Origin of the sequence: Pantoea sp. SORGH_AS_0659 (assembly GCF_031453915.1) — a bacterium.
In the GTDB taxonomy this organism is placed as follows: domain Bacteria; phylum Pseudomonadota; class Gammaproteobacteria; order Enterobacterales; family Enterobacteriaceae; genus Pantoea; species Pantoea leporis.
The window spans coordinates 912257-1027599 of the sequence record NZ_JAVJAK010000001.1 but is presented as its reverse complement, the minus strand read 5'-3'; the positions used below and the strand labels follow the sequence as shown (position 1 = coordinate 1027599).

General features: G+C 56.0%; 92 protein-coding genes, 8 tRNA genes and 1 pseudogene (2 of these 101 running past the window's edge). 21 read left to right on the top strand and 80 right to left on the bottom strand.

Annotation, left to right across the window (positions count from 1 at the left end):
* A protein-coding gene (gene ffh / locus Q3H59_RS04860; protein WP_101762624.1) for a signal recognition particle protein crosses the window boundary here: on the bottom strand, nucleotides 1-177 show its 5' end (the start). The gene continues 1185 nt to the left of window position 1, outside the view; the window shows 177 of its 1362 coding nt (coding positions 1-177); its start codon is at nucleotides 175-177; its stop codon lies off the left edge, out of view.
* A gap of 167 nt (nucleotides 178-344) precedes the next feature.
* On the opposite strand from ffh, the gene Q3H59_RS04855 reads away from it, so the two are divergent.
* Both Q3H59_RS04855 and Q3H59_RS04850 read left to right on the top strand, forming a co-directional pair.
* On the top strand, nucleotides 345-1139 hold the full coding sequence (locus Q3H59_RS04855; RefSeq protein WP_008108993.1) for an inner membrane protein YpjD: 795 nt from the start codon (nucleotides 345-347) through the stop codon (nucleotides 1137-1139).
* Nucleotides 1140-1149: 10 nt separating this feature from the next.
* Nucleotides 1150-2436 carry an HlyC/CorC family transporter gene (locus Q3H59_RS04850; protein ID WP_309833557.1) on the top strand — a complete coding sequence of 429 codons (1287 nt, stop codon included), beginning with the start codon at nucleotides 1150-1152 and terminating at the stop codon, nucleotides 2434-2436.
* 53 nt (nucleotides 2437-2489) lie between these two features.
* Here Q3H59_RS04850 and luxS read toward each other — a convergent pair whose 3' ends face one another.
* From luxS to tam, 15 genes are all read right to left on the bottom strand, one after another.
* Nucleotides 2490-3005 carry an S-ribosylhomocysteine lyase gene (luxS, locus tag Q3H59_RS04845; RefSeq protein ID WP_192236523.1) on the bottom strand — a complete coding sequence of 172 codons (516 nt, stop codon included), beginning with the start codon at nucleotides 3003-3005 and terminating at the stop codon, nucleotides 2490-2492.
* A 150-nt stretch (nucleotides 3006-3155) separates the two neighbouring features.
* Nucleotides 3156-4760, bottom strand: coding sequence for a glutamate--cysteine ligase (gene gshA / locus Q3H59_RS04840; protein WP_110868328.1), 1605 nt, complete (start codon nucleotides 4758-4760; stop codon nucleotides 3156-3158).
* 31 nt (nucleotides 4761-4791) lie between these two features.
* Entirely contained in the window at nucleotides 4792-5220 is a 429-nt protein-coding gene (locus tag Q3H59_RS04835) for a YqaA family protein (RefSeq protein WP_101762620.1), read from the bottom strand.
* Nucleotides 5217-5783, bottom strand: coding sequence for a fructose-1-phosphate/6-phosphogluconate phosphatase (gene yqaB, locus Q3H59_RS04830; protein ID WP_008108985.1), 567 nt, complete (start codon nucleotides 5781-5783; stop codon nucleotides 5217-5219). Before yqaB ends, Q3H59_RS04835 begins: the two co-directional genes overlap by 4 nt.
* 241 nt (nucleotides 5784-6024) lie before the next feature.
* A tRNA-Arg gene (locus tag Q3H59_RS04825) sits at nucleotides 6025-6101 on the bottom strand.
* Nucleotides 6102-6145: 44 nt separating this feature from the next.
* Nucleotides 6146-6222 (bottom strand) — tRNA-Arg (locus Q3H59_RS04820).
* 55 nt (nucleotides 6223-6277) lie between these two features.
* A tRNA-Arg gene (locus Q3H59_RS04815) sits at nucleotides 6278-6354 on the bottom strand.
* Nucleotides 6355-6439: 85 nt separating this feature from the next.
* A tRNA-Arg gene (locus Q3H59_RS04810) sits at nucleotides 6440-6516 on the bottom strand.
* A gap of 8 nt (nucleotides 6517-6524) precedes the next feature.
* Nucleotides 6525-6617 (bottom strand) — tRNA-Ser (locus Q3H59_RS04805).
* Nucleotides 6618-6922: 305 nt separating this feature from the next.
* Nucleotides 6923-7108, bottom strand: a complete 186-nt coding sequence (csrA, locus tag Q3H59_RS04800; RefSeq protein WP_008104508.1) for a carbon storage regulator CsrA — start codon at nucleotides 7106-7108, stop codon at nucleotides 6923-6925.
* 249 nt (nucleotides 7109-7357) lie between these two features.
* Nucleotides 7358-9985: an alanine--tRNA ligase gene (gene alaS, locus Q3H59_RS04795; protein WP_309833554.1), complete on the bottom strand. Its 2628-nt coding sequence runs from the start codon at nucleotides 9983-9985 to the stop codon at nucleotides 7358-7360.
* Nucleotides 9986-10120: 135 nt separating this feature from the next.
* Complete coding sequence (locus Q3H59_RS04790) at nucleotides 10121-10636, bottom strand: regulatory protein RecX (RefSeq protein ID WP_192411988.1); 516 nt, start codon at nucleotides 10634-10636, stop codon at nucleotides 10121-10123.
* Between the two features lie 115 nt (nucleotides 10637-10751).
* Nucleotides 10752-11822: a recombinase RecA gene (gene recA / locus Q3H59_RS04785; protein WP_137386329.1), complete on the bottom strand. Its 1071-nt coding sequence runs from the start codon at nucleotides 11820-11822 to the stop codon at nucleotides 10752-10754.
* Nucleotides 11823-11915: 93 nt separating this feature from the next.
* A complete protein-coding gene (gene pncC / locus Q3H59_RS04780; protein WP_192411989.1) occupies nucleotides 11916-12410 on the bottom strand; it encodes a nicotinamide-nucleotide amidase in 495 nt (164 codons plus the stop codon).
* Between the two features lie 102 nt (nucleotides 12411-12512).
* Complete coding sequence (gene tam, locus Q3H59_RS04775; RefSeq protein ID WP_192411990.1) at nucleotides 12513-13289, bottom strand: trans-aconitate 2-methyltransferase; 777 nt, start codon at nucleotides 13287-13289, stop codon at nucleotides 12513-12515.
* 166 nt (nucleotides 13290-13455) lie between these two features.
* Here tam and Q3H59_RS04770 point away from each other — a divergent pair, with 166 nt between their 5' ends.
* Nucleotides 13456-14343, top strand: coding sequence for a dihydrodipicolinate synthase family protein (locus Q3H59_RS04770; protein ID WP_110868322.1), 888 nt, complete (start codon nucleotides 13456-13458; stop codon nucleotides 14341-14343).
* A gap of 32 nt (nucleotides 14344-14375) precedes the next feature.
* Here Q3H59_RS04770 and Q3H59_RS04765 read toward each other — a convergent pair whose 3' ends face one another.
* Together Q3H59_RS04765 and mltB are read right to left on the bottom strand one after the other, a co-directional pair.
* Entirely contained in the window at nucleotides 14376-14711 is a 336-nt protein-coding gene (locus tag Q3H59_RS04765; protein ID WP_192236517.1) for a zinc ribbon domain-containing protein YjdM, read from the bottom strand.
* Nucleotides 14712-14796: 85 nt separating this feature from the next.
* On the bottom strand, nucleotides 14797-15879 hold the full coding sequence (mltB, locus tag Q3H59_RS04760; RefSeq protein WP_101762612.1) for a lytic murein transglycosylase B: 1083 nt from the start codon (nucleotides 15877-15879) through the stop codon (nucleotides 14797-14799).
* Nucleotides 15880-16245: 366 nt separating this feature from the next.
* On the opposite strand from mltB, the gene mutS reads away from it, so the two are divergent.
* A complete protein-coding gene (gene mutS / locus Q3H59_RS04755; RefSeq protein WP_280172005.1) occupies nucleotides 16246-18789 on the top strand; it encodes a DNA mismatch repair protein MutS in 2544 nt (847 codons plus the stop codon).
* Nucleotides 18790-18897: 108 nt separating this feature from the next.
* Here the strand turns inward: mutS and Q3H59_RS04750 are convergent, their stop codons facing one another.
* From Q3H59_RS04750 to cysG, 15 genes are all read right to left on the bottom strand, one after another.
* Nucleotides 18898-19644 carry a GolD/DthD family dehydrogenase gene (locus Q3H59_RS04750; protein WP_101762610.1) on the bottom strand — a complete coding sequence of 249 codons (747 nt, stop codon included), beginning with the start codon at nucleotides 19642-19644 and terminating at the stop codon, nucleotides 18898-18900.
* A gap of 26 nt (nucleotides 19645-19670) precedes the next feature.
* Nucleotides 19671-20924: an MFS transporter gene (locus Q3H59_RS04745; RefSeq protein ID WP_309836635.1), complete on the bottom strand. Its 1254-nt coding sequence runs from the start codon at nucleotides 20922-20924 to the stop codon at nucleotides 19671-19673.
* 425 nt (nucleotides 20925-21349) lie between these two features.
* A complete protein-coding gene (gene rpoS, locus Q3H59_RS04740) occupies nucleotides 21350-22348 on the bottom strand; it encodes an RNA polymerase sigma factor RpoS (RefSeq protein WP_007893257.1) in 999 nt (332 codons plus the stop codon).
* 48 nt (nucleotides 22349-22396) lie between these two features.
* Nucleotides 22397-23512 (bottom strand): murein hydrolase activator NlpD, encoded by a 1116-nt coding sequence (nlpD, locus tag Q3H59_RS04735; RefSeq protein ID WP_309833548.1) that lies wholly within the window; start codon nucleotides 23510-23512, stop codon nucleotides 22397-22399.
* Between the two features lie 172 nt (nucleotides 23513-23684).
* A complete protein-coding gene (locus Q3H59_RS04730; RefSeq protein ID WP_008104533.1) occupies nucleotides 23685-24311 on the bottom strand; it encodes a protein-L-isoaspartate(D-aspartate) O-methyltransferase in 627 nt (208 codons plus the stop codon).
* Complete coding sequence (gene surE, locus Q3H59_RS04725) at nucleotides 24305-25066, bottom strand: 5'/3'-nucleotidase SurE (protein WP_309833546.1); 762 nt, start codon at nucleotides 25064-25066, stop codon at nucleotides 24305-24307. The genes Q3H59_RS04730 and surE overlap by 7 nt, the downstream gene beginning before the upstream one ends.
* Entirely contained in the window at nucleotides 25047-26090 is a 1044-nt protein-coding gene (gene truD, locus Q3H59_RS04720; RefSeq protein WP_110868316.1) for a tRNA pseudouridine(13) synthase TruD, read from the bottom strand. The genes surE and truD overlap by 20 nt, the downstream gene beginning before the upstream one ends.
* Nucleotides 26087-26569 carry a 2-C-methyl-D-erythritol 2,4-cyclodiphosphate synthase gene (gene ispF / locus Q3H59_RS04715; RefSeq protein ID WP_061719965.1) on the bottom strand — a complete coding sequence of 161 codons (483 nt, stop codon included), beginning with the start codon at nucleotides 26567-26569 and terminating at the stop codon, nucleotides 26087-26089. The genes truD and ispF overlap by 4 nt, the downstream gene beginning before the upstream one ends.
* Complete coding sequence (ispD, locus tag Q3H59_RS04710; protein WP_137386339.1) at nucleotides 26569-27285, bottom strand: 2-C-methyl-D-erythritol 4-phosphate cytidylyltransferase; 717 nt, start codon at nucleotides 27283-27285, stop codon at nucleotides 26569-26571. The genes ispF and ispD overlap by 1 nt, the downstream gene beginning before the upstream one ends.
* A 3-nt stretch (nucleotides 27286-27288) precedes the next feature.
* A complete protein-coding gene (gene ftsB / locus Q3H59_RS04705) occupies nucleotides 27289-27606 on the bottom strand; it encodes a cell division protein FtsB (protein WP_101762604.1) in 318 nt (105 codons plus the stop codon).
* A 171-nt stretch (nucleotides 27607-27777) separates the two neighbouring features.
* On the bottom strand, nucleotides 27778-28098 hold the full coding sequence (locus Q3H59_RS04700) for a DUF3561 family protein (protein WP_101762603.1): 321 nt from the start codon (nucleotides 28096-28098) through the stop codon (nucleotides 27778-27780).
* Between the two features lie 55 nt (nucleotides 28099-28153).
* The gene (cysC, locus tag Q3H59_RS04695) at nucleotides 28154-28759 is read right to left on the bottom strand and encodes an adenylyl-sulfate kinase (protein WP_008104549.1); all 606 of its coding nucleotides are present in this window, start codon (nucleotides 28757-28759) and stop codon (nucleotides 28154-28156) included.
* Nucleotides 28759-30186: a sulfate adenylyltransferase subunit CysN gene (cysN, locus tag Q3H59_RS04690; RefSeq protein WP_280172007.1), complete on the bottom strand. Its 1428-nt coding sequence runs from the start codon at nucleotides 30184-30186 to the stop codon at nucleotides 28759-28761. The genes cysC and cysN overlap by 1 nt, the downstream gene beginning before the upstream one ends.
* A 10-nt stretch (nucleotides 30187-30196) precedes the next feature.
* Entirely contained in the window at nucleotides 30197-31105 is a 909-nt protein-coding gene (gene cysD, locus Q3H59_RS04685; protein WP_007893231.1) for a sulfate adenylyltransferase subunit CysD, read from the bottom strand.
* Between the two features lie 9 nt (nucleotides 31106-31114).
* Entirely contained in the window at nucleotides 31115-32530 is a 1416-nt protein-coding gene (gene cysG, locus Q3H59_RS04680; protein WP_309833537.1) for a siroheme synthase CysG, read from the bottom strand.
* Nucleotides 32531-32778: 248 nt separating this feature from the next.
* On the opposite strand from cysG, the gene Q3H59_RS04675 reads away from it, so the two are divergent.
* Entirely contained in the window at nucleotides 32779-33801 is a 1023-nt protein-coding gene (locus Q3H59_RS04675) for an aminopeptidase (RefSeq protein ID WP_309833535.1), read from the top strand.
* A gap of 9 nt (nucleotides 33802-33810) precedes the next feature.
* Nucleotides 33811-34095: a YciI family protein gene (locus Q3H59_RS04670; RefSeq protein WP_222234647.1), complete on the top strand. Its 285-nt coding sequence runs from the start codon at nucleotides 33811-33813 to the stop codon at nucleotides 34093-34095.
* A 264-nt stretch (nucleotides 34096-34359) separates the two neighbouring features.
* Here Q3H59_RS04670 and Q3H59_RS04665 read toward each other — a convergent pair whose 3' ends face one another.
* From Q3H59_RS04665 to cysJ, 3 genes are read right to left on the bottom strand one after another with little or no spacing between them, the layout of a single operon-like run.
* Nucleotides 34360-35094, bottom strand: coding sequence for a phosphoadenylyl-sulfate reductase (locus Q3H59_RS04665; protein ID WP_192236506.1), 735 nt, complete (start codon nucleotides 35092-35094; stop codon nucleotides 34360-34362).
* A complete protein-coding gene (gene cysI, locus Q3H59_RS04660) occupies nucleotides 35091-36815 on the bottom strand; it encodes an assimilatory sulfite reductase (NADPH) hemoprotein subunit (RefSeq protein ID WP_101762597.1) in 1725 nt (574 codons plus the stop codon). Before cysI ends, Q3H59_RS04665 begins: the two co-directional genes overlap by 4 nt.
* Nucleotides 36815-38617, bottom strand: coding sequence for an NADPH-dependent assimilatory sulfite reductase flavoprotein subunit (gene cysJ / locus Q3H59_RS04655; protein ID WP_309833532.1), 1803 nt, complete (start codon nucleotides 38615-38617; stop codon nucleotides 36815-36817). Before cysJ ends, cysI begins: the two co-directional genes overlap by 1 nt.
* 297 nt (nucleotides 38618-38914) lie before the next feature.
* On the opposite strand from cysJ, the gene queD reads away from it, so the two are divergent.
* Nucleotides 38915-39274, top strand: coding sequence for a 6-carboxytetrahydropterin synthase QueD (gene queD, locus Q3H59_RS04650; RefSeq protein WP_167391191.1), 360 nt, complete (start codon nucleotides 38915-38917; stop codon nucleotides 39272-39274).
* A gap of 54 nt (nucleotides 39275-39328) precedes the next feature.
* On the opposite strand, the gene queE is transcribed toward queD, so the two are convergent.
* The 6 genes from queE to rlmD all read right to left on the bottom strand — a co-directional run bounded on the left by queE (nucleotide 39329) and on the right by rlmD (nucleotide 47887).
* Entirely contained in the window at nucleotides 39329-40000 is a 672-nt protein-coding gene (gene queE, locus Q3H59_RS04645) for a 7-carboxy-7-deazaguanine synthase QueE (protein ID WP_110868307.1), read from the bottom strand.
* A gap of 149 nt (nucleotides 40001-40149) precedes the next feature.
* On the bottom strand, nucleotides 40150-41448 hold the full coding sequence (eno, locus tag Q3H59_RS04640) for a phosphopyruvate hydratase (RefSeq protein ID WP_101762594.1): 1299 nt from the start codon (nucleotides 41446-41448) through the stop codon (nucleotides 40150-40152).
* 75 nt (nucleotides 41449-41523) lie between these two features.
* Nucleotides 41524-43161, bottom strand: a complete 1638-nt coding sequence (pyrG, locus tag Q3H59_RS04635) for a glutamine hydrolyzing CTP synthase (protein ID WP_309833526.1) — start codon at nucleotides 43159-43161, stop codon at nucleotides 41524-41526.
* A 241-nt stretch (nucleotides 43162-43402) separates the two neighbouring features.
* Nucleotides 43403-44194 carry a nucleoside triphosphate pyrophosphohydrolase gene (mazG, locus tag Q3H59_RS04630; protein ID WP_309833524.1) on the bottom strand — a complete coding sequence of 264 codons (792 nt, stop codon included), beginning with the start codon at nucleotides 44192-44194 and terminating at the stop codon, nucleotides 43403-43405.
* Nucleotides 44195-44306: 112 nt separating this feature from the next.
* Nucleotides 44307-46538 carry a GTP diphosphokinase gene (relA, locus tag Q3H59_RS04625; protein ID WP_101762592.1) on the bottom strand — a complete coding sequence of 744 codons (2232 nt, stop codon included), beginning with the start codon at nucleotides 46536-46538 and terminating at the stop codon, nucleotides 44307-44309.
* A gap of 32 nt (nucleotides 46539-46570) precedes the next feature.
* Complete coding sequence (gene rlmD, locus Q3H59_RS04620) at nucleotides 46571-47887, bottom strand: 23S rRNA (uracil(1939)-C(5))-methyltransferase RlmD (protein ID WP_309833520.1); 1317 nt, start codon at nucleotides 47885-47887, stop codon at nucleotides 46571-46573.
* Between the two features lie 90 nt (nucleotides 47888-47977).
* On the opposite strand from rlmD, the pseudogene barA reads away from it, so the two are divergent.
* Nucleotides 47978-50708: pseudogene (barA, locus tag Q3H59_RS04615) on the top strand (two-component sensor histidine kinase BarA).
* 145 nt (nucleotides 50709-50853) lie between these two features.
* On the opposite strand, the gene Q3H59_RS04610 reads toward barA, so the two are convergent.
* From Q3H59_RS04610 to Q3H59_RS04585, 6 genes are all read right to left on the bottom strand, one after another.
* Nucleotides 50854-51993 carry a glycerate kinase gene (locus Q3H59_RS04610; RefSeq protein WP_192412003.1) on the bottom strand — a complete coding sequence of 380 codons (1140 nt, stop codon included), beginning with the start codon at nucleotides 51991-51993 and terminating at the stop codon, nucleotides 50854-50856.
* Nucleotides 51994-52077: 84 nt separating this feature from the next.
* Complete coding sequence (garR, locus tag Q3H59_RS04605) at nucleotides 52078-52962, bottom strand: 2-hydroxy-3-oxopropionate reductase (protein WP_064738030.1); 885 nt, start codon at nucleotides 52960-52962, stop codon at nucleotides 52078-52080.
* 19 nt (nucleotides 52963-52981) lie between these two features.
* On the bottom strand, nucleotides 52982-53749 hold the full coding sequence (garL, locus tag Q3H59_RS04600) for a 2-dehydro-3-deoxyglucarate aldolase (protein WP_192412004.1): 768 nt from the start codon (nucleotides 53747-53749) through the stop codon (nucleotides 52982-52984).
* 52 nt (nucleotides 53750-53801) lie between these two features.
* Nucleotides 53802-55133, bottom strand: a complete 1332-nt coding sequence (gene gudD, locus Q3H59_RS04595; protein WP_192412005.1) for a glucarate dehydratase — start codon at nucleotides 55131-55133, stop codon at nucleotides 53802-53804.
* Nucleotides 55134-55149: 16 nt separating this feature from the next.
* A complete protein-coding gene (locus tag Q3H59_RS04590) occupies nucleotides 55150-56490 on the bottom strand; it encodes an enolase C-terminal domain-like protein (protein WP_309833516.1) in 1341 nt (446 codons plus the stop codon).
* Between the two features lie 9 nt (nucleotides 56491-56499).
* Nucleotides 56500-57846, bottom strand: a complete 1347-nt coding sequence (locus Q3H59_RS04585) for an MFS transporter (protein WP_101762584.1) — start codon at nucleotides 57844-57846, stop codon at nucleotides 56500-56502.
* A gap of 509 nt (nucleotides 57847-58355) precedes the next feature.
* Between Q3H59_RS04585 and garD the strand changes: the two genes are divergently transcribed.
* Nucleotides 58356-59915 (top strand): galactarate dehydratase, encoded by a 1560-nt coding sequence (garD, locus tag Q3H59_RS04580; protein WP_309833514.1) that lies wholly within the window; start codon nucleotides 58356-58358, stop codon nucleotides 59913-59915.
* 123 nt (nucleotides 59916-60038) lie between these two features.
* On the opposite strand, the gene Q3H59_RS04575 is transcribed toward garD, so the two are convergent.
* The 4 genes from Q3H59_RS04575 to syd all read right to left on the bottom strand — a co-directional run bounded on the left by Q3H59_RS04575 (nucleotide 60039) and on the right by syd (nucleotide 62744).
* Nucleotides 60039-60485: a flavodoxin gene (locus tag Q3H59_RS04575; protein ID WP_110867948.1), complete on the bottom strand. Its 447-nt coding sequence runs from the start codon at nucleotides 60483-60485 to the stop codon at nucleotides 60039-60041.
* 12 nt (nucleotides 60486-60497) lie between these two features.
* Nucleotides 60498-61277, bottom strand: a complete 780-nt coding sequence (gene truC, locus Q3H59_RS04570; protein ID WP_309833511.1) for a tRNA pseudouridine(65) synthase TruC — start codon at nucleotides 61275-61277, stop codon at nucleotides 60498-60500.
* A complete protein-coding gene (locus tag Q3H59_RS04565) occupies nucleotides 61277-61603 on the bottom strand; it encodes a YqcC family protein (RefSeq protein ID WP_309833509.1) in 327 nt (108 codons plus the stop codon). Before Q3H59_RS04565 ends, truC begins: the two co-directional genes overlap by 1 nt.
* 592 nt (nucleotides 61604-62195) lie before the next feature.
* Nucleotides 62196-62744: a SecY-interacting protein gene (syd, locus tag Q3H59_RS04560; RefSeq protein WP_309833507.1), complete on the bottom strand. Its 549-nt coding sequence runs from the start codon at nucleotides 62742-62744 to the stop codon at nucleotides 62196-62198.
* A gap of 62 nt (nucleotides 62745-62806) precedes the next feature.
* Here syd and queF point away from each other — a divergent pair, with 62 nt between their 5' ends.
* The 3 genes from queF to xni all read left to right on the top strand — a co-directional run bounded on the left by queF (nucleotide 62807) and on the right by xni (nucleotide 66008).
* Nucleotides 62807-63652: an NADPH-dependent 7-cyano-7-deazaguanine reductase QueF gene (gene queF, locus Q3H59_RS04555; protein WP_110867951.1), complete on the top strand. Its 846-nt coding sequence runs from the start codon at nucleotides 62807-62809 to the stop codon at nucleotides 63650-63652.
* Nucleotides 63653-63834: 182 nt separating this feature from the next.
* The gene (gene ppnN, locus Q3H59_RS04550) at nucleotides 63835-65199 is read left to right on the top strand and encodes a nucleotide 5'-monophosphate nucleosidase PpnN (RefSeq protein ID WP_192412011.1); all 1365 of its coding nucleotides are present in this window, start codon (nucleotides 63835-63837) and stop codon (nucleotides 65197-65199) included.
* A 38-nt stretch (nucleotides 65200-65237) separates the two neighbouring features.
* Nucleotides 65238-66008 (top strand): flap endonuclease Xni, encoded by a 771-nt coding sequence (xni, locus tag Q3H59_RS04545; RefSeq protein WP_309833502.1) that lies wholly within the window; start codon nucleotides 65238-65240, stop codon nucleotides 66006-66008.
* Nucleotides 66009-66333: 325 nt separating this feature from the next.
* Here xni and rlmM read toward each other — a convergent pair whose 3' ends face one another.
* The 4 genes from rlmM to Q3H59_RS04525 all read right to left on the bottom strand — a co-directional run bounded on the left by rlmM (nucleotide 66334) and on the right by Q3H59_RS04525 (nucleotide 69344).
* Nucleotides 66334-67434 (bottom strand): 23S rRNA (cytidine(2498)-2'-O)-methyltransferase RlmM, encoded by a 1101-nt coding sequence (rlmM, locus tag Q3H59_RS04540; protein ID WP_101762008.1) that lies wholly within the window; start codon nucleotides 67432-67434, stop codon nucleotides 66334-66336.
* Complete coding sequence (locus Q3H59_RS04535) at nucleotides 67427-67822, bottom strand: DUF423 domain-containing protein (RefSeq protein WP_101762007.1); 396 nt, start codon at nucleotides 67820-67822, stop codon at nucleotides 67427-67429. Before Q3H59_RS04535 ends, rlmM begins: the two co-directional genes overlap by 8 nt.
* A 49-nt stretch (nucleotides 67823-67871) precedes the next feature.
* The gene (locus Q3H59_RS04530) at nucleotides 67872-68789 is read right to left on the bottom strand and encodes a transcriptional regulator GcvA (RefSeq protein ID WP_309833499.1); all 918 of its coding nucleotides are present in this window, start codon (nucleotides 68787-68789) and stop codon (nucleotides 67872-67874) included.
* 330 nt (nucleotides 68790-69119) lie between these two features.
* The gene (locus Q3H59_RS04525) at nucleotides 69120-69344 is read right to left on the bottom strand and encodes a YgdI/YgdR family lipoprotein (RefSeq protein ID WP_008109575.1); all 225 of its coding nucleotides are present in this window, start codon (nucleotides 69342-69344) and stop codon (nucleotides 69120-69122) included.
* Between the two features lie 206 nt (nucleotides 69345-69550).
* Between Q3H59_RS04525 and csdA the strand changes: the two genes are divergently transcribed.
* On the top strand, nucleotides 69551-70756 hold the full coding sequence (csdA, locus tag Q3H59_RS04520; protein WP_309833496.1) for a cysteine desulfurase CsdA: 1206 nt from the start codon (nucleotides 69551-69553) through the stop codon (nucleotides 70754-70756).
* 4 nt (nucleotides 70757-70760) lie between these two features.
* Complete coding sequence (csdE, locus tag Q3H59_RS04515; protein ID WP_110867956.1) at nucleotides 70761-71216, top strand: cysteine desulfurase sulfur acceptor subunit CsdE; 456 nt, start codon at nucleotides 70761-70763, stop codon at nucleotides 71214-71216.
* On the opposite strand, the gene tcdA is transcribed toward csdE, so the two are convergent.
* Both tcdA and mltA read right to left on the bottom strand, forming a co-directional pair.
* Nucleotides 71204-72010, bottom strand: a complete 807-nt coding sequence (gene tcdA / locus Q3H59_RS04510) for a tRNA cyclic N6-threonylcarbamoyladenosine(37) synthase TcdA (RefSeq protein ID WP_309833492.1) — start codon at nucleotides 72008-72010, stop codon at nucleotides 71204-71206. The genes csdE and tcdA overlap by 13 nt on opposite strands.
* 28 nt (nucleotides 72011-72038) lie before the next feature.
* On the bottom strand, nucleotides 72039-73187 hold the full coding sequence (gene mltA, locus Q3H59_RS04505; protein ID WP_101762003.1) for a murein transglycosylase A: 1149 nt from the start codon (nucleotides 73185-73187) through the stop codon (nucleotides 72039-72041).
* Nucleotides 73188-73391: 204 nt separating this feature from the next.
* On the opposite strand from mltA, the gene Q3H59_RS04500 reads away from it, so the two are divergent.
* From Q3H59_RS04500 to Q3H59_RS04490, 3 genes are all read left to right on the top strand, one after another.
* Nucleotides 73392-73468, top strand: a tRNA-Met gene (locus Q3H59_RS04500).
* A gap of 53 nt (nucleotides 73469-73521) precedes the next feature.
* Nucleotides 73522-73598, top strand: a tRNA-Met gene (locus tag Q3H59_RS04495).
* A gap of 51 nt (nucleotides 73599-73649) precedes the next feature.
* Nucleotides 73650-73726: transfer RNA gene (locus tag Q3H59_RS04490), tRNA-Met, on the top strand.
* Between the two features lie 73 nt (nucleotides 73727-73799).
* Here the strand turns inward: Q3H59_RS04490 and amiC are convergent.
* Nucleotides 73800-75035, bottom strand: coding sequence for an N-acetylmuramoyl-L-alanine amidase AmiC (gene amiC, locus Q3H59_RS04485; protein WP_280172017.1), 1236 nt, complete (start codon nucleotides 75033-75035; stop codon nucleotides 73800-73802).
* Nucleotides 75036-75268: 233 nt separating this feature from the next.
* On the opposite strand from amiC, the gene argA reads away from it, so the two are divergent.
* The gene (gene argA, locus Q3H59_RS04480; protein WP_007891884.1) at nucleotides 75269-76597 is read left to right on the top strand and encodes an amino-acid N-acetyltransferase; all 1329 of its coding nucleotides are present in this window, start codon (nucleotides 75269-75271) and stop codon (nucleotides 76595-76597) included.
* A gap of 142 nt (nucleotides 76598-76739) precedes the next feature.
* On the opposite strand, the gene recD is transcribed toward argA, so the two are convergent.
* The 12 genes from recD to rppH form a co-directional block, all read right to left on the bottom strand.
* The gene (gene recD / locus Q3H59_RS04475) at nucleotides 76740-78578 is read right to left on the bottom strand and encodes an exodeoxyribonuclease V subunit alpha (RefSeq protein ID WP_309833488.1); all 1839 of its coding nucleotides are present in this window, start codon (nucleotides 78576-78578) and stop codon (nucleotides 76740-76742) included.
* A complete protein-coding gene (gene recB, locus Q3H59_RS04470) occupies nucleotides 78575-82114 on the bottom strand; it encodes an exodeoxyribonuclease V subunit beta (RefSeq protein ID WP_309833486.1) in 3540 nt (1179 codons plus the stop codon). The genes recD and recB overlap by 4 nt, the downstream gene beginning before the upstream one ends.
* Nucleotides 82111-85008, bottom strand: a complete 2898-nt coding sequence (gene ptrA, locus Q3H59_RS04465; protein ID WP_309833485.1) for a pitrilysin — start codon at nucleotides 85006-85008, stop codon at nucleotides 82111-82113. Before ptrA ends, recB begins: the two co-directional genes overlap by 4 nt.
* A 107-nt stretch (nucleotides 85009-85115) precedes the next feature.
* Nucleotides 85116-88496 carry an exodeoxyribonuclease V subunit gamma gene (recC, locus tag Q3H59_RS04460; protein ID WP_309833483.1) on the bottom strand — a complete coding sequence of 1127 codons (3381 nt, stop codon included), beginning with the start codon at nucleotides 88494-88496 and terminating at the stop codon, nucleotides 85116-85118.
* 69 nt (nucleotides 88497-88565) lie between these two features.
* Complete coding sequence (locus tag Q3H59_RS04455) at nucleotides 88566-88907, bottom strand: prepilin-type N-terminal cleavage/methylation domain-containing protein (protein WP_110867962.1); 342 nt, start codon at nucleotides 88905-88907, stop codon at nucleotides 88566-88568.
* A complete protein-coding gene (locus tag Q3H59_RS04450) occupies nucleotides 88840-89262 on the bottom strand; it encodes a DUF2509 family protein (RefSeq protein ID WP_309833480.1) in 423 nt (140 codons plus the stop codon). Before Q3H59_RS04450 ends, Q3H59_RS04455 begins: the two co-directional genes overlap by 68 nt.
* The gene (locus Q3H59_RS04445; RefSeq protein WP_222234684.1) at nucleotides 89259-89798 is read right to left on the bottom strand and encodes a prepilin peptidase-dependent protein; all 540 of its coding nucleotides are present in this window, start codon (nucleotides 89796-89798) and stop codon (nucleotides 89259-89261) included. The genes Q3H59_RS04450 and Q3H59_RS04445 overlap by 4 nt, the downstream gene beginning before the upstream one ends.
* Nucleotides 89789-90259 (bottom strand): prepilin-type N-terminal cleavage/methylation domain-containing protein, encoded by a 471-nt coding sequence (locus Q3H59_RS04440; protein ID WP_101762023.1) that lies wholly within the window; start codon nucleotides 90257-90259, stop codon nucleotides 89789-89791. Before Q3H59_RS04440 ends, Q3H59_RS04445 begins: the two co-directional genes overlap by 10 nt.
* Nucleotides 90260-90436: 177 nt before the next feature.
* Entirely contained in the window at nucleotides 90437-91231 is a 795-nt protein-coding gene (thyA, locus tag Q3H59_RS04435; protein WP_176973571.1) for a thymidylate synthase, read from the bottom strand.
* Nucleotides 91228-92109: a prolipoprotein diacylglyceryl transferase gene (gene lgt, locus Q3H59_RS04430; RefSeq protein WP_008109262.1), complete on the bottom strand. Its 882-nt coding sequence runs from the start codon at nucleotides 92107-92109 to the stop codon at nucleotides 91228-91230. The genes thyA and lgt overlap by 4 nt, the downstream gene beginning before the upstream one ends.
* Before the next feature lie 94 nt (nucleotides 92110-92203).
* Nucleotides 92204-94450 (bottom strand): phosphoenolpyruvate--protein phosphotransferase, encoded by a 2247-nt coding sequence (gene ptsP, locus Q3H59_RS04425; RefSeq protein WP_110867966.1) that lies wholly within the window; start codon nucleotides 94448-94450, stop codon nucleotides 92204-92206.
* Nucleotides 94451-94462: 12 nt separating this feature from the next.
* The gene (rppH, locus tag Q3H59_RS04420) at nucleotides 94463-94990 is read right to left on the bottom strand and encodes an RNA pyrophosphohydrolase (protein WP_007890933.1); all 528 of its coding nucleotides are present in this window, start codon (nucleotides 94988-94990) and stop codon (nucleotides 94463-94465) included.
* 682 nt (nucleotides 94991-95672) lie between these two features.
* Here rppH and mutH point away from each other — a divergent pair.
* From mutH to Q3H59_RS04405, 3 genes are all read left to right on the top strand, one after another.
* Nucleotides 95673-96359, top strand: a complete 687-nt coding sequence (gene mutH, locus Q3H59_RS04415) for a DNA mismatch repair endonuclease MutH (RefSeq protein ID WP_309833469.1) — start codon at nucleotides 95673-95675, stop codon at nucleotides 96357-96359.
* 104 nt (nucleotides 96360-96463) lie between these two features.
* Nucleotides 96464-96682, top strand: coding sequence for a YgdI/YgdR family lipoprotein (locus Q3H59_RS04410; protein WP_101761992.1), 219 nt, complete (start codon nucleotides 96464-96466; stop codon nucleotides 96680-96682).
* Between the two features lie 144 nt (nucleotides 96683-96826).
* Nucleotides 96827-97867, top strand: coding sequence for an NADP(H)-dependent aldo-keto reductase (locus Q3H59_RS04405; RefSeq protein ID WP_110867968.1), 1041 nt, complete (start codon nucleotides 96827-96829; stop codon nucleotides 97865-97867).
* A gap of 119 nt (nucleotides 97868-97986) precedes the next feature.
* On the opposite strand, the gene lplT is transcribed toward Q3H59_RS04405, so the two are convergent.
* From lplT to Q3H59_RS04360, 9 genes are all read right to left on the bottom strand, one after another.
* The gene (gene lplT, locus Q3H59_RS04400) at nucleotides 97987-99177 is read right to left on the bottom strand and encodes a lysophospholipid transporter LplT (protein ID WP_280172023.1); all 1191 of its coding nucleotides are present in this window, start codon (nucleotides 99175-99177) and stop codon (nucleotides 97987-97989) included.
* The gene (gene aas, locus Q3H59_RS04395) at nucleotides 99174-101324 is read right to left on the bottom strand and encodes a bifunctional acyl-ACP--phospholipid O-acyltransferase/long-chain-fatty-acid--ACP ligase (protein WP_280172024.1); all 2151 of its coding nucleotides are present in this window, start codon (nucleotides 101322-101324) and stop codon (nucleotides 99174-99176) included. Before aas ends, lplT begins: the two co-directional genes overlap by 4 nt.
* A 440-nt stretch (nucleotides 101325-101764) precedes the next feature.
* Nucleotides 101765-103162, bottom strand: coding sequence for an efflux transporter outer membrane subunit (locus Q3H59_RS04390; protein WP_280172025.1), 1398 nt, complete (start codon nucleotides 103160-103162; stop codon nucleotides 101765-101767).
* Nucleotides 103163-106267, bottom strand: coding sequence for an efflux RND transporter permease subunit (locus tag Q3H59_RS04385; RefSeq protein ID WP_192412029.1), 3105 nt, complete (start codon nucleotides 106265-106267; stop codon nucleotides 103163-103165). It lies immediately after the preceding gene.
* A complete protein-coding gene (locus Q3H59_RS04380) occupies nucleotides 106264-109416 on the bottom strand; it encodes an MdtB/MuxB family multidrug efflux RND transporter permease subunit (protein WP_309833464.1) in 3153 nt (1050 codons plus the stop codon). Before Q3H59_RS04380 ends, Q3H59_RS04385 begins: the two co-directional genes overlap by 4 nt.
* The gene (locus Q3H59_RS04375) at nucleotides 109413-110660 is read right to left on the bottom strand and encodes an MdtA/MuxA family multidrug efflux RND transporter periplasmic adaptor subunit (RefSeq protein ID WP_309833462.1); all 1248 of its coding nucleotides are present in this window, start codon (nucleotides 110658-110660) and stop codon (nucleotides 109413-109415) included. Before Q3H59_RS04375 ends, Q3H59_RS04380 begins: the two co-directional genes overlap by 4 nt.
* A gap of 142 nt (nucleotides 110661-110802) precedes the next feature.
* A complete protein-coding gene (locus tag Q3H59_RS04370; RefSeq protein ID WP_309833460.1) occupies nucleotides 110803-112203 on the bottom strand; it encodes an efflux transporter outer membrane subunit in 1401 nt (466 codons plus the stop codon).
* Nucleotides 112190-115327: an efflux RND transporter permease subunit gene (locus Q3H59_RS04365; RefSeq protein WP_309833458.1), complete on the bottom strand. Its 3138-nt coding sequence runs from the start codon at nucleotides 115325-115327 to the stop codon at nucleotides 112190-112192. The genes Q3H59_RS04370 and Q3H59_RS04365 overlap by 14 nt, the downstream gene beginning before the upstream one ends.
* A 9-nt stretch (nucleotides 115328-115336) precedes the next feature.
* Nucleotides 115337-115343, bottom strand: the final stretch of a protein-coding gene (locus tag Q3H59_RS04360; protein ID WP_192412034.1) for an efflux RND transporter periplasmic adaptor subunit. 1130 nt of this gene lie beyond the right edge of the window; 7 of the gene's 1137 nt are visible here — the last part of the coding sequence; its start codon lies beyond the right edge, outside the window; the stop codon is at nucleotides 115337-115339.

Here is a 115343-nt window from a genome sequence, read left to right as displayed (position 1 = left end):
GGCGGCTTCTTTCACGCGATTAATAAATTCACGCACTACCGGCAGCGCAACGTCGGCTTCCAGCAGCGCCATGCGGACTTCACGCAGCGTGTCTTTGATGTTGTCTTCAGTCAGCCTTCCGCGGCCGCTGATATTGCGCAGGGTTTGCGACAAACGATCGGTTAAATTATCAAACATGCTCTCTCACTTAGAACCGTAGCGAGGCCGCCATAGGCGACACAATGCGGCGGATTATAACACGAAGACGAAGCGATCTCTGCAATTGACCGTCAGATCGTTTGGAGCCTGCTGCCGCTGGCGCTATACTGCTTTTTTCCTTATCTGACCGATACCTGAAAGGATCTATGTTCGTTTTCGCGATCGTGGCGCTGTTCGCCTACTCCCTCAGCCTTGCATTGATCATTCCCAGCCTGCTTAAACGCAACGGTGGCTGGCGTCGTTTTGCTGTGCTTTCTGCCTGCGTGGCGCTGATTGCGCACGCCGTTGCTCTGCAGCAGCGCATTTTTGCTGTTGATAATGGGCAAAACCTCAGCCTGCTTAATATCGGCTCGCTGGTTAGCCTGCTGATCTGCGCCATCATGACGATTGTCGCCTCGCGCAATCGTGGCTGGCTGCTGCTGCCGATTGTTTACAGCTTTGCATTGATTAATCTGGCCTTTGCTACCTTTGTGCCCAATGCCTTTATTACGCATCTGGAAACCACGCCGGGCATGATGGTTCACATCGGTCTGTCGCTGTTTGCCTATGCCACGCTGATCATCGCGGCACTGTATGCGCTGCAGCTGGCGTGGATTGATTACCAGTTGAAAAATAAGAAACTGGCTTTCACTCAGGATATGCCGCCGCTGCTCAGCATTGAGCGCAAAATGTTCCACATCACGCAGATTGGCGTTGTGCTGTTGACGCTGGTGCTGTGCACCGGTTTGCTCTTCATGCATAACCTGTTTAGCGCTGAGAATGTGGATAAAGCGGTTCTCTCCATCATTGCCTGGTTTGTCTACATCGTTCTGCTTTGGGGACACTATCGTGAAGGCTGGCGCGGACGCCGCGTCGTGTGGTTTAACTGTGGCGGCGCATTGCTGCTAACCATGGCCTACTTCGGCAGCCGCGTGCTTCAGCACCTGCTCACCTCTCACTAAGGATTTTGTGTTGGAACACGTTTCAACCACCACGCTGATCATTACGCTGGTCATCATGGTGCTGGTCTCTGCCTATTTCTCCGGTTCAGAGACCGGCATGATGACGCTTAATCGCTACAAACTGCGCCATAAAGCCAAAAGCGGCAATCGCGGTGCGCGTCGGGTAGAAAAACTTCTGCGTCGTCCCGACCGCCTGATCAGCCTGGTTTTAATTGGCAACAACCTCGTTAATATTCTCGCCTCCGCACTCGGCACCATTGTCGGTATGCGCCTGTATGGCGATGCTGGCGTAGCGATTGCCACCGGCATTCTGACTTTTGTCGTGCTGGTTTTTGCCGAAGTGCTGCCGAAAACGGTCGCGGCGCTCTATCCAGAAAAAGTGGCCTATCCCAGCAGCGTGTTACTGGCTCCGCTGCAGTATGTGATGCTGCCACTGGTGTGGCTGCTGAATACCATAACCCGCATTCTGATGCGCATGGTGGGCATTAAAACCGACGGTTCCATCAGTTCGGCGTTAAGCAAAGAAGAGTTGCGCACCATTGTGCATGAGTCGCGCTCGCTGATGTCGCGGCGTAATCAGGACATGCTGCTGTCAGTGCTTGATCTGGAGAAAGTCAGCGTGGATGACATCATGGTGCCGCGCAATGAGATCGTCGGCATCAACGTCAATGATGACTGGAAATCGATTGAGCGCCAGCTGAGTCATTCGCCGCATGGGCGTATCGTCCTGTTCCGTGACTCGCTGGATGACTGTGTTGGTATGCTGCGCGTGCGTGAAGCCTGGCGCATGATGACCGAGAAGAAAGAGTTCAATAAAGATCGCCTGCTGCGTGCTGCTGATGAGATTTACTATGTACCGGAAGGCACGCCGCTTAACGTGCAGCTGGTTAAATTTCAGCGCAACAAAAAGAAAGTCGGCATGGTGGTTGATGAATATGGCGATGTTAAAGGCTTAGTGACGATTGAAGATATTCTGGAAGAGATCGTCGGCGATTTCACCACCTCCATGTCGCCGTCGCTGGCCGAAGAAGTCATGCCGCAAAATGATGGTTCGGTATTGATTGAAGGCAGCGCCAATGTGCGTGAAATCAACAAAGCCTTTAACTGGACGTTACCCGAAGAGGATGCGCGCACTATTAACGGCATGCTGCTGGAAGCACTGGAAGAGATTCCGCTGGTCGATACTCGCGTCACCCTTGACGCCTACGATATCGATATCCTTGATGTGCAGGACAACATGGTGAAGCAGGTGCGCATTACGCCACATCACGCACTGAAATCCTCCATCGGCTCCTGAACCCTGTAAACAAAAACGCCGCGATAATCGCGGCGTTTTTCATGGTGTCTCAACTAGATGTGCAGCTCTTTCAGCTTTTCCGCTGGCAGCTTCAAATCTTCGTTGCGGTTCACGCCGATGTCGTGCGCCAGCACATTGCGCGCGATCTGCTGCGCTTCATCCAGTGAGTGCAGTTTGTAGCTGCCGCACTGGTATTCGTTCAGCTCTGGAATCTGGCCCTGCTCTTTGACTTTCAGAACATCTTCCATCGCGCCTTTCCAGGCCTTCGCTACACGCTGCTCGTCAGGCGTACCAATCAAACTCATGTAGAAGCCGGTGCGGCAACCCATTGGCGAGATGTCGACGATTTCAACGCCATCACCATTCAGATGATTACGCATGAAGCCAGCAAACAGGTGCTCCAGCGTATGGATGCCACGCTCAGTCAGAATATCAATATTCGGACGGCAAAAACGCAGGTCGAAAACGGTAATGGTATCGCCATGCGGAGTTTTCATGGTTTTTGCTACGCGTACTGCAGGTGCGCCCATGATGGTATGGTCAACAGTAAAACTATCCAGTAGTGGCATACGTCACCTCCTGTTTTGAGATTTTTTTTAAAACGATGAAACTTTTCTGTTCGTCCAGCGTCTGAATATATGAAAGACGCGCATTTGTTATCATCATCCCTGACAACAGAGATGTTTATTTTGGCCACATTGATGTGGCCATTTTCTTTTCTAGCCTTCGCGACCCGCAAGGTAGCTTTCGAAATCCAGCGTATCGCTCTGTTCCAGCTTCTCTTGTGCCTGCACAGACTCCAGCGCCTGACGACTAAAATCTTCTTCGGTCAGAATCTCTAACGACTCTTCACACAGCAGATGACGATATTGCTCTGCCAATGCCACACCCGCGCCGGTCAAACCGTTTTCTTTGATCGCATGCAGGATGCGCGCCGAATAGGTTAGCTCAGGATCGTCGAAAGATGCCACCAGTTGATCGCAAACCTGTTGATATTGCGTGTTGCCGTGATTGCTGTCGAGCACTTCCGCCACGCGACGCAGATCGGCAAACAGCGCTTTACCCACTTCAACCAGCGTGTGTTCTTTTTCGCTGCAACCTACAGCAATGACCTGGCCAGGCTTACGCCCTTCCATCACCACGCGGTTCCAGTTTTTGCGCGTACACAGCAGCTCATCCGCGCTCATTTCTGGCGCATCAGCCAGCGTACACCAAATCAGGAACAGATCGAGGAAGCGCGCCTGATCGGCATCTACGCCAATCGCGGAGAATGGGTTAATGTCCAGCGAACGCACTTCAATGTATTCAATACCGCCGCGCAGCAGCGCATCAGATGGTGCCTCGCCTGAACGCGTAACGCGTTTCGGACGAATCGGCGCGTACAGCTCGTTTTCAATTTGCAGCACATTGGTGTTCAGCTGCAGCCAGTTGCCATCGGCGTCTTTGGTGCCCATGGCGGCATACTCTTCCGACGGCGTTTTAATCGCCGCTTTCAGCGCTGCAACGTAACCTTCCAGCGAGTTAAAAGTGATACCCAAACCGCTCTGCGATTTGTTGGTATAACCAAGGTCGCTCAGGCGCAGTGAGGTGGCGTGAGGCAGCCACAGCGTACCCTTGCCATCACCTTCAAACGGCAGATTGCTCTCGCGCCCTTGCAGGAACGAGGAGCAAATCGCTGGCGATGCACCGAACAGATACGGAATGACCCAGCCGAAACGATAGTAGTTGCGAATCAAACGCAGATAGCCGGCAGAGATGGTCTCTTTACCGCTTTCGGCATCTTTTACATCCGCCCACTCCTGCCAAAACGACAGCGGCAACGAGAAGTTGTAGTGCACGCCAGAGATAATCTGCATCAGCGCGCTGTAGCGATTCTTCAGCCCCTGACGATACAGCGTTTTCATTTTGCCAATGTTCGAGCTGCCATACTGCGCCAACTCGATGCTATCAACGTCATCAATGAAGCCCGGCATGCTGAAAGGCCACAAGCGCTCCTCGCCTAACTCACGCGCCACATGACGGTGAATATCGCGCAGAAACGCCAGTGAGCGATCGATGCTCTGATCAACTGGCGTGATGAACTCCATCAGCGTTTCGGCAAAATCGGTGGTGATCCAATCATGCTTAAGCGCCGAACCGAGTGACTCAGGATGTCCTGTGGTTGCCAGGTGACCATCGGGTTTTACGCGTAATGATTCGCGCTCAATACCACGGCCGATACCCTTTAACGCGTCAGGATGCGCCTCCAGCCAGGAAAGTGCCTTAGATACGTCCGGGATCACGTTAACCTCCCGCTGTGTTAATAATTTATTTTTGTTCAGCATAATGTTAGCCGTAGCCTCGAATCTGTGCGAATCAATGCCACCATTGCATTGTTTGCAATGTGGCGGTCGCGATAACGATATAACGCAGCGTTTTACCCATGGCGAGGAACAGCACTGAAGGTAGCCAGGCAAAGCGCAACCAACCTGCGAGCACGCAGAGTAAGTCGCCCACTACCGGCAGCCAGCTAAAAATCAGTGCTGCAGGTCCTAATCGGTGTAACCACGTCATTGCTGTGTCGTGCCATCGCCCTTGCCCTTTTGGCGGCATCAGGCGACCAAGAAGAATGTTGGTCAGGCCACCCAGCGTGTTTCCCACTGATGCAGCCAATAACAATCCATAAACCGAACCTTTTTGGGCGATCAGCAGTGCAACCAGCACCGCTTCCGAGCTTCCCGGTAACAGAGTCGCGCTAAGAAAGCTGCTGCCGAATAACGATCCATAGGTCAGAAATTCATTCACAGTAAACGGACATCAACCACGTCCATGCCTGCTGCTTTGGCGGCTTGTACGCCGAAGTCAGCATCCTCAAACACTACACAGCGCTCGGGTGCGATACCCATTAATTCAGCGCAGCGTAAAAAGGTATCCGGCTGCGGCTTATGACGCTGTACGTCATCCGCTCCGACCACCGCATCAAACAGGTGGTAAACACCTAACTCTTCGAGTAAGGCTTTTGCCAGGCTGTGTTCACTGCCGGTGCCCACCGCCATCGGACGGCGACCATGATAAGCCTTTACCACGTCCATCAACGGCAGCGGACGCACGTCATCCAGCAACATCGCTTTCAGTGCAGCGGTTTTTTCCGCCGCCAGCAGATGCGGATCGTGCGTTGCATTGTTCTGCTCAAGAATGAACTGCGCCAGTTGCCAGGTTGGAGCGCCATTGAAGCCCACCATTTTTTCTTCATCCATGGTGAAACCATAGCGGCCAAGCACCTGCTGCCAGGCTTTTCGATGTGTCGGCTCAGTATCCAGAATTGTGCCGTCCATATCGAAAATCAGGGCGTCATATTGGTCGTACATTGTCACTCCATCGAGCACCACAAAATGAGCCATTACTTTAGCGTAATGCGCTCAGGTTGTCGCCAGGCACGCTTAACCGCAAATGCTTTGAAAGCATTAGTTTTTTTCGTTTTCAGAAAAAGGTCAGAGTGCAATGCCGTGGATAAACGCCGGTAAATTCAGCGATTTTTTTACAAGTTGATTTGATTGCTGCAGGATTCAGAAACTGAGAGTCAAAAACAGAAAGGTATCGAAGAAGAGATGGTGCATCCAGGAGGATTCGAACCTCCGACCGCTCGGTTCGTAGCCGAGTACTCTATCCAGCTGAGCTATGGATGCATTGAGTTACTGCTGAAGAAAATTTTGAGAAGTTTGAAGAGGAATGGTGCATCCAGGAGGATTCGAACCTCCGACCGCTCGGTTCGTAGCCGAGTACTCTATCCAGCTGAGCTATGGATGCATTGAGGTTTTCTTACGATGGACTAACTGAAACAACCTGAGGATGATACGAAGAATGGTGCATCCAGGAGGATTCGAACCTCCGACCGCTCGGTTCGTAGCCGAGTACTCTATCCAGCTGAGCTATGGATGCATCGAGTTAATTCTTGTACAACGCAGGGTGCTAACAACTCACCATGAAAGGAACTGCTCGTTCACTCTTACTTCACCTTTCCGAATGGTGCATCCAGGAGGATTCGAACCTCCGACCGCTCGGTTCGTAGCCGAGTACTCTATCCAGCTGAGCTATGGATGCATCGGAAATGGCGGTGAGGCGGGGATTCGAACCCCGGATGCAGCTTTTGACCGCATACTCCCTTAGCAGGGGAGCGCCTTCAGCCTCTCGGCCACCTCACCTTACGCGTTCTTCCGAACCGTGCTTCTGAACTTGTTTCTGCTCATCGGCACTGCGTGGCGCACATATTACTTTCCCGGACTTATAAGTCAAACATTTATTTCCAGCCTTTTGTTTGATTGCACAAATGACACTCAATTCGGATGCTTTAGCGACAAAAAGAGTGATTTATCAACAAAGAAAGCCTGCTGGAGAACAGAAATGGGCGTTAAAGAGAATTGGTAATAGAGAGCGAAAAGCGGAAGATGTGTGGGGCTGGAGAGGAAAAACCGGTAGCGCCTCGCTCATGAGCGAGGCGCTGAATCCGTTAGTAACTCGAGGCTTGAGTTTTTTCGGCTTGAATACGCTGATAGATCTCTTCGCGATGTACCGAAACTTCTTTAGGCGCGTTAACCCCAATGCGGACCTGGTTACCTTTTACACCCAGCACCGTTACAGTCACCTCATCGCCAATCATGAGGGTTTCACCAACTCGACGAGTTAGAATAAGCATTCTTTGCTCCTTGAAAGATTAAAAGAGTCGGGCTTGTTCGGTCTCCCGGCCGTATCCATCATATAACGCTGAACAATGCCTATGACAAATACACCATTGTGCTTCGCCATGCCAATACATTCTGCTGATAGTTAGTTTAGCCGAAATACACTACATCAACCGGACTTTGTCATTACCTGGTGTGCACCGCGTTAAAAAAGCGCCAGAAAACGGGCTTCTGGCGCTTATCACAATGCGAAGTTTTATACGTTACAGTCGGTTACTGACCCATTCCTGCACGCCTGCCAGCGCCCCCGCTAGCGCCTGCGGATTTGTACCGCCTGCCTGAGCCATATCTGGGCGACCACCGCCTTTACCACCAACCTGAGAGGCCAGTTCGCCAATCAGCTCGCCGGCTTTTACACGGTCAGTAAGATCTTTGGTCACGCCAGCAATCAGTGAAACTTTGCCATCATCAACCGTTGCCAGCACGATAATGGCAGACGTTAACTGGTTCTTCAGATCGTCAACCATGGTACGCAACATTTTCGGCTCAACGTTGCTCAGTTCACTGACCAGCAACTTCGTGCCTTTAACGTCAATCGCCTTACTGCTCAGTGACGCGCTTTCCTGCGCAGCTTGCTGATCGCGCAGTTGCTGCAACTCTTTTTCCAGCGCGCGGACGTGATCAACTAAGCCGCGCACTTTCTCATTCAGGTTACTGCTATTGGCTTTCACCAATTGCGCCACATCCAGCAACTGTTGGCTCTGCGCATTCACTTGTGCCAACGCACCTTCACCGGTTACGGCTTCAATGCGGCGTACACCTGCAGCAGTGCCCGATTCAGACTGAATGCGGAACAGGCCAATATCACCGGTACGCAGCGCATGAATACCACCACAGAGTTCGGTAGAGAAATCGCCCATGGTCAGCACACGTACGCGCTGATCGTATTTCTCACCAAACAGCGCCATTGCGCCCTTCTGTTTTGCATCATCGAGATCCATGATTTCGGTCTCAACGACAAGGTTGCGGCGAATCTGCGCGTTAACAATATCCTCAACCTGACGGATTTCCTGCGGTTTCATGGCTTCAAAATGAGAGAAGTCGAAACGCAGATATTTATCGTTAACCAGCGAGCCTTTTTGTCCTACGTGATCACCCAACACCTGACGCAGTGCTGCATGCAGTAAGTGCGTGGCGGAGTGATTCAAACGGATGCGCGCGCGACGCGTTTCATCAACCTGCGCATGCAAACGGTCACCAACGCGTAACTGACCGTTGCTCAGCTTACCGATATGACCAATCGCTTTACCATACTTCTGTGTATCCTGAACGCTAAATTCAGCATTCTGCCCAGCCAGCACGCCAGTATCGCCAACCTGTCCACCTGACTCGCCGTAGAACGGCGTTTCGTCCAGCACGACCACCGCGTCCTGACCTGCGCTGATCTGCTCAACTTGCTGACCGTCGACGAACAGTGCTTCGACTGTCGCATTCAGTTCCAGATGGTCATAGCCTTTAAAGTCGGTTGCGGCATCAATGCGAATGACATTGTTATAGTCGGCACCAAAACCGCTGGCTTCACGCGCACGCTGACGCTGCTGCTCCATCGCGGCTTCAAAACCCGCTTCATCAATCTTCAGATTGCGCTCACGGCACACGTCAGCGGTCAAATCCGCCGGGAAACCGAAGGTGTCGTACAGACGGAACACCGTTTCGCCATCAAGCGTATCGCCCTGCAGCTTGGCCAATTCCTCATCCAGCAGCGCGAGTCCACGCTCCAGCGTTTTGGCAAACTGCTCTTCTTCGTTTTTAAGCGCGTTTTCAACATGCTTCTGCTGACGCTTCAGGTCTTCGCCTGCAGCTCCCATCACTTCAATCAGTGGCGCAACCAGCTTGTAGAAGAAGGCTTCTTTCGCACCCAGCATATTGCCGTGACGTACCGCGCGACGAATAATGCGACGCAGCACATAGCCGCGGTTTTCATTCGATGGGATTACGCCATCGGCGATCAGGAAGGCACAAGAGCGAATATGGTCAGCGATAACGCGCAGCGACTTGTTATCCAGATCGGTTGCGCCAGTTACCTGCGCAACTGATTTGATCAGTTTGGCAAACAGATCGATTTCATAGTTGGAGTTAACGTGCTGCAACACGGCAGCAATACGCTCCAGACCCATGCCGGTATCCACTGACGGTTTAGGCAGCGGCTCCATGGTGCCGTCGGCCTGACGGTTGAACTGCATGAAGACGATGTTCCAGATCTCGATGTAACGATCGCCATCTTCTTCCGGGCTGCCCGGTGGGCCGCCCCAGATATGATCGCCGTGATCGAAGAAAATTTCGGTACATGGACCGCAAGGTCCGGTGTCGCCCATCTGCCAGAAGTTGTCTGATGCGAAAGCGCTGCCTTTGTTGTCACCGATACGGATAATGCGCTCGCGCGGCACACCAATATCGTTAGCCCAGATTTCGAAGGCTTCATCGTCTGTTTCATAGACGGTCACCCACAGGCGCTCTTTAGGCAGCTTGAACCACTGCTCACCCGTCAGCAGTTCCCATGCATAAGCGATCGCTTCTTTCTTGAAGTAATCACCAAAGCTGAAGTTGCCCAACATTTCAAAGAAGGTGTGGTGACGTGCCGTGTAGCCCACGTTTTCGAGGTCGTTATGCTTGCCGCCGGCACGCACACAGCGCTGCGACGTCGTTGCACGCGCATAGTCGCGCTTATCCTGACCGAGGAAAACGTCTTTAAACTGGACCATCCCGGCATTGGTAAACAGCAAAGTCGGGTCGTTGTTCGGTACGAGGGAGCTGCTGGCTACAACCTGATGTCCCTTGCTATGAAAAAAGTCGAGAAACGCTTGACGGATCTCAGCAGTGCTCTTGCTCATAAAATTCCTGGAATCACGCTAACGAACGTTCCCTTTCGCTGGCAAACCCTATCCATCCGGCCTGCCGCTGACTGAGGAACAAAAAGTGGGAATAAGATAAATTTTCTTCAGTGGGAAGTAAAATCACATCGCCTTTCAGTCGTCACTATTTCTGAAAACAGCCTGAATATCTTCCATCATAAAGCCTTTCGACATTAAAAAACGCTGTACCTTGCTTTTCTCAGTCCAGGTTTGCGGTAAGGGTTCGCCAAATTTGCGTTTGGCAAGATCGGCTGCGCACTGGCTCCAGTCTACTTCGGTATCGAATAGCGCCTGATTGATCTCCTCACGGCCAATGCCCTTTTGCTGCAATTCCATACGCACGCGCTGTGGACCATATCCTTTACGTGCACGGCTTTGAATAAAGCGTTCGGTAAAGCGCTCATCGTTGAGCCAACCGCTTTCCTGACACCAGTCGAGCACTTTTTCCAGTAACTCGTCGGGAATGGGCGTATTTTCCTGCTGCTGCAGATAAGCCGCACGTTGGGAAGAGAGCTGTAATTTACGCTTCAGCTCTTCACGACTGTGGTCGCGCTGCGAAAGGATGCGCATAGCGCGGTCGAGTAAACGGGAATATGTTGGCACCGGTGCCGCAGATGGTGATGATGACATAGGATCAACCTTGTTCTAACAGTCGTGCAGGGTCGCAGAGTAAAGCAAGAAGGCAGAGAGGAAAAGCGCTGGCGGGGAAAAGCAAAACGGGAGCATTTCTGCTCCCGTTAATATTTTAGAAATCTTCGTTGGTTTCGCTGGCTTCTTCGCGATCATCCGCGGAGATTTTCGCGGTGTCTGCGGCGGCGGCATCACCACTTAGCAGTAAGTCACGCAGCTTCTTGTCGATTTCATTCGCAATCGCCGGGTTCTCTTTAAGGAAGTTGGTGGAGTTAGCTTTACCCTGACCAATCTTCTCACCGTTGTAGCTGTACCACGCGCCGGCTTTCTCAACCAGTTTGTGCTTCACGCCAAGATCCACCAGCTCGCCAAAGGTGTTGATACCTTCGCCGTACATGATTTGGAATTCAGCCTGCTTAAACGGTGCCGCAACTTTGTTCTTCACGACTTTCACGCGGGTTTCGCTACCTACCACTTCGTCGCCCTCTTTAATCGCACCGATACGGCGGATATCCAGACGAACAGAAGCGTAGAATTTCAGTGCGTTACCGCCTGTTGTGGTTTCCGGGTTACCGAACATCACACCAATCTTCATACGAATCTGGTTGATGAAGATCAGCAGCGTGTTGGACTGCTTCAGGTTACCCGCCAGCTTACGCATTGCCTGGCTCATCATACGAGCGGCCAGACCCATGTGCGAATCGCCAATCTCGCCTTCGATTTCCGCTTTCGGCGTCAGCGCCGCCACGGAGTCGACGATGATGACGTCAACTGCGCCTGAACGCGCCAGCGCATCACAAATCTCCAGCGCTTGCTCACCGGTATCCGGCTGTGAACACAGCAGGTTATCGATATCAACGCCCAGTTTTTTCGCGTACACCGGATCCAGTGCGTGCTCAGCATCGATAAAGGCACAGGTTTTACCTTTACGCTGTGCAGAAGCAATGACCTGCAGCGTCAGCGTGGTTTTACCCGAAGATTCCGGTCCGTAAATCTCAACGATACGGCCCATCGGCAAGCCACCCGCGCCCAGCGCGATATCCAGTGACAGTGAGCCGGTAGAGATGGTTTCGACATCCATTGAGCGGTCTTCACCCAAGCGCATGATGGAGCCTTTACCAAATTGCTTCTCAATCTGGCCCAGTGCGGCAGCTAAAGCCTTCTGTTTGTTCTCGTCGATCGCCATTTCCACTCCTAATCATGCTGGGTGAGTCGACATCAAGTATGTCGCTCGTTCTGTTGCAGCTAATTATACTGTATAGTCATACAGTATCAAGTTTTAATTTATCAGAAATTCATCAAGCAGCGTTTGCAGCGCCCAAGCCACTGACTGACGGCGTACCGCATCACGGTCGCCAGCAAAGATCTGGCGCTGCGCTAGTACGCGCCCCTCTGGACCCACAATCGCAAACCACACGGTGCCCACCGGTTTATCGGGCGTGCCACCTTCAGGACCGGCAATACCGCTTACGGCGATGGCGTATTCTGCCGCTGCCGCTTTAGCCGCACCGGTAGCCATCTCACGCACCGTCTGTTCACTTACGGCGCCATGCTGCTGCAACGTTGTCTCCTGTACGCCGACCATCTGCTGCTTAGCTTCATTGCTGTAAGTAACGAAACCGCGCTCAAACCAGGCAGAGCTACCGCTGATATCAGTAAATACTTTCGCAATCCAGCCGCCGGTGCAGGATTCTGCAGCGGTCACCGTGGCCTGACGTCTCTTCAGCTGTTCGCCAATGCGGTGGCTTAGCTGCTGTAACTGTTCATCGTTCATCGCCTTCTCCCGTTGTGGCGCTTCACGTTAGCAGTAAATGGTGCACTGAAAAGCCCTTTTCAACCTTCAGCCATCATTTCTGCGCAGTGGATTCCAGATACCTCAACCTGTTTTCACTGCAACCATAAACAGACGCGGGAAGGCTAACAAAACCTGGCCGTTACTGCGTGCGGGGTAAGCCGGAATGAGGGCCTGATGATAATCATGAAGAAATGCTGCCTGCTGCGTTTCATCCAGCCCCGCGAGGAAAGGACGCAGCCCGGTGGCACGCAACCAGGTAATGATGCCCTGCGCATCTGCCATCGGGTGATAATAAGTAGTGCGCCAGACATCAACCTGACAACCCGCATCGGTCAGCAGATCGTAATAGCGATCGGTGGTTAGCAGACGTTTGCGATCCGCCGCTTGTGGCGAAATCAGCGCCTGCCATTTTTCATTCGCCGCCACTTCACGCATCAGACGGTGCGATGGTTCTTCAAGATTATCCGGCATCTGAATCGCTAGCGCGCCACCGATGGCCAATTGATCAACCAGATGCGGCAGCAAGGTGTGATGCTCGGTCAGCCACTGCAGCGAGGCGTTGGCATAGACAACCTGCTGCGGCTGTTCAGCCTGCCAGCGACGAATATCGGCCTGCAGGAAATGGCAGTTGGGGAGACGTTCGCGCGCCTGTTCTAACATTGCCGCAGAACTGTCAATGCCGGTTATCTGCGCCTCCGGCCAGGCTTGTGCCAGTAGCTCGGTGCTGTTGCCGGGTCCGCAACCAAGATCGGTGGCAAAGCGCACATCATCGAGCGGAATGCGCTCCAATAGCTCGCGCGCCGGGCGGGTTCGCTCTGATTCAAATTGGCGATACAGCTGTGGATTCCAGTCTTGCATGGCAATGCTCCTGTCTTGGCTGAGGGGTTAAACACTACCTGCTTTTCATGCGTTTATAGAAAGAGAAAAGTGCGATATCTCACCTTTTTGCCCTCGTTAGCTGGTTAGCCTGTGCAGATAGCATTAAGTTAAAACGACGTTTCATTTTCCAACCAAGGAGCTTGATATGTCTGCACAACCCGCATTGCCCGGCGTATGGTGTCCGTCAGTAACGCCCTTTGATAGCAACAATAATCTCGATATTGATGCGCTTGGCCGCCATTTTTCTCGCCTGAGCCAATCAGGCATTGATACCTTGCTGCTGATGGGCAGTATTGGCGAATTTGCCTCGCTCTCGCAGCAGGAGCGCCTGTTACTGATCCGCGAGGCGCGTCAACTCTCGCCCCTGACCATGGTGGCAAATGTCTCCAGCACCTGTATTGCGGACATGCTGCAACTGGCAGATGCGGCCTGGCAGAACGGATTTGATGCTGTAATGGTGCTGCCTCCTTACTATTACGGGCAGACACATAAACAGCTGCTGCGCTATTTCAAAGCGCTGGATACACAGCTGGGCGGCAAGTGGTTCGCCTACAATTTCCCCGCACGCACCGGCTGTGATTTAACGCCTGCGTTGGTCGCAGAACTGGCGGCAGAGCTGCCCAACTTTATTGGCATCAAAGACACCATGGATTGCTTGTCGCACAACCGCGCAATGATTGAAGAAACGAAGCAGGTGCGCAGTGATTTCACCGTGCTTTCCGGCTATGACGAATATCTGTTGCCCAATCTACTGGCTGGCGGTTCAGGTGTGATTTCCGGCTTGAACAATATTGTACCGGAGCTATTTGCCCGTGCGATGCAGGCCTGGCGGGCGGGCGATGTAGCGCAGCTCAGTGAGATTCAGCAACGTATTGGTAAACTGATGGCGATTTACACTATCGGCGATGATTTTGTTACCACCATAAAAACGGCTGTTGCACGTCGATTTGATTCAATGCGCAGCGACTCGCGCAATTATGGTGGCGAGCTAACAGCGGAACAGTGCGAGGAAGTGGATCGTTTACTGAGTTGAAACAAACAGGACGGCGCAAAGCCGTCCCATAATTAATTCTTTTTGACGAACTCAGATTTGAGTTTCATCTGGCCAAAACCATCAATTTTGCAATCAATGTTGTGATCGCCTTCGACCAGGCGAATGCTTTTGACTTTGGTACCAATTTTCAACGTCGAAGAGCTGCCTTTAACCTTAAGATCTTTAACGACAGTGACGCTGTCGCCATCGGCTAACAGGTTGCCGTTGGCATCGCGTACCACCAAACCGTCCGATGCATCATCGGCGTTTGCCGTCCAGATATGGCCGCAAGATGGGCAATTCAGATTCTCGCCATCTTGCCAGGTGTAATCGGCGTGGCAGACAGGACAGGCAGGTAAGGTACTCATAAGCGCTCCTCAGAAGTCGGATGCGGTGAAGATGGCACCGCAAATGGGGCGCCATCTTATACCCTCACACTTTATATGGACAGCATTAAAACAGGCTGCCCTGACGTGCTTTAGCCACGGCTTCACCCAACTGCCACACCGCCATTGCATAGTGGGTGCTGTGGTTATAGCGCGTAATGGCATAGAAGTTGGGCAGACCATACCAATATTGATAGCTGGTGCCGAGATCCAAACGCAGCAAACTGACCTGAGTATTGCCGTCCAGCGATCCCTGCGGCGTTAACCCACTCGCGGCTAAGGTGCTGACCGGGTACTTGGTTTTAAAGCCATTCTCCAATGCCGGAGCCTGCCCGCTGGCCGGCACCGCAACGTTCTCGCCCGCACGCCAGCCATGTTCTTTGAAGTAGTTGGCAACGCTACCAATCGCATCAACCGGATCCCAAAGGTTGATATGACCATCGCCATTAAAATCGACTGCGTATTGCTTATAAGAGGATGGCATGAACTGTCCATAACCCATCGCACCGGCAAAGGAGCCGCGCAGATCCAGCGGATCGTCTTGCTCTGTTCGCGCCATCAGCAGGAAGGTCTCCAACTCACCGCTGAAGTAAGCTGCACGACGCGGATAGCTAAATGACAAGGTTGCCAGCGCATCCAGCAAGCGCGTTTTGCCCATTACCCTGCCCCAGCGCGTCTCAACGCCGATAATGCCAACAATGATTTCCGGCGGCACGCCGTAAACCTGCTGCGCACGCTGTAGCGCATCCTGATACTGATTCCAGAATGCCACGCCGTTCTGCACGTTATCCGGCGTAATAAACTTGTTGCGATAGCGAATCCACGCGCCATTCGGTCCGGTTGGCGGCGTATAGCTCGGGGCTTGCTGGTCCATCAGACGCAGCACGTAATCCAGACGCTTCGCCTGGCCGATAACCGCATGCAATTGCTCACGGTTAAAACCGTGTTTTGCCACCATTTGATCAATGAACTGTTCAGCGGCGGGGTTACCCGCAAAATCGCCAAACATCGGTTGAACCGCGTGCGAAGGTTCCAGCAAAAAACCGCCTTTCGGTGCAGGCACAACGGCGGGCTGCTGATGGGATGCAGGCTTACTGCTGCAGGCAGCAAGCAGAGTAATAAGCGGAAGAAGAGCAACCTTAAAACGCATTGGATATCCATAAGCCAGGTGAAACCGGAAGCACTCATGGTAATCGTTCATCGGGGTGACATACAGAGCAATATCTTAAAATTTAGCCGTTTCCCGCCCGTTTCAGCCGGTTGCAACGCGAATTTGCGAAACCGCTCCACACTTTACCTTTTTCATTAAATTTTGCTTTTTACCGTTTGCGGCAATTTGTTATGGTCGGCAGCCATAAAGCCCTGCTGGCGGATGAAGGTTACGCGGCAAAAATGGTAATATCCCGCTTTCGTTATCCGCCCAAGTGATAACGACACTTCCGGGCTGCATTGACCCAGCCTCAGGTAATTAAAAGAATGAATGTTGAGTGAGAATGAGATGAAAGGAGCAGAGCAAATGGACTTTAGTGGCCATACGCCGATGATGCAGCAATACCTGCGCCTGAAGGCCGATCATCCTGACATCCTGCTGTTTTATCGCATGGGCGATTTTTACGAGCTGTTTTACGATGACGCGAAACGCGCCTCGCAACTGCTGGAAATCTCTCTGACTAAACGCGGCGCCTCTGCTGGGGAACCGATTCCGATGGCGGGCGTGCCTTACCATGCGGTTGAAGGCTATCTGGCGAAACTGATCCAGCTCGGCGAATCGGTGGCGATCTGTGAGCAGATTGGCGACCCAGCCTTGAGCAAAGGCCCGGTTGAGCGAAAAGTGGTGCGCATCGTTACACCCGGCACCATCAGCGATGAAGCGTTGCTGCAAGAGCGCCAGGATAACCTGCTCGCCGCCATCTTCCAGAGCCAGCGCGGTTTTGGTTATGCAACGCTGGACATCAGTTCTGGCCGCTTCCGCCTGAGTGAACCCGGCGATCTGGAGACGATGGCAGCAGAACTGCAGCGCACCAATCCGGCTGAACTGCTCTATCCCGAAGATTTCCAGGCAATGACGTTGATCGATCAACGCCGTGGCCTGCGTCGCCGCCCGCTGTGGGAATATGAAATCGATACGGCGCGCCAGCAGCTCAATCTGCAATTTGGCACCCGCGACTTAAGTGGTTTTGGCGTTGAGCAGGCGCATCTGGCGCTACGCGCTGCAGGATGTCTGCTGCAATATGTTAAAGACACGCAACGCACGTCGTTACCGCATATTCGCTCGCTGAGCATGGAGCGTCAGCAGGATAGCGTGATCATGGATGCTGCTACGCGCCGCAACCTGGAGATAACGCAAAACCTGGCCGGCGGCATCGAGAACACGCTGGCGGCGATACTGGATAAAACCGTCACGCCGATGGGCAGCCGTATGCTGAAACGCTGGCTGCATATGCCGCTGCGCGATGTCACTACCATTGCCCGGCGTCAGGAGTCTATCGCAGAACTGCAATCACTTAGTCAGGAGCTGCAGCCGGTGCTGCGCCAGGTGGGCGATCTGGAGCGTATTCTGGCGCGACTGGCACTGCGCACCGCGCGCCCACGCGATTTGGCACGTATGCGCCATGCCTTCCAGCAGTTGCCCGAGTTAAACCAACAACTCGAGGGCGTTGAGGCCACGCAGTTAATTAATCTGCGCTCTCAGATGGGCGAATTTACCGAACTGCGTGAGTTGCTGGAACAGGCGATCATTGAATCGCCGCCAGTGCTGGTGCGCGACGGTGGCGTGATCGCTCCGGGATACAACGCTGAACTCGACGAGTGGCGTGCGCTAGCCGATGGTGCCACCGATTATCTTGATCGTCTGGAAATCCGAGAACGCGAGAAACTCGGGCTGGATACGCTGAAAGTCGGCTTTAACGCGATTCACGGCTACTACATTCAGGTCAGCCGTGGTCAAAGCCATCTGGTGCCGATTCATTACGTTCGCCGCCAGACGCTGAAGAATGCTGAACGCTATATCATTCCTGAACTAAAAGAGTATGAAGATAAGGTCCTGACGTCGAAGGGCAAAGCGCTGGCGCTGGAGAAAGGTCTCTACGATGAGCTGTTTGATCGCTTGCTACCGCATCTTGAAGCCCTGCAAATCAGTGCGGCTGCACTCTCTGAGCTGGACGTGCTAGCGAACCTGGCCGAACGTGCATGGACGCTGAATTATTGCCGCCCGGTGCTGCAAGAAAAAGCCGGCATCCGTATTACTGCAGGCCGCCATCCGGTGGTCGAGCAGGTATTGAAAGAGCCGTTTATCGCGAATCCGCTGTCACTCTCACCGCAGCGTCGCATGCTGATCATTACCGGCCCCAATATGGGCGGTAAAAGTACCTACATGCGCCAGACAGCGTTGATCGCGCTGATGGCGTGGATAGGCAGCTATGTGCCAGCAGAAGAGACCGTCATCGGCCCTATCGATCGCATCTTCACGCGCGTCGGGGCTGCTGATGATCTGGCTTCCGGACGCTCAACCTTTATGGTGGAGATGACGGAAACCGCCAACATTCTGCATAACGCTACCGAAAACAGTCTGGTACTGATGGATGAAATCGGGCGCGGCACCTCAACTTATGATGGTTTGTCGCTGGCATGGGCCTGCGCTGAAAGTTTGGCGAATCGCATTAAGGCCATGACGCTGTTTGCCACCCACTATTTCGAGCTGACCACGCTGCCGGAAAAAATGGAAGGTGTCGTGAATGTGCATCTGGATGCGGTCGAACACGGAGACACCATCGCCTTTATGCACAGCGTGCAGGATGGTGCAGCAAGCAAAAGTTATGGTCTCGCGGTGGCGGCGCTGGCGGGCGTGCCGAAGGAAGTGATTAAGCGCGCGCGTAACAAGCTGAAGGAGCTGGAAGCGTTATCTGGCAGCTCCGCCGCATCCACAGTGGAAGGTTCGCAAATGCAGTTGCTGGTGGCAGAAACCTCACCGGCGGTTGATGCGCTTGAGGCACTGGACCCAGACAGCTTAACGCCGAAGCAAGCGCTGGAATGGATCTATCGCTTGAAAACGCTGGTGTAGTTATTCGCCCGCCCAGAAGCAACGTTCTGTGCGGGCCATTTTTTCTTTCTTACAATTCCCTGGTGTTAAGCAATTTCAGCGGGCTCATACTAATCAACTCGCCCGGCTTTAAATCACACTATATCCCCCATCGATCACTAAATTCTCGCCATTGACCATTGCCGCTTCATTGCTGCTGAGATACAGCACCGTACTCGCGACTTCGTCTGGTGTGGCAAAACGTCGTGATGGGATTTTTGATTTCATCTGCTCCGCTCTCTCCCCATGCCAGTAACGCTTACCTAATTCCGTCTCAACCACCGTTGGTGAAATGGCATTAGCGGTAATACCAAACGGTCCCAACTCCGCTGCCAACACTCGCGTGAAAGACACCATGCCTGATTTGCTGGTGCAATATGCCGCGTGCTCATTGAGTGCAATGACGCTGGCCTGTGAGGCGATGTTAATCAGGCGACCAAAACCGTGTTCTTTCATATAACGGGCACAATGCTGAGCGAGGAAGAATGGCGCGGTCATGTTAATCAACATCGTGGTATTCCAGCTGGCGAGTTGCACTTCGCCCACGGATTCCAGCATGCCAATACCGGCGTTATTGACCAGGATGTCAATGCGGCCAAAATCATGGTGAATCTGCTCAACCAGTTCGCCAAGCGCTTCGACATTAGCCAGATCGAAAACGTAACCTCGCGCAGGGTTGTCCATCTTGCTGGCAACCGTTTTTACCTCTTCTGCGCGATCGATCATCGCCACTTGGGCACCCGCAGCACTTAAACAGCGGGCAATGGCGTAACCAATTCCCGATGCGGCGCCGGTGACGATGGCGACCTTATTTTGCAGTGAAAATGGTGTTGTCATGTTGTGGTCCTTTTCATTGAGGGTATTTATTCGGATTCGCTGGCCGTGGTCTTGAAAGGAGCGTTACGCTCTATTTTTGGTTGGGGATCACGAATAAAGAATGTCATGACGCCGCCAGCAAAATAGAGAACGGAGAAAGTAATAATCACGTGCTTGATTTCAAATGACAGGCCGAACATTAGTGCGGCAACCGCCGGACCAATTAGATTACCGAAACCACCCCCCAGATTTTGCACCGAAACCGCAGCGCCTTTATGCTGCGGCGCCAGCATCGGGAAAATTGCCCCCATTGGCACAAAGGAGGTGAGCGTTAAGGCTAATAACAGCGCGCAGACAATGGCTAACGCCAGATTACCTGGGAAAAATGAGGGTAAAAAATAGAAAGCGGCAGTGGTAATCGTGCATCCGAAGAAACCAAACCAGCGCATCTGAAAAATCCAGCCAATACGATCGCCAATAATGCCCCAAAGCACATTGGTTATTGGTTGAACCAGGAAAAATACGCCCCAGATAGTCGCCCACTCTTTAGTAGAAAATCCTAATTCACGGGTGAAATAGATCGGCATAAATACCGGCAGGCCAAATAATGCCACATTACATAAGATGCGTGTTATCAGCGCAAAGAACATACTGCGGTCTTCGAAGATCAAGGTTATTCCACGCGATATTTCGCGTAATTTTTCTTTGTGACTGACGCCGTCACTATTTAGATTATGTTCATTCTTATTTTTTACCATGAGCAATATAATTACACCGCCCACCGCAGCAAACAGCAGTGAAAGCCAAAGCGTATTGATGAACCCAATTTCAGGCACCAGAAGGCCGGAGAGGAAGGAAGCTGTAATGCCATAACCAATGGTAAACATCGACCATATCCAGCCGGTTGCGGAGGCAAGTCGATGCTCAGGCGTGCGCTGCACCACTAATACATAGAATCCATAAAAAAACAGCGGATAAGCGAAGCCGCGCAACGTATAACTCACCAACATCAAGGTAAAGTTATTTTCACTTACGCCAAAATAAACAAATACGGCATGTAACACCATCCACCAAATAGCGCCGGTGAGCATAATTTTCTTCGGACCATAAATTTCACTGACGGCACCGGAAAGCCAACTTGAAACTGCTGCCGTTAACGCATAAACGGTGAAAACTAATGAAACTTGTTTTTCTCCATAGCCGAGATCGTAGAGATATCGGGAGAGATGAGCCAGTTCGATGCCATCGCCGGTCATGAAGATGGCCATCGCAATATATCCCCATAGCAGAGATATTGGCATCCCAAAAACCACTCTGGAGTATTGTGACTTTGTACTGCTGCTTTGCACACGCATTGTTCTTCTCACTCCCTTTTAGTTATTCATTGCTTGAATATCCTGGTGATACAGCGAGCAAGAAAATGGCATAGCACCGTGTTAAAAACTTTTATCAGAGTGACACGGAGAAAGGAAATAAGGCAAAATTGCAAAGAAAGTCGTGCGCAGCATTACAATTCTCTAAATGAGAGCAAGATAAATTGAGCATTTATTAGATGTTTAATTAACATCTAATAGATTTAGTTTACGTTTATCTATTTAGGTGAGGATTTAAGTGATAGCGTTAAAAGATTTTACTTCGATGAATTAACAAAGTGCTGTCTGTTTATTTTAACCAATAAAAAAGCGGTGGTTTTCACCACCGCTTCTTGTATTAACCACGTATTCTGTTATTCACGAAACAGTGCTTCGATGTTCAAACCTTGCGTCTGCAGAATCTCACGCAGACGACGTAGTCCTTCCACCTGAATCTGACGTACGCGTTCACGGGTCAACCCGATTTCACGACCGACATCTTCAAGCGTTGCCGCTTCGTAGCCTAACAGGCCGAAACGACGCGCCAGCACTTCACGCTGCTTGGCATTCAGTTCAAACAACCACTTAACGATGCTCTGTTTCATATCATCGTCTTGCGTGGTGTCTTCCGGACCGTTGTCTTTCTCATCGGCCAGGATATCCAGCAGCGCTTTTTCGGAATCGCCACCCAAAGGTGTATCGACCGAGGTAATGCGCTCATTGAGACGCAGCATACGGCTCACGTCATCAACAGGCTTGTCTAGCTGCTCGGCAATCTCTTCAGCACTTGGCTCATGATCAAGCTTGTGCGAAAGTTCACGCGCGGTACGCAGGTAAACATTTAACTCTTTAACGATGTGGATTGGCAGACGGATGGTACGGGTTTGATTCATAATCGCCCGTTCAATTGTCTGACGAATCCACCACGTGGCGTAAGTTGAGAAACGGAACCCACGTTCTGGGTCAAACTTCTCTACGGCGCGAATCAAGCCGAGATTACCCTCTTCAATCAGATCCAGCAGCGCCAGACCACGATTGCTATAACGACGGGCAATCTTTACTACCAAACGTAAGTTACTTTCAATCATGCGGCGGCGAGATGGAATGTCACCCCGCAGTGCACGGCGCGCAAAGAAGACTTCTTCTTCTGCCGTCAGCAGCGGTGAATAACCAATCTCTCCGAGGTAAAGCTGCGTCGCATCCAAAACGCGTTGCGTCGCACCCTGTGACAACAGCTCTTCTTCCGCTACGTCGTTGTTATCACCAGGTTCGTTCTCAACGAGAGCCTTCTCATCAAAAACCTCAGCTCCGTTGTTTTCCTCGAATTCCGCATCTTCATGTAAATCGTTAACTTTCAGCGTATTCTGGTTCATTAGCGGCTCCTACCCGTGATCCAAGGGCAGAACCAAGGTTCTGCCGGATTATCGCTGCGGTAAATAACGCAACGGGTTTACGGATTTCCCCTTGTAACGAATTTCAAAGTGCAATCGTACTGAACTGGTACCGGTGCTACCCATGGTAGCGATTTTTTGCCCCGCCTTAACTTCCTGTTGTTCCCGGACCAGCATAGAGTCGTTATGGGCGTAGGCGCTCAGGTAGTCATCATTGTGTTTGATGATGATTAAATTACCGTACCCACGGAGCGCGTTGCCTGCGTACACCACTCTTCCCGAAGCTGTGGCGACAACAGGTTGTCCACGCGAACCGGCGATATCGACCCCTTTATTTCCGCCTTCCGCAGCGGAGAAGTTATCGATGATCTTCCCATCAGTCGGCCAACGCCAGCTTCCCACTGGAGTTGTGCTATTAGTCGTGCTGCTGACTGTAGGTGGTGCGACAACCGGAGCTGTGGTCGTTGCCACATTATTTGCTCCTTTCGACGGCAGCAATTTGCTACCCGACGAATTACCCGAATCATCAGAATACGTAATAACAGGTTGCTGTGCAACAGGGGTGGATTTAATTTGCGTCTGGCTCGGTGTAACTGGCACGCCGCCCTGCGTTGCATCGGCGGCAGTAATCGCGTTTCCACCGGTAATGGTCTGGCCGTTACCATTACCAACCTGCAGCGTTTGCCCGGCGTTCAAGCCATACGGGGCTGCAATATTGTTACGCTGTGCCAGATCGCGAAAATCGTTGCCGGTAATCCAGGCAATGTAGAACAGGGTATCGCCACGTTTTACGGTATAGGTTTCACCACCGTAGCTACCTTTAGGAATATTCCCATAATTGCGATTGTACACAATGCGACCATTTTCCGTGGCTACATTGTTATTGTCACTTACCATTCCACCTGACGGTTGTGCCGATGGTGTGCCGCCGCTTAACATTCCGCCACGTGGCATCGCGGGCACAGCGCTGTTTTGCGAAGAGATCATGCCGCCGACTGGGGCTGAAGCCATACCGCTATCGCCGCTATTGCCACCAATCTGGCTAATGGGTGCCTGTGTATTATCGCCAGAACTACAGCCCGCCAGCCAAAAACCTACCAAAGAAAGTGCCGCCAAACGGCGTAATTGAAATGCTGTGCTTCCCATGCTCACTGATCCCCCGTGATGGCAACCCTGAATATAAATGTGTAACGGCGTTAACCGCATTATCCACTGCGCGTAACGTTAAAAACGGTTTTTAGCATTGATAAACAAGGATAGTAACAATATCAACTGTGCCGTGCCATGTAACAGTTGTGAAGAATTGCGTAATGATGTCCTAGGCCAGATCGCCCTGAACCAACGGCACAAAGCGCACAGGTTCGATGATTTCTTCAATCAATTCATCGCCCTGACGACGCAAACGCTTCAACACCTGCTGATCCTCGCCAACCGGCAGCACCATTTTGCCGCCGTCACCTAATTGCGCTATCAGCAAAGTCGGAATTTCAGGCGGTGCGGCGGTCACGATAATGGCATCAAACGGACCGCGCGTCGCCCAGCCCTGCCAGCCATCGCCATGCCGGGTAGAGATATTGTGCAGATCGAGTTGCTTGAGGCGACGCTTAGCCTGCCACTGCAAGCCCTTGATGCGTTCGACGGAATAAACATGATTAACCAGATGCGCCAGAATCGCGGTCTGATAGCCAGAGCCGGTGCCGATTTCCAGCACGCGCGATTCCGGCGTGAGCTCTAACAAGGCGGTCATGCGCGCCACCATGTAAGGCTGAGAGATGGTCTGGCCGTTGCCAATCGGCAGCGCAACGTTTTCCCACGCTTTATGCTCAAACGCCTCATCGATAAAACGCTCACGAGGCACATCGGCAATGGCTTTCAGCAGGTGTTCATCATGAATGCCCTGCGCGCGCAGCTGCTCCAAAAGCGTTTCGATGCGGCGATTCACCATGCGAGTTTTACCTCTGCCTGGATCAGCCAGTCACTCAATACTTCTTGTGCCGCATGCGCGGTCAAATCCACATGCAGCGCGGTCAACGAAACGTAGCCCGCATCCACCGCAGCGAAATCGGTATCCGGGCCTGCATCCAGCTTTTGCCCCGGCGGGCCAATCCAGTAAAGCGGCTGGCCGCGCGGGTCTTCGGTGCAGATAACCTGATCGGCGGGATGGCGGCTGCCGCAGCGGGTCACGCGGAAACCTTTGATCTCCGCTAACGGCAAATCAGGCACGTTGATATTGAGAATACGGCCGGTACGCAGCGGAGCGCGCGACAGCGCACGTAACAGCGTACAGGTGATGGATGCGGCGGTGTCGTAATGCTGATGTCCATTGAGTGAAACAGCGAGCGCAGGCAAGCCAAGATGGCGCCCTTCCATTGCCGCAGCGACGGTACCGGAGTAAATCACATCGTCGCCAAGGTTGGGACCGGCGTTGATGCCGGACACTACGATATCGGGACGCGGCTGCATCAGCTTGTTCACGCCGAGGAACACGCAGTCGGTCGGCGTGCCCATCTGCAACGCGATATCGCCGTTTTCATGTGTAAAGGTACGCAGCGGCGTCTCCAGCGTGAGCGAGTTTGATGCGCCGCTACGATTGCGATCGGGCGCGACAACCTGCACCTCGGCAAACTCACGTAAAGCACGCGCCAGCGTCTGAATACCCGGCGCATGGATTCCATCATCGTTACTCAGCAATATCCGCATCGTTACCTTCTTGTTGGAGAAGCTCACGCACCACGCTGGTGGCAAAACTGCCGGCGGGCAGCCAGAACTGCATCTCCAGCGTCACATCGTCCCACCATTCCCAGCGCAGATCCTTTGGCACCACCAGCATTGCACGACGCGCGGCATCAACCCGCTCGCGCTCAAGCAGTGTAATCAATTCTTCTGCGCCTGCCAGGCTTTGCTGCTCAAAAAGCAGCGCGTCGCCTTGCGGACCCGCATCACCGCGACCCGGCAGCGGCGCAGTGATGCGCAGTTGATGATTATCGATGCGCTGCTGCACGTCAGGCAATTCTTCCGCCTGCGCCACGAACCAGCTGCCGCGACCGGCCAGCTGTACCGCATCGCCCACCTGCACCACATCCAGTGCGCCATCACGCTGCAAACGCGCGCTGGTCACCTGATTAAACAGATGGCTGCGGGTCGCTGACAACAGCAAACCTTTCATATTGCGATCGCGCGGACGGAATGTCTCTTTCGCCCACTGTTTCGCCTGCGTCAGGTTGTTGCCGCCACGACCAAAGCGCTGCTCACCAAAGTAGTTCGGCACGCCGCGCTGTTGAATCTGCTGTAAACGTGCGTCGACTTCACGGCGATCGGAGATCTGACGCACCACTAAGCGGAACGCATTGCCCGCCAGCGCGCCGGTACGCAGTTTGCGTTTGTGGCGAATCACCTGCAGGATTTCAACGCCCTCCAGCTGGAATCCGGCCAGATTCGGCATGCCATTGCCCGGTACGCGGAAACAGAGCGTTTGCTCGGTGACGGCATGACGATCTTTCATGCCGGCATAGCTAAGGTCGCGCACCGGCACGCCGAGAAATTTGGCGATGGCTTCAGCGACAAAGCGCGTATTGCAGCCAATTTTGCGGATGCGCACCAACAGCTGTTCACCTTCGCCATCGTAGGGATAGCCAAGATCTTCAATCACCACGAAATCTTCGGGATTGGCTTTGATGACGCCGGTGGCAGTCGGCACGCCGTGCAGGTAATGCAGTTCACTCATGCCTGATCGGCCTTTATCAGCAGCGCAACCGCTTCACAGGCAATGCCTTCGCCACGCCCGGTAAAGCCCAGCTTTTCGGTGGTGGTGGCTTTGACGTTGACGTCATCCATATGGCAACCGAGATCTTCGGCGATATTGACGCGCATCTGCGGCACATGCGGCAACATTTTCGGTGCCTGCGCAATGATGGTCACATCAACGTTACCGATGCGATAGCCTTTCAGCTGAATCCGACGCCAGGCTTCGCGCAGCAAACCGCGGCTGTCAGCGCCTTTAAACGCCGGATCGGTATCCGGGAACAACTTGCCGATATCGCCCATTGCCACCGCGCCGAGCAAGGCATCCGTCAACGCATGCAGCGCCACATCACCATCAGAATGGGCAATAAAACCGTGTTCGAAGGGAATACGCACCCCACCAATCACTAACGGACCTTCGCCGCCAAAAGCGTGAACGTCAAAACCGTGACCGATACGCATCATGCGCTCTCCTGTAACTGAATCTGGGTAAGATAGAAGGCCGCCAGCGCCAGATCTTCTGGCCGCGTCACCTTAATATTGTCGCTGCGTCCACTCACCAATTCCGGGTGATAACCGCAATACTCCAGCGCCGACGCTTCATCGGTAATGGTAGCGCCTTCATGGAGTGCGCGCGTCAGGCAAGCGGTGAGCAGTTGATGCGGGAAAAATTGCGGCGTTAACGCGTGCCATAAATCTTCGCGTTCAACGGTGTGGGCGATGGCGGTTTTGCCCGGTTCGGCGCGTTTCATGGTGTCGCGCACCGGCGCCGCCAGAATTCCGCCAACCTTGCTGTACTCACGTACCGCCAGTAGACGTGCTAAATCGTCCGGATGCAGGCAAGGACGCGCAGCGTCATGCACCAGCACCCATTCGCTGTGGTGAATGGCGTTTAAGCCCGCCAGCACTGATTCGGCGCGCGTGTCGCCACCGGTCACGCGGAGAATACGGGAATCCTGCGCCAGCGGTAGTGAATCGAACCAGCCATCGTCATTGCTGACCGGCACAATTACCTGTTTTACCGCAGGATGTGCCAGCAGACGTGCGACGCTGTGTTCAAGAAGGGTGAATTGACCAATGGTCAGATACTGTTTTGGGCAGGCAGCCTGCATTCGGCTGCCCACACCTGCGGCGGGCACCACGGCAATCACATCCGCAAGGATCGGGCGCTTGTTCATGGCTTATCGTTGTTGATTTTGCGCAGCTTGTTGCGCGTTACGTTTGTTCTGGTCTGGCACCAGACGATAGAAAGTCTCACCGGGCTTAATCATGCCCAGTTCATTACGTGCGCGTTCTTCGATCGCTTCAGAGCCGCCATTGAGATCGTCAATTTCGGCGAATAGCTGATCGTTACGCGCTTTAAGCTTGGCGTTATTCGCCTGTTGTGTCGCGACGTCTTCGTTGACGCGCGTATAGTCATGAATACCGTTCTTACCCAGCCACAGGGAATATTGAAGCCATCCCAGCAGCACGAGTAGCAGTAACGTCAGTTTTCCCATCCCCGCCCCCTGAAAAACGTCCCAATCATCCCATAACTTGACGCTGGACTCCACTGCGACGGCGAAAATGCCGCGCACGGGCGTTTAGCCGTGCAAATAATGCCAGAGTGGGAGGCGAGACGGCAGGTAAAGTTTTGTAACCTGCCGATGCGTTTGCACATCAGCTGGGCGTTACCAACCGGAGAGAAATGAGAACAGCAGCCAGAACAAGCACACCACCACAATCGCCGTGGCGATCCCGCTCCAGAATAAGTGAGTGCGGATCATCAGGCTGAGCACGATGCCAATCAGTACCGAAACCGGCAGCAGCGCGAGGAAGAATGGCCAGGTGTAGAGGAAGAAGAACAGCGTGTTGGAGCCGTAGAGCATGAACGGAATCGCCAGTGCGCACCAGTACGAGAGAAAGCCAAACACGCCGCCCGGCAGTGATGAGCGAGACTCATCCGGGGTGCGTTCATCTTTACGGGCTAGCATGGGCGTTACGTTCTGCATAGAGATCCTGTTGACGCTAAGCGCGGCAAACCCAAAGGGATTTGCCGCTGTCGGTTCAGGATCTGATGATATCGCGGTGACGCAGCAGGTCTAACAATTGGCCGGCGAGTTTTGTAACCAATTGTTCGCCATCAAGGTGGATTTCCGGGGCGTCTGGCGCCTCGTAAACGCTATCGATACCGGTGAAATTACGCAGCTCACCGGCTCGGGCTTTTTTGTACAAACCTTTGGGATCGCGCGCTTCGCACACGGCCAACGGCGTATCGACAAACACTTCGATAAACTGCCCTTCAGCCAGCAGATCGCGCACCATGTTGCGTTCCGCGCGATGTGGCGAGATAAATGCGGTCAGCACCACTAAACCGGCATCGACCATCAGTTTCGCCACTTCGCCGACGCGACGAATGTTCTCTTTACGATCGTCATCGCTAAAGCCGAGGTCACGGCACAAACCGTGACGCACGTTGTCGCCATCCAGCAGATAGGTGTTCACACCGGCCCGATGCAGCGCCTGCTCCAGCGCGCCGGCTACGGTGGATTTCCCCGAACCGGAAAGCCCGGTGAACCACAGCACCACGCCTTGATGGCCGTGCTGCTGTTCGCGCTCCTCGCGCGTTACCGGATGATCGTGCCACACCACGTTTTCATCGTGTTGCGCCATTACTTGCCACCCAGCAGATCGCGCGCGTTCCAGTGTGGGAAGTGACGACGCACCAGCGCGTTCAGCTCCAGCTCGAAATCGCTGAACTGACCTGATTGCGTACGCACATCGGTCAGCGGCTGATTAATCATGCCCGCGCCAACCGTCACGTTGCTCAGACGATCGATAAAGATCATGCCGCCAGTCACCGGATTCTGGCGATACGCGTCCAGCACCATCGGTTCGTCAAAGGTCAGTTCGACCAGGCCGATCCCGTTAAGCGGCAGGCTTTCCACGGTGCGCTTCTCCAGCGAGTTGATCTCCACCTGATGGATCACTTTCTCGACGCGCGCGCGGGTTTTCTTACCGGCGATCTTCACTTCGTAACTTTGGCCCGGCTGCAGCGGTTGTTCCGCCATCCACACTACGTCAATGGTGGCGGATTGCACCGCTTGCAGCTCGGCTTCCGCATCCACCAGCAGATCGCCACGACTGATGTCGATCTCATCTTTCAGCACCAGCGTAATCGCTTCACCGGCACCCGCTTCAGGCAGGTCGCCATCGAAGGTGACGATGCGCGAGATGGTCGATTCCACGCCCGATGGCAGCACTTTCACGCGCTGACCGACGTTGACCACACCCGACGCCAGCGTACCGGCATAACCACGGAAATCGAGGTTAGGACGGTTCACATACTGCACCGGGAAACGCATTGGCTGATGATCCACCACGCGGTTCAATTCAACGGTTTCTAATACGTCGAGCAGCGTTGGGCCGCTGTACCACGGCATGGTGACGCTGGGCGTTGCCACGTTATCGCCTTCCAGCGCCGACATCGGCACAAAGCGAATATCAAGGTCTTCCGGCAGCTGCGCGGCGAAATCGAGGTAATCCTGTTTAATCTGCTCAAAGGTCTCTTGCTTGTACTCCACCAGATCCATCTTGTTGATGGCGACCACCAGATGCTTAATGCCCAGCAGCGTGGAGATAAAGCTGTGACGACGCGTCTGATCCAGCACGCCTTTACGCGCATCGATCAGCAGGATCGCCAAATCGCAGGTCGATGCACCGGTCGCCATGTTGCGGGTGTACTGCTCGTGTCCCGGCGTGTCGGCAATAATAAATTTGCGCTTCTCAGTGGAGAAATAGCGATACGCCACATCAATGGTGATGCCCTGCTCGCGCTCGGCCTGCAAGCCATCAACCAGTAACGCGAGATCCAGCTTCTCACCCTGCGTCCCGTGACGTTTGCTGTCGTTGTGCAGCGAGGAGAGCTGGTCTTCATAAATTTGACGCGTGTCGTGCAGCAGGCGACCAATCAGCGTACTTTTGCCGTCGTCGACGCTACCGCAGGTCAGGAAACGCAGCAGGCTTTTATGTTGTTGCGCGGTCAGCCAGGCTTCTACGCCGCCCTGATCGGCAATCTGTTGTGCAATAACGGTATTCATCTGCGTCTCCTTAGAAATAACCCTGACGTTTCTTCATTTCCATCGAACCGGCCTGGTCGCGGTCAATCACGCGTCCCTGGCGTTCACTGGTGGTGGAGACCAGCATCTCTTCAATAATTTCCGGCAGCGTCTGCGCCTCTGATTCCACCGCGCCGGTCAGCGGCCAGCAGCCGAGCGTACGGAAACGCACCATGCGCTGCTTGATCACTTCACCTGGCTGGAGATCGATACGGTCGTCATCGATCATCATCAGCATGCCATCACGCTCCAGCACCGGACGCGGCGCGGCGAGGTAAAGCGGCACGATCTCGATATTCTCGAGGAAGATGTACTGCCAGATATCCAGCTCGGTCCAGTTGGAGAGCGGAAACACGCGGATGCTTTCGCCTTTGTTGATCTGGCCGTTGTAGTTGTGCCACAGCTCAGGACGCTGGTTTTTCGGGTCCCAGCGGTGGAAGCGATCGCGGAAGGAGTAGATACGCTCTTTCGCGCGCGACTTCTCTTCATCACGACGTGCGCCGCCAAATGCCGCATCAAAACCGTATTTGTTCAGCGCCTGCTTCAGGCCTTCGGTTTTCATGATGTCGGTGTGCTTGGCGCTGCCGTGCACAAACGGGTTGATGCCCATCGCCACGCCTTCCGGGTTGCGATGCACCAGCAACTCCGCGCCCATCGCTTTCACGGTGCGATCGCGGAACTCGTACATTTCACGGAATTTCCAGCCGGTATCAACATGCAGCAGCGGAAACGGCAGCGTGCCCGGATAGAAGGCTTTACGCGCCAGATGCAGCATTACCGAGGAGTCTTTACCAATGGAGTACATCATCACCGGATTGCTGAACTCGGCCGCCACCTCGCGGATGATATGGATACTCTCTGCCTCCAGCTGGCGCAGATGAGTAAGTCGATTTTGGTCCATAATTTTTCCTCAAGCCAAATTGACAACGGCGGACTCGCGAGCCCCCTGCTGTGCCGAATGTTGGAACCAGGCCAATTGCCCGTGCAAATTTACGACTTCGCCAATCACTAACAGTGCTGGCGTGGGCGCGGCCGCAGCCAGCGCCTCCAGTTGATCCAATGTGCCGGTCAGCACCTGCTGATCCTGACGCGTGCCGCGCCCAATCACCGCCACCGGCGTGGAGGCGGCGCGGCCATGTTCGATAAGCCCGGCAGCGATTTCCGCCGCTTTCACCGTGCCCATATAAATCGCTAAGGTTTGACGTGCGCGCGCCAGCGACGGCCAATCAATGCCGTCGCCATCCGCGCGACAGTGACCGGTAATAAACAGCACGCTCTGCGCGTGGTCGCGATGGGTCAGTGGAATACCGGCATAGGCGGTTGCGCCTGCTGCAGCGGTGATGCCCGGCACCACCTGGAACGGAATGCCCGCGGCCTGCGCCGCCTGCAGCTCTTCGCCACCGCGGCCAAAAATAAACGGATCGCCGCCTTTCAGGCGCACCACGCGTTTACCCTGTTGCGCCAGCGTCACCAGCATCTGATTGGTCTCTTCCTGCGGCACCGAATGCGCACCGGCGCGTTTGCCGACGCAGATGCGGTCGGCATCGCGCCGCACCAGCTCAAGCACTTCGTCGCTGACCAGATGGTCATACAGCACCACATCGGCCAGCTGCATCACCTGCAAGCCACGCAGCGTCAGCAAACCGCTGTCGCCTGGACCGGCGCCTACCAGCGTAATTTCGCCCTGATTGTCGCTATCGTTTTCCAGTTCGTGATCCAGCGTGCGCCGCGCTTCATGGACGTTACCCGCCGCCATCTGGCTGGCGAACAGACCGTTAAAGGCTCGCTCCCAGAAGCGACGGCGGTCAGACATGCGGTGATAGCGCTGCTTCACCTTGTCGCGCCACTGCCCAGCCACTTCCGCCATCTGTCCGAGATTGGCCGGCAGTAACGCTTCAATTTTTTCACGCAGCAGACGCGCCAACACCGGCGCGGTGCCACTAGAGGAGATCGCCACCACCAGCGGTGAACGATCGACAATCGACGGGAAGATAAAGCTGCACTTCGGCTGATCGTCCACCACGTTCACCAGCTTGTGGCGCGCATTGGCGGCATCGAACACCTGCGCGTTAAGCGCGTTGTCATCGGTAGCGGCAATCACGAGGAACACGCCATCCAGCTGCGCCGGATCAAAGCGTTCAGCGATCCATTCAATCGCCTCAATTTCCAGCAGCGCCTGCAGCTCATGACCGAGTTCGCGCGCGGCGACCAGCACGCGCGCACCGGCACGCCGCAGCAGTTCTATTTTGCGCGCAGCAATTTCGCCACCGCCGACAACCAGCACCGGACGGCTTTTGAGATCGGCAAAGAGAGGCAGATAATCCACGTTAACCTTGCTAGTTTTACAATAAGTTAACGCGACTATACGTCCCGGCCTTCCAGCAGATGAAATTACGAATTGGAATGAGTAGTTACCGAATGGAATAACGACCCAGGATTGCTGATAACATTTTGTGCTTAACAAATGATATTGCTGGTGTTTCGGTGCAAATCAAATTGTGCAAGCGTCGTCACAGTTTCATACTAAGTCGGAATTTTTTTAGCATGACCGGATGTCAGAAAAGGACGCTAACTATGTTTGCCACTCTCCGCCGCACTGTGCTGGCTGCACTGCTCGCGGGCGGTTTGCCTTTCTTTGTTCAGGCTGCGAGCAAAAGCGCGCCAGGGCATTTTGCCGAACAGCAGCTTCGCCATATCGCCACCTATTTCCCCGGCCGCATGAGCGGCAGTCCCGCCGAGTTGTTGACTGCCGATTATCTGCAGCAGCAGTTCAGCCAGCTGGGATATCAGAGTAATACCCGCCAGTTTAAAACCAGCTATAGCTGGCTGGAGAAAAAGGGCGAGAGCCGCACCCACAAAGTTACGGCCACGTCGGTGATTGCCGCGCGTGCCGGTGAAGTGCCGCAGGAGATCCTGATCGTTACGCACCTGGATACCTGGACGCCGCTCAGCCGCCACGAAGCCGATAACAATCTCGGCGGCCTGCGTTTGCAGGGCGTGGATGACAATGCCTCCGGGCTTGGCGTGATGCTGGAGCTGGCGCAGGCGCTCAGCAAAACGCCGCTGCACTACGGCGTGCGCTTTGTGGCGCTGAGCGCCGGTGAAGCGGGTTTGCAAGGCATGGATGATTATCTGGCGCGTATGAGCGTGCAGGAGAAGAAGAACACGCTGTTGGTGATCGATCTGAATAGCCTGATTGTCGGCGATCATCTCTACTTTAACAGCGGTATCAATACGCCAGCGGCAGTGCGCAAACAGACCAGCGCGCGTGCCGTGCAGCTGGCGCACCGTTACGGTATCTCCGCCGCCAGCCACGCGATGACCGCACGCGATTATCCTGGCGTCAATCCGTTCGACAAAGCCGGCATGCCACTGATGGATGTCACCGCCGCCAACTGGACGCTGGGCAACAAAGATGGGCAGCAGCAGCGCGCGCGTTCCAGCCACTTCCCGGAAGGCAATGTGCGCCATCAAACCGAGCGCGATAACCTCAACTACCTCGATCACTGGCTGCCTGGCCGCATCACCCAGCGCACGCATGACAGCGTGAAGATTCTGCTGCCGCTGCTGACCGAGCTTGCTAATCCGACAACCTGAGGATTCCCTATGTACGTGGTATATCTGAACTATTTTCGTCCGGTAGAAGAAGTGGAAGCGTTACTGGAACCGCACATTAGCTGGCTGGATCGCTATTTCGCTAACGGCGTGTTTATCGCGGCGGGACGCAAAGATCCACGCACCGGCGGCGTGCTGTTGGTGAAGGATATTGATCGTGCGCGATTAGATACCATCCTGGCGGAAGATCCGTTTGTGGCGGTGGCGCATTATGAAGTGACGAAAGTGAATGTGACGCGTGCGGCGGAAGAGTTTGCGAGGTTGCAGGGGGTTTGATTGTGCTGGCAGTCCTCATACTCGATTGTGCTGGCTGTCCCCCATCCCGGCCTTCCCCCGCAAGCGGGGGAAGGAGACGCTGCCACATGCAGCTTCTCAGAACTCACATATGGCAGCATCTTCCTCCCCCATTCATGGGGGAGGACCGAGGAGGGGGAAAGCGAGCACCAACTGGCAGCATCTTCCTCCCCCATTCATGGGGGAGGACCGAGGAGGGGGAAAGCGAGCACAAACCAAGGATGGGGAACAACGAGCACCTACCAATCAACCTTCATGCAACCCGCACTCGCGCTTCAGGCCGAAGAAGCGTGTCTCTTCCTCTGCCATGCCCGGTTCCCACTTTTTGGTGGTATGCGTATCGCCCACTGACAGATAACCTTCATCCCACAGCGGATGGTATTTCAATCCGTGTTGGGTCAGATACTGATGCACCTGACGGTTATCCCAATCAATGATCGGCAGAATCTTGAACACGCCGCGCTGCACCGCCAGCACCGGCAAACTGGCGCGACTGCCAGACTGATCGCGGCGCAGGCCAGCAAACCAGGTTTGCGCGCCCAGCGTTTCCAGCGCGCGGTTCATCGGTTCCACTTTGTTGATCTGGTTATACTGCTCAATCCCTTCGACGCCCTGCTCCCACAGTTTGCCGTAACGCGCTTCCTGCCATGCCGCTGAGGTCTCCGCACTGAAGATTTGCAGGTTGAGATTGAGCTTGTCGGTCAGCTCATCAATAAAGCGGTAAGTTTCCGGGAACAGATAACCGGTATCGGTCAGGATCACCGGAATGTCCGGCTTCTGCTGCGTCACCATATGCAGCAAAACCGCCGCCTGAATACCAAAGCTGGATGACAGCACAAATGCGCCTGGCAGCTGTTCTAATGCCCAGCCCACGCGTTGTTCAGCGGAGAGTTTCTCCAGCTGCACGTTGCTTTCCGCCAGCGCCATGATGCGGTCAACTTTTGATGAACCATTCAGTGCTGCGAGATCGAGTACCGTCATACTGCCTCCGAGTCCCAGAAATCACGGGCGGGATCAACCACGGCTTTAATAATGCCGGTGCGAATCACGAAGTCGCCGAAGCCTTCGTTGGCCTGACGCTCGGTTGCCCAGCGCGCCACCAGCTCATCAATGCTGGCGAGGATTTCACCTTCGTTGATGTTCTCGCGGTACATACGCGGAATGCGCGTACCTTCACGGTTGCCGCCAATGTGTAAGTTGTAACGGCCAGGCGCTTTGCCCACCAGACCTAACTCCGCCAGCAAAGCACGGCCACAACCATTTGGGCAACCGGTAACGCGTAACACTATGTGCTCTTCGCCGACACCATGCTTATGCATGATCTCTTCCACTTTGGTCACGAACGACGGCAGGAAGCGCTCGGCTTCGGCCATCGCCAGCGGACAGGTCGGGAACGCCACACACGCCATCGAGTTCTCACGCTGCGGCGTGACCGCTTCCATCAAACCGTGTTCACGGGCGATGGCTTCGATCTGCGCTTTTTGCTTCTCCGGCACGCCAGCCACAATCAGGTTCTGGTTAGCCGTCAGACGGAAATCGCCCTGATGGATTTTGGCAATTTCGGCGATGCCGCGCTTCAGCGGACGGCCAGGATAATCCAGCAGACGGCCGTTCTCAATGAACAGCGTCAGGTGCCACTTCTCATCGATGCCTTTCACCCAGCCAACGCGATCGCCGCGCGAGGTGAACGCATACGGACGAATCGGTTCGAAGGTCAGACCGGCACGCTTTTCCACTTCCGCTTTGAAGGTTTCAACACCGACGCGTTCCAGCGTGTATTTGGTCTTGGCATTTTTACGATCGGTACGATTCCCCCAGTCGCGCTGCGTGGTGACCACCGCAGCCGCCACGTCGAGGATCTTCTCGACCGGCAGAAAGCCGAATTCGCTTGCGGTGCGCGCATACGTTGCTTTGTTGCCGTGATCAATCGACAAGCCACCGCCCACCAGCAGGTTAAAGCCAATCAGCTTGCCCTGCTCGGCGATGGCGATGAAGTTCAGGTCATTGGCGTGCAGATCGACATCGTTATGCGGCGGCACCACCACCGTGGTTTTGAATTTACGCGGCAGATAGGTTTCGCCAAGAATCGGCTCTTTATCGGTGGTGGCGACCTTCTCTTTGTCCCACCAGATTTCCGCGTAAGCGCGGGTTTGCGGCAGCAGATGCTCTGACAGCTTTTTCGCCCACTCGTACGCTTCCTGATGCAGCTCTGATTCCACCGGATTCGAGGTGCAAAGCACGTTACGGTTCACGTCGTTGGCGGTCGCCAGCGCATCCAGCCCGACTTCGTGCAGCATCTGGTGCGTCGGCTTGACGTTCTTCTTCAGAATGCCGTGAAACTGGAAGGTCTGGCGGTTGGTCAACCGGATGCTGCCATAAATGGTTTTATCGGTGGCGAATTTATCAATCGCCAGCCACTGCGTTGGCGTGATGATGCCGCCCGGCAGACGGCAACGCAGCATCATGGCGTGACGCGGTTCGAGTTTCTGCGCTACACGCTCGGCACGAATGTCGCGGTCATCCTGCTGGTACATACCGTGGAAACGGATCAGCAGGAAGTTGTCGCCAGTGAAGCCGCCGGTCAGGCCATCGTCGAGATCGTCGAGGATGGTGCCGCGCAGGTAGTTGCTCTGTTTTTTCAGACGCTCAGCGTCGACCAGCTTGCCTTCAACGACCAGCGGTCCAGGATGTTTTTCGCTCATTAGTAAACGTCTCGCTGATAACGGCGCTCAATGCGCAGCTCACTTAAAAATTCGTCAGCCGTTTCACGATCCATGCCGCCGTGTTCGACCACCACATCCAGTAATGCCTGCTCAACGTCTTTCGCCATACGATTGGCGTCGCCGCAGACGTAAAGGTGTGCGCCTTCCTGTAACCAGCTCCACACCTCCGCACCTTTGGCGCGGATTTTATCTTGTACGTAAACCTTCTCGGCCTGATCGCGCGACCATGCCAGATCAATATGGGTCAGCAGGCCATCTTTGACATACTTCTGCCACTCCACCTGATAGAGGAAATCATCGGTGAAGTGCGGGTTACCGAAGAACAGCCAGTTTTTACCGCCGGCGCCATCGTTATCGCGCTGCTGCATAAAGGCGCGGAACGGCGCGATGCCGGTGCCCGGACCAATCATAATCACTGGCGTTTCCGGGTTAGCCGGTAAACGGAAGTTATCGTTGTGCTCGATGAAGACGCGAATTTCGCCATCCTCTTCGATACGATCCGCCAACCAGGTTGAGGCGCCGCCGCCGCGCTGGCGACCGTCGATTTCAAAGCGCACCGCACCCACGGTGATGTGCACTTCGGTTTCGTTCTCCGCCTGCGATGAGGCGATGGAATAGAGGCGCGGCGTCAGCGGACGCAGCAGGCCGGTTAATTGTTCGGCATTCAGTTCGGTCGGTGCCTGACGCACCATATCGACAATCGGGAAGCTCTGCGCATAACTCTGCAGCTTCGGCTTATCACCGGCCAGCGCTAGCAGCGCGTCATTGCGGGACAGCGCCGCATACTGTTCGACGATTTGTGGCGTGTTGACCGTCAGTTCGAAATGGGTTTTCAGCGCTTCGGCCAGCGGCAGGGTTTTGCCCTGCACGTCTACCTGCTCGTCACCTTTCAGCCACACCAGCTGCAGCAGTTCCTGCACCAGCTCGTCATCGTTTTCAAACCACACGCCGAGCGCGTCGCCCGGCTGGTAGCGCAGGCCAGAATCGCCAAGGTCGATCTCAATGTGACGCACATCTTTATCCGAATCGCGTCCGGTGATCTTCTGGTTGGCCGCCAGGCTGGCCACCAGCGGCTCTTCTTTAGTGTACGGGCTGCTGTCGACCAGGTTAACGCTACCCGCCGCCGTGATGGCGGCCTGTGCTGGCGATTCGCTCGGCACACGCGCTTTCAGAATCTCGGTGATCTGCTGACGCCAGGCGTTCGCCTGCTCTTTGTATTCAACATCGGCATCTACACGATCCAGCAGACGTTCTGCACCCAGCTCAGCCAGACGTTCATCAAAGTCTTTACCGGCTTTGCTGAAAAACTCATAAGAGGTATCGCCGAGACCAAACACCGCAAACGCTGTGCCTGCGAACTTCGGCGCTTTCTTCGACAGCAGGAATTTATGCAGCGCCACGGCCTCTTCCGGCGGCTCGCCCTCGCCTTGGGTGGAAGTCACCACCACCAGCAGCTTTTCCTGACCGATCTGCTTGAATTTATAATCGCCGGCGTTAACCAGATTGACGCTCAGCTTGGCAGCCAGCAGGTCATCACGCAGTTGCTCAGCCAGACGACGCGCGTTACCGGTCTGCGAGGCGGAGATCAGCGTAATGGTCGGGGTTTCTGCCTGCACAGGCGCTGGCGCGGCAGCCGCACCCGGCGTCTGATTGACCATGCCCCAGAAATAGCCGGAGAGCCAGGCCATCTGAGTGGTGTTGAAATCCGTGGTCGCCGCCTGTAAGCGCGCGAGTTGCTCCGGTGATAACGGAAGCAGTGAACCTGGTGCCTGAGTCGTCATTGCGTTAAAAATTCCAGTGTCAGAAGTCCGGATCAATATGTTGCGAAAGAGTGCGTAGGTTACCGGGCTGTATATTAACGATTAAATACGCCTTCGACATATTAAATAACCAAAATGACTAAGTGGTTTTTCGGGTAAAGTTAACCAGCAAAAGTGGTAAATGAAGGCGATATGATTCAATGAGTTAATTAGGCGTTTTGCTGGCGGGATGGCGCAAAATGCCCTTTTCGTTGCCAGCGGGTGCGAAAAATCTGCAATTCAGGTAGACTTCAGCGGTTTTTAAGTCTGAGAGCCATTATGTCTACCACGTTATTTAAAGAGTTCCAGTTTGAATCTGCCCACCGCTTACCTCACGTGCCGGAAGGCCATAAATGTGGGCGTTTGCACGGCCATTCATTCCTGGTGCGATTAGAAATTACCGGCGAAGTGGATGCGCATACCGGTTGGGTGATGGATTTTGCCGAACTGAAGGCGAAGTTTAAGCCGCTGTATGAACGCCTCGATCATCACTATCTGAATGACATTCCGGGCCTGGAGAATCCTACCAGTGAAGTGCTGGCGAAATGGATTTGGGATCAGATGAAGCCGATTCTGCCGGAATTGAGTGCGGTAATGATTAAAGAGACCTGCACCGCTGGCTGCGTTTATCGCGGTTGAGGTCAGTGAAGCCGTAACCGTGAGTGAGGTCGCCATACATGGCGACCTTAGAACTCAGGCAATATTCAGGTATTTGTGCGTCTGCATCGAAAGCCGCCAGTTGCGGGCGATACAGGTTTCAATACAGAGTTTCGTTGCCGCATCACCCCGGCTGATCGGTTGCAGCGCCACAATGCGCTTTTTATCGTCGTGTAATCCTGCCAGCAACGCATCTAACGCTTCCACATCACGCTCACGCGCCACCGGATGTTTAATCTCATCGGCACGCTGCAGTGCCTGCGGCAAAACATCATAGCCACCGCGCATGTTCACCTTGGGTGAAACCGTCACCCATGTTGCGTCGGAACACTGAACGTCGTGCGTGCCGCTGGTTTCGATCTGGCAGGCAAAACCCGCCGCTTCTAATTGTTCCGTCAAAGGGCGCAGATCAAAAATCGCCGGTTCGCCGCCGGTGATCACCACATGACGTGCGGTCCAGCCCTGACGTTGGATGGTGTCGATCAACATGGCCGCATCGGCGCTGCCCCACGCATCGCTTTCCACGGTTTTGACCAGAATATCACCCAGCGAGGTCTCCCGATCCGCCCGCTTTTCCCAGGTATGTTTGGTATCACACCAGCTACAGCCCACCGGACATCCTTGTAAGCGGATGAACAGCGCCGGAACACCGGTGTAAAAACCTTCGCCCTGCAGCGTCTGGAACATTTCGTTAATCGGGTAGAACATTATTTACTCACGTCTAAAATTTGAGGCGCAGATTATGGCAGATCTTATGCGCCAGGTCACAGCTGCTTCGTGCCAAATAAAAGCAAAAGCCCCGCACAAGGCGGGGCTTCATTCAGACGATGCTGCCCGCAGGCAGCATACTCAGGCGATTACGCTTGGCCTTTAACTTCTTTCAGACCGTTGAACGGTGCTTTGCTGCCCAGCGCTTCTTCGATACGAATCAGCTGGTTGTACTTAGCAACACGGTCAGAACGGCTCATAGAACCGGTTTTGATCTGGCCAGCCGCCGTACCTACCGCCAGGTCAGCGATGGTTGCATCTTCGGTTTCACCTGAACGGTGTGAAATCACCGCGGTATAACCCGCATCTTTCGCCATCTTGATTGCAGCCAGAGTTTCGGTCAGTGAACCGATCTGGTTGAATTTGATCAGGATGGAGTTAGCGATGCCTTTATCGATACCTTCTTTCAGGATCTTGGTGTTGGTTACGAACAGATCGTCACCCACCAGCTGGATTTTGTCGCCCAGCACTTTGGTCTGGTAGGCGAAACCAGTCCAGTCAGATTCATCCAGACCGTCTTCGATAGAAACGATTGGGTACTGTTTGGTCAGGTCTTCCAGGAAGTGGGTGAACTCTTCTGAAGAGAAGGCTTTGTTGCCTTCGCCAGCCAGCACATATTTGCCGTCTTTGTAGAATTCAGATGCTGCGCAGTCCATCGCCAGGGTGATGTCTTTGCCCAGTTCGTAACCTGCTGCTTTTACCGCTTCAGCGATAACAGCCAGCGCTTCGGCGTTAGAACCCAGGTTTGGCGCGTAGCCACCTTCGTCACCAACTGCAGTGCTCATGCCTTTAGACTTCAGCACTTTTGCCAGGTGATGGAAGACTTCAGAACCCATGCGAATCGCTTCTTTCAGGGTTGGCGCGCCAACCGGCTGAATCATGAATTCCTGGATGTCGACGTTGTTGTCGGCGTGCTCACCACCGTTGATGATGTTCATCATTGGCAGCGGCATAGAGTATTTGCCTGGGGTGCCGTTCAGTTCAGCGATGTGTGCGTACAGCGGCAGGCCTTTAGAGGCAGCAGCAGCTTTAGCAGCAGCCAGTGAAACCGCCAGAATGGCGTTAGCACCGAAGTTAGATTTGTTCTCAGTACCGTCCAGCTCGATCATGATCTTATCGATGTTCGCCTGGTCTTTGGCATCTTTACCGGTTACCGCGTTAGCGATTGGACCGTTAACAGCCGCAACCGCTTTGGTTACGCCTTTGCCCAGGAAACGAGATTTGTCACCGTCACGCAGCTCCAGAGCTTCGCGAGAACCGGTTGATGCACCTGATGGCGCAGCAGCCAGACCAACGAAACCGCCTTCCAGATGCACTTCTGCTTCTACAGTTGGGTTGCCACGGGAGTCGATGATTTCGCGACCGATGACTTTTACGATTTTGGACATTCGATTTTCCTCAGTACAAGTTAGTCAATCCTAAGACAAACAACGCGCGAAAAGTTCGCGCGTTGTTCGTGAAACTTACTTCGCTAAACGCTTCTGGTGTTCCTGCGCGGCTTTCACAAAGCCAGTGAACAGCGGATGACCATCGCGTGGGGTCGACGTGAATTCCGGGTGGAACTGACAGGCAACAAACCACGGGTGGTTCGGGATCTCAATGATCTCAACCAGCTGATCGTCGCCAGAACGACCGGCAATATGCAGACCCGCCGCTTCAATCGGCTTCAGCAACATATTGTTTACTTCGTAACGATGACGGTGGCGTTCGGTAATGATTTCAGAACCGTACAACTGACGCACTTTGCTTTCCGGCGTCAACTGGCACTGCTGGCTGCCCAAACGCATGGTGCCGCCCAGATCGCTCTGCTCAGTACGCTGTTCAACGTTACCCTCTTCGTCACGCCATTCGGTGATAAGCGCAACCACCGGATACTTACAGTCTGGCACAAATTCCGTAGAGTTCGCGCCTTCCATACCGGCAACGTTGCGGGCAAATTCCATCAGCGCAACCTGCATGCCCAGGCAAATTCCCAGGTAAGGCACGTTGTTCTCACGGGCGTATTGCGCCGTCATCATTTTGCCTTCCACACCGCGGTAGCCGAAGCCGCCAGGGATCAGAATAGCATCCAGATCTTTCAATAATTCGACACCGCGCGTTTCAACATCCTGCGAGTCGATCAATTTGATATTCACGGTAACGCGATTTTTCAGGCCGCCGTGTTTCAAGGCTTCAATCACTGACTTGTACGCATCCGGCAGTTCGACATATTTGCCGACCATACCGATGGTCACTTCGCCGCCCGGATTGGCTTCTTCGTAAATAACCTGTTCCCATTCGGCCAGGTTCGCTTCCGGCGCGTTCAGATTGAAACGCTTGCAGATGTAATCATCCAGACCTTGCGATTTCAGCATGCCTGGAATCTTGTAGATGGAATCCACATCTTTCAGGGAAATAACCGCTTTTTCTGGCACGTTACAGAACAGCGCGATTTTAGCGCGTTCGTTCGCCGGCACCGCGCGGTCAGAGCGGCAGATCAGCACGTCTGGCTGAATCCCGATCGACAGCAGCTCTTTCACTGAATGCTGGGTTGGCTTGGTTTTCACTTCGCCTGCGGCCGCCATATATGGCACCAGCGTCAGGTGCATGTACATGGTGTGTTCACGACCGACATCGACCGCCATCTGACGAATCGCTTCGAGGAAAGGCAGAGATTCGATATCACCCACGGTACCGCCGATCTCGACCAGAACCACGTCATGACCTTCGCCGCCTTCAATAATGCGTTCTTTGATGGCGTTGGTGATGTGTGGAATAACCTGAATCGTGGCGCCCAGATAGTCACCGCGACGCTCTTTGCGCAGCACTTCTGAGTAGATACGACCGGTAGTAAAGTTGTTACGGCGCGACATTTTAGTGCGGATGAAGCGCTCGTAGTGACCTAAATCCAGATCGGTTTCGGCCCCATCATCGGTAACAAATACTTCACCGTGCTGCGTTGGGCTCATGGTACCCGGATCGACGTTGATGTACGGATCGAGTTTCATGATGGTCACATTAAGACCACGTGCTTCAAGGATGGCTGCGAGGGAGGCTGCGGCAATGCCTTTGCCCAGAGAGGAAACGACCCCGCCGGTCACAAAAATATAATTCGTTGTCATGCTGAACCTGAGAGTTTAGGTTTAAAGACGGTGGAATAACCAAGACGGGAAAATAGTATACTTGAAGTCGTCTTAAGCCACAATTGATGAATCACACCATCGTCCTCCACAGGTAAGCCGGTAACATAGCGGATAGCATGGTGCGAAATGTTGATGTACGTCACAAAGTCGCCGCAAGGCTGAATCGAGTAAGCTCAAACGACGAATTTATGCGCAGCGCTGGAATAATCGCCAGATTCGCTTACTGTTTGTTCTCGTTCAATTTCACCTGCTGCCAGGCGGCTTCCATTTGATCCAGGGTCGCATCGCTCATGGCTAACCCTTGTGAGGCGATGATGGCTTCAACTTCACGGAAGCGGCGCTCAAATTTATCGTTGGCTTTTTGCAACGCGACTTCCGCTTTGCTGCCTAAATGGCGCGACAAATTGACGGTCGCGAACAGCAAATCACCGATTTCCTCTTCCAGCCTGGCGTTATCCACCACCGCTTGCTGCGCTTCGTGCATCACTTCATCGATCTCTTCATGCACTTTATCCAGCACCGGGCCGAGATTGTTCCAGTCGAAGCCCACCGAGCTGCAACGCTTCTGAATTTTGTGCGCGCGCATCAATGCCGGCAGCGCTTTAGGAATATCGTCCAGCGCCGAGTGCTGCGATTTTTCTGCGCGTTCGCTGTGCTTGATGGCTTCCCAGTTTTTCAGCACTTCTTCGCTGGTTGCAGCCTGAACATCGCCAAAAATGTGCGGATGACGGCGCTCAAGTTTGTCGCTGATAGCGTTGCAGACGTCGTCAAAATTGAAGCGCTGCTGCTCATCGGCCATCTGCGCGTAGAACACCACCTGAAACAGCAGATCGCCAAGTTCACCGCGCAGATCGGCAAAATCTTCACGCTGGATGGCATCGATCACTTCGTAGGTTTCTTCCAGCGTGTAGGGCGCGATCGAGGCGAAGGTTTGCTGACGATCCCACGGGCAACCGCGCTCCGGGTCGCGCAAGGTTTGCATGATGGTGAGCAGGCGATTTAAGGGCGTCATGAAAGGATCCTTTGGGAAAATTTGGGGAGAGACTGCGCCGGTTACACATACGGCAGCGTCTCCTTCCCCCGCGAACGGGGGAAGGTCGGGATGGGGGATAAACGGCTCTGAATCAATGCAAACGGCGCGCGTCGATAATATCCGGCACCTGATTGAGACGTGCCAGCACGCGGCCAAGCACTTGCTGGTTATAGATCTCAATATCCATATCAATGGTCGCCAGCTGCTTTTTGGTGTCACTGCGGCTGGAGACGCCGAGCACATTGACCTTCTCGTTAGCCAGAATGGTGGTGATATCGCGTAGCAGGCCGCTACGATCGTTGGCGGTAACGCGTACCACCAGCGAATAACCGCTGGAGTAATCCTCGCCCCACACCGCATCAACGATACGTTCCGGTGCGTGCGAAATCAGCTCGGTTAACTGGTCGCAGTCGGCGCGGTGAATCGAGATGCCGCGCCCCTGGGTGATAAAGCCCACGATATCGTCGCCAGGAATCGGCTGGCAGCAGCGGGCGATGTGGTGCAGCAGATTGCCCACGCCTTCCACCACCACGCGACCGCTCTCTTTGCGCGCGGACGGCGCATGTGACTTCTGCGTCAGCAGGCGCAGCGCCTCGCGATCTTCCTCTTCGGCACTCGGCTTGTTGAGCTTGCCCTGCAGGAAATTCACCATCTGATTGAGGCGAATATCGCCGCCGCCAATCATCGCCAGCAGCTCATCCTGCGAACTGACGTTATAGCGCGGCAGCAGCAGTTTTTCCGCTTCGCGCATGCTGATATCCATCTGATTTAGCTCGCTTTCGAGGATCTGACGGCCAGCAATGATATTTTTGTCACGATCCTGTTTGCGGAACCAGGCGTGAATTTTCGAGCGTCCGCGGCTGGTGGTGATATAGCCGAGGTTCGGGTTCAGCCAGTCGCGGCTTGGGTTTGGCTGTTTCTGGGTGATCACTTCAATCTGATCGCCCATCTGCAACTGATAGGTAAACGGCACGATGCGCCCGCTGATTTTGGCGCCAATGCAGCGGTGGCCGATATCGCTGTGAATATGGTAGGCGAAGTCGAGCGGCGTTGATCCCGCCGGCAGATCGACCACGTCACCTTTCGGGGTAAACACATACACGCGGTCGTCGAATACCTGGCTGCGCACCTCTTCCAGCATCTCGCCGGAATCAGCCATCTCTTCCTGCCAGCTAATCAGCTTACGCAGCCAGGCGATGCGCCCTTCATGTCCTGCCGCGCCGCGCGCGTTGCTGGAGGTTGGACCTTCTTTGTACTTCCAGTGTGCGGCGACGCCCAGCTCGGCATCTTCATGCATCTGGCGCGTACGAATCTGGATTTCCACCGTTTTGCCCTGCGGACCCAGCACCACGGTATGAATCGATTGATAGCCGTTAGGCTTGGGATTGGCAACGTAGTCGTCAAACTCACTCGGCAGATGGCGAAACAACGTATGCACCGTACCAAGCGCGCCGTAGCAATCCTGCAGCCGTTCCGCCACGATACGCACCGCGCGCACGTCAAACAGCTCATCGAACGCTAATGACTTCTTCTGCATCTTGCGCCAGATGCTGTAGATGTGTTTCGGACGACCATACACTTCAGCACGCACGCCCTCTTTCTGCATCTCGGCACGCAGGTTGGCAACGAAGCTTTCAATATAGCCTTCGCGGTCAATACGGCGTTCATGCAGCAGCTTAGCAATGCGTTTGTATTCATCGGGATGCAGATAGCGGAAGCAGTAATCTTCCAGCTCCCATTTGAGCTGACCGATACCCAAGCGGTTGGCCAGCGGCGCGTAGATATTGGTGCTCTCTTTCGCCGCGAGCACGCGCTCATCTTCTGGCGCGTCTTTCATTTCACGCAGATGGGCGATACGTTCCGCCAGCTTGATGACCACGCAGCGGAAATCTTCCACCATCGCCAGCAGCATGCGGCGCACGTTATCCACCTGCTCGGAGGCCATCGAATCGTTGTGAATCGCTTTCAGCTGGCGAATGGCATCCATGTCGCGCACGCCGTGCACCAACATCACAATCTCTTTGCCAAAGGCTTTTTCGAGATCCTCTTCGCTCACCACATCGGCGTTGGCGAGCGGGAACAGCAGCGCCGCGCGCAGGCTGTCAATGTCCATGCTGAGCATGGTGAGAATTTCCACCATCTCAATACCGCGCCACAGCAGCAGAGCTTGATCAGGATGGTTGTGCGTTTCGGCTTCACAGTAGCGCCACGCATCCGCCAGTCGCTGACAGGATTGCGGATTGTTGATACTCAAACTGGCGATCCACTGGTCGAGGGCAAATTCGCCCGCCGTATTTAAATGCGCACTTCTAACCGCAACCATATCCTCTCCTGCCACAGCGATGTGGACATCGCTTATGCTTTGCTAAACAGCACCATGGATTCGAGATGGCTGGTATGGGGAAACATATCCAGCATCGCGACCCTTTCCAAATGGTAGCCCGCTGACAGCAATGTCTGACTGTCACGCGCCAGCGTTGTAGGGTTACAGGAAACATAGACCACACGTTGCGGCGCAAGTTTAACCACATGCGCCATTACGCCCGCGGCCCCAGCACGCGCTGGATCCAGTAACACCTTGTTAAATCCCTGCGTCGCCCACGGCTGACGCGATACATCTTCCTCCAGGTTATGCTGGAAAAAGCGAACATTCTTGAGATTAGTCTGCTCAGCATTATACGCTGCCTGCTGCACTAATGCTGCAACGCCCTCCACACCTACAACATTTTGTACGAACTTTCCTAATGGCAAGGTAAAGTTTCCCATGCCGCAGAACAAATCCAGCACACGATCCTCTGGCTGCAAATCCAGCCATTCAATGGCTTTGGCGACCATCTGCTGATTCACACCATCGTTGACCTGAATAAAATTCTGCGGGCTAAAGGATAGCGGCAAATTCAACGAGTGATAAAAAGGTTCGCGCGCATTCAGCGCCTGCAAACTTTCACTGCCATCAGCCAGATAGAGCGACAGTTGCTGCTCATGCGAAAAGCGTTCCAGTTTTGCGCGGTCGCCGGCAGATAATGCATCAAGATGACGCAGTACCATCAGCGGGCCATTATCCGCCAGCACCAATTCTACGTGGCCTAACCGTTTAACTGCCTGTAAATCGCTGAGGCACTGGTGCAGCGGCTGCAGCAACGCTTCAAGTTCGGGCACCAAAACCGGGCATTGCTTCAGTTCAACCAGATCGTTGCTGGCGGCCTGACGGAACCCCATTTGCAAACGCAGCTGTTTTGGCTGCCACTGCAATCCTAAACGCGCCCGGCGACGGTAGCCCCACGCGCTGCCGCTGATGATCTCATCGACCTTCACCGGCAGCGGCGCTTCGCGGCTTAACATGCGGCTTAATGCGCGCGCTTTACTCTCCTGCTGCAAAGCCACCGAAGCATGTTGCTGCTGGCAGCCGCCGCACACGCCAAAATGGACGCAGCGCGGTGTTTCCCGCTGTGGGCTGGGATTAATGATCTTATTGGCTTTGGCGCGTGCGTATTTGCTTTTATCCTCGAACACCGTCACTTCCGCCTGTTCACCGGGCAGCGCGCCGCTAACAAACATCGCCTTGCCTTTATGGCGCGCAACACCTTGTCCGAAAGGATCGAGGTCTTCAATGGTGACGGATATGCGAGTCTTCGTCGTCACACGCTGTTTTGCGGAGTAAAATTGCGCCATAGTATTGTGAAATCTCTACGTTAATTGGGTGTGCAGCCAATAACCGTGCTTGCACAGGGAAAAAATGCCAGGAGTCGCCAGGCCACAATTATGACCAAATACAGCCTGCGGGCGCGAATGATGATTCTGATACTGGCGCCAACGCTGATGATTGGTCTGCTGCTCAGTACCTTCTTTGTGGTGCACCGCTACAACGAATTACAGCATCAGGTGCACGACGCGGGAGCGAACATCATCGAACCGCTGGCGGTCTCCAGTGAATACGGCATGACGTGGCACAACCGCGATGCGATTCGCGAGTTAGTCAGTCTGCTGCATCGCCGCCACTCCGATATTGTCCGTGCCATCACCATTTTCGACAACAACAATCACGTCTACGTCACCTCGAATAACAATCAGAATCTGGCGCTGCTGCAAAAAGAGGACATCTCCACGCTGGAAGATGGCGTCTCGGTGGAGCGGCAAGGCACGATTATGATTCTGCGCACGCCGATTATCTCTGAACGCTATTCGGTGGATGAGCTGCCGGGCGAAGATGCCAAACCAGCCGGGAATCCGCTGGGTTATGTGGCGATCGAACTGGATCTGCAATCAGTGCGGCTGGAGCAGTACAAAGAAGTATTTGTCGCCACGCTGCTGCTGCTGTTCTGCCTGTGCATCGCCATGCTGTTTGCCTATCGCCTGATGCGCGACGTCACCGGTCCCATTCGCAATATGGTTACCACCGTGGACCGCATTCGTCGTGGCCAGCTGGACAGCCGCGTCGATGGTTACATGCTGGGCGAGCTGAGCATTCTGAAAAACGGCATCAACGCCATGGCGATGTCGCTCACCGCCTATCACGAAGAGATGCAGCAAAACATCGATCAGGCGACTTACGATCTGCGTGAAACGCTGGAGCAGCTGGAGATTCAGAACGTCGAGCTGGATCTGGCGAAGAAGCGCGCGCAGGAAGCGGCGCGCATCAAATCGGAATTCCTCGCCAACATGTCGCATGAGCTGCGTACGCCGCTGAACGGCGTAATTGGCTTTACCCGTCAGATGCTAAAAACCGGGCTGAGCACCAACCAGCGCGACTACATGAGCACCATCGAGCGTTCGGCGAATAACCTGCTGAGCATCATTAATGACGTGCTCGATTTCTCGAAACTGGAAGCCGGCAAGCTGGTGCTGGAGTCGATCCCGTTCCCGCTGCGCGCCACGCTGGATGAAACGTTGGTGCTGCTGGCGCCGTCCGCCCATGACAAAGGGCTGGAAATTACCGTGTGCCTGGAAAAACAGGTGCCGGATAATGTGATTGGCGATCCGCTGCGCCTGCAGCAGATCATGATTAACCTGATTGGTAACGCGATTAAATTCACCGAGCACGGTCATATCGACTTGCGCGTTGAGCTGCGCAGCATCAACACTACGCGCGTCGAGCTGGAGATTCAGGTGCATGACACCGGCATCGGTATCTCTGAACAGCAGCAGTCGCAGCTATTCCAGGCGTTTCGTCAGGCCGATGCCAGCATTACGCGCCGTCATGGCGGCACCGGTTTAGGGTTGGTGATCACGCAGAAACTGGTGAGCGAAATGGGCGGCGAAATTGCCTTCCACAGCCGTCCGAATCAGGGTTCGACCTTCTGGGTGCATATTCATCTCGATCTCAATCCCAATGCACCAGCCATTCCGCGCATGTTGGACGATTTGCGCGCCACGCCGCTGGCGTATATTCGAGCCACATCCAGCGGTGGCAAAAGCGGTGCAGGAGATGCTAAGCATCACGCCGCTGCAGGTGCAGCACTTCTCCAGCCTGGAAGAGATGCCCGAGACGCACTTCCCGCTGCTGCTGATGGGTTTGCCGGTCACCGAGCCGCATCCTGCGACGTTGCCGGATGCATTGATTAAACGTCTGCATGCGCGCGCCGATTCGGTGCTGCTGGCGCTGCCGAGTGAAATGATGCTGTTTGCCGATGACTTACGGGCGCGCGGCATTGCCGGGTGTATCGCCAAACCGGTTTCGTTGACGCGCTTGCTGCCGATGCTGCTGGACTTACATGACTGGCAAAGCGATGCGCTGCCGCGTGGTGCACGTCAGCCGCTGACGGTAATGGCGGTGGATGACAATCCCGCCAACCTGAAACTGATTGGCGCGCTGCTGGAGGAGCAGGTGCAGCACATCATTCTGTGTGATAACGCCGAGCAGGCGATTCGCCAGGCGCGCCTGCACAAGCTGGACGTGATTCTGATGGACATTCAGATGCCGGATATCGATGGCATCCGCGCCAGCGAAATCATCCGCAGCCTGCCGCTGCACGCCACCACACCGATTGTCGCCGTTACTGCGCATGCGCTGGATGGCGAACGAGCGCAGCTCATCAACGCTGGCATGAATGACTATCTGGCGAAGCCGATTGATGAGGACAAATTGAGCCAGCTGCTGCAGCGTTACGCGCCGAACCGGGTCATGCCACAGCCGCAACAGCCGCACGTGGCGCCGTCGCTGGACTGGACGCTGGCGCTACGTCAGGCCGCCAATAAACCCGATTTAGCCCGCGATTTGCTGCAAATGCTGCTCGATTTCCTGCCGGAAGTGGAAGAGCGCGTAGAGAGTGCAATGGCGAGCAATGATGTGGTGGGATTGCGCGAGATTATCCACAAGCTGCACGGCAGCGCCAGCTACAGCGGCGTGCCGCGCCTGAAGCAGCTGTGTCAGCAGCTGGAGAAGAGTTTGCATCAGGAGAGCGATATCGACGCGCTGGAGCCGGAGCTGCTGGAGTTGAGCGATGAGATGGCGAACGTGGCACGTGAAGCGAGGAAATTGTTGGCGTTGGGTTAGTGCGGTGCGATTTTCCCCTCACCCCAGCCCTCTCCCGCAAGCGGGCGAGGGAGTTGCCCTGAGCATGCTGAAGTTACGTGCAAACTTATTCCATCGCTCCGATCGGTTCCCTCTCCCTCTGGGAGAGGATTAGGGTGAGGGAAAACTATCTCCCTTTCCCCAGCTTTATCACCGCCGCCACATTGCGCGCCGTCAGGCGCACGTTCTGCGCCGCGTTGGCCAGCGCGTCATCCAATGAGCAGATGCTAAACAGCACGCTGAACACCGCATCCAGCCCATGTTGGTGCACCACGCCGACATCCGCGGTTAAACTTCCGGCAATGCCAATCACCGGTTTATCAAACTGCTTCGCGACCTTTGCCACACCAATCGGCACCTTGCCGTTAATGCTTTGACTATCAATGCGCCCTTCGCCGGTAATCACCAGATCGGCATCTTTCACCTGCTCGGCCAGGCCCAAGGCTTCAGTGACAATCTCAATGCCGCTGCGTAACTCGGCCTGACAAAACGCATGCAGCGCCGCGCCCATGCCGCCCGCCGCGCCGCCGCCATCAATGTGTAAAACATCAATATCCAGATCGCGATGAATCAGGGTGGCGTAATGTTCCAGTGCTTTGTCCAGCTGCTGCACCAGTTCCGGCGTCGCACCTTTCTGCGGACCGAAGATCGCCGAAGCGCCCTTATCACCGGTGAGCGGATTGCTGACATCGCAGGCGACTTCAAAGCGACACTGCTTAATACGCGCATCCAGCTGTTCGATATCGATGCGCGCCAGCTGCGGTAATGCGCCGCCGCCATAGGCGATTTGCTTGCCGTGCTCATCCAGCAGTTGTGCGCCCAGCGCTTGCATCATGCCGGAACCGCCATCATTGGTGGCGCTGCCGCCAATGCCGATAATGAAGTGATCGACACCGCGATCGAGCGCATCTTTGATCAGCTCGCCGGTGCCGAACGAGGTGGTAATCAGCGGATCGCGCTGTGCCGCGGGCACTAACTCCAGCCCGCTGGCTGCCGCCATTTCGATAAATGCGGTACGCTCATCACCTGACAAACCGTAGAACGCCTCCACTGGCTTGCCGAGCGGTCCAGTAACCGTCAGCCGGACAATGTTTCCCTGCGTTGCCGCCACCATCGCTTCAACCGTGCCTTCACCACCGTCGGCAACCGGTATTTTCACGTACTCAGCTTCGGGAAAGATCTCGCGGAATCCCGCTTCAATCGCCGAAGCCACTTCCAGGGCGGATAAACTCTCTTTATATGAATCCGGTGCGATGACAATTTTCATAGGCAATCCAGCGCGGTTGATGACGGACATCCGTCCTGCGAAGGCAGCGAGCCGCCCGACATCCGTAGACGCCGGACGATTGCACTACCGGGTGATCTCAACTTTCGCTAATTTTTCATAATAGCAGGCCAGCGCGCTATGGTCGGAAGTGCCCTGTCCATCCACTTTCAGCGCCTGCATCATCTCCATCACTGCGGCAGTCAGCGGCAGATGCGCACCGATCTCGTGCGAGGTATCCAGCGCATTGGCCAGATCTTTGATATGCAGATCGATGCGGAAGCCCGGTTTGAAGTTACGATCCAGCACCATCGGCGCTTTGGCATCCAGCACGGTGCTGCCTGCCAGACCACCACGAATCGCCTGATAAACCAGCTCAGGATTAACGCCCGCTTTGGTCGCCAGCGACAGCGCTTCTGACATCGCCGCGATGTTAAGCGCCACGATCACCTGATTTGCCAGCTTAGTCACATTCCCCGCACCAATGTCACCGGTGTGGACCACTGAACCCGCCATCGCTTTCATGATGTCGTAGCACTGATCAAACACCGCCTTATCGCCGCCCACCATCACCGACAGCGTGCCTTCAATCGCTTTCGGCTCGCCGCCGCTGACTGGCGCATCGAGCATTTTGATGCCTTTCGCCGCCAGCGCATCATGCACTTCGCGGCTGGCCAACGGCGCAATGGAACTCATGTCGATAACGATCAGGCCCGGCTTCGCGCCTTCGATGATGCCGTTAGCACCGAGGCAAACCTCTTTAACCTGTGGCGAGTTCGGTACCATGGTGATCAACACATCCACCTGTTCAGCCACCTCTTTTGGCGTCTTGGCTACGGTGGCGCCCAGCTCCACCAACTCTGCTTCGTTACTAACATTATGGTCGCGCACCACCAGCGAATAACCGGCTTTCACCAGGTTTTTACTCATCGGTTTGCCCATGATGCCGAGGCCGATAAATCCAATTTTCATTGCCTTTCCTCTCAGTCAGTTATTTTTTAAATTTGTCACACAGCGCCTGCGTGGCGTTACGGAACACACCCAGATCGCTGCCTACCGCTACAAAGCTGGCGCCCCACTCCAGATAGCGGCGTGCATCGGCTTCCACCGGCGCCAGAATGCCGCTCGGTTTCCCCGCCGCTTTGGCGCGTTCGAAGACGTGTTTAATCACTTTCAATACTTCGGGATGCGCAGGCTGGCCCAGATAGCCGAGCGCGGCCGAGAGATCGCCCGGCCCAACGAAGATGCCATCAACACCTTCCACCGCGGCGATAGCATCGATGTTGTCCACCGCCTGTTGCGTTTCGATCTGCACCAGCACCGTGATGTTGTCGTTAATGGTGCTGTTGTAATCCGGCAGCGTGCCGTACATGTTGCTGCGGTGTGAAACCGACACACCGCGAATGCCCGCCGGTGGATAGCGAGTAGACGCGACCGCGCGAATCGCCTCTTCCTCGGTTTCCACAAACGGCACCAGGAAGTTGTAGAAGCCGATATCCAGCAAGCGCTTGATGATGATCGGTTCGTTGCACGGCGGACGCACCACCGGCGCGCTGTGGCTGCCCTTCAGTGCCATTAGCTGCGGCACAAAGGTGGTGATGTCATTCGGCGCGTGTTCGCCATCCAGCACCAGCCAGTCAAAGCCCGCCAGGCCCAGCACTTCAGTGGTAAGGGGATTAGCCAGCGCGCACCAGCTGCCAATCAGGGTTTCTCCTGCCAGCAAACGGCGACGAAAAGGGTTCTGCCAGGCATTGCTCATTGTCTTCACTCCTGTCGGTTACAGCAGGCTCCCGCGCGGGGAGCCGGAAAAGTTAGCGCACCAGGCACGGACGCTTGTTATCAAAGGTCCAGTTCGGTACGAGGAACTGCATGGCTTGCGCATCATCACGCGCGCCTAAACCGTGTTTCTGATACAGCGCGTTGGCTTGCATCACCTGATCCATATCCAGCTCGACGCCGAGACCCGGTTTTTGCGGCACCTGCACCATGCCGCCTTTAATCTGTAGCGGCTCTTTAGTCAGGCGCTGATTGCCTTCCTGCCAAATCCAATGCGTATCGATGGCGGTAATCGCACCTGGTGCGGCGGCGGCAACGTGGGTAAACATCGCCAGCGAGATGTCGAAGTGGTTGTTAGAGTGCGAGCCCCACGTCAGGCCGAAGTCGTGACACATCTGCGCCACGCGCACCGAACCCTGCATCGTCCAGAAGTGCGGATCGGCCAGCGGGATATCGACCGACTGCAGCGACAGCGTGTGGCCCATTTGACGCCAATCGGTGGCGATCATATTGGTGGCGGTCGGCATGCCGGTGGCGCGGCGGAATTCCGCCATCACTTCGCGACCGGAATAGCCCTGCTCAGCACCGCACGGATCTTCCGCATAGGCCAGCACACCTTTCAGCTGCTTACCGAGCAGAATCGCCTCGTTGAGCGACCAGGCGCCGTTAGGATCAAGCGTCACACGCGCCTGCGGGAAACGCTTCGCCAGCGCCGTCACCGCTTCGGCCTCTTCGCCACCGCGCAGCACGCCGCCTTTCAGTTTGAAATCGTTAAAGCCATATTTTTCATAGGCCGCTTCCGCCAGGCGCACCACCGTATCCGGCGTCAGCGCTTCTTCGTGGCGCAGGCGATACCAATCGCATTTGTCATTTTCCTGGCTCTGATACGGTAGCGACGTTTTCTTGCGATCGCCGACATAGAACAGATAGCCGAGCATTTCTACCCGGTCGCGCTGCTGACCATCGCCAAGCAACGAGGCGACGTTCACGCCTAAATGCTGTCCCAGCAGATCGAGCAGCGCCGCTTCGATGCCAGTAACCACGTGAATGGTGGTACGCAAATCAAAGGTTTGGTTGCCGCGTCCGCTGGAATCGCGGTCGGCAAAGGTGCTGCGCACCAGGTTGAGGATGTTCTTGTATTCGCCAACGGTTTTCTGCACCACCAGCGCCGCCGCATCCTCCAGCGTCTGACGAATCTTTTCGCCGCCCGGAATCTCACCGACGCCGGTGTGTCCGGCATTGTCTTTAATGATGACGATGTTGCGGGTAAAGAACGGCGAATGCGCGCCACTCAGGTTAAGCAACATGCTGTCGTGACCGGCCACCGGAATGACCTGCAGCGATGTTATTTTCGGTGTCTGACTCATTTCCTGCTCCTTAAACTTAGCCGCGACCAAAGGCTGGACGCTTGCGGTCGAATGCCCAATTGGGAACCAGATACTGCATCGCGGTGGCGTCATTACGTGCGCCCGCCGGCAGTGATTTGTACAACGCGTTGGCCTGATGCAGGCGATCCCAATCCAGCTCGACGCCGAGGCCCGGCTTATCCGGCACGGCGATTTTGCCGTTGCGGATCTGCAGCGGCTCTTTGGTCAGGCGCTGATCGCCCTCCTGCCAAATCCAGTGCGTATCAATCGCGGTGGGTTTACCCGGCGCAGCAGCGCCAACGTGGGTGAACATCGCCAGTGAAATATCGAAGTGGTTATTGGAGTGACAGCCCCACGTCAGCCCCCAGTCATCACACAGCTGCGCCACGCGCACTGCGCCGCTCAGCGTCCAGAAGTGCGGATCGGCCAGCGGGATGTCGACGGCATTGAGCATCACCGCGTGGTTCATCTCGCGCCAGTTGGTGGCGATCATGTTGGTGGCGACCGGCAACCCCGTCGCACGGCGGAATTCGGCCATGACTTCGCGGCCGGAATAGCCCTGCTCGGCACCGCACGGATCTTCGGCGTAGGTCAGCACATCGCCCATGCCTTTACACAAGCGAATGGCTTCATCCAGCGTCCAGGCACCGTTGGGATCGACGGTGATGCGCGCATCGGGGAAGCATTTTTTTAGCGCCGCCGCCGACTCAATCTCCTGCTCGCCCGGCAGCACGCCGCCTTTGAGTTTGAAATCTTTGAAGCCATATTTGTCCTGCGCCGCTTCCGCCAGACGCACCACAGATTCCGGCGTCAGCGCCTCCTGATGACGCAAGTGATACCAGTCGTGGCTAGCATTTTCGCCGGTCAGATACGGCAAATCGGTTTTGCGACGATCGCCGAGATAGAACAGATAGCCGAGCACCGTGACCTCATCGCGCTGCTGGCCCGGACCGAGCAGTTCCGCCACCGGCACGCCGAGACATTGGCCGAGTAAATCCAGTAGCGCCGCTTCCAGCGCGGCCACCGCATTGACGCGCAGCTCGAAGGTCCACGCGCCCTTGCCGAAGGTATCGAAATCCGCCGACTGATTGCCTTTGTGCACCTGCTGCACCAGACGATTCATGCGGGCAACCTGCTGACCTTTTACCTGCGGAATTGCCTCAACCAGCGTTTGGTAGATGGTTTCCCCGCCCGGCGCTTCACCGACGCCGGTGTGTCCCGCGCTATCCGTGAGCACCACGATATTGCGGGTGAAGCAGGCGCTGTGCGCGCCACCGATGTTGAGCAACATGCTGTCGTAACCGGCAACCGGAATCACCTGCATATCGGTGATGACCGGCGTGCTTTGCGTAGTCATATTCCGTCCTTATGGCCTGGTTTTCAGTTCAACGCGTTTGATATCGCCGGCAATCACCAGGAAACTAAATGCGGCGACAAAGGCATGGATACCGACATAAATCAGCGCGCCCTCGAAGGATCCGCTGGTGGCGATGATGTAACCGATGGCAATTGGCGTGACGATGCCGGAGAAGTTACCGAACATGTTGAACAAGCCGCCGCTCAAACCGCTGATCTCTTTCGGGGCGGTATCTGCCATCACTGCCCAACCCAGCGCACCAATGCCTTTGCCGAAGAATGCCAGCGCCATAAAGAACACCACCACCCATTCGGTGTCGGTGTAGTTACACATCACCATCGAGATGGAGAGCAGCATACCGAGCACAATGGGCGTTTTACGCGCGATGTTCAGCGAACCGGTTTTACGCATCAGGTAATCAGAAATCACGCCGCCCAATACGCCGCCGAGGAAGCCACACACCGCAGGGATCGAAGCAATAAAGCCGGCCTTCAGAATCGACATGCCGCGCGCCTGCACCAGATACACCGGGAACCAGGTAATAAAGAAGTAGGTTAAGGCGTTGACGCAGTATTGGCCGAGATAGATGCCTAGCATCATGCGTGAGGTCAGTAGCTGTTTGATCTGGAACCACTTCTCGCTCCAGCTCACTTTGCGGTCATCCTTTTTGACGTCCATGTTGATCAGCGCGCCGCCCTGCTCCATGTACTCCAGCTCGGCTTTGTTGACGCCCGGATGATCGGTGGGATCGTGGATCACTTTCAGCCAGATAAAGCTGAGGATGATGCCCAATCCGCCCATGAACCAGAACACGTGCGCCCAGCCCACTTCGGAGACCAGCCAACCCATGATCGGCGCGAAGATTACCGTGGCAAAGTATTGCGCCGAGTTAAAGATTGCGACGGCGGTGCCGCGCTCCTGCGCCGGGAACCAGGCCGCAACAATGCGGCTATTGCCGGGGAAGGATGGCGCTTCAGCCAGGCCGACCAGGAAGCGCAACAGGAACAGCGAAATGATAATGCCAAAACCGCTGAACAGATCGACGAAGCCTTGCAGCAAGGTAAACAGCGACCAGAGGAAGATGCTCCAGAAGTAGACGCGTTTTGAGCCGAAGCGGTCGAGCAGCCAGCCGCCCGGAATCTGCCCAATCACGTACGCCCAGGAAAAGGCGGAGAAGATATAGCCAAGGCCGACCGAATCAAGGCCGATCTCTTTGGACATCGCCGAACCGGCAATCGAAATGGTTGCGCGGTCACCGTAGTTGAACGAGGTGACGATAAATAACATCACCACAATCCAGTAACGGGCATTAGTGCGCTTTTGCACTGCTTCCGCTGTCTGGCTGAAACTATTCATGATGCACTCCTGAAATATAGCGAACGCTACATCCACTCTGACTGCATACACATCGCGTTGGGTATCAGAATGAAGTCGGGTTAAACACGGCGATTTTTATATTTGGCAATACGATGATGCGTCGTGACGAATAACCTAACGTTGAAGAACGAGAATCAGTATAGGAACAGCCTGGCGGCGAAACACTGGAAGAACGCATGAGGATTAAGGGTGAAAGAGAATGATTTTATGGCATCTGCACATAACGCTGCGGCGTGGCTCACGGAACGCTTTTTTGCTCCCTGATTTTGCCTGGTTAACGTACAGGATAACGGCAGTTTGTGAGTCCCTTCACTTGTGTTTGGATAAACGAACCAAATTCCCCTGATAAATCTCCTTAAAGCCAGTCAGTTGCACAATGCATACGGCAAATACCCCTGCATATACTGAGGCTGGCAAAAAACGATGACGTGATGGACGTATTTTAAACCGCGCTGCTACGTACGGTGCGACGAACTGGAAGGTGAGCAATGAACCGTCCTCTGACAGAAAAACCGCTCTATATCAAAGTGCACGATGCCGATAACGTGGCGATCGTGGTCAACAATCAGGGGTTACCGTCCGGCACCCGGTTCGACGACGGACTGCAACTGACTGAGCATGTGCCGCAGGGACATAAAGTCGCGCTCAGCGATATCCCGCAAGCAGGCGCGATCCTGCGCTACGGTGAAGTGATTGGCTACGCGCTGCGCCCCATCCCACAAGGTAGCTGGATTGAAGAATCACTGGTAGCGCTGCCCGAAGCGCCGCCACTCAACAGTTTGCCGTTGGCAAACAATGTGCCGCCCGCGCTGCCGTCGCTGGAAGGTTATACCTTCGAAGGCTATCGCAACGCAGATGGCAGCGTGGGCACGCGCAACCTGCTCGGCATCACCACCAGCGTTCACTGCGTGGCGGGCGTGGTGGATTATGTAGTGCAGATCATTGAGCGTGATTTGCTGCCGCGTTATCCCAATGTCGATGGCGTGGTGGCGCTGAATCATCTGTACGGTTGCGGCGTGGCAATCAATGCGCCCGCCGCGGTGGTGCCGATTCGCACCATTCATAACCTGGCGCTGAATCCCAATTTTGGTGGCGAAGTGATGATCGTCAGCCTCGGCTGCGAGAAGTTACAGCCCGAACGTCTGCTGACCGGCACACCGGATGTGCAGGCCATTTCGCTGGATGACAACGACATTGTGCGATTGCAGGATGAGCGGCTGGTGGGCTTCGGCGCGATGGTGGATGAAATCCTGCAGGTCGCCGAACGCCATCTGAAAAAGCTTAATCAACGTCAGCGCGAAACCTGTCCAGCATCGGAATTGGTGATCGGCACGCAGTGCGGCGGCAGCGACGCTTTCTCGGGCGTAACGGCGAACCCCGCCGTGGGATTTGCTTCTGATTTGCTGGTGCGCTGCGGCGCAACGGTGATGTTCTCGGAAGTGACCGAAGTGCGGGATGCTATCCATCTGCTGACGCCGCGCGTGGTGGATGAAGCGGTCGGCAAACGGCTGCTGGAAGAGATGGCGTGGTATGACGATTACCTCAGCCAGGGCCAAACCGATCGCAGCGCCAATCCCTCGCCGGGCAATAAAAAAGGCGGGCTGGCGAATGTGGTGGAGAAAGCGCTGGGTTCGATTGCCAAGTCAGGACGCAGCCCGATTGTTGAAGTGTTATCGCCAGGACAGCGCCCCACCAAACGCGGGCTGATTTACGCGGCCACGCCAGCCAGCGATTTCGTGTGTGGCACGCAGCAGATGGCATCGGGCATTACCTTGCAGGTGTTCACCACCGGGCGCGGCACGCCTTACGGTTTGGCGGCCATTCCGGTGATCAAGATGGCAACGCGCAATGCGCTGGCCGAACGCTGGCATGATTTGATGGATATTAATGCCGGAACTATTGCGACGGGCGAAGAGAGTATTGAACAGGTCGGTTGGCGACTGTTTGAGTTGATTCTGGATATTGCCAGTGGGCGCAAGCAGACATGGTCGGATCGTTGGGGGATTCGTAATCAGCTCGCGGTGTTTAATCCGGCGCCGGTGACGTGATGGTTATTGCCCTCACCCTGACCCTCTCCCACTTCGCGGGAGAGGGAACAAACCGTGCGGGCTGCACCCTCTAAATATTCCCTCTCCCGCTGGCGGGAGAGGGTTAGGGTGAGGGAAAAGTCCTTACAGCAACTTACCCCAGCTCTCCACCCACGGTGAGGTCACTGATTCGGGCTCCGGATCTTCCGTCGCATCCACCAACAGCACCTCGCCGATGCGCTGCGCGCTCTGCTCCTGCAAGGTGGCATCAAAGGTTTTAGCTGCACCGCAGAAATTGTCATAGCTGCTGTCACCCAAGCCAATCACGCCATAACGCAATTCTGGTTGATAACCCAGCTGATCACGCACTGCAACATACAGGCGGGCAATGTTATCCGGGAAGTCGCCCTGACCGGTGGTTGAGGTGACAATCAGCACCACATCCTGGCTGTATGCCTGCCAATCCGCCATCGACGGATCTTCAAACACCTTCACGTCGTGGCCCTGCTCTTCCAGCACCGTCTGTGCTTCTTCAGCTACCAGCAGCGCATTGCCGTAAACCGTACCTGTAAAAATGCCAATCTTTGCCATCTTGCCGCTCCTTTATTCTGTCGGCTTATCCTGGACTGCATCATTGGCAAACTCAACCCTGGGAACATCAGGGATCTGATCCTGCCAGCCAAACTGCTCAAGCATCTGCTGCCAGACGCGATCCAACCCGGCGCGAATCACTATGGCCTCGCCGGTAACGGGATGGGTAAAGCTGAGCGCGCTGGCGTGCAGCATCAGGCGATTGAGGCCAAAATGTGCCGCCGCACCGCGATTCTGGCGCAGATCGCCGTGCGCGCTGTCGCCAATAATCGGATGACGCAGATGCACCATGTGGCGACGCAGCTGATGTTTACGCCCGGTGTGCGGCGCCATCTCCACCAGCGTATAGCGCGCGGTGTTATAGCGGCTGATGGCGACCGGCATCTCAACGTGTGCCAGCGCCTGGTAATCCGTTACCGCCGGTTGGGCAACAGGTTCCTGGGTGGCAAATTTGTCGGCAATCTTATCCAGCTCTTCCACCAGCGGATAATCCAGCGTCGCGCCGCCTTCCAGCCAGCCGCGCAGCACCGCATGATAGGTTTTCTGCATCTGATGCTGTTCAAACTGCTGCGTCAGTAAATGGGCGACTTCACTCGATAAGGCCATCAGCAACACGCCGGACGTTGGGCGATCGAGGCGGTGCACAGTAAACACATGCTGGCCAATCTGATCGCGCACCGTTTGCATCACCACCACTTTTTCGTTGCGATCGAGCCAGCTACGATGCACCAGCCAACCGGCAGGTTTATTCACGGCGACCAGCCACTCATCTTGATAAAGGATTTCGAGCATCAGGCGGTGGGTTCCTGGAACAGCGCATCAAACTTGTTGAGCGTCAGCAATAACGTCGCATAGCCCGGCGTGTCGGTTGGCAATGCAACTTCATAATAAGGTGCGATGGCAAAATTCTGCGGTAACGGCGCGCCGCTTTCGAGCAGCGCATAAAAACGCGGCATCAGCACCCATTGCAGCCATTGCAGCGGCTCCATGGTATCGAGACAGAAAGGTTCGGTACTGGCGAAGGCGTGCGCCTCGGGCGATTGTGACTGCCAATGGCCGTGTTCGCGCATCACCGCTTCGACCTGCTGCAGGCGCTGAAAAATCATTTGCGACGACATGCGCCACCTCCAGAGAAAAATTGGGCGGCAAGCATACCATCAGTCACGCCCGGCGTAAAAATGGCATAAAAAAAGGGAGCACTGTGATTACAGTGCTCCCGGTTTTCGTTTGCAGCATTCCAGCTACTGCTGTGCTCCCTGCTCATCCATGACAACTTTTCCTGCGCTTTCCGTCGCTTGTCATCATGACATTGGTCCTTAGCATCCTGGCCCGCCACGTTCCGCGTGGCTCTCATTCTCCGTCCTGGAGGTGTCCTTTATACTCAATCCTGAGTGTCCTGCTTCGTCCTAAAGCCTTCCGTGTGCCGTAAATTCCGTTACGTTCCCGCCTCATGGCTGACATTCTCCTGAACGTCTCTTAATCCCCAGCATCCTGCCAGTGGTGACTATTCTCCCAGAAACCATCGCAATAACAAGCCAGTAAGAAGCGTTAATGGATTAAGTCCTGTCTGAATTTTCAGATTGATGCCATAAGTTCATGATTCACAATATTTTTACATTTAGGGCTTCCGCAAGTCTGCGAAATGATCTAGCGATCTCTCACACCTAACGTAAGAGATCTCTCACAAAGCGCAGCCTAAAAATCTGCAAATCACTGAGTAACCGGTTGTAAAGCATTAAGAAATGTCTTAACCGATGTCGCCAGGACTTCACGCTTTTTAGTGCCAGGCTCCTCGATAATGACCTCGCCGGTAAGATTGCACAGCGCAATCACATCATGCTCTGAGTTGGTGGTGGCAATAAACAGCGTTGGCGCTTGTCTTAAGCGGCGCTTCATAACCAAGTGACCAATCAGGTTTTCCTGCAGGCGAGTGAAATCCGCTTCACTCCATACCTGCAGCAGGGTAATCGGCTGCTGTTCAAAGGTTGCCGTCATATCACCTGCAAACTGGCTGGTATAAAACGCACTGATTTCTGGTTGCAGTTGCAGATCCAGCGCACGCTCTACCGCTTCAAGCGTGGCCGGTAACGTAAACGGCTGCGGCTGCCACAACACGCGGTCATCCAGCGTGCTAATAATGCAGTCGGAGGGAACGCCAAGCAGATCGGCGCTGGCGGGAAAATGTCCGGTTTGTTGCTGCCAATGTTCCACGTAGCGGGCGGTAAACTCACGCAGAGCATCTACGGTTTGCTGCATCATTCATATTCTCGCAAGTGTTAGGTTACACTTAACCACTTTGATGAAATTTAGTGGTAACCGTTATGTCTTCTGAAAACCGGGATCAGGCATTAAGCGGCCTGACCTTAGGTAAGCCCACGGCTTATGTTGATCGCTACGATAACACGCTGCTGCAATCCGTGCCGCGCAGCCTTAACCGTGAGCCGCTGGGGCTGTATCCCGATAATCTGCCGTTTACTGGCGCAGATATCTGGACGCTCTACGAACTCTCCTGGCTCAACAGCAAAGGCGTTCCGCAGGTCGCAGTGGGCGAAGTGGTACTGCGCGCCGATAGCCAAAACCTGATCGAGTCGAAGAGTTTCAAGCTCTATCTTAACAGTTTTAATCAGAGCGTTTTCGCCGACTGGGGCGAAGTGCGTCAGACGCTGGAGCGCGATCTCAGCGCCTGCGCGAAGGGTCAGGTCAGCGTGGCGCTGTTTCGTCTCAGCGAAGTGGAAGGCCAGCCGATCGGCCATTTCAGTGGCGAAGTGATTGATGAACAGGATATCGAAATCCACGATTACGCCTTCAATGCAGATTATCTGGCGCAGGCTGCAGGCCGTGAAATTGTTGAAGAAACGCTGGTTAGCCATCTGCTGAAATCGAACTGCTTAATTACCAATCAGCCCGATTGGGGCTCGGTGATGATTCGCTACAAAGGCCCGCGTATTAATCGTGAAGCGCTGCTGCGTTATCTCATCTCATTCCGTCAGCATAATGAGTTTCATGAGCAGTGCGTTGAGCGCATTTTCAACGACGTTCAGCGCTTTTGTCAGCCAGAAGCCCTGAGCGTTTATGCACGTTACACCAGGCGCGGCGGTCTGGATATCAATCCGTGGCGCAGTAACGTGCCCTTCTCTCCGGGATTTTCCCGCCTGGTTCGCCAGTAATAGTTTGCGAGACGCCTCGCAGGCCGCTGCACGGATGCGCGGTTCCCCTTGAGCATTCACAGCGGACAACGTTACTCTGTTGAAGGCGCGATCGAAGCATGCGCGACCAGGGATTTTCGTCGCTGCGTTAATAAGTTAAGCGCAGCGTCATCAGCCACGCATTTGCGTGTAAAGGAGTTCTCTTGATTACACATATCAGCCCGCTTGGCTCGATGGATCTGCTCTCCCAGCTTGAAGTCGACATGCTGAAGCGCACCGCTAGCAGCGACCTTTATCAGCTGTTTCGTAACTGTTCTCTTGCGGTACTCAACTCCGGTAGCCAGACCGACAGCAGCCAGGAATTGCTTTCGCGTTTTGAAAACTTCGACATCAACGTGTTGCGCCGTGAGCGCGGTGTGAAACTGGAGCTGATTAACCCGCCGGAAGAGGCATTTGTTGATGGCCGGATTATTCGTTCGCTGCAGGCAAACTTGTTTGCCGTGCTGCGCGACATTCTGTTTGTAAACGGACAACTGGCGGCAACAGAACGCTACCAGAACGAGGAGCCGGAAGACTCTGCGCATATCACCAATCAGGTGTTTTCGATTCTGCGTAACGCGCGTGCACTGCACATCGGCGAATATCCGAATACCGTGGTGTGTTGGGGCGGCCACTCAATCAATGCGGTGGAATACCAATATTGCCGCAACGTCGGCACGCAAATGGGCCTGCGCGAACTCAACATCTGTACCGGTTGCGGACCTGGCGTCATGGAAGCACCGATGAAAGGTGCGGCGGTGGGACATGCGCAGCAGCGCTATCATGACAGCCGTTTTATCGGCCTGACTGAGCCCTCAATCATTGCCGCCGAACCACCGAATCCGCTGGTCAATGAGCTGATCATCATGCCGGATATCGAAAAACGCCTTGAAGCCTTTGTGCGTATCGCCCACGGTATCGTGATCTTCCCTGGCGGCGTGGGCACAGCAGAAGAGCTGCTGTATTTGTTGGGTATTTTAATGAATCCGCACAACAGCGATCAGGTATTGCCGCTGATTCTGACCGGACCCAAAGAGAGCGCCGACTACTTCCGCGTGCTGGATGATTTCATCGTCAATACGCTGGGCGAAGCCGCACGCAAGCACTACACAATTATCATTGATGATGCCGCTGAAGTGGCGCGTCTGATGAAGAAAGCCATGCCGCAGGTGAAAGAGTATCGCCGCGAAACCGGCGATGCCTACAGCTTCAACTGGTCAATTCGTATCGCACCCGAATTGCAGGTGCCCTTCCTGCCGACGCACGAGAATATGGCAAACCTGAAGCTGTTCCCGGATCAGCCCGCCGAGCTGCTGGCAGCCGATCTGCGTCGCGCCTTCTCCGGCATTGTGGCGGGTAACGTCAAAGAGATCGGGATCCGTGAAATTCGCGAGAAAGGCCCGTACAAACTGCACGGCGATGCCAATCTCATGCACCGCATGGACGAACTGTTGCAAGGTTTTGTCGCACAGCAGCGCATGAAGCTGCCGGGCAGCGCCTACACGCCTTGCTACGAAATCATCAAATAACCCATCAGGAAGGCAGCCTGCGGGCTGCCGCTATCGCTATGTCGCTTCATCTTCTTATCATTGATGCACTCAATCTGATTCGCCGTCTGCACGCAGTTCAGGGTTCGCCGTGCCGCGACAGCTGCGTTGCCGCCTTGCATCAGTTATTGGGACATACACAACCCACGCACGTGGTGGCGGTGTTTGATAGCCATGAGCGTCAGCCCGGTTGGCGCCATCAGCTATTACCGGATTACAAAGCGGGTCGCCCGCCGATGCCAGAGGATTTGCATCTGGAGATGCCCGCGCTGCAGGACGCCTTCCGCGCAGCAGGCGTCAGCTGCTGGGTGGCCGATTTAGACGAAGCCGACGATCTCGCCGCCACGCTGGCGGTGAAAATGGCGGACGCTGGTCATCAGGCAACGATTGTTTCTACCGATAAAGGTTATTGCCAGCTGCTGGCACCTAACATTCGTATTCGCGACTATTTCCAGAAGCGCTGGCTGGATGTGCCTTTTATTGAACAAGAGTTTGGCGTAACGCCCGCGCAGTTGCCCGCCTATTGGGGATTGTGTGGTATCAGCAGCAGTAAAATTCCCGGCGTGCCCGGCATTGGCCCGAAAAGCGCCCGCGAGTTGTTGATGCAGTTTGGATCGCTGGATGCGATCTATCAGCAATGGGACCAGGTACCGAGCAAATGGCAGGGAAAATTGCAGGAACAGCGGGAAATGGCAGAAATTTGCCGCAAAGTATCGACGTTAAAGCGTGATTTGGTACTGCAAGGCAATCTCAATACATTGAGATTTCAAACGAAACAGCCGTCGCCATAAATGGCGTAATGCCAATCAGTTAAGCGCCGTATTAAATCACCGCGCCTTCCGTAGCGGCGCGATTTATCGCGCAATGAATTGCGCCGCTACAATGTGCGCTCTCGGTAATTAGCGATTTTCATGCCTCAACCGACGATCATTACGGCATCAATGGCGACACTAAAAAACAATTTCCTGCGAAATAATTTGTGCTACAGCAAGGCGGCAAGTGCGCGAGTCCCCGGGAGCATACATCAGTATGTGACCGGGGCGAGCAAACGCAGCCAACGCCGCTGTAGTGCAAAGTATGAAGCAGGACCGCTGTAGCGCAAAGTATGAAGCAGGATTAGCGTTCGTCGCGACGGCCGCCAACAGCCGCCCAAAGTCGACGTACGTGAACGGTCACTTCTTCGCGGTCGTGATAAAGCTGACGAGCCTGAATCTGGGCATTAATACCCTGCGCTTTCAGCGCGTCATCAATCATCGCCAGGTTCTGTGTCACTTCTTCGTAGCGCTTTTTCATTGGCAGCTTGAGGTTGAATATCGCCTCGCGGCACCAGCCATTCACCAGCCATTCGGTCATCAGGCTAGCGACGCGCACCGGTTTTTCCACCATGTCGCACACCAGCCAGCTGATATTGGTACGCGGCGGACGGAATTTAAAACCATCTTCGCGGCAGTGCGTCACCTGTCCGGTGTCCATCAGGCTTGGCGCCATCGGGCCGTTATCTACCGCAAAAACCCACATGCTGCGTTTCACCAGTTGATAGGTCCAGCCGCCGGGGCAAGCGCCGAGATCGACGGCGTACATGCCGCTGGCTAAACGCTCATCCCACTCATCCGCAGGCACAAACACGTGAAACGCCTCTTCCAGCTTGAGCGTAGAACGGCTCGGCGCATCGGAGGGGAATTTCAGGCGCGGAATGCCCATGTAGAATGGCGAGTTGTTTTCCGGCAGCGAATAGCCGACGTAACAGGTGCCCGGCGCAATAAAGAACACGTGCACTACCGGACGCTTAGCCGTTTCGTAATTAAGCAGGATTTTGCTTTCACGCAGGCTGGCACGCAGCGGCACGGTTAATTTACGGCAGAACTTGGTGAGCTCTTTCGCTTCATTGGTATCCGGCACTTCAACCCGCAGTTCACCGCCCTTCTCCACCACACCGGTCAGCATGCCGACAATTGGCGTGATGCGGTCTTCTGGTGGCAGATCGCGCAGCAACTCTCCCACCACCAGCATCTGCCGCGCAAAGATCAGTTCGGCAAACGGCAGCGTTTGGATCAGCTTTTCAGCATCTTGCTGCTGATAGCACTCATACAGCACGTAACCTGAGTCATCTTTGACGCGCGGGAAGCCGTAAATCTCGCGCTCAGCCGCTTTCGCGCTGATTTCTGCCGCGCACTCTTTCTCAAATCCTGGACGGCAATAGAGTAAAACTTTATTCATGGCGATCTGCCTTTCGTTTCAGACGCAGTGCGCCAATCAACATCAAGAACCAGCCAATAAGGAAGCATAAGCCTCCCACCGGCGTAACAAAAACCCAAAACTTCATGTGCGACAGCGCCAGACAATAGAGGCTGCCACTGAACAACACGATACCGAGCGCCATCGCGGCGCTACTCCAGTAAAACCAGATATTGGCACGACGCAGCATAGCGGCACCCAAGCCGATCACTGCCAGCGTGTGATACGCCTGATATTCAAGGCCGGTATGTATCCACGCCATTTCGGCTGGGCCGAGCGATTTGCTCAGCACATGCGCGCCGAAAGCACCAAACGCCACCAGCATAAATCCGCTAATGGCAGCAAAAACAAACATGGCACGACTGGACATCAAACAATCCTCAAGGTAATGCGCACATCATTGTGCAGCCAGCAACGCATTAGTGATCGTAGCGAAAACGGAATTTTTCTTGTTCATTGGCCGCTTTTTCCAGGATCCACTGACGAAAGGCGGCTATTTTACCCAGTTCTGCCTGGCTGTCATGACAAACCAGATAAAAAGCATTTTTACTGACCAACACGTCATTAAAAGGACACACCAGACGACCGGCTTCAATTTCACTCTGCGCCATCACATTATTCGCCAGCGCCACGCCCTGACCATGAATCGCCGCCTGCAACACCATGGCGCTGTGGCTGAAGATCGGGCCCTGTTGCACATTGATATGCTGCACGCCCAGCTGACGCGTATAGGATTGCCAGTCACGGCGCGATGCATCATGCAGCAGCGTGCAGTGCGCCAAATCGGCCGGCGATTTGAGAGGATGATCACCCGTCAGCAACATCGGTGAGCAGACTGGCAGCAAATATTCGGCATACAATTTCTCAACCCGCAGGCCTGGCCAATTGCCACGACCGTAGAAAATCGCCACGTCGACATCGTCCGCCAATTTATCCTCATCACGGTCCACCGCCTGGATACGCACGTCGATGCCCGGATAAGCCATATTAAAGCTGGAAAGGCGAGGAACCAGCCACTGAATGGCGAAACTCGGCAGCAAACTGACGGTCAGCGCACCCTTAGCGCTGCGCGCCTGCAACTTGCGCGTGGCATCGTTAAGAGCGGAGAAAATCTCCTTAATATCTAAATAGTAGCTTTGACCTTCTTCCGTCAGTAAAAGCGAACGATTCCTCCGGCGAAACAGCTTTAGACCGAGGAAATCTTCCAGAGATTTGATCTGATGGCTGACAGCAGCCTGGGTAACAAACAGCTCTTCAGCGGCTTTGGTGAAGCTCAAATGACGGGCAGCAGCATCAAAGACGCGTAAAGCATTAAGCGGCGGAAGGCGTTTAGACATGGTTTTCCGTATCCGGATTGACAAGGTAATACTTCAACTTATACAAAGTCGCTACGTATTAGTTTTTTTAATCCGAGACATTATAATTTGTCCGTTGAGGAAGCTCCAGCAAATACCTATAGTTGCCGCACTTCCTGAGCCGGAACGAAAAGATTTCTGGAAACGTGCGAGAGATCGCAGACTTTTGGAGAGCTTTTGGCTTGTGGTCGTGATGTTGTGTTTGCATTTTGATCTGACGCTTGCAGATCAAGCTTTTAATTCCTGTAGATTTACCCTGTCTGTCCATAGTGATTTTAAATAGCACCGCAAATTGCGGTGCTTTTTTTTGCCTTACTGCCCCATCTCCACCATCTCTTTGACGTCAGAGCGGTTAATCTGCTGCTTGTTGCCATTGGCATCCTGATAGCTGATCATACCGGTTTCGTCATCAACTTTAGGTTTGCCATCGGCGACGATGGTGCGACCATCGTTAGTGTGCATTACGTAATTGCTGGAACATGCGGACAGGGTAAAGGCCAGAGTACACACGGCCAGCACTGCGGTGAGTTTATTCATCTTCTATCTCCTTGCAGATTAATTGCATTAAACCACCCGCATGCGCTCACCAAAGGTAGCGCCAGTGAAATCGACTATGAATAGCGACGCGTTATGCGGGTTTCGGTTCAAACCTTGCAATAATTAGCATAACGCGCTTTTCCAGCTTTGCTAGGCAACGGGCCAGCTTTCAGCCTGGTCCTAACATGATTAACAGTGGGCTGAGTATGACCATTTTTTCTCCCGGCGCCTTCCGCCAGCAGTTCCCCGCGCTGAGCGATGCCGGAATCTACCTCGATAGCGCGGCTACTGCGCTCAAGCCGCAGGCGGTGATCGACGCAACCGCACAGTTCTACAGCCTCAGCGCTGGCACCGTGCATCGCAGCCAGTTCGCTGCCGCTCGCGCATTAACGGAAAAATACGAACAGGCGCGCGGATTAGTGGCGCGCTGGCTCAATGCTGCGGACGATCGGCAGATTGTCTGGACGCGCGGCACCACCGAAGCGATCAATCTGGTGGCGAACAGTTGGCTGGCTCCGCGATTGCAGGCTGGCGATGAAATCGTGGTTAGCGAAGCCGAACATCACGCCAATCTGGTGCCGTGGCTGATGGTGGCAAAAGCGGCGGGCGCGAAAGTGGTGAAATGGCCGTTGGGCGACGATCGTTTGCCGGATATCACGCTGTTACCAGCACTGCTCAATTCACGTACCCGATTGCTGGCCGTTGGTCAGATGTCGAACGTCACCGGCGGCTGTCCGGATCTGGCGCAGGCGATCCGTTTAGCCCATGACGTCGGTGCCAAAGTGATGGTCGATGGCGCACAAGGTGTGGTGCATTGTCCGCCGGATGTACAGGCGCAGGATATTGATTTCTATGCTTTTTCCGGCCATAAGCTTTATGGCCCAATGGGCATTGGCGTGCTGTATGGCAAAGCGGAACTGCTGGAAGCGATGGATCCATGGCAAGGCGGCGGCAAAATGCTGACGCAGGTCGATTTTAACAGTTTCACACCGCAGCCGGTGCCGTGGCGTTTTGAAGCCGGAACGCCTAACGTTGCCGGCGTGGTGGGGTTGAGTGCCGCGCTGCAGTGGCTGGCGCAACATAATGGCAAAAAGGCCGAAATGTGGAGCCAGCAACTGGCGAGCCTCGCCGAGGAGCAACTGAGCGAGATCCCCGGTTTTCGCAGCTTCCGCTGTGGCAATGCCAGCCTGCTGGCATTTGATATTGCCGGCATTCACCACAGCGATATCGTTACGCTGCTCGCCGAGCATGGCATCGCATTGCGCGCCGGGCAGCACTGCGCGCAGCCGCTGATGGCGGCGCTGGGCGTCACCGGCACGCTGCGTGTCTCGTTCGCCCCCTATAATAATTTGCAGGACGTGGATGCGCTGGTGCGCGCCATGCGTCATGCCGTCGACTTACTGAGTGAATAAGCCCATGACATCAACCCTGCTCGCCCCGCATCCGTTCGGCGATCTGATTACCGCCGCCAGCCTGACGGAAAAATTCACCCATTTTCATCAGTGGGAAGATCGCTATCGTCAGCTGATCCAGCTCAGCCGCCAGCTGCCAGCGTTAGCGGAAGAGTTAAAGACGCCAGATATCGAACTCACGGGCTGTGAAAATCGCGTCTGGCTAAGCAGCCAGTTGCTGAACAACGGCACGCTGCACTTTTATGGTGACAGCGAAGGACGCATCGTGCGCGGATTGCTAGCGGTGTTACTGACGGCGGTGGAAGGCAAAACGCCAGCCGACTTGCTGCAGCAAGATCCGCTGGCGTTGTTTGATACGTTAGGTCTGCGCGCACAGCTCAGTGCGTCGCGTAGCAGCGGTTTACAGGCGCTGGCGGATGCGGTGCAGCGCGCTGCCCGTCAGCACGCTCAGGCCGTTTGACGCGCTGCCTTCGCCAGAAACTTCTTCAATGCATGGGAAACCGCCACAAACCCGAACGTGGCGGTAACCATGGTCGCCGCGCCAAATCCGGCGGCACAATCCATGCGTTTCGGGCCTTCGGCGGTGGAGCGTGAAGTGCACACGCTGCCGTCCGGCTGCGGATACATCAGCGCTTCCGTCGAGAATACGCAGTCGATGCCGAGCTTGCCTTTACTGTTCTTCACCACGCCAAAATCCCCTTTCAATCTCTCACGCAGCTTTGCCGCCAGCGGATCCTGAATGGTTTTTGCCAGATCGCTCACCTGGATCTGCGTGGGATCGATCTGGCCGCCCGCGCCGCCGGTGGTTATCAGCGGGATCTTGTTACGACGGCACCAGGCAATCAACGCGGCTTTGGGGCGTACGCTGTCAATCGCATCAATCACGTAGTCAAAACCCGCCGATAACAGTTCAGCGGTATTTTCCGGCGTGATGAAGTCATCGATGCAGATCACTTCGCATTCCGGATTGATGGCGCGCATACGCTCGGCCATCACTTCGGTTTTCGCCAGGCCCACTTTGCCCTGCAGCGCGTGAATCTGGCGGTTGGTATTGGTGATGCAGACATCGTCCATATCAATCAGGGTGATTTTACCGATGCCGGTGCGCGCTAAGGCTTCCGCCGCCCACGAACCCACGCCGCCAATACCGATCACGCAAAAGTGCGCGTCGGCAAAACGCTGCAGCGCGTCCTGGCCATAGAGACGCGCCGTGCCGCCAAAACGTTGTCGCCAGGCGTCGCTTACTACTGTCATAACCTAACCTTTCCGGGAAAACGGGACATTAATTAGAACCTAACAGCAGCGAACCGTTGTTGCCATTTTGTGGGTTGCTAAACAGCGGCTGACCGGTGCCCGGCGCGGCTTTTAGCACCCAGACGCGGCCATAATGGTTGTAGAAACCGGCCAGATGCGCCGCATCCGGGCCAACGCCCTGATAGATATCGAAGTGCTGGCCTTTAATCGCGCCACCCACGTCTAACGCCACCATCAGACGCATCTCATATTTGCCATTAAACTTGCCCTTCTCGTTCAGCTGCGGCACTTCGGCTAACAGCACGGTTCCGGCCGGAATCAATGAACGATCGGAGGCAACGGAAGCCTTGGCAATCAGCGGCACCGCGCTGGCACCGCGCACCGGCACATACTCTTCCGGTTTGAAGAAGACGAAGGATTGGTTGGTTTCCAGCACCGAACGCACTTCCTGTGGCGAATGCTCTTGCGCCCACTGACGAATCGCCTGCATCGACATATCTTCGCGCTTCACTTCACCGCGATCGATCAGCTCTTTACCGATGCTGTGATAAGCCCAGCCATTTTTGCCGCCGTAACCAAAGAAGCGCAGTGGACGACCATCACCAAAATCAACGTAGCCGCTGCCCTGCACATCCATCATGAAGTTATCGATCAGCGAATTGCTGTAGGCAATGATGTAGCGATCGTCGAGCCCACCATTATAGATAGAAGCGCGGCTCGGCAGTTTCTGTCCACGCGGACGCGGTGGCATACGATAAATCGGATACTGGAACTCGCCCTGACGGGTATAACGCGCTTCCACAACCGGCGTGTAGTAACCGGTGAACTGCACGTTGCCGTAATTGTCAGTGCCTTCCATCTGATAAGCATTCAAACCAAACTGGTTGAGCTGGCGCGTATCCGCGCCGGACAGCAGCCAGTTTTGCACTGCGCTGTAAGTACCGTTGTTGCGCCCGAACAGGCCGGATGAGGCGGTTTGAATCTGCACCACCTGATCGCTAAAGTCTTTGCCGTTCACCGGACGCCCTTTAGCATTCGGTTGGTTGACCAGCCCAAGCGGTTGCTCCAGCTTGCCATCGATATACTGTTGACCGCGGTCGGTCGGTTTGGAACTACAGCCTGCTAACAGCGCGATAAATGCGCCAGTAAGTGCATACTTCGCCCAATGTCCTTTCATAACCTTCTCTTTTTATCGATTGTTTGCCCGGCGAAGATAGCAAAGGGACAGAGAGATTGAAATCTGCCCTAAGCGGTCACGCTCACATCTGTACAATAATCCACCCAATGGCGAGTTTATTCATCAACTGACTGTAAATTTGACGTTTTGTCTCAAAAAGGGGTTGCATCGCCGCGCGTCCAGAGTATAGTGCGCATCCACGGACGCGGGGTGGAGCAGCCTGGTAGCTCGTCGGGCTCATAACCCGAAGGTCGTCGGTTCAAATCCGGCCCCCGCAACCAATTCTTCTTAAATGAAGAGACAATGTGAAGTGTCGTGTAACGCGTCAGTCGGACGCGGGGTGGAGCAGCCTGGTAGCTCGTCGGGCTCATAACCCGAAGGTCGTCGGTTCAAATCCGGCCCCCGCAACCAATTGTCTTAAGAAGAATACAATGTGAAAAGTCGCTTAATGCGACAGACGGACGCGGGGTGGAGCAGCCTGGTAGCTCGTCGGGCTCATAACCCGAAGGTCGTCGGTTCAAATCCGGCCCCCGCAACCAATCATTTAAACACCTTAACGGGTGTTTTTTTGTTTCTGGCGTCCGGAAAAAAGCGGCATTGCTGCCGCCCTCCTCAGCGATGCGCTAGTGCCGCACCTTTATCAAAATACGCCTTAATCCCATGCAGAATCGCCTCAGCCACCTGATGCTGATAGCGCGACGTGCGCAGCTTGCGCTCCTCTTCGACATTACTGATAAACGCGGTTTCCACCAAAATCGAGGGAATATCCGGGGCTTTCAGCACCGCAAAACCCGCCTGATCGACGGTACGCTTGTGCAGGTGATTGATATGTCCCATGCGTGACAGCACCTCTTTACCAAACTTCAGGCTGTCGCTGATGGTTTGCCGCTGCACCATGTCGAACATGGTGTGGTCGAGATAACGATCGCCGCTCATGCTGACGCCGCCAATCAAATCGGCTTCATTCTGCGTTTGTGCGAGGAAGCGCGCCGCCGCTGAGGTAGCGCCGCTGGTCGAAAGGGCAAACACCGACGAACCGCGCGCGGCCCGACTGGTGAAGGCATCAGCATGGATCGAAATGAACAGATCCGCACGCTGCTTTCGCGCCTTCGCCACGCGGACACGCAGCGGGATAAACACATCCTCATTGCGCGTCATGTAAGCTTTCATGTTGCGCTCTTTGTCGATCAGCGCCTTCAGATAGCGACCGATCTTCAACACGATATCTTTCTCACGCGTTTTATATTTGCCATGCGCGCCGGGATCTTCACCGCCATGGCCAGGATCGATCATGATGATAATCGGTCGATCGCGCCCCGCTTTGCCCGGCAGCGCCGCCTGCACCGGCTGATCGCGTTCAAGATCGCCCTGATTGTAATTCTGCAGTAACGCCAGTAGCGGATCCTCTTCCCGTGCTTGTTGATTAGGATAGAGATCGACCACTAAGCGATGCTTGATACCTGCCACTGGCGCAAGAGTAAATGTCTTGGGCGCAATGCTACGCTTGAGTTCCAGCACCAGTCGCACCGTGTTAGCGTCAAACTGACCGACGCGTGCGGTTTTGATATAGGGATCGTCCACGCGCACCAGCTTATCGACTCCTTTCAGGACCGGGTTGATGTGCATATTTTCGATATCAATAACCAGACGATCGGGACTCCCCAGCGTGAACTGTTTGTACTTGAGGGGAACGTTTGATTCCAGGGTTACGCGGGAGTAAGTCGATGAGGGCCAGATGCGCACCGCCACAATATGCTGGCTGGCAGCCAGCCCGGTACGCGTCACGCTTAGCATTAATAATGCGCCAGCGCCCTGTAATAATCGTCGTCGTGTAAAAGCTTCGGACATGCCGCTCCAACTGCTGTGTTATGTCTAAAAAATCATCACTCGATGGCAAGAAAGTGAAAACTTTACTCGATGAGAATTGTCTTGTCTTGCCGGAAAAACCAGATAATGCAGTCTGTTAGCGCGTGTTGCATCATGAAAATCGTAAAGTAACGTCAGGCCCGGCGCTTGCAATAAAGAGCAAAAGAGCATAAAAATACGAAAATTACGAATAAACATGCACAGAGGGCTTTGCCGTGAAGGAACGCAGTACAGAACTGGTTCAGGGTTTTCGCCACACCGTTCCCTATATAAATACCCATCGTGACAAGACGTTTGTCATCATGTTGGGTGGCGAAGCCATCGAGCATGAGAACTTCTCAAGCATCGTTAATGACATCGGTCTGCTGCATAGCCTCGGCATTCGCTTAGTGGTGGTTTATGGTGCGCGTCCGCAGATTGACGCCAGCATGGCCCAGCAACAGCTTGAACCGATTTACCACAAACATACGCGCGTTACCGATGCACAATCACTTGAGCTGGTAAAGCAGGCCGCCGGTCGTTTACAGCTGGATATCACCGCGCGTCTGTCGATGAGCCTCAACAACACGCCGCTGCAGGGCGCGCACATTAACGTAGTGAGCGGCAACTTCATCATTGCGCAGCCGCTGGGGGTGGATGATGGCGTTGATTACTGCCACAGCGGGCGTATTCGTCGTATTGATGAGGAAGCGATCCATCGTCAGCTGGATAACGATGCGATTGTGCTGCTCGGTCCGGTAGCGGTTTCTGTAACCGGCGAGAGTTTTAACCTGACGTCAGAAGAAGTGGCGACGCAGCTGGCAATTAAATTGAAGGCCGAGAAGATGATTGGTTTCTGCTCCGAACAGGGCGTGACCAATCGCGAAGGCGCGATTATTTCTGAATTGTTCCCGAACGAAGCCCAGGCGCGCATCGACGAAATGGAGAGCGACGGCGATTTCCTCTCTGGCACCGTGCGGTTCTTACGTGGTGCGGTCAAAGCCTGCCGTAGCGGCGTGCGTCGCAGCCACCTGATCAGCTATCAGGAAGATGGGGCGTTGCTGCAAGAACTGTTCTCGCGCGACGGTATCGGTACCCAGATTGTGATGGAGTCGGCCGAGCAGATTCGGCGCGCCAACATCAACGATATCGGCGGTATTCTCGAACTGATTCGCCCGCTGGAGCAGCAAGGGATTCTGGTGCGTCGCTCCCGTGAGCAACTGGAGATGGAGATTGATAAGTTCACCATTATTCAGCGCGATAATTTAACCATCGCCTGTGCCGCGCTCTATCCGTTCCCGGACGAGCAGATTGGTGAGATGGCTTGTGTGGCAGTGCATCCGGATTATCGCAGCTCGTCGCGTGGCGAACTGTTGCTGGATCGCGTGGCGTTGCAGGCCCGTCAGATGGGGCTAAAGAAGCTGTTTGTGTTAACCACGCGCAGCATTCACTGGTTCCAGGAGCGCGGTTTTACGCCGGTGGATATTGAGTCCCTGCCCGAGAGCAAGAAGCAGATGTATAACTATCAGCGCCGTTCAAAAGTGCTGATGGCGGATTTGGGATAGTCGCATCATTTAACTGTGCCGTTGCGTAGTTGCACATACCGCAGCGGCGCAATTTATTGCGCAATATCCGCATGGGCAAGCTGCCGCTATTGATATGCGCGATTCATCGCGCCGCGACGGATTGTGCGGAATCGATACTTAATTACTCCCCGCTCAACCGCTCCAGTAATCCGCTGCGTCGCTGGGTACGCAACTGCACGGCACGTCGGAACACGCCGTCATCGCTGTACAACGTCAGCTGCTTACGCGCGCGGGTAATCGCGGTATAAATCAGCTCGCGCGTTAACACCGGCAGGAACTGCGCCGGCATCACCAACGCCGTGTGGTCAAACTCCGATCCCTGCGATTTATGCACCGTCATCGCCCACGCGGTATCGTGCGTCGGCAAGCGGCTCGGTTGCACCGCCTTGATGCTGCCATCCGGCAACGGGAAGAACACCTTCAGCAGACCTTCCTCATCAAACAGCGTAATGCCGATATCGCCGTTAAACAGGCCCAGCGCGCTGTCGTTACGCGTCACCATCACCGGACGTCCCTGATACCAGCGACTGCCGCCGGTTGGACGACGAATCAGCTGCAGCTGCATCAGCTTCTGCTCAATACGCTGATTCAATCCCTGCACGCCAAACGGCCCTTCACGCAGTGCGCACAGCAGCTGATATCCGCCAAACGCCGCGATAATTTCAGCAGGATCAGCGCGTTGGCGAATAAGTTTCAGGAACGGCTGATAACCGGCGGCAATCTCCGTCAGCATCGCCTGATACGCATCTGCATCCTGCAAAGGTTGACGGGTGATATCGCTGAAACCAGCCTTGAATGCCGCTTCAACCGCCTTTGCATCACCGGCGTTAACCGCTGCGGCCAGTTGGCCAATGCCGGAGTTGGCGTCAAAGCGGTAGCTTTTACGCAGCAGGCAAATCGCGTCGCGTACCGCGGGTGCGCTGCTGTCATCGATGCCCGCCACCCCGCTGCCGGTGAGCTCGCTCAGCTGCGCAGCGCGCATCGGGCTGTAACCGGCTTCGGCACAGCGACAGATATCACCGAGCACCGCGCCCGCTTCCACCGATGCCAGCTGATCGCGATCGCCGAGGAACACCACGCGCGCCTGCGCTGGCAATGCGGCAATCAAATTCGCCATCATGCCGAGATCGACCATTGAGGCTTCATCCACCACCAGCACATCCAGATGCAGCGGATTTCCGGCGTGATAGCGCAGGCGCTGTGTTTCCGGCTGCGCGCCTAACAAGCGGTGCAGCGTGGTGGCATCGGCCGGAAAGCGTTGCCGCTCCGCCTCGCTCACCGGCAACTTTTGCAGCGCCTTGCCCAGCGATTCGGTGAGACGCGCCGCCGCTTTGCCGGTCGGCGCAGCCAACTGAATACGTAACGCGCCTTCGCTAAGACGGATCAGTGCCGCCAGCAGTTTTGCCACCGTGGTGGTTTTTCCGGTTCCGGGACCGCCCGAGATCACCGCAGTTTTCTGCGTCAGCGCCACCGCAGCCGCAATCTTCTGCCAGTTATCCGGCTCGCTGCCAAACAGCTGATCCAGCACTTCCCTGACCCGTTCAGGCGCAAAAGGCTGTGCTGTCGACTGTGACTGAAAGAAGCGCGCCACCTGCCCTTCGTTGTGCCAAAGGCGATGCAGATAGAGACGGCCTTCGCTCAGCACGATGGGTGCCGCGCAATCGCTGCTACTCAGTGCCGACCAGCCGGCTAAAATTGCCGGCCAATCCTGCGGTTCGCCTGCCGCTTGCCAGATGGCCTGGGCCAGCTCCGCATGGCGTCCTTTAAACAGGTTGTCGCGGCTCAGCTGTGATAACGGCAAACAGACATGCCCATCTCCCGCTTCCGCGCTCAGGCAGGCCGCCAGCAGCAAACGCGCCGGTTGATCATCATCCGCCAGCAGTTGGGCGAACTGGACATCCAGCGAGCGCAGCAAACGCAGCTCAGCCGCCTGTGCTAAAAGCGCGGTCATACCGCTCATGCTGTCGCTCCCGGCCCGCGAAACAGGCTATCCAGTTGTGAAATGAAGTCGAAGGTGGGACGGGTATGAAACACGCCGTTGTCTGGCGAGCTGCCGTCCATGCCACGCAGGAAGAGATAAAATACGCCGCCGAAATGCTGCTCATAGTCGTAATCCGGCACGCGATGTTGTAAATAGCGGTGCAGCGCCAGCGTATAGAGCTGGTACTGCAAATCGTAGCGGTGGTCGATCATCGCCTGCGCCATTGCCTGCGGCGTATAAGCTTCATGGCTGTCACCGAGCCAGTTGGATTTATAATCCAGCAGGTAATATTTGCCCTGCCAGCGGAACACCAAATCGATAAAGCCTTTCAGCATGCCCTGCACCTGACGGAAATCGAGCGGCGGAGCCTGCGCCGATAACGCATCCTGAGCAATCAACGCGCTCAGTTCACGCGCGGTCAGCACATTGTCAATTGGCAGATAGAATGCCATCTCCACCAAACGATCGCTGCTCTGCACCTGCGCCAGATGAATACCCTGCACGTTAAGTGGCGTGCTCAATACACGCCTGATCCACGCACTGAGCATCGGCTGCCAGTGCAGCGGATAGCCGTTTTGCTGCAGATGTTGCGCCAGCTTCTCCTCGGAAGGCGGCTGCGGGAAATCCAGCGATTCGAACAGCTCATGCAAAAACGTTCCCGGCGCGGCACCGCGCGGGAAGTGATGAGGCGTGAGCGCCGCTTCCCCTTCCTCTTCCCGATCCTCTTCGCCGGCTGCTTCCACATCGAAATTCGGCATCACCTCAAGCAGACGATGAGAACTGTGCTGCTGCAAACCAGAGTAACTGGTGACGCGCCACGGATCGGCCAGCACACGCGTTACGTTTCGCGCCCCCAACTCGCTATCGGCGACCGCCTCAACCTGCCAGCGCTCGGCTTGCATAACTTCGGCCAGCACCACCTCGGTGCCCGCCGCGTCCATGTTATGCAGCAACGCGCCGAGCTGTTCGGCTGTTGCCGCTACACCGCGCTGCAACAGAAAACCGAGCGCGCTTTTATGCAAATCGCTCTCGCCCTCTTTCTTACGCGTGCCGCGAAACAGCGGTGCCACGCCGACGCTGCAGTGATAGATCGAACGGGTCAACGCCACGTAGAGCAGGCGCAAATCCTCCGCCAGACGCTCCTGTTCGGCCAGCGCCAGGCTCTCTTCATCGGCTTGCAGATCCAGGACCGCGTTAAAGCTCTCACGATCGTGATAAAGCGCGGTATCCGCCTCGCGAAAACCGGCGGCGAATGGCAGCCACACTAGCGGATATTGCAGCCCTTTAGATTTGTGGATGGTGACAATCTGTACCAGATGACGATCGCTCTCCAGACGCAGTTGCTGGCTGGCAGACTGGCTATCCGGGCGGGCGATCTGCTGTGCCAGATGACGCACCAGCGCGTGTGGGCTATCCAGCTGCGCAGCCGCTTCCTGCAGCAGTTCGCCGAGATGCAGTAAATCCGTCAGACGACGCTCGCCGTTCTCCGATGCCAGTAGATTTTCCGCCAGCTGACGCTCCAGCATCATCTCGCGCAGCATCGGCAAGACGCCACGCTGCTGCCACACCAGCTGCCAGCGGGCAAAGGTATCCACCAGTTCATCCCAGCCGCGCGCATCCTGATCCAGCGCATCCAGCTGCGAGGCATCAAAGGCAAAGAGCGAGGTTGCCAGCGCGGTACGCAGCATGCGCTCCTGCTCCGGTGCCAGTACCGCCTGCAACAGCCATAACAGCTCTCGAGCTTCCGGCGTGGTGTAAACGCTGTCGCGATTCGACAGGTAAACCGACGGAATACCGAGCAGATTGAGCGCTTCGCGAATCAGGTTAGCTTCGTTACGGCTGCGCACTAACACTGTGATGTCAGAGGCTTGTACCGGCCGCAAATTGGGCGTTTTGCCCAGCATCGCGCGCTGCTGCTGCCCGGCCTGCAACCAGCGACTGATATCGGCCGCACACTGCTGCGCCATACGTTGTTGATAATCCCCAACGCTGCAGCCTTCGCCCGGCTGCAGCCAGAAGCGTAACGCCGCTTGCTCAACCTGATCGATACTGACCGACAGTTGCTGGTTGGGAGGCGCAAACTGCACCGGCTGGAACGGGATCTCAGCGAACAGGAAGGGCGCGTCGAGGCGCGCAAATAGCTGGTTAACGCTGTTGACCATCGCAGGCGACGAGCGCCAGTTGGTATCCAGCGTGTAGTGCGCACTGACTTCACTGCGCGCGCGGATATAGGTAAAAATATCCGCGCCACGAAAGGCGTAAATCGCCTGTTTGGGATCGCCAATCAACAGCAGCGCATGCGCTGGCTGATTGATATAAAGCGTGCGGAAAATACGGTATTGCAGCGGATCGGTATCCTGGAACTCATCAATCAACGCCACCGGGAAACGCTGGCGAATCGCCTGAGCCAGTTGCTTACCGCTCGGCTGCTGCAGTGCTTCGTCGAGTCGGCTCAGCAGGTCATCAAAACCCAATAGTGCCTGCTGACGTTTCTCTTTGCGCACCGCAGCGCGCACCTCTACCAGCGCACGCGCAATCACCAGATCGCGCAGCGACAGCGGCTGAGCAAGGAAAGTGTCGATGGCGTCAAACACACTGTGATGCGGCGGACTGCCCTTTTTGGTCTTCTCTTCAAGCATGCGCTGACCGAAGCGCGCCAGTTCGGCGGGCACTTGATAATCACGCGTTTCGCTCTGCGCCCAAAAGCTGACTTTATTGACCCAAACCGGCAAATTCTTGCTGCTGTAGCTGCGCTTATCCACGTCAGATTGCCCCACCAGCGTCAGCACTTCGTCACCCACCGTCAGCCATTGCGCTTTCATCGCGGCGATACGCGCCAGGTTTTCGCTGTGGCGCGAAGCCAGGGTTTCACTGTCGGTAGGCGGCAGACGCAGGCTGGGCGATTCGCCCTGCAACCACGGACGCAAGGTGGAAAGCAACTGCTCCGGGCCGTTCCATTCGCTGACAATCACTCGCGCGACATCCAGCGTCAGCGGATAGCAGTGACGACGCCAGAAATCGGCAGTCGCCTGGCGCAGCAGCAGCCGTTCATCCTCAATCAGCTGCTGTTCAAACAGCATGCCGGACTCAAAGGCGTTGAGATTCAGCATGCGCTGGCAGAAGCCGTGGATGGTGAAGATGGCGGCTTCATCCATCTGTCGTTCAGCGGCCAGCAGCAGCGAAGCCGCATCGGCGGGCTGTGGAATCTCCTGCAGCAGCTGCATCAGCATCGGGTTGCCGCTGACGCCGCGCAGGCAGGCCAGCCGCAGCTCGTGAATGTTGGCGCGTATACGCCCGCGCAGTTCAGCGGTCGCGGCCTCGGTAAAGGTCACGACCAGAATCTCTTCTACCGACAACGGGCGCGAATAAGCATGTTGTCCGCCCAATCCCAGTAGCAGCCTTAGATAGAGCAGGCCGATGGTGAAGGTTTTGCCGGTGCCGGCTGAGGCCTCAATCAGACGCTCACCGCGCAGCGGCAGCGTCAGAGGATTGAGCGATTCAGGTAGCAGACTCATTGGGCATCACTCTTCACGGGCAACGACTGCTGCAGCTTCTGGACCTCATCCCATGTGGTCCAGCCCGGCAGCTGGGCGTATTCATCTTTGGTCGCGCCATCATGGCTGCCACCGATCTGCGAAATCATCGCCATGCCTTGCTGCGCTAAAACCGCCTGATGGAAGAAGTCGGCCAGGCCGGCTGGCGTCAGTTGCTGAATTTGCTCAATCGCTTTTTCACGCGTATCGAAGGCAAAGTTCTGACGTTTAAAGTCACGGTTAAAGCGGTTCGCCTCTTCATCCAGCGTTTGCGGACGCTGCTTCATATCGTTGATCAGCGCCTGCTGATACTGGGCGAAATCTTCCGCTTTCATGCTGCGCAGACGCTGTTCAGCCTGCGGATAAAATGCCTGGAAGCGTTGCAGTAAAAACGCTGGCTGCTTGCTGTTACTTTGCAGCAGGAAACCGATGCCCCACTGGCGTCCGATCGGCATCTGGTAAGCAAACACCGCATAGCCGAGCTGCTCTTCGGTGCGCAACTGGTTGTAGAACCAGGGTTGAACGATCTGGCTCAGCATGGTGCTGTTGGCCATGCTTTGATATTCGCTGTAGCCCAACGGCACATACAGCGCGGCCAGCGCCGAATCAGTGCTGCTGCCGGCTTTCTGCAGATTGGCCTTCATTGCTTTATCCACCGTCACATAATCACTGTGCCAGTAGCCGTGGCCATCGCTGTGCAACTGTTGCTGCAGCTCATCGCCGAGCTGTTTCACGCGCTCTGCAGAGAGATTGCCCACCACCATCATCTCCGGGGTTGCATGATGAATCAGCGCATCGCGGTAATCGGTGACCTCTTTCAGAGTAATATCTTTCACCAGATTGCGGCGCGTTTCACGTTGGGTGTAAGGCAGCTGCGACAACATCTGCATCGGCTGAATCGCCTGCTCAAACGCTTTGCCCTTCTCAGCCGCTTCCAGTCGATCCAGATACCAGGATTTGGCCTGTTCCAGCTGCTGCTGGTCCGGCGTAAAGGTGGCGTAACCCTCCACCAGCTTCTTCAGCAATTCCGGCAGACGTTGGGTAAACCCGCTGGCGCTAAACACGATGCCATCATCTTCCCCGGTTGAGAAACTGATGCCGCCAACCGAAGCCTGCGAATTCATTTCATCCAGCGCCAGGCTGGAGAGATAGTCATTCAACCCAAACAGCACCTGCTGGCGCGCGTCGCTGATCGCCGATTTGTTGCGCAGCGCTAAGGTAATAGCGGCTTTCGGTTCGCTGGCAAACTGCTGACTTGGCATCCAGTAAATACGCATGCTGTCGCCATTGGTCAGTGCGACCGGATGATCGTAGGTTTTGCCATCGGAGGGGATAATGGCGAAATCCGACGGAATGTAGGGATTCAGCGTGGGCATCGACAGCTGGAGCTGCGCGGCACGTTGCTGCCAGTCGCTAATTTGGGCGTCGCTGATTTTGTCCACCTGATAGGGCGCATTCACAAAGTAGGCTTCTTTGTTATGCGGCTCCTGCGGACTGATGTACCAGATGCGCGCGTTCTGCGGCGTCATTTCGTCGAGACGCGTTTTGATTGCCGCGGGATCGAACTGATCGGCCAGATAAGGCGCATCCAGCGTGTGTTCAACTGGCACCCGCAGCATGGTATCTACCAGCCACTCGATGTAATCCATATCACGGGTAATTGATGGGTAGCGGAAATCCAGCGCCAGCACGTGGGAGACTTCATCGAAGTATTCTTTACTGATGCCTTTGGTGCGCAGCATATCAAGGTAGTTGAACACCGCAGCCACCACTTCATCGCGCTGCGCCAGACCTTTGTCGGTTAACGACACGCTGATAGCGAAGACGCCGCTGTTGCGCTCGGTCATCGGGTCTGCACCGGCGCTGACGCCATCCGCCAGCCCTTGCTTTTGCAGCCAGTCGTTGAGGGTGTTTTTGCTGCGATTGCCCAGAATGTAGCTGATCAGCGTATCGGTTTTACTGCGGAACTGGCCGCTGTTGTTCGGGATGCGGAACTCAATTTTCAACTGCTTGCGCGGCTGTGCGGGCACGTAATGGATAATGATGCCCTTCTGCGCGTCGGTCACTACCGGCACGTCAATCTCTGGCACCGTCGTTTGATGATTAGCCACACGACCAAAGGTTTTTGCCGCAATGTCGGCCATCTCTGGCAGCGGTTTGTTACTGTAAATCACCGCCTTCATCAGATTGGCGGAGTAGTGGCTGTGATAAAAATCGGTCAGCGCCTGATGCAATTTGCTGTCCGGCTTGTCACTCAACGTATCAAGGTTGCCACCGGAATAGCGCGAGCCGGGATGCGCAGGGTTGAGAGTTTCTGCACCCACCTGTGCCATACGCAAGCCATCGCGTGAGCGAGCCATGGTCAGCTCTGCATTAACCGCATGGCGTTCACGATCGGCATTAACCGGATCGAGCAGCGGTTCAGCAATCGCATCGGCCAGACGATCAACTGCGGGCTGCAACGCGCTGTTTTCCACTTCCAGATAGAACGCCGTGCGATACGACGCGGTGCTGGCATTGTGGCTGCCACCATTTTTTTTCAGGAATTCGGCGAGATTATCAGGCTGCGGATAACGCTTTGAGCCCATTAACACCATGTGTTCGAGATAGTGCGCCAGACCCAGCTGCTGATTAGGATCATCCAGCGAACCGATCGGTAAGGTCAGCGCCGCCAGCGATTTAGGCGCTTCGGCATCCGAGACCAGCAGCACGGTCATGCCGTTGTTTAACGTAATCGCCTGATAACTGCGTGGATCGTGATCGCTTTTACGAATGGTGTCATTGATGGGTTGCCAGCCGCGATCGGTATCGGCAAAGGCATTCAGCGCTAACGTGCTCAGCAGCAGCGCTCCAATCCAGCGTGCGTAAATCCGCATTTAAACCCCTTACATTACCCTTTTCCGCTGGCTGTGTGCCCAGCGGTGAAATAGACAAACTTTCTTATCGTGTCAGGAACAACCTCAAACGAGGCCGTATTCCCTTGCTATTCATCATTTTGATGCGCCAGGCGCACCGGCAAATACCATTGGCGTGCGGCGGCAGTAATCGCCTGCACGGCATCATCGTCCAAAGACCGACTCAGGCGTTGCAGATAGGGATCGCTGCCCTCGCCTTCCACCTGGAAACCACCCTGCCAGGCTTGCAGTAATTTGTTAAGTGCCTTTTTCTGCGTGGCTTCGTCTTCCAGCAACTGCTGCGACTTGCTATCAAAGCTGGCTTCCAGCCAGGCTCCGCCGGATTTATTCAGCAGCATCAGCGGCTCGACTAATCCGGCCTGGTAACCCGCAACATACGCATGCAGAAGCGACAGCGCCTGTTCAGCAGGCAGCGCCGCGAAGCGCCAGTGACTCTGTTTACGGCCGTACATGCGGCTTTCACCGCTGCCGCCCAACGCGCAATACACCAGATGTTCCAGCCATAGCAGCAGACCATCATTCATGTTCAGCACGCCCGGACGCCAGCGCAGCAGGCCATCAGCTTGCACCTGCGTCAGCCAGCCGGTCAATTGCACTGCGCCGATCGTCAGATTGATTTCCCAACTTTCAGCGGGCTGGCGTTGACCACTCACCTCGGCGGCCACTTCCTGCATCTCTTCGGTCTGGCTCTGCCAGAAAAGTTCCCCGAACGCGCCATAAGGCAGATTGCCAGCGGCGCGGTGACGCGCATACAGCTGCGCCGGATCGTCACCGTTGACCAGCGTATTCAGCAATTGGGCGTTGATTTGGTAGCGTTCCAGGCTGTCAGGCGCGAACGGTTCGCTGTCGGGCAGCTCGCTCTCTTCCATCCAGAAAGCCACCCCCAAGCGCTGCTGGAACCAGGCGCGCACCGGATGGCGCCAGAAACGCAGCAGTTGCTCCAGCGACAAGGTTTCTATCGGTGCAGGCAGCAAGGGCTGCACAAAATCCGGCTGTGCCACGCCGCTGCCGGTGGCTGCGGGCAACCACTCCGCAGCAAAGCTTTGCCCGTGAGCGCCCGGCTGGAAGTTCTCTGCGGCAAACGGCATGCGGCTATGCAGCTTTTGCAGATGTTCACGCACGCGCTGCTCGCTGATATCAGGTTCGAGCGCTTCATCACCCGGCAGACGGAAGCTTTGCCCCAGGTAATCCACCAGCTCGCTCACTAATACCGATGGATAGCGCTCCGTGTTGTCCTGAATCGCCCGGCCGATGTAACTGATATAGAGCTGCTGCTGCGCCGAAATCAGCGCTTCGAGGAACAGATAGCGGTCATCATCGCGGCGGCTACGGTCCCCTTTGCGCATCTGTTGCTGCATCAGGTCGAAACCCAGCGGCGCTAAAGTGCGCGGATAGACGCCATCGTTCATGCCCAGCAAACACACCACTTTGAAGGGAATTGAACGCATCGGCATAAGCGTACAGAAGTTGATGGGACCGGCGAGGAAACGCTGGCTGATACGCTGTTGATCGAGGCGTGAACGCAGCTCATCACGCAGCAGCGTAACCGGAATCGGCTGTTGATACGCCGCCTGCATGCCCTGCTCGATAATCTGTTTCCACTGCGTTTCCACCAGCAGCAGCGCGGCTTCACTTTCGGCGTCTCCGCTAAAGAAGCACTCAATCAACTCACGACACAGCGGCTGCCACTCCGCTAACGTGCGCTCTTCTGCCAGACGCGCACGCCACTCTTCGAGTCGCGATAGCAGTTCCGCCAGATGCCCCGCCAGCTCAGCGATCAAACCGCTGGATTCGTCATACGGCAGGATCCCTTGCCAGTCGCCGTTGCGGCTCTCCAGCGCATAGCCGAGCAGCATACGCTGCAGGCCGAAGCGCCAGGTGTGTTGTCCGGTTACCGGCAGCGCCAGCGCTTCCACGCTGGCATCGTCCAGTCCCCAGCGAATGCCGGATTCCATCACCCAGCGGCGCAGCAGGCGCAGCCCGCTTTCATCCACCGAGAAGCGCTGCGCTAATGCGGGAACCTCAAGCAGCGCCAGCACATCTTCGGAGGCAAAGCGACTTTCAGGCAGCGACAGCAAGCTGAGCAGCGCCAGAATTGCCGGGTGCGCCTGACTGGCGCGGCGGTCGGAGATGGCGAACGGCAAATAGCGTTCGCTCGGCGCGCTGGCAAAAGCGGCCTGAATAAAAGGGGCGTAGCTGTCGATATCCGCCACCATCACGATGATGTCGCGTGGTTTGAGTTCGGGATGGGCTTCCATCAGCGTGAGCAGATGATCCTGCAGCACTTCAACTTCACGCTGTGCGCTGTGGCACACCTGCAGCGTGATCGAGCGATCTTCAGGATCAAGCAGCCGTTTTTCGGCGCTGTTCGCCAGCTCACCGGCGTTGAGGCCAATGATCGCTTTATCGTCCAGATTGAGCAGATCCGCTTGCACGCTGTGCAGCAGATTGTCTTGAGGCATCTCGACGAAGGCATCAATGTCGTTGGCGGCGGATTCCATCTGGCTCAGCAGAAACAGGTTATCGCGCCCCAGCTTGCCCCATGACGCCAGCAGCGGATTGGTCAGCTGCTGCTCGCCGATATCGTTGAACAATGCTGACGCGCTAGCCGGATCGCGGAACAGCGGCTGCAGCTCATCCGATTGGATGCGGCGGCGCTGGCGGCTTTGCAGCTTCGCCAAAAAGGCATAATCCTGAATGTCGCCCCAATAGTGACGGCAGGGATTGGTGAACAGCAGATGGATATCAATGTGACGGCCCAGCGCTTCCAACGCCTGCAAATAAACCGGCGGCAGCGCGGAGATACCGCAAATAAACACGCGCTGCGGCAAGCCCGACGGCGGCATTTGCGCCTGTTCCAGCTTTTGGATGAAGCGCGCATAGAGGTTAGCGCGATGCCACATCGGTTGACCCAGGCTTTCAGTAAAGTTAACCAGATCGCACCACAGCAGCGCCTGCCACTGCTGCGATTCGCCTAAGCCATCAATCCGTTCACCGCGCTCCCAGCTGTTGAGCCAGTCCGAGCGATACACCAGATATTGGTCAAACAGATCGGCAACACGGGCGCTGAGCTGATACAGCTTGCGCTTGTCGTCGTCATCATTGAGGTAGTGACGCAGCGGCTGGAAAGCGTCCTGCTCCAGCAAAGTTGGCAAGCGATGCATCAGCTTCCAGCTCATGCTGGCCTTGGTGAAGGCGCTCTCTTCAGGAATATCGGGCAGCACCTTAACGAACATGTTCCAGATGAAGCTCGCAGGCAGCGGGAAATCAATGTTGGCGGCAATGCCGAAACTGTTAGCCAGTTCCATTTGCAGCCACTGCGCCATGCCTGGGCTTTGTACCAGCACCTGTTCAGCCGCCAGCGGATCGGTCAGCGGTTGATTTTCAATCAGAATACCTGCCAGATTTTTCAACAGATCAAGCTGATTAGAGTGATAGACCCGGAACATATTTCTCCTAAACACAAGACAACAACGCAGCCGAGCCACTCTACCGTTTATCACCTGCGATGCCTACCGCTAGTGGCAATTGAGCTGCGCCAGTGAGGCGGAACGCTGCTGTGGCCCCGTAACCGTGACGCGCTCCAGCGTGCAGCCGCCCGCCAGGCTCTGCTGCTGGCGCTGACTCTGCCATCCCTCAACGTCACGGCCAAGCAGCGCCTGGCCGGCAACGCGCCACGCCTGACGCTGCTGCCACTGCTGGCTAAACCCCAGCGCCAGCGCGCGATGATATTGCAGCAATGTGCTGATGGTCATCGCCAGCAACAGCATCGCCACCAGCGTTTCCGCCAGGCTAAAGCCCTGCTGCTTCTGGCTGGCACAGCGCCGGCTGCGACAGCGGGCAGTAATCGATCCAGCCATGCGCTTGCGGCTGGGGTTGCGTGTTGGAGATTGATACCCAACGATAGAGCCACAGCGCGCGCCCTTCTCCATGTCCCGATAACAACGCATTGTCATCCTCCATTCGTAGCAGGCAGCTTTGCCACTGCTCTGCTGTCCATTGCTGACATTGCCAGCCGGTGGCCTGCGGCCAGTTTTGCACGCGGCCCCACGTTAACGCCGCCTGCGCCTGCCAGAAATCCTGACTGTGCAGCTGCTCATCAGCCACTAACACCATGCCTTGCGAGAGCTGCGTTCGCGTGGCGTGTAGCGTCAATCCGCCCATCAGTAACATCATCAGCACCATGCCCAGCGTGCTATTGCCGCGCTGCTTCACAGATTGATTCCTTCTATCCAGCTTGCCAGCTCTACGCTTTGGCTGTTAGCGTGTCCCGCCAGTTGCAGCACCAGACGCGATCCCTGCCGTTCAAGCTTGAAGGCATCGATGGTGAGAAACGCCGGATCGGAGAGTTTCTCCCAGCCGCTGCTGTTGCACTCATCCACGCCGCGCTGCATTTCAAGCTGTCCGCTGCGCAGCCGATAGCCGTAATAGTCACTTTCGCTATGGCCCACGCCTTCCCAGCGCCCGTTGCTGTTCTCATCCCAGCGCAGTAAAACGCAGCTGCCGCTGGCGGCGATCGTTAGCGCTGAACCGCTGCACTGGCCGTGGCAATAGCCGGCACGGCGCAGCGCTTTTTGCAGCGTATTGGCGATCTGCTGCAGCTCCTGCTGTAACTGCACGCGCTGTTGCAGACGCAGATTCTGCTCCAGCAGCAGCGGTAAAAATCGTCCGACGCTGATCATCAGTACCGCGCCAATCGCCATGGCAATCAGCATCTCCAGCAGGCTGAATCCGCGTTGCGCTATTCGCATCCTTTCTCTCCCGGCTGACAGGCACGGATGCGCGCTCTGGCGGAGATAATTAAGCGCCAGCGTCCCGCCGCACTGGCGAGATCGATACTGCCAGGACGCGCGACATCACGCCGACCGTAAAAACCGACGTCACCATTGATGCCGACAAGGCGCACGCTGTCGTGCGGCGGTTTAAATAACCAGCGCGAGGGCAGTGCGCAGCCTTCTGCAGGTTTAGGTCCTGCGCCAAGACAGCCGTTTTCACCGCTCTGTACCCACAGCGTGAGATCGCGGTTGTGCCAGTTAGCATGGGCGCGCAAGCGCAGAAGAAATCCCTGCAGTTGCAGTACGCTGTCGCGCAGCTGTTGATATTGCTGCCAGCGCTGCCAACCTTGCAGCGCGCCGACGCTAAGTATGCCGGCGATCACCATCACCAATAACAGTTCGGGCAAAGTGAAGCCGTGGTTAACGTTTCTGTTCATGGCGGCTAATGTGCCCAGCAACATGACGTTCAACAAGGGGGAGAAATCGACGTTGGGAAACGTTGCGCAGGAAATCGAGGAGAGGTGCAGAGAGGTACAGCATTTTGTGAGACAGATTCAGGATTGTGGTGCGATATGGGCGTGGTCGCCATGAATGGCGACCTTGCGGGAGTGGCCTTAAATGGCGACGGGCGCTTTAATGGCTGGATGCGGATCGTAGCCTTCAATCTCGAAATCATCGAACTGATAATCGAAGATAGAAGCCGGTTTACGCTTGATTACCAGCTTCGGTAACGGGCGCGGCTCACGCGTTAACTGCAGGCGCGCCTGCTCTAAATGGTTGCTGTACAGATGCGTATCGCCACCGGTCCAGACAAAATCGCCCACCTCGAGATCGCACTGCTGCGCCACCATATGCACCAGCAGCGCGTAGCTGGCGATGTTGAATGGCAGACCAAGGAAGATATCGCATGAGCGCTGATAGAGCTGGCAAGAGAGCTTGCCGTTGGCCACGTAGAACTGGAAGAAGGCGTGGCAAGGCGCCAGAGCCATTTGATCCAGCTCGCCCACGTTCCACGCCGAGACAATGATGCGACGCGAATCGGGGTCACGCTTCAGCTGCTCAATCACTTTACTGATTTGATCAATCTCTTCACCCGAGGCGCTGCCCCAGCTGCGCCACTGCTTGCCGTAGACCGGGCCGAGATCGCCGTTCTCATCGGCCCATTCGTCCCAGATGGTGACCTTGTTCTCTTTCAGGTAACCGATGTTGGTCTCACCTTTCAGGAACCACAACAGCTCATGAATGATCGAGCGCAGGTGCACTTTCTTGGTGGTGACCAGCGGAAAACCGTCCTGCAAATTGAAACGCATCTGGTGGCCAAAGATGGAGAGCGTGCCGGTGCCGGTACGGTCGGCCTTTTCTGCGCCTTCATTCAGCACATGTTGCATTAGGTCCAGATACTGTTTCATTTTACCTCACGAGTTTGTTGCTGCGGGCGACGACGATACGCCCAGATCATCATAATTACACCGGCCAGAATCATTGGGATCGACAGAATCTGTCCCATGCTGACGCCGCCTTCAAACAGACCAAGCTGCGCATCCGGCTGACGGAAGAACTCCACGATGATGCGGAATGCGCCGTAGCCGATCAGGAACAGGCCCGAGACGCTGCCCATGGGGCGCGGCTTGCGAATAAACAGGTTGAGAATGATGAACAGCACGATGCCTTCGAGGCACAGCTCATACAGCTGCGACGCGTGACGCGGCAGCACGCCGTAGGTGTTCAACAATTCCTGGTACTGCGGATTATTGGCCGCCAGCGCGATATCTTCGCTGCGTGAACCGGGGAACAACATCGCGTATTTGAAATCAGGCGCCACGCGGCCCCACAGTTCGCCGTTGATGAAGTTACCTAGACGACCGGCACCCAAACCAAACGGGATCAGCGGGGCAATGAAATCCGCTACCTGGAAGAACGTGCGCTTGGTACGGCGTGCGAAAATCAGCATCACCACAATCACACCAATCAGGCCGCCGTGGAACGACATGCCGCCATCCCAGACCTTAAACAGATACAGCGGATTCTCAAGGAACAACGGCAGGTTGTAGAACAACACATAGCCGATACGTCCACCGAGGAATACGCCGAGGAAGCCCGCATACAGCAGGTTTTCCACTTCCTCTTTTTTCCAGCCGCTGCCAGGTTTGTTGGCGCGTCGCGTCGCCAGCCACATAGCAAATACAAAGCCCACCAGATACATCAAGCCGTACCAGTGAAGCGAAACCGGTCCGATAGAGAAAATTACCGGATCGAATTGGGGAAACGAAATGTAGCCGTCAGTCATCTTTCACCATCATTTTTCTGCCCTGAAACGGGACAATAAAAGGCTGCGCATCATAGCACAGCCACTTTTTTTACAGGTCGTGAAGTTGTAACCGTTAACGCCCGCCGCGAATCAAACCGCCTAAACCACGGCGCTCCATAAAGGTGGAGACCAGATGACGCACTTCCGAGGCAGTATGCGCGGCCAGTCCATGCTCGCTGAGCTTCTGTGCCTCTTCAAAATCGAGATGGCGCAGCAGATATTTCACCCGCGGCACGTTCTTGCCGTTCATGCTGAGATGGTGATATCCCATGCCCACTAACAGCGCGACACACATTGGATCGCCAGCCATTTCACCACACAAACAGAGCTCCAGCTTGGCCTGGCGGGCTTCGCTGGCAATCGTGTGCAGCGCCCGCAGCATCGCCGGATGCAGCGAATCATACAGGTTCGCCACGCGCGTGTTGTTGCGATCAACCGCCAGCAGATATTGCGTCAAATCGTTGGTGCCAACCGAGACAAAATCGACGCGATCCGCCAGATGCGGGATCATAAACAACATCGACGGTACTTCAATCATGATGCCAATGCGCGGCTTGGGAATCACATAGCCGAGCATCTCTTCCACTTCGCGGCCAGCGCGATCAATCAGACGACGCGCATCATCGATCTCATCGATATGGCTGATCATCGGCAGCAGAATGCTCAGGTTGCCGGACGCCACGTTGGCACGCAGCATGGCGCGCACCTGCACCAGGAAGATTTCCGGCTGATCGAGCGTTAAGCGAATGCCACGCCAGCCAAGGCACGGATTCTCTTCGCTGATCGGCATGTACGGCAGTTGCTTATCCGCGCCGACATCCAGCGTACGCAGCGTCACCGGTTTGTCGTAGAACAGCTGCAGCATGCCCTGATACTGCGCCACCTGCTCCTCTTCGGACGGGAAGCCGTTGTGCAGCATGAACGGTATTTCGGTGCGATACAGGCCAATGCCATCCACCCAGTTATCCAGCGCCTGCTCGTGTTCCGGGCTGAGGCCGGCATTCAGCATCACCTGAACGCGCTCACCGCTTTTCAGCTCGCCGGGCTGCTCGACCACGCCTTCGGCCATTTTGCTCAGCGCGTTCTCTTCGCTGATTAAGCGCTGATACTCCTGCACCAGTACCGGTTCCGGATCGATCAGTACTTCGCCGCGATAACCATCAACAATCAGCAAGCGTTTGTTGAGCTGCGCCGGCAGAATATCCGCGCCCATCACGGTGGGAATACCCATCGCGCGCGTTAAAATCGCCGCATGCGAGTTGGCGGCACCGTCGCGCACCACCACGCCCGCCAGACGCTCCTGCGGCAATTCAGCCAGCGTGGTGGCAGTGAGTTCATCCGCGACTAACACAAAACGCTCCGGCCAGGCATTGGTGCCGACCAGCGAATCATCGAGGTGGAACAGCAGACGTTGACCGAGCACGCGCAGATCGCCGGCGCGCTCGCGTAGATATTGATCCTGCAAATTGGCGAACTGCTCGGCGAACTTCTCGATCACCGTTTTAACCGCCCACTCCGCTACCGATCCGCGCTCGATCTCATCAAACAGATCTTTCTTCAGGCGTGCATCGGTGAGCAGGTGCGAATAGAGATCGAAGATCGCCGCGCTCTCTTTCTGCACGCTGGCAGCAAAGCGTTTACTGAAGCGGCGGAATTCGTTGCCGGCCTCGCCCATCGCCAGCACCAGACGCTCGCGTTCGCGCTGCACGTCAAGCGTGGACGCAGCGGAAACCTGATCGAGCAGCGGCTGGGTTTCATCCACCCAACCCGGCGCGACCGCCACGCCCGGCGCAGCGGCAATCGCTTTTACCCGCGTCTGACGGAATTGACCAAACAGTTGACCGAGCTGCGACTGCGACAGCAATCCCGCCATTTGCGTGGCGAGCGTGACGAGGAAAGACTCTTCGCTTTCATCAAACTGACGGTGTTCGCGCTGCTGGATAACCAGCACGCCAAGCAGCTGGCGTCGGCTGATAATTGGTACGCCGAGGAAGGAGCGATAACGCTCCTCTTTAACAGAAGGAATGTATTTGAAGCTGGGATGGCTCTGCGCGTCGGCGAGGTTGATCGGCTCGGCTAAGCGTCCAACGAGGCCAACAATGCCTTCATCAAACGCCAGCGTGACCGTACGACCACGCGGCTTTTTTAGCCCGCGTGTCGCCATCAGGTAGTAGCAACGACGATCGTGATCGGCGAGATAAACCGAGCAAACCTCGGTTTCCATCGCAAGGCAAATTTCGTTTACCAGAATGTCGAGTGCTTCATTCAGACGTGGAGCACTCGCCACTTTCTCTACTATTTCGCGTAACTGAGTGAGCATAAAGGGCGTGGCCTATCCTCTTTTACGTCGTTGGGCGGCATTATTACGCTGCCCCGCACTCTCCTGCATAGACATCACTACGCCCGCGAATTCTTTCATTACGCGGCGATATACATCGCGCTTGAAAGAGACCACCTGACGTACCGGATACCAGAAGCTAACCCAGCGCCAACCATCAAACTCGGGTGTGCTGCTGTGCTGCACATTGATTTCCGCGTCACTGCACATCAACTGCAGAAGAAACCACTTTTGTTTCTGGCCGATACACACCGGCTTTGTGTCCCAACGCACCAAACGTTTTGGCAACTTGTAGCGTAACCAGTTTCGGGTTGAAGCAAGTATTCGAACATCTTTGCGGTGTAAACCCACTTCTTCGAACAGCTCGCGATACATCGCCTGTTCAGCAGTTTCACCCGGATTGATGCCTCCCTGAGGAAATTGCCAGGAGTGCTGTCCAAAGCGCCTGGCCCACAACACTTGTCCTTGCCTGTTACAGATTACGATACCAACATTCGGGCGGTAGCCATCATCATCGATCACTGGACTACCTCAAAGCTAAATTTGAATAGCCTGATTGTTTCACACTCCTTACAGGCGGTAAACCACTGGATAGCGGGCCGCAGGCGGAATAAAAACAGGATAACTCACAGAGATTAGCCAAGTTATAAACAGATACCCCAATTTATCGGCGATCTTATTCACCTTTTCTGTGGATAGCTTTGTGCAGAACACGGGAATGAATTGAATAACCCCTTCGGATAAATCTCATCACCCAACATAGCAACACTAAAAAAAATCATAATATTCATTGAGATATAACTTATTAACCGTTAAATCGTTACCAGGATCCGTAGTTATACTCCGCTCAGTTTTTTCAATCGGTTAAAGATCCATCACCGACGTTTTTATCCACAGAGAATGCCCTAAACCTGGTCACAGAAAGGAAAAAAAGCGTTCAAAACGCGAAAGTCAAGGCTGTAAATGGAAACAGGGGTATGGCCAAAAGGGTGTTACCCCACTTTTCTGTGGATAACCAGGTTCAACACCTGTTCATTGTCGATAACAAGCTGGGATAACCGGGCCATATCACCGGATCGTCCCATTCTATTGAAATAAAAAAGCATGCTGAATCATGCTATTATCACCTTTATTCAACTAACTGCCATGTGGACAAACCCGGCTCGCGTTTACTGTTCACTCTTTAACCAATGTAGGTTTTAGCATGCACTTCTCACCGTTATTGCCATCGCCACCTGAAAACGAAGCGGAATTACTGCAGCGCGCACAGCAGCTGGCGGGACAGACCTTTGCCGCGCTGGCGGCGCAGATTAACCTGCCGATTCCGGCAGATTTGAAACGCGACAAAGGCTGGGTTGGCATGCTGTTAGAGCTGCATTTGGGTGCCAGCGCTGGCAGCAAAGCCGAGCAGGATTTCGCCCATCTCGGCATTGAGCTGAAAACGATTCCGGTAGATACGCAGGGCAAACCGCTGGAAACCACCTTCGTGTGCGTCGCGCCGTTAACCGGCAATAGCGGCGTAACCTGGCAAACCAGCCATGTGCGGCACAAACTGGCGCGGGTGCTGTGGATCCCGATCGAAGGCGATCGTGCTTTGCCGCTGGCCGAGCGCCGCGTCGGTTCGCCGCTGCTGTGGCATCCGAGTGCAGAAGAGGAGCAACAGCTGCGCGAAGACTGGGAAGAGTTGATGGATATGATTGTGCTCGGTCAGGTGGAGCGCATCACCGCACGTCACGGTGCCTGGCTGCAAATCCGCCCTAAAGCCGCCAACAGCAAAGCGTTGACCGAAGCGATTGGCGAACACGGCGAGCCAATCATGACGCTGCCGCGCGGCTTTTATCTGAAGAAAAGCTTCACCGGTCCGCTTTTGGCGCGACATTTTTTACTGTAAATGCATATTGCTGCCGATAATTTTAGGAATGATGCGATTACTCCTAACGACGAAAGCATTTATTACTACACTTTTGCTGTTGAAGTCGCGAGAAGGAGATAAGAATGAAAGGGTTGGTGAGTGCAGTAGGTTTAACCTTGGTGACGCTGTTATTGAGTGGTTGTAGCAGTGATTACGTCATGGCGACCAAAGATGGCCGCATGATCATGACAGATGGCAAACCCGCCATCGATAAAGAGACCGGATTGGTACAGTACACCGATGAGCAAGGCCATCAGATGCAGATCAATGGTGACGAGGTTTCAACCATCATTGAGCGTTAAGTGCCAAATTGCCCTGCCTGCACGCGTTTTCCCCTTGTGCAGGCGATTTCCCGAACTTTCCCCTCTTCCTTCCGCGCCGCTTCACACGCTATAGTCCCAAAGGACACAACATTCCCTTTCATAATGAAAAAAGGATGCCGGCACATGCACTATCACCGTATTCCCCATAGCACGCTGGAAGTGAGTCAGCTGGGGCTTGGAACCATGACGTTTGGTGAGCAGAACAGCGAAGCCGACGCCCACGCACAACTTGATTACGCGGTTAGCAGTGGCATCAATTTAATTGATACCGCAGAAATGTATCCGGTGCCGCCGCGCCCGGAAACCCAGGGATTAACCGAACAATACATTGGTAGCTGGCTGAAGAAGCGCGGCAGCCGTGACAAAATCATCCTCGCCAGCAAAGTAGCCGGTCCGGTACGCGGCGCGGATGCGTCGATTCGCCCGAACCAGGCGCTGGATCGCAAAAACATCCGCGAAGCGCTGGATGCCAGCCTGAAACGCCTGAACACCGATTATCTCGATCTCTATCAGCTTCACTGGCCGCAGCGTCAGACCAACTACTTCGGCAAGCTGGGTTATCAATACACCGATTCCAGCGTGCCGGTGACGCTGCTGGAGACGCTGGAAGCGCTGACCGAACAGGTGCGCGCCGGTAAGATTCGCTACATTGGCGTGTCGAACGAAACCGCGTGGGGCGTGATGCGTTATCTGCAGCTGGCTGAAAAGCATGAGCTGCCGCGTATCGTCACCATCCAGAACCCGTACAGCCTGCTGAACCGCAGTTTTGAGGTCGGTTTAGCGGAGATCAGCCAGCATGAAGGCGTCGAGTTGCTGGCGTATTCCAGCCTGGCGTTTGGTACGTTGAGTGGCAAATACCTGAACGGTGCGAAACCCGCCGGTGCGCGCAATACGCTGTTTAGTCGCTTTACCCGCTACAGCGGCGATCAGTCTCAGCAGGCGATTGCAGCCTATGTTGCGCTGGCGCAGAAGCACAATATGGATCCGTCGCAGATGGCGCTGGCGTATGTGCGTCAACAGCCGTTTGTCGCCAGCACCTTGCTGGGCGCCACCACGCTGGAGCAGCTGAAGATTAACGTAGAGAGTTTCAATCTGACGCTGAATGCCGAGGTGTTAGAGGAACTGGAAGCGATTCATCGCCAGTTTACCTATCCAGCGCCATAAATCGCACCACACCGTAGCGGCGCGATTTATCGCGCGCTTTAAAAACGCCGCACATTTTTCCACTTGTGCGGCATTCGCCATTGCGCAATACATTGCCCCGCTACGACGCTATGCTTTTGTTACTTCCGCGCTTTCCACCACAACACCGCAATCGCCACGGCGAAAATCGCGCCGAATCCGACGCCGGTCGCCACCGCAGGCGCGCCCAGCTTAATCGCCACGGTATAGAATCCCAGCATTAGTAACATCGCGGTATTCTCACCGAGATTTTGCACCGCAATCGCGTTGCCCGAACCCACGGACGCCTTGCCACGCTCCTGCAGCAGCGCATTGAGCGGTACCACGAAGAAACCACCCAGCGCACCAATCAGCATCAAAACCAGATAGGCATTGAGCAAGCTGGTTTGCAACGCGAACACCACCACCATCACGCCAATCAGCACACCGGCTGGCATGCAGCGACGCACGGTTTGCAGCGTCACCAGCTTCGCTGCCGCTGCCGCACCAATCACGATGCCAATCGCCACCATGGCATTCAGCGTGGTCGGGGTTTTGTTATCGCTAATGCCGAGCGCCACCGGCACCCACAGCACCAGCAGGAAACGCAGCGTCACGCCCGCGCCCCAGAACAAGCTGGTGCCGAGCAGCGAGAAGCGCGTTTCGCCGTTGCGCCACAGCAGCTTAGTGGCCGCGATGAAACTGCGCAGCATGGCGCCAAAATGCCAGCTCTGGCCGGGACGCGCCGCCGTCAGGCGCGGAATAAAGATGTTCGCCACCACCGCCATCGCATAGGTCATGGCACACACCACCAGCGCGGCGACCAGGTTCCAGTCCGCCAGAATACCGCCCGCTACCGAACCCAGCAGAATCGCCGCAATGGTCGAACCTTCCATTAAGCCGTTGGCTTTGACCAGGCGTTCACCGCTGGTGATCTCCGTCAGGATGCCGTACTTGGCTGGCGAATAGGATGCCGCGCCAATCCCCACCAGCGTATAGCCGAGGAACGGATTGAAGCCGAAACAGATAACCAGCGCGCCGAGCAGCTTAAGACTGTTAGCGAACATCATTACCCGACCTTTGGCAAAGCTATCCGCCATCTGGCCCACGAACGGCGCGAGCAGAATGTAAGTGGCCACAAACAGCATTTGCAGGATCGGCTGACTCCAGTCCGGATAGAACTGATTTTTCAGCACCGCCAGCGTCACAAACAACAGCGCGTTGTCGCCAAATGCCGAGAAGAACTGCGCCACAATCACCGCCAGCATGTTGCGCGATAACAGCGGTGCATCGTTATTTAACGCCTGGCTCATGCCTGCTCCTCTTCCGCCAGCTGCTTCAGGCTGACATAGTCCGGTTTGCCGCTACCCAGCATCGGTAGCTGTTTCATCACGCGGATATCGCGCGGCACCGCCAGTTCCGGCGCGCCAATTTCACGCGCCGCTTTCAGCAGCGTGTCGCGGCCCAACTCGCTGTCGGTAGTAAACAGCACCAACGCTTCGCCTCGATTACCGTCCGGACGCAGCGACGCCGCATGCTGCTTCTCGTTAGAGGCTTTCAGCGCAATCTGCTCCACAATCTCCAGCGACACCATCTCACCGGCAATTTTGGCGAAGCGTTTCGCACGGCCCTGAATCTGGCAGAAACCGCCTTCATCAAAGCTGACGATATCGCCGGTGTCGTACCAGCCCGCTTCCATCTCGCCTTCGCCGTTATCGGCGACCGGGACTTCCAGCACGCCTGGATTTTCCACGCGCAGATACCCGTTCATCACGTTTGGACCGCGCAGCTGCAGGCGACCGCCCTGCTCAATGCCCGGCACCGAAATCAGACGCGAATCCATGCCCGGCAGAATGCGGCCCACGGTGTGATTTTTTGCCGCCATCGGCACGTTGATCGCCACCACCGGCGCGCACTCCGTCACGCCGTAGCCTTCGAGAATACGGATGCCGTATTTTTCCATGTAGATCTGACGCGTCGCTTCCTGCAGTTTCTCCGCGCCCGCCACCACATAGCGCAGACGCGCAAAATCGTACGGGCTGGCGAAACGCGCATAGTTGCCAAGGAAGGTTGAAGTACCAAACAGCACGGTGCAGTTACGGTCGTAAACCAGCTCCGGCACGATGCGGTAATGCAGCGGGCTTGGATAGAGAAACACCTGCGCGCCGGTCAGCAACGGGGTAAACAGGCCAACGGTTAAACCGAAAGCATGGAACAGCGGCAGCGCCGACATAAAGCGGTCACGCGGGGTGAAATCCGCCACGGTACGAATCTGCTCAACGTTCGCCAGCAGACTTTTATGCGAGTGCACCACACCTTTGGGATGGCCTTCCGAACCGGAGGTAAACAGCACCATCGCCGCATCTTCCGGCTGCTGCGCCACCAGCGCACGGCGCGGCATCAGCAGATGCGCCACAATCCACAATTTGTCCTGCAGCGTAACGGTATCTTTCAGATCTTCCAGATAGATCCACTGCACTTCGCTGAGTCCCTGCGGCAAGTGCCACAGGTTGCCTTTTTCGAGGAACTGCCGCGAGGTAAACACGGTTTTCACCTGCGATGCGGTCAACGCCGCACGCATGCCATTCACGCCTGCGGTGTAGTTGAGCATCGCCGGAATGCGCCCGCGCAGCGAGGCACCGAGAATTGCCGCCGCTGTCACCGTGGCGTTCGGCAGCAGCAGACCGACGTATTCACCTTGCTGGCTGTAACGCTCCAGAATGCGGCCCACGCCAAGCGCTTTCTTCAGCAAACCGGTATAGCTATCCGGTTTGAAGTTGACGTCTTCGATACACGGCTTCATCGCGCCATAACGCTGACGCGCATTGAGGAAAGCCTCGAACAGCGTCTCACGCGGACGCACTGCCATGCGGGCTTCCATCATCACATGATGCAGGTGCTCGCCCGCCAGCGTGCGGCGATCGCGCGCGCGTTTGGCTTCAGGCATTGGGATTACCGTTGGCGGCAGCACCGTTAAGGTGATGCGCGGGAACAGGCGCCGTTTAAACACGCCCGCCAGACGACCAAACGGCGTATATTCCGCGCCTTCGATACGCATCGGCACCACGGTGGCACCGGATTTCGCCGCCACAAAGCCGGCGCCGCTGTAGATCTTCATCAGCGATCCGGTCACGGTGATGCGCCCTTCGGGGAAGATCACCACCGGACGGCCCTGATTGATCATGCGCACCAGATGTTTGATCGACATCGGCTTGGTGGGATCGAGCGGAACGAAGTCGATGATCGGCTTCAGCAGACGCATAAACCATTGATCGCTGATCGACGAATAGACCGCGAACACCGGTTTGATCGGCAGAAACAGCGCCAGTAATACCCCATCCAGAAACGACGTGTGATTGGGGGTGATCAGCACTTTCTCTTTATGCAGTGCCGCGAGGTCGCCGCGCAGTTCCACACGCCACAGCAGGCGGAACATGAAACGGAAAAAAGTGAGTAGCATGCCAGCTCCTTAGCAATCGTAAAAATGGCTCTTACGATGCAGGATCTGGGGATTTTCGACAAGTGGCGTGGTGATTTAAACGCAATAGCGGTCGTAGGGCCGCCATTCATGGCGTAATGCTTGTCAGTTAAGCCAACGATGAGTGTGCAGGCCGGGGCCACTTGTGGTCCGGCGGTCCTCGCGCCGCTAGCGCGGTGCCTTCACTTCGCTCGTTTGCCTGACGGACCGGCGGAGACGGGACTTCCTTGTCCCGGCTCCGCCTTTCGCCCGCGTCCTGCGGGCTCTCCTGGCTTCCTCGCTTCGTTCAGCGCTGCGGATTGCCGGCCCAAAAGCGTCCCCGGCCTGCTCCGAAGCTTCAGTGTGTGCTGCTGAAAAGGGCAACATTTGCCAGAGGCGCTGGCGCGTCAGCTGCGGCAAAGGGCCATCATGGCGACCTGGTTTTACCGCGTATCCGCCTGCCAGCCACCGCCCAGCGCGGCGATCAGACCGACGCTGCTGACCCACTGCGTGCTCTGCAGCGACAGCAAACTCTGCTGCGCGCTCAGGCTGCTGTTTTCGGTGGTGGCGACGTCGAGATAGTCGATCATTCCGGCATCATACTGATTGCGCGTCACGCGTGCCGATTCCTGCGCCGCGTCGGTGGCGCGCTGCTGTGCGGCGATTTCGCCCTGCAAAGTATTCAGCTGCACCAGATAATCTTCCACTTCGCCCATGCCGGTCAGCACCGACTGGCGATAGCTGGCAACGCTGGCATCATAGGCGGCGCGTGCCTGTTCGACTTTCGCTGAGGTGGCGCCGAAATCTAACAGCGTACCGCTCAGCTCCGGCCCCAAAGACCAGACGCGATTGGGCAGCGAGAACAAACTGTTGATCGCCGATGAACTCACGCCGCCGCTGGCGCTCAGCGTCAAATCGGGATAGTAACCGGCAATCGCCACGCCGACCGCCGCATTCGCCGCCGCCACGTTGCGCTCGGCGTAGGCGATATCGGGACGGCGCTGCAACAGCTGCGACGGCACGCTGTTCGGGATCGCGGGCAGCGCGGCCTCCAGCTTCGCCACCGGCAAGGAGAAATCCGCCGGAGCTCGACCCAGCAGCAACGCAATGGCGTGCTCCATCTGTGCACGCTGCCACTGGTAATCCTGCGCCGAGGCGCGGGCGCTCTCCAGCTGCATCTGCGCCTGCGCTAAGGTGGCGCGTGATTCGCTGCCCGCCGCATATTTGTTTTCAATCACCGTCAGATAACGTTGATAGGCCGCGATACTGCGCTGATAGAGCGCGATTTTCTCGTCGATGATGCGCAGCTGGAAATAGTCCTGCGCCAGTTCGGACTGCGCGCTCAAGGTGATATTCGCCAGCTCGGCTTTGCTGGCTTCGGCGCTGGCATGGTTCTCCTCCAGCGTGCGTCGCAGTTTGCCCCACACATCCAGCTCCCAGCTGGCGCTGAGATCGGCGGCATGGCTGTTGCTGACGCTGCGTTGACCGCTGGCGCGGCTGCCGCTGCGCGTGCTGCTGGCGTCGTAGCCTAGCGACGGCAACAACTCCGCGCGTGATTGCCCAGCCAGCGCCTGTGCTTCGCGGTACTGCGCGGCATAGCTGGCTACGTTCTGGTTGGAGATGCTCACCTGCTTCAGCAGACTAGCCAGCGTGGCATCATGATACACCTGCCACCATTCACCTTTGCTGTTTGCATCCTGCGGCGTCGCCTGCGTCCAGCCTTTGGCTTCTTTGAAATGGGTCGGCATCGCCATGCTCGGGCGCTGATAATCGGGGCCAACCGCGCAGCCCGCCAGCAACATCACGGTGAGCAACGGCGTAATTTTCAGAGACATTTTCATCTATCGGGATTCCACATGACGCAACCGCTGCCACTGACGTTGCGTGGCGCGGCTTAAACGGTCGAGCCAGAGATAAACCACCGGCGTAGTAAACAGCGTTAATAATTGGCTCAGCGCCAAACCACCGGCAATCGCCAGCCCGAGCGGGCTACGTAAGTCGGCATCGCCGCCGCTGCCCAGCGCCAGCGGCAGCGCGCCAAAGAAGGCGGCCAGCGTGGTCATCATGATCGGCCGGAAACGCATCAAGCAGGCTTGGGTGATCGCCTGCTGCGGCGTCATGCCTTGGCTGCGCTCGGCGTGAATCGCAAAGTCGATCATCATGATGGCGTTCTTTTTCACGATACCAATCAGCAGGATGATGCCGATCAGCGCGATCACCGTCAGCTGCGTGTTGGTCAGCAACAGCAACAACAGCGCGCCCACGCCCGCCGACGGCAGCGTTGAGAGAATGGTGAGCGGATGGATGTAACTCTCATACAGCACGCCGAGCACGATATACACCGCCGCCAGCGCCGCGATAATCAGCCACGGCATGGTGGCGGTAAGCTGGGCGAAGGCGGCGGCGGTGCCGGCAAAACCGGCCTGAATACTGGAGGGCAAACCGAGCTGCGCCATCGCCTGCTTAATCAGCGCCTGCGCCTGCTCCAGCGACACGCCGTCGTTAAGGTTAAACGCCACGGTGCTGGTGGCGGATTGGCCCTGATGCGCCACCGACAGCGGCGCGTTGCCGCCCTTGAAGCTGGCGAATGCGGCGAGCGGCACGCGATCGCCGCTGTCGTTAATCACATACAGCTGCTGCAAAATCGCCGGATCGCGCGTGTAGCTATCCTGCAGCGACATCACCACATGATACTGATTAAGCGTGTGATAGAGCGTGGCTACCTGACGCTGGCTGAAAGCGTTGTTCAGCAGGGTGTCGAGCATCTGCACATCCACGCCCAACCGTTTCGCACGGTCACGATCGATATTAATCACCACTTCCTGACCGCCGGTTTGCGAGTCGGAATCGACGCTGTTCAGCTGCGGGATTGCCGCCAGCGCCGCCTGCACTTTCGGCGTCCACTCACGTAGCAGATCGAGATCGTCGGCCTGCAAACTGTATTGATAGGTGGCGTTGGCGCTGCGTCCGCCGATGTGCAGATCCTGCGCCGCCATCAGGAACATCTGCGCGCCAGCGATATGGCTGGTTTTCATACTCAGGCGGTTCGCCACTTCGGTGGCGGTGGCATCGCGCTTGTCAAAATCCTTCAGGCGCACAAAGAAGTTGGCGCTGTTGCGCGAGCCGAACATGCCGCTGCCCATCGACGACATCACGCTCTCCACCGCCGGATCGGACTGGATGATGTGGGTGAACTGCAGCATTTTCGGCTTCATCGCCTGGAAGGAGATGTTCTGATCGGCACGCAGCGCGCCCATCAGCAGGCCGGTATCCTGATTGGGGAAAAAGCCTTTCTGCACCACGGAAAACAGGAACAGGTTGAGCAGCACGGTCAGCACCAGGCTGAACATCGTCAGCTTTTGGTGCGCCATCACCCAGGTTAACCCGCGCGAATAAGCCGCCAGCAATGCGTTAAGTTGGTTTTCGATAAACTGATACAGCGGATGCGAGCGTTGCGTGACTTTGGCTTTCGGCTTCAGCAGGCGCGCGCACAGCATCGGCGTCAGGCTCAGCGAGACAAACATTGAAATCAGCAGCGATACCGTCAGCGTGACGGCAAATTCGCGGAATAAGCGTCCGACGATGCTGCCCATCAGCAGAAACGGGATGAACACCGCAATCAACGACATAGTCATCGACAGCACGGTAAAACTCACTTCCTGCGCGCCACGCAGCGCCGCGCGCAGCGGACTGAGCCCTTCTTCGATATGGCGCGTGATGTTTTCCAGCACCACAATCGCGTCATCGACGACAAAGCCGGTGGCGATAATCAGCGCCATCAGCGACAGGTTATCGAGGCTGTAACCCAGCAGATACATCACCGCGCAGGTGCCAATCAGCGAGACCGGCAGCGCCAGCGCCGGGATAATCACCGCCTGCACGTTACGCAGAAACACAAACACCACGGCGATCACCAGCAGCATCGCCACCAGCAGCGTCTCTTCGGTGTCATACAGCGAGGCGCGCACCGTCGGCGAGCGATCCACCACCACTTTCAGTTGCGTATCGGCGGGCAGATCTTTTTCCAGCGCCGGCAGCTGCGCTTTGATGGCATCAATGGTGTCGAGCATGTTGGCACCGGCCTGGCGCTTAATGCCCACCATCACCGATGGCATGGCGTTGAGGAAACCGGCCTGATACTGATCTTCAACCGAGTCATACACGGTGGCGACATCATGCAGCCGCACCGCTTTGCCCTCTTGATACGTAACGATCAGATCCTGATACTGCGCGGCTTTATCCAGCTGGCCGTTGCTGTCCACCACCCACGACTGGCTGCTGCCCTGCAAAATCCCTTTCGGCTTATTGCTGGTGCTGTTGGCGATGGCGCTGCGCACCGTATCAAGCGAAATGCCGTACTGCGTCAGCTTCAGCGGCTGCAGATCGATACGCACCGCCGGTAAGGCACTGCCCATCAGCGACACTTCGCCCACGCCTTTCACCTGGCCCATTGCCTGCTCGATTTTGCTTTCGGCCAGATCGTAGAGTTCGCCCGGCGTGCGCGTGGCGGACGTCAGCGCCAGCATCACAATCGGCGCATCCGATGGATTGGCTTTGCGATAGGTCGGCAGCGACTCCATCGCGCTCGGCAGCAAACTGCGTGCGGCGTTGATCGCCGCCTGCACGTCACGCGCTGCGCCGTTGATGTCGCGATCGAGGTCAAACTGCAAAATCACGCTGGTCGATCCCTGCGAACTGGTCGAGGTCATCTCGGTAACGCCGGCAATCTGCCCCAGCGAACGCTCCAGCGGCGTAGCGACGGTGGCTGCCATGGTTTCCGGGCTGGCACCGGCCAGGCTGGCGCTCACCATGATAGTGGGGAAATCCACCTGCGGCAGCGGCGCCACCGGCAGCAGCCGATAGCCCAACGCGCCCAGCAGCAGGATCGCCAGCGTCAGCAGTAACGTGGCAACCGGGCGGAAGATAAACAGCCGGGTGAGGTTCATCGCTCGCCCCGCGCCTGCTGCTGCTTGCGCTGCATGTAGCGCTTGCCGCGCTGCGCAATGCCATCAAACCACAGGTAAATTACCGGCGTGGAGAACAGCGTCAGCACCTGGCTGACGATCAAACCGCCAACAATCACCAGACCGAGCGGCTGGCGCAGCTCGGCACCGGAACCGGACGCCAGCATCAGCGGCAGCGCACCGAGCAGCGCCGCCATGGTGGTCATCAGAATCGGGCGGAAGCGCAGCAAACAGGCCTGATGAATCGCGTCCCGCGCGCTCATGTGCTGCTTGTTTTCCGCCTCCAGTGCGAAGTCGATCATCATAATCGCGTTCTTCTTGACGATACCGATCAGCAGAATTACGCCAATCAGCGCAATCAGGCTGAACTCGCTGCCCGCCAGCAGCAGCGTCAACAGCGCGCCGACCGCCGCCGACGGCAGCGTCGAGAGAATGGTCACCGGATGGATAAAGCTTTCGTACAGAATGCCGAGCACCACGTACATGGTGATTAATGCCGCCAGAATCAGCCACAGCGTGTTGCCGGTGGCGCTCTGGAATGCCGAGGTTTCGCCCTGATAACGCAAGGTGATGCTCGACGGCAAATTCAGCTGCTGCGTCACTGCGGCAATCGCCTTCTGCCCCTCTTCCAGCGAATAGCCTTTATTGAGATTGAACGACACCATCACCGCCGGGAATTGATTGAGCCGCATGTGCATCAGCGAACCGGTGCGCTGGTGAATGGTGGCGATGGACGTGAGCTTCACCATGCCGGTGGTGGTTGTGGTGGTGTCATCCGTGGTGGAAGTGCTGCTGCTCGCGCTGGTCACCGGCAAATAGACATCATCAAACGAAGCGGGCGATTGCTGATACTGCGGCGCCACTTCCAGCACCACGCGATATTGATTGGCCTGGGTAAAGATGGTGGAGACCAGACGCTGACCGAAGCTGTTGTACAGCGCGGTATCGACGTCGGCGGCGGTAATGCCGTAGCGCGCCGCTTTATCGCGATTCAGCTCGACATAGGCCACGCGGCCCTGATCCTGCAGGTTACTCACCACGCCGTTAAACTCCGGACGCTGCTGCAGGGCGGCGACCATCTTTGGCGTCCAGCGCACCAGGTTTTCGCTGTCGGCATCATCCAGCGTGAACTGATACTGGCTCGGCGACACCTGATCGTTAACGGTCAAATCCTGCGCCGGTTGCAGATAGAGCTGAATGCCCGCCACCTGCTGCGCCGCCTGCTGCAGCTGTTTGATCACCACGTCGGCTTTGTCGTCGCGCTGTTCAAACGACTTGAGGTTGATCTGGATGCGCCCGCTATTCAGGCTGGTGTTGCTGCCATCAATGCCGATGGTTGAGGACAAACTCTCCACCGACGGATTTTGCAGAATCACTTTCGCCAGCGCCTGCTGCCGCTTCGACATCTCGCTAAACGACACATCCTGCGACGCCACGGTGACGCCCTGAATCAGCCCGGTATCCTGGGTCGGGAAGAAGCCTTTTGGGATGGCGATATACAGCAGCGCGGTGAGCGCAAAGGTCGCCAGCGCCACCAGCAGCGTCAGCTTCTGATGGTTCAGCACCACCGTCAGCATGCGGTCATAGCCGCGCACCAGCTTGTCGAACAACTCGCCGCCTTTACGCGAGAAGCGCGACTGTTTTTCCGGCGGAATGTGCTGCAACAGATAGGCGCACAGCATCGGCGTCAGGGTTAGTGACACCACCATCGACACCAGAATCGACACCGCCAGCGTGATGGCAAATTCGCGGAACAACCGCCCAACCACGTCGCCCATAAACAGCAGCGGGATCAGCACGGCAATCAGTGAGAAGGTCAGCGAGATGATGGTGAAGCCAATCTGCTGCGAGCCTTTCAGCGCCGCCTGCATCGGCGTTTCGCCCTCTTCCAGCCGCCGTGAAATGTTCTCCACCACCACAATCGCATCGTCGATAACGAAGCCGGTGGCGATGGTCAGCGCCATCAGCGACAGATTATTCAGGCTGAAGTCGGCCAGATACATCACGCCGAAGGTGCCAATCAGCGACAGCGGTACCGCCACGCTGGGAATCAGCGTCGCCGCCACGTTGCGCAGGAACAGGAACGTCACCATCACCACCAGCGCCACCGACAGCATCAGCTCAAACTGCACATCGCTGATGGAGGCGCGAATGGTTTGCGTGCGATCCGACAAGATGCTCATCTTCACGCCGTCCGGCAGCGCCGCCTGCAGCTTCGGCAGCTGCGCTTTGATGCTGTCCACCACCTGAATCACGTTGGCGCCCGGCTGGCGCTGCACGCTGATCACAATCGCCGGACTGTTGTTGGCCCACGCCGACTGGAAGCTGTTCTCCGGTCCCTGTTCGATATGCGCGATATCTTTTAGCCGCAGCGCCGCACCGTTTTGGTAAGTGATGATCAAATTGCCGTACTCATCGGCGGTGCGCAGCTGATCGTTAGCGTCGATGGTCACCGAGTGATATTTGCCGTCGAAGCCGCCTTTCGAGCCGTTCACGTTGCTGTTGCCGATTAGCGTGTTGACGTCCTCCAGCGACAGCTGGTGCGCCGCCAGCGCTTTCGGGTCCATCTGCACGCGAATCGCCGGTTGATGGCCGCCCGCCAGCGTCACCATGCCGACGCCATTAATCTGCGACAGCTTCAGCGCCACGCGCGTGTTCACCAGATCCTGCACCTGCGTCAGCGGCAGCGTGTCGGAACTCACCGCCAGCGTAATCACGGCGGTATCGGCTGGATTGACCTTTTTGTAGGTTGGCGGATTGGGCAGATCGCTCGGCAGCAAGTTATTGGCGGCATTGATCGCCGCCTGCACTTCCTGCTCGGCGACATCCAGCGACAGATCGAGGCTGAACTTCAGCGTGACGATCGACGATCCGCTTGAGCTGGTTGACGTCATCTGGCTCAACCCAGCCATTTGACCCAGCTGGCGCTCCAGCGGCGAGGTGACGGACGACGCCATCACATCCGGGCTGGCACCGGGATAGAGCGTGGTGACCTGAATGGTCGGGTAATCCACCTGCGGCAGCGCCGAGGTGGAGAGAAAACGGTAGGAGAAGATCCCGGCGATCAGCACGCCGACCATCAGCAAAATGGTGGCGACCGGACGCTGGATAAACAGGCGAGACGGATTCATTTGGCCTCGGCAGTCGCGGTGGTTTTGCGCTCATCCGCCAGCTGCACTTTGCTGCCGTTGGTTAGGCGATCGATGCCTTCGGTCACCAGGCGATCGCCCGGTTCCACTCCGTTGAGGATCGCCTGCTGATCTTCACCAAACGTTGGCCCGGTGGTGACCGCTTTGCGCGTCACGGTGTTGTCTTGGTTGATGACAAACACGAAGCTGCCGTCGCTGCTCAGCTGCAGCGCCTGCGCCGGGATCACCGTGACATTTTTCAGGATGTTGGTTTGTAGCCGCAGATTGACGAACTGGTTAGCGAACAGCGATTCGTCTTCATTTGGGAAGGTGGCTTTCAGCTCAATGGTGCCGGTCGCGGTATCGATCTGGTTGCTGATGAACTTCACCTCGCCCTGCGCCAGCGCGCGGCTGTTGTCCTGATCAAAGGCGGTGGCGGGCAGACTTTGCCCGCCGTGCAGCGCTTTGGTCAGCTGCGGAATGTTGCCCTGCGGCACGCTAAAGGTCACTGCGGCGGGCTGCATCTGCGTCACCACCACGATGCCGGTGGTATCGGTGGTTTGCACCATATTACCGGGATCGACCAGACGCAAACCGACGCGTCCGCTGATTGGCGAGGTGATGCGCGCATACTCGATATCCAGTTTGGCGCTGGCGATCTGCGCTTCATCAGCGGCGACCGCACCTTTGTACTGGCCGACGGTGGCGGTTTGGGTATCGAGATCCTGGCGAGATAACGAATCCTGCGCCGCCAGTTTCTGATAACGCACCAGCGTTAACTGCGCGCTCTTCAGCAACGCCTGGTTCTGATTGAGATCGCCCTGATACTGCGCCAGCGTCGCCTGATAGCTGCGCGGATCGATCTGCGCCAGCAGCTGGCCGGCGCTAACTTTCTGCCCTTCGGTAAAGAACACTTTTTCCAGCTGTCCGGCGACGCGGCTGGTGACGGTGACGCTGGCGTTAGGGATCACCGTGCCGAGCGCGTTGAGGTATTCCGGCACATCCGCGCTGCTGGCGACGCCGCTGTGCACCAGCGTAGCACCGCCCATCATCGTCGCCATGCCCGGCGGGCCGCCCGCGCCACCGCGATGACCGCCGCGTGCGCCCGGCGGTTTTCCGCCGCCCGGCATGCCGCCGTGACCACCGACCACGCGCCAGATCACGCCCGCCACAATCAACAGCACAAGCAACAACAGGAGCCATTTCAGCCAGCGGGAAAACGGGGAGCGGGAAGCGTTGTTAGTCATCAGGATCTTCAGGTTAGCCAGAAAACGGAAAATCCCCTGTAAAACAGGGGACTATTTCAAGGGGAAATCATCACTACGCGCATTATCGGTTGAATGCCCGCGCGAATTCCATACGCGAACCGTAAGGGTTTCGTTAAGGTGATTAAGATTTCCAGCCGCCGCCTAACGCCTTGTACAGGGTGATTTTCTGGCTCAATTGGCCGAGATGCGCACTGATCAGCGACTGCTGCGCACTGTAAAGCGATCGCTGGGCCACTAACACATTGAGATAATTGTCGACGCCTTGCTTGAAGCGCAATGTGGAGTAATCGTAGTCGCGCTGATTGGCGCCAACCTCCTGTTGCAGCGCCGTCAGCTGATCCTGCCAGGTATCCTGACCGGCCAGCGCATCGTTCACCTCTTTAAACGCGGTCTGGATCGCCTTCTCATAGTCAGCAATCTCAATGCGTTTCTCGATATGCGCGATATTCAGGTTGGCCTGGTTTTTACCACCGTCAAAAATCGGCAGGTTAATCGATGGCATGAATGACCATGCGCCGGTGCCGCCGCCCAGCAGGCTGCCAAGCGAGCTGCTGGTGGAGCCGCCGGACGCGGTCAGCGTGATGCTCGGGAAGAAGGCGGCACGCGCCGCGCCGATATTGGCATTGGCCGCCTTCAGCGTGTGCTCCGCCGCCATGATATCCGGGCGACGCGTCAGCAGATCCGACGGTAAGCCAGCAGGCATGGCCGGGAAGTGCCAGTTGGCGTCCAGCGTGGCGTGTGACAGCAGCGTGGCGGGCAGATCGGTGCCGACCAGCAAGCGCAGCGCATCCACATCCTGCCGCACCTGCCGCGTGTAACTCGCCACGTCCGCCTGCGCCGCCCGCACCGTGCTTTCGGCCTGCGCCAGATCCTGATCGCTGCTGGCACCGCCGTCGTAGCTGAGCTTGGTCAGGCGATACGATTCCTGCTGGCTTTGCGCGGTGTGTTGCGCCAGATGCAGCAGATCGTTATCCGAGCTCAGCGTCAGCCACGCCGTCGCCACTTCCGCGATCAGTGAAATGCGCGTGGCGCGTTCGGTGGCGGCGCTCGACAGATAGGTTTCCTGCGCCTGATCGCTCAGGCTTTGCAGGCGACCAAAGAAATCCAGCTCCCACGAAGTGACGCTCAAGCCGCTGTTCAGCTCGTGATAGGTCACCGCGCCGCTGGTTTTGGTGTTGTAGAGATTGGCCGGTTCATGCGCCGAAGTCTGGCTGGCCGTGGCGTTGATCGACGGCATCAGCGCAGCGCGCTGCACCGTGACGCCCTGCTGCGCCTCTTGCACGTTCAGCGCCGCCACGCGCAGGTCGCGGTTGTTATCGAGCGACAGCTGGATCAGGTTGCGCAGCGTGGCATCGGTGAAGAAGTTCTGCCACGGCAAATCGGCGACGTTGCCGACGGGCGTCGCCTGATCGTATTTAGCGTCCACCGGCAGCGCCGGGCGCTGATAGTGCGGTGCCAGCGTACAACCGGCCAATGCCAGCGCGAGCGGCAACAGCGCCAGACGGAAGTTATTCATGTTCATTTTTAACCACCTCTGCGGATGTTTGTTTCTTACGCGCAAAGAACTGCGAAACCACCACGTAGAACATCGGCACAAAGAAGATGGCGAGGAAAGTCGCGGTGATCATACCGCCCGCCACCGCCGTACCAATCGAATGCTGGCTGCCTGCGCCCGCGCCGTTGGATATGGTCAGCGGCAGCACGCCGAGAATAAACGCCATTGAGGTCATGATAATCGGACGGATACGCAGCCGCGCCGCTTCTACCGCCGCTTCCACCAGCGTTTTGCCCTCGCGCTCATGCAGCTCTTTGGCGAACTCCACGATCAGGATGGCGTTTTTCGCCGCCAGCCCCACGGTGGTCAGCAGGCCAACCTGGAAGAAAACATCGTTCTGCAGGCCGCGCAGCAGCACCGCGCTAATGGTGCCGAGGATGCCGAGCGGCACCACCATGATCACCGAGAACGGAATCGACCAGCTCTCGTACAGCGCCGCCAGACACAGGAACACCACCAGAATCGAGATCAGATACAACTGCGTGGTTTGGCTGCCGGAGGCCTGCTCCTCATACGAAATACCGTACCACTGCACGCGGAAACCGTGCGGCAGCTGCTTCGCCAGCTGTTCCACCGCCTTCATCGCTTCACCGGTACTCTGGCCCGGCGCGGGCGATCCGAGGATCTCCTCAGCGGTTAAGCCGTTAAAGCGTTCAAAGTGCGGCGAGCCGTACACCCATTTGCCCGAGGCGAAGGCGGAGAATGGCACCATGGTGCCGCTGCTGTTGCGGAAGTACCATTTGTCGAGATCCGACGGTGTGGCGCGCGAGTCCGCTTTACCCATCAGATAGACCTCTTTCACGCGGCCGTTATACATGAACTGATCGATGTAGCTGGAGCCCCACGCCACCGACAAAGTGTTGTTGATGTCGGTCATGCTCAGGCCGAGCGCGCTGGCCTTCTCATCATTGATCTCCAGCTGATACTGCGGCTCATCTTCCAGCCCGTTAAGACGTACCTGCGCCAGATGTGGATCGTTGTTCGCCAACGTAATCAACTGATGCGCGGCATCCATCATCTGCTGATGGCTGTGCGCGCCGGTATCCTGCAGATAGAGATCGAAACCGGTGGCGTTGCCCAGCTCCATCACTGCCGGCGGCACCATGGCGAAGATTTTGGCGTTCTGGTAGTTGGCGAAGTGCGCCATCACGCGGTTCGCCAGGTCCTGCACGCTTTGCCCGCTGTGCGTGCGGTCGCCCCAATCTTTCAGACGCACAAAAGCCATGGCGTTGCTCTGGCCGCGACCGGCAAAGTTAAAGCCCGCCACGCCAAAGGTGGTGGTCACCACCGACGCTTCGTTCTGTTGCAGATAGGCGTTGAGATCGTTGATCACCTGCTGAGTGCGCTGCGATGACGAGTTCACCGGCAGCGTGATCTGCACCATCATCAAGCCCTGATCTTCACCCGGCAGGAAGGTGGTTGGTACGCGGGTGAACAAAAAGCCCGTCACGCCGACGATCACCAGATAGATCACCAGGAACAGGCCGCGACGGGAAATCACTTTGCTGACGCCGTGGGTGTAGTGCATCGCCCCGCTGTCGAACTTGCGGTTAAACCAACCGGCGAATCCGGTGCTTTTATGCTCCGCCGCTGCCGGTTTCAGCAAGGTGGCGCACAGCGCAGGCGTGAAGATCAGCGCCATGATCACCGACAGCGCCATCGCCGAGACGATGGTGACCGAGAACTGGCGGTAAATCACACCGGTCGATCCGGAGAAGAACGCCATCGGCAGCAGCACTGCCGACAGCACCAGCGCAATGCCAAACAGCGCGCCCTGAATCTGCTGCATCGATTTAATGGTGGCGGCTTTCGGGTCGAGTTGCTCTTCGTGCATTACGCGCTCAACGTTCTCCACCACCACAATGGCGTCATCCACCAGTAGCCCGATGGCCAGCACCATGCCGAACATGGTGAGGGTGTTAATGCTGTAACCAAACGCCGAAAGAATGCCAAAAGTGCCCAGCAGCACCACCGGCACCACCAGCGTGGTGATCAGCGTGGCGCGCAGGTTTTGCAGGAAGATCAGCATCACGAAGAACACCAGCACCACCGCTTCGATCAGCGTTTTCACCACCTCTTCAATTGAGGCGCTGACCACCGGCGAGGTGTCGTACGGATACTGAATCTCGACGTTATCCGGCAGCGAATCTTTCAGGTCGGCGATGGTTTGGCGCACCGCCTTGGCGGTATCCAGTTCATTGGCACCGGTTGCCAGACGCAACGCGATACCGGCGGCCGGTTTGCCGTTCATGGTGGCATCGATGCCGTAGCTTTGCGGCCCGAGCGCGACGCTGGCCACATCTTTCAGCCGCACCTGCGAGCCGTCGCTATTCACCTTCAGCAGCACATTCTCAAACTGCTGCACGGTGGTGAAACGGGTTTTGCCGAGGATCGTCGCCTGGGTTTTTGCGCCCTGAATGGTCGGCAAACCGCCGAGTGAACCGGACGACACCTGCACGTTCTGGTTATCAATCGCCGTGGTGACATCGCTCGGCATCAGGTTGTATTTGTACAATTTGGCCGGATCGAGCCAGATGCGCATCGCGTATTCGGATCCCAGCACCATGAAGTCGCCGACGCCCGGCGTACGCGAGATCGGATCTTCCAGTTTCGACACCAGCATGTCGGCCAGATCGCCGTTAGTCAGCTTGCCGTCTTTGGCGATCAGCCCGATCACCATCATGAAGTTTTTCTGGTACTTACGGATGCGGATACCTTGCTGGGTGACATCGGTGGGCAGCTGCGACTCCGCTAGCGACACGCGATCCTGCACCTGAACCTGGGCGATATCGGGATTGATGCCCTGATTAAAGGTGGCGATGATCTGCGCGCTGCCGTCCGAGGCGCTGCTCGACTCCAGATAGCGCAAACCATCCAGACCGTTCAGCTGCTGCTCAATGACCTGCACCACGGTGTTTTGCGTGGTTTCGGCGCTGGCACCCGGATAAGTTACCGAGATGGAGACCGCTGGCGCGGAGATATTGGGATATTGATTGACCGGCAAACTGATGGCGGCAATCGCGCCGACCAGCATCACGATAATGGCGATAACCCAGGCGAAGATTGGACGTTCTATAAAAAACTTCGACATGCCGCCCCCTTATTGC

What these genes read in the sequence shown, in the direction of transcription:
- Q3H59_RS04855 (WP_008108993.1), top strand. Translation starts at nt 345, where the DNA reads ATGTTCGTTTTCGCGATCGTGGCGCTGTTCGCCTACTCCCTCAGCCTT.
- luxS (WP_192236523.1), bottom strand. Translation starts at nt 3,005, where the DNA reads ATGCCACTACTGGATAGTTTTACTGTTGACCATACCATCATGGGCGCA.
- gshA (WP_110868328.1), bottom strand. Translation starts at nt 4,760, where the DNA reads ATGCTGAACAAAAATAAATTATTAACACAGCGGGAGGTTAACGTGATC.
- yqaB (WP_008108985.1), bottom strand. Translation starts at nt 5,783, where the DNA reads ATGTACGACCAATATGACGCCCTGATTTTCGATATGGACGGCACAATT.
- csrA (WP_008104508.1), bottom strand. Translation starts at nt 7,108, where the DNA reads ATGCTTATTCTAACTCGTCGAGTTGGTGAAACCCTCATGATTGGCGAT.
- alaS (WP_309833554.1), bottom strand. Translation starts at nt 9,985, where the DNA reads ATGAGCAAGAGCACTGCTGAGATCCGTCAAGCGTTTCTCGACTTTTTT.
- Q3H59_RS04790 (WP_192411988.1), bottom strand. Translation starts at nt 10,636, where the DNA reads ATGTCATCATCACCATCTGCGGCACCGGTGCCAACATATTCCCGTTTA.
- recA (WP_137386329.1), bottom strand. Translation starts at nt 11,822, where the DNA reads ATGGCGATCGACGAGAACAAACAGAAGGCTTTAGCTGCCGCACTGGGC.
- pncC (WP_192411989.1), bottom strand. Translation starts at nt 12,410, where the DNA reads ATGAACGATGAACAGTTACAGCAGCTAAGCCACCGCATTGGCGAACAG.
- tam (WP_192411990.1), bottom strand. Translation starts at nt 13,289, where the DNA reads ATGCAAGACTGGAATCCACAGCTGTATCGCCAATTTGAATCAGAGCGA.
- Q3H59_RS04770 (WP_110868322.1), top strand. Translation starts at nt 13,456, where the DNA reads ATGTCTGCACAACCCGCATTGCCCGGCGTATGGTGTCCGTCAGTAACG.
- Q3H59_RS04765 (WP_192236517.1), bottom strand. Translation starts at nt 14,711, where the DNA reads ATGAGTACCTTACCTGCCTGTCCTGTCTGCCACGCCGATTACACCTGG.
- mltB (WP_101762612.1), bottom strand. Translation starts at nt 15,879, where the DNA reads ATGCGTTTTAAGGTTGCTCTTCTTCCGCTTATTACTCTGCTTGCTGCC.
- mutS (WP_280172005.1), top strand. Translation starts at nt 16,246, where the DNA reads ATGGACTTTAGTGGCCATACGCCGATGATGCAGCAATACCTGCGCCTG.
- Q3H59_RS04750 (WP_101762610.1), bottom strand. Translation starts at nt 19,644, where the DNA reads ATGACAACACCATTTTCACTGCAAAATAAGGTCGCCATCGTCACCGGC.
- Q3H59_RS04745 (WP_309836635.1), bottom strand. Translation starts at nt 20,924, where the DNA reads ATGCCAATATCTCTGCTATGGGGATATATTGCGATGGCCATCTTCATG.
- rpoS (WP_007893257.1), bottom strand. Translation starts at nt 22,348, where the DNA reads ATGAACCAGAATACGCTGAAAGTTAACGATTTACATGAAGATGCGGAA.
- nlpD (WP_309833548.1), bottom strand. Translation starts at nt 23,512, where the DNA reads ATGGGAAGCACAGCATTTCAATTACGCCGTTTGGCGGCACTTTCTTTG.
- Q3H59_RS04730 (WP_008104533.1), bottom strand. Translation starts at nt 24,311, where the DNA reads ATGGTGAATCGCCGCATCGAAACGCTTTTGGAGCAGCTGCGCGCGCAG.
- surE (WP_309833546.1), bottom strand. Translation starts at nt 25,066, where the DNA reads ATGCGGATATTGCTGAGTAACGATGATGGAATCCATGCGCCGGGTATT.
- truD (WP_110868316.1), bottom strand. Translation starts at nt 26,090, where the DNA reads ATGAGTGAACTGCATTACCTGCACGGCGTGCCGACTGCCACCGGCGTC.
- ispF (WP_061719965.1), bottom strand. Translation starts at nt 26,569, where the DNA reads ATGCGTATCGGTCACGGTTTTGACGTTCACGCTTTTGGCGGCGAAGGT.
- ispD (WP_137386339.1), bottom strand. Translation starts at nt 27,285, where the DNA reads ATGAACAAGCGCCCGATCCTTGCGGATGTGATTGCCGTGGTGCCCGCC.
- ftsB (WP_101762604.1), bottom strand. Translation starts at nt 27,606, where the DNA reads ATGGGAAAACTGACGTTACTGCTACTCGTGCTGCTGGGATGGCTTCAA.
- Q3H59_RS04700 (WP_101762603.1), bottom strand. Translation starts at nt 28,098, where the DNA reads ATGCAGAACGTAACGCCCATGCTAGCCCGTAAAGATGAACGCACCCCG.
- cysC (WP_008104549.1), bottom strand. Translation starts at nt 28,759, where the DNA reads ATGGCGCAACACGATGAAAACGTGGTGTGGCACGATCATCCGGTAACG.
- cysN (WP_280172007.1), bottom strand. Translation starts at nt 30,186, where the DNA reads ATGAATACCGTTATTGCACAACAGATTGCCGATCAGGGCGGCGTAGAA.
- cysD (WP_007893231.1), bottom strand. Translation starts at nt 31,105, where the DNA reads ATGGACCAAAATCGACTTACTCATCTGCGCCAGCTGGAGGCAGAGAGT.
- Q3H59_RS04675 (WP_309833535.1), top strand. Translation starts at nt 32,779, where the DNA reads ATGTTTGCCACTCTCCGCCGCACTGTGCTGGCTGCACTGCTCGCGGGC.
- Q3H59_RS04670 (WP_222234647.1), top strand. Translation starts at nt 33,811, where the DNA reads ATGTACGTGGTATATCTGAACTATTTTCGTCCGGTAGAAGAAGTGGAA.
- Q3H59_RS04665 (WP_192236506.1), bottom strand. Translation starts at nt 35,094, where the DNA reads ATGACGGTACTCGATCTCGCAGCACTGAATGGTTCATCAAAAGTTGAC.
- cysI (WP_101762597.1), bottom strand. Translation starts at nt 36,815, where the DNA reads ATGAGCGAAAAACATCCTGGACCGCTGGTCGTTGAAGGCAAGCTGGTC.
- cysJ (WP_309833532.1), bottom strand. Translation starts at nt 38,617, where the DNA reads ATGACGACTCAGGCACCAGGTTCACTGCTTCCGTTATCACCGGAGCAA.
- queD (WP_167391191.1), top strand. Translation starts at nt 38,915, where the DNA reads ATGTCTACCACGTTATTTAAAGAGTTCCAGTTTGAATCTGCCCACCGC.
- queE (WP_110868307.1), bottom strand. Translation starts at nt 40,000, where the DNA reads ATGTTCTACCCGATTAACGAAATGTTCCAGACGCTGCAGGGCGAAGGT.
- eno (WP_101762594.1), bottom strand. Translation starts at nt 41,448, where the DNA reads ATGTCCAAAATCGTAAAAGTCATCGGTCGCGAAATCATCGACTCCCGT.
- pyrG (WP_309833526.1), bottom strand. Translation starts at nt 43,161, where the DNA reads ATGACAACGAATTATATTTTTGTGACCGGCGGGGTCGTTTCCTCTCTG.
- mazG (WP_309833524.1), bottom strand. Translation starts at nt 44,194, where the DNA reads ATGACGCCCTTAAATCGCCTGCTCACCATCATGCAAACCTTGCGCGAC.
- relA (WP_101762592.1), bottom strand. Translation starts at nt 46,538, where the DNA reads ATGGTTGCGGTTAGAAGTGCGCATTTAAATACGGCGGGCGAATTTGCC.
- rlmD (WP_309833520.1), bottom strand. Translation starts at nt 47,887, where the DNA reads ATGGCGCAATTTTACTCCGCAAAACAGCGTGTGACGACGAAGACTCGC.
- Q3H59_RS04610 (WP_192412003.1), bottom strand. Translation starts at nt 51,993, where the DNA reads ATGAAAATTGTCATCGCACCGGATTCATATAAAGAGAGTTTATCCGCC.
- garR (WP_064738030.1), bottom strand. Translation starts at nt 52,962, where the DNA reads ATGAAAATTGGATTTATCGGCCTCGGCATCATGGGCAAACCGATGAGT.
- garL (WP_192412004.1), bottom strand. Translation starts at nt 53,749, where the DNA reads ATGAGCAATGCCTGGCAGAACCCTTTTCGTCGCCGTTTGCTGGCAGGA.
- gudD (WP_192412005.1), bottom strand. Translation starts at nt 55,133, where the DNA reads ATGAGTCAGACACCGAAAATAACATCGCTGCAGGTCATTCCGGTGGCC.
- Q3H59_RS04590 (WP_309833516.1), bottom strand. Translation starts at nt 56,490, where the DNA reads ATGACTACGCAAAGCACGCCGGTCATCACCGATATGCAGGTGATTCCG.
- Q3H59_RS04585 (WP_101762584.1), bottom strand. Translation starts at nt 57,846, where the DNA reads ATGAATAGTTTCAGCCAGACAGCGGAAGCAGTGCAAAAGCGCACTAAT.
- garD (WP_309833514.1), top strand. Translation starts at nt 58,356, where the DNA reads ATGAACCGTCCTCTGACAGAAAAACCGCTCTATATCAAAGTGCACGAT.
- Q3H59_RS04575 (WP_110867948.1), bottom strand. Translation starts at nt 60,485, where the DNA reads ATGGCAAAGATTGGCATTTTTACAGGTACGGTTTACGGCAATGCGCTG.
- truC (WP_309833511.1), bottom strand. Translation starts at nt 61,277, where the DNA reads ATGCTCGAAATCCTTTATCAAGATGAGTGGCTGGTCGCCGTGAATAAA.
- Q3H59_RS04565 (WP_309833509.1), bottom strand. Translation starts at nt 61,603, where the DNA reads ATGTCGTCGCAAATGATTTTTCAGCGCCTGCAGCAGGTCGAAGCGGTG.
- syd (WP_309833507.1), bottom strand. Translation starts at nt 62,744, where the DNA reads ATGATGCAGCAAACCGTAGATGCTCTGCGTGAGTTTACCGCCCGCTAC.
- queF (WP_110867951.1), top strand. Translation starts at nt 62,807, where the DNA reads ATGTCTTCTGAAAACCGGGATCAGGCATTAAGCGGCCTGACCTTAGGT.
- xni (WP_309833502.1), top strand. Translation starts at nt 65,238, where the DNA reads ATGTCGCTTCATCTTCTTATCATTGATGCACTCAATCTGATTCGCCGT.
- rlmM (WP_101762008.1), bottom strand. Translation starts at nt 67,434, where the DNA reads ATGAATAAAGTTTTACTCTATTGCCGTCCAGGATTTGAGAAAGAGTGC.
- Q3H59_RS04535 (WP_101762007.1), bottom strand. Translation starts at nt 67,822, where the DNA reads ATGTCCAGTCGTGCCATGTTTGTTTTTGCTGCCATTAGCGGATTTATG.
- Q3H59_RS04530 (WP_309833499.1), bottom strand. Translation starts at nt 68,789, where the DNA reads ATGTCTAAACGCCTTCCGCCGCTTAATGCTTTACGCGTCTTTGATGCT.
- Q3H59_RS04525 (WP_008109575.1), bottom strand. Translation starts at nt 69,344, where the DNA reads ATGAATAAACTCACCGCAGTGCTGGCCGTGTGTACTCTGGCCTTTACC.
- csdA (WP_309833496.1), top strand. Translation starts at nt 69,551, where the DNA reads ATGACCATTTTTTCTCCCGGCGCCTTCCGCCAGCAGTTCCCCGCGCTG.
- csdE (WP_110867956.1), top strand. Translation starts at nt 70,761, where the DNA reads ATGACATCAACCCTGCTCGCCCCGCATCCGTTCGGCGATCTGATTACC.
- tcdA (WP_309833492.1), bottom strand. Translation starts at nt 72,010, where the DNA reads ATGACAGTAGTAAGCGACGCCTGGCGACAACGTTTTGGCGGCACGGCG.
- mltA (WP_101762003.1), bottom strand. Translation starts at nt 73,187, where the DNA reads ATGAAAGGACATTGGGCGAAGTATGCACTTACTGGCGCATTTATCGCG.
- amiC (WP_280172017.1), bottom strand. Translation starts at nt 75,035, where the DNA reads ATGTCCGAAGCTTTTACACGACGACGATTATTACAGGGCGCTGGCGCA.
- recD (WP_309833488.1), bottom strand. Translation starts at nt 78,578, where the DNA reads ATGAGCGGTATGACCGCGCTTTTAGCACAGGCGGCTGAGCTGCGTTTG.
- recB (WP_309833486.1), bottom strand. Translation starts at nt 82,114, where the DNA reads ATGAGTCTGCTACCTGAATCGCTCAATCCTCTGACGCTGCCGCTGCGC.
- ptrA (WP_309833485.1), bottom strand. Translation starts at nt 85,008, where the DNA reads ATGCGGATTTACGCACGCTGGATTGGAGCGCTGCTGCTGAGCACGTTA.
- recC (WP_309833483.1), bottom strand. Translation starts at nt 88,496, where the DNA reads ATGTTCCGGGTCTATCACTCTAATCAGCTTGATCTGTTGAAAAATCTG.
- Q3H59_RS04455 (WP_110867962.1), bottom strand. Translation starts at nt 88,907, where the DNA reads ATGGCTGGATCGATTACTGCCCGCTGTCGCAGCCGGCGCTGTGCCAGC.
- Q3H59_RS04445 (WP_222234684.1), bottom strand. Translation starts at nt 89,798, where the DNA reads ATGCGAATAGCGCAACGCGGATTCAGCCTGCTGGAGATGCTGATTGCC.
- Q3H59_RS04440 (WP_101762023.1), bottom strand. Translation starts at nt 90,259, where the DNA reads ATGAACAGAAACGTTAACCACGGCTTCACTTTGCCCGAACTGTTATTG.
- thyA (WP_176973571.1), bottom strand. Translation starts at nt 91,231, where the DNA reads ATGAAACAGTATCTGGACCTAATGCAACATGTGCTGAATGAAGGCGCA.
- lgt (WP_008109262.1), bottom strand. Translation starts at nt 92,109, where the DNA reads ATGACTGACGGCTACATTTCGTTTCCCCAATTCGATCCGGTAATTTTC.
- ptsP (WP_110867966.1), bottom strand. Translation starts at nt 94,450, where the DNA reads ATGCTCACTCAGTTACGCGAAATAGTAGAGAAAGTGGCGAGTGCTCCA.
- mutH (WP_309833469.1), top strand. Translation starts at nt 95,673, where the DNA reads ATGCACTTCTCACCGTTATTGCCATCGCCACCTGAAAACGAAGCGGAA.
- Q3H59_RS04410 (WP_101761992.1), top strand. Translation starts at nt 96,464, where the DNA reads ATGAAAGGGTTGGTGAGTGCAGTAGGTTTAACCTTGGTGACGCTGTTA.
- Q3H59_RS04405 (WP_110867968.1), top strand. Translation starts at nt 96,827, where the DNA reads ATGCACTATCACCGTATTCCCCATAGCACGCTGGAAGTGAGTCAGCTG.
- lplT (WP_280172023.1), bottom strand. Translation starts at nt 99,177, where the DNA reads ATGAGCCAGGCGTTAAATAACGATGCACCGCTGTTATCGCGCAACATG.
- aas (WP_280172024.1), bottom strand. Translation starts at nt 101,324, where the DNA reads ATGCTACTCACTTTTTTCCGTTTCATGTTCCGCCTGCTGTGGCGTGTG.
- Q3H59_RS04390 (WP_280172025.1), bottom strand. Translation starts at nt 103,162, where the DNA reads ATGAAAATGTCTCTGAAAATTACGCCGTTGCTCACCGTGATGTTGCTG.
- Q3H59_RS04385 (WP_192412029.1), bottom strand. Translation starts at nt 106,267, where the DNA reads ATGAACCTCACCCGGCTGTTTATCTTCCGCCCGGTTGCCACGTTACTG.
- Q3H59_RS04380 (WP_309833464.1), bottom strand. Translation starts at nt 109,416, where the DNA reads ATGAATCCGTCTCGCCTGTTTATCCAGCGTCCGGTCGCCACCATTTTG.
- Q3H59_RS04375 (WP_309833462.1), bottom strand. Translation starts at nt 110,660, where the DNA reads ATGACTAACAACGCTTCCCGCTCCCCGTTTTCCCGCTGGCTGAAATGG.
- Q3H59_RS04370 (WP_309833460.1), bottom strand. Translation starts at nt 112,203, where the DNA reads ATGAACATGAATAACTTCCGTCTGGCGCTGTTGCCGCTCGCGCTGGCA.
- Q3H59_RS04365 (WP_309833458.1), bottom strand. Translation starts at nt 115,327, where the DNA reads ATGTCGAAGTTTTTTATAGAACGTCCAATCTTCGCCTGGGTTATCGCC.